Raw genomic sequence first — 112,181 nt, 5'->3', positions numbered from 1 at the left:
ATTCTCCGGCGCGACGTCCGCTACGGTGGATGTCAGAAACGGTAGGGGCGACCGGCGTGACTTCGCTCCATCAAAGACCGGCGGCTTCAACGAAGCGCGGGCCGCCTCACCGCAGCCCGCAACTGCCATGTCAGCGGTTAGCGAGGAACCGTTGTCGGCTGTCGGGGATTGCCACTGCCTCTACAACGGAAGCGCCGTGATGATCCGCCGATTGATGCCCCTGACTGCCGTACTTGCTCTAGCCGCCTGCGGCGATCGCCCGCCCCGGGATCAGGACGCGGCACAATCGCGGAGCGACGAGGCGCGCGCGGAAATGGCCATGGGGCTTTCGCGCAACGGGATCGAGTCCGCCGTCTTCCGGCCCTCACCGCCTGCTCCTGCCGCGCAGCCGGGCCAGACGACCCCCGCGCAGAACCCGCCCGCCCCGACCCCGCCCGATGCCGCCTTGATCCGGGCGCAGATCCTGCTGGACCGCGCCGCCTTTTCGCCCGGCGTCATCGACGGCCTGGGCGGCGACAACTCTCGCCAGGCCATCGCCGCCTTTGAAAAGGCCAATGATCTGCCCCAGGACGGCGTGCTGGACGCGGCGGTGTTTCAGCGACTGACAACCGCCGACAGTCGCCCCGTGCTGATGGACTATGCGATCACGGCCCAGGACCTGGAGGGTCCGTTTGTTGGGACTGTGCCCACCGATCTGGAGGCGCTGTCGCGGCTGGATCGGGTCGGCTACGCCACCATCGAGGAGGCCCTGGCCGAGCGGTTCCATACGACGGAGGCCCTGCTGCGGGCGCTGAACCCCAATGCCGATTTTCGCCGCGCCGGCCAGCGTCTGGTCGTGCCTGCCGTCAGCGCCGCCAAACTGACCGCCGAGGTCGCCCGCATCACGGTGGACAAGACCGAGCTTTCGCTGCGCGCCTATGACGCCTCGGGCAAGCTGATCGGCTTCTACCCGGCCACGATCGGCAGTTCGGACCGACCCGCCCCCTCCGGCACCGTCACCGTGGTGGGCGTCGCCCCGCGCCCGAACTACACCTACGATCCCGATCGCGTCACCTATGGCAGCGGTGAGAAAAGGCTGGTGATCGCACCGGGGCCAAACAATCCGGTCGGATCGGTCTGGATCGACCTGTCGCGCGACACCTATGGCATCCACGGCACGCCGGACCCGTCCAAGGTCGGCAAGACCTTTTCAAGCGGCTGCGTGCGTCTGACCAACTGGGATGCGGAGCGCCTGGCCGCAAGCGTCAAGCCGGGGGTCGAGGTGGTGTTTCTCTAGGTCACGGCACTCGGCAAACACCCCCTGGTAGGCCCGGAGGGACTCGAACCCCCAACCAGACCGTTATGAGCGGTCGGCTCTAACCATTGAGCTACGGGCCCCCGGGGGCGAGACGCGGACCTAGCAGGCCGATGCGCCGCTGAGAAGCCGCAGGTCTTACGCCGATGTCACGCCGATGAACGGAACCTGCCGATGGCCCTTGCGCTTGGGTTCAGGTGAACACGGCCAAGGTTCGGCCATGACGCGGGACCAATCTCGCGTCCGGATCGTCACCTCTCGGAGACCAGACTGCCATGACCACCCGCTTGTGCGCCCTCACCCTCGTCTCGGCCCTGATGGCCGCCACCGCCCTGGCTGCCCCCGTCATGGCTCAGTCAGCCCCCGCCCCGCACATGATGCAGGCCGAACCCTCGATCAGCCTGTCAGCCTATGGCGAGGTCAAGGTTGCCCCGGACATGGCCACCATCACCTTCGGCGTCGTGACCGAGGCCCCCACGGCCGCCGAGGCCATGGCCCAGAACGCCGCCCGCATGACCCAGGTCATCGCCGCCCTGCGCCGTGCCGGAATCTCCGAGCGCGACATCCAGACCTCGGGCCTGAACCTGTCGGCGCAGTACGACTACGTCCAGAACGAGCCGCCCCGCCTGCGCGGCTATCAGGCCTCGAACCGCGTCACCGTGGTCATCAATGACGTCAACGCCGTGGGCACCACCGCCGACGCCGTCGTCGCCGCCGGGGTCAATCAGATCGACGGCATCACCTTCGGCCTGAAGAATCCCAAGGCCGCCGAGGATCAGGCGCGCCGCGCCGCCGTCACCGCCCTGCAATCCAAGGCCAGCCTCTATGCCGATGCCCTCGGTGTGCGACTGGGCGGTATCCGGTCGCTGAATGAAGGCGGTCCCAACATGGTCCAGCCGCCGGTCTTCGCCGGCAATCGCATGGCCATGGCGGCAGATATGGAATCGACGCCGGTGGCCCCTGGCGAACTGACGGTCCGCATCGACATCACCGGCGTCTACGACATCGTGCGATAGCCTGGGCCAGCATCCCTCGCGGCTCAGCCGCGAGGGATCATTCGGACAGGATCAGCGCGACCGGATCACGGTCGTCCGGCCCGTGTCGACCGTGACCTTCACATAGCCCTCGGTCCAGCTGGTGCCGCTCAGCACCTGGCCGGCACCCACGTCCCAGCACCCGCTCGAGACTGTCCAGCGATAGCGCCCGCCCGGCGGAATCGACTGCCCACTAGGCAGCCGGTTCAGCCCATAGCTGCCGACGTTGCACGCAGAAATCAGCACCACGTCCAGTCGATCCGTCTGGGAGACATTCTGCACCTCAAGGAAGCCCGTCGGCTCTCCCTCACGCACCAGATCCCCCCCGGTGATCAGGGACGCGCATCCTCCCATGACCATGGTCGTCGCGATGGCCGCCAGGGCCCACATAGATTTTCTCGACATCATCGACCTCTCCCGAAACGAGGCCACTGCATAACGCTGTGATCCAGCGCGCCACTGTCGGAATCTGACGAAGTGTCAGGGGGCGGTCGTATCGTCCTGGCCGGGGAAGCGCGCATCCCGGGCATCCTCATAGACGTCTCGCACGCCTTCGCGCGGCTGATCGGCTCCCAGCAGGCCAATCTGGGTCGCCCAGACGTCTGACAGCTGCTGCACCGTGGCCGTTACCCAGCCCGGGGCCTGTTGCCGGGACCAGTTCTGGATCGAAGCGGCGTTGAAGATCAGCATGAACGCCGTCACGAACACGATCACCCGGCTGGTCCACCGGCGATCCCGTCCCGCCATGGCCTCGTCGTCCAGCGGCGGCTCGGGCGGAAAGGCGAACCGCCCGATAGCGATCAATCGGTTTTCCCGCGTTGGCAGGTCGTGCGCATCGGCCCCGGCATTCCAGTCGCTGGACGGTTCGGTGCCTTGCGGCTCCAGCGGCGGAAAGGGCGAGGCCGTCGGCGCGGCCGGAAAGGCCGTCGGAAAGGGATCCAGCGTCCGAAAGGGGTCGTGTCCGTCTTTGGGGGGATCGTCGCTCATCGCTGTCTCAACGCCCTAGAACTGGAAATAGATGAAGGGGGCCACGCCCTCGGGACGAACGGCTTCGACCAGCAGGAAGGCCACCCCGATCAACAGGGCCAGCGTCAGAGACGGTGCGGCTTTCAGCCGTACCGCCATCCCCTCGATCGCGCGCGGCGGCAGCCAGTGCATGCCCAGGCCGATGACGATCAGTCCCACCAGCAGCGGCGTCGCCATGACCACGGCCTCCCACCGCCCCAGCCCTGCCAGCATGGCCACGGCCAGGTCGAAGGTCTCGGCCCGGAACAGGATCCACCCCAGACACACGACATGGAAGGTGATCAGCACGCCGAGCCAGGTGGGGATCACCTTGCGTGAGCCGAACGCTGCCTTGCCCAGCCGCTCGAAGACCTGAGCCGCCCCATGCAGCGCCCCCCAGGCAACAAAGGTCCACGCCGCCCCGTGCCACAGACCGCCCAGCAGCATCGTGATCATCACATTCACGCAGGACGACACGAGGCCTTTCCGACCGCCTCCCAGCGGAATGTAGAGGTAGTCTCTCAGCCAGCTGGACAGGCTGATATGCCAGCGTCGCCAGAAATCCTGCATCGAGGATGCGCGATAGGGCTGATCGAAATTCCGCGGGAAGGAATAGCCCAGCAACGCCGCGATCCCGATGGCCATGTCCGAATAGGCCGAGAAGTCGCAATAGATCTGAACCGCATAGGCATAGACGGCCAGGGCAATATCGCCCGCGCCATAGGCCGACGGATCGAAGAAGACCGGGTCCACCAAGTTCACGGCCAGTTCTGATGCGATGACAGTTTTCTTGAACAAGCCCCAGATAATCAGGAGGAAACCATGGGTGGCCATCTCGCGGGTCAGCCGTGGGGCCCGCTCGAACTGGGGCAGCAGGTCCGAGGCCCGGACAATCGGCCCCGCTACCAAGTGCGGGAAGAAGCTCATCAACAGCATGACGTCCAGCAACGACTTGGCCGGGGCCGCCGTCCGCCGATAGACATCCACGACATAGCTGATGCCCTGGAAGGTGAAGAAGCTGATGCCCACCGGCAGGACCACCTGCAACAGCGGCAAGTCCCGTTCCCAGCCGACTTGCGCCAATAGCTCGAGCGCCTGCTCAACAAAGAAGCCGTAGTATTTGAAAAAGCCGAGGATCAGCAGATTGATCGCGACGCCAATGCCGACCAGCCACTTGCGCCGCCGGTCATCGTCGCTGGCTACTAACAAGGCCGCCACGCCCCAGTTCAGAACCGCGCTGAGGACCAGCAGACCAACGAACCGCCAGTCCCATTGGGCAAAGAAGAACCAGCTGGCCAGCAGCAGGAACAGCTTACGCCGCCCGTTCTCGCGATCCAGGCTCCAGCTGGTGAAATAGACGAACAGGAAAAAGACGCCGAACGCCAGTGTCGGAAACAGCATCAGTCGGCCCCTCCCCGCCGAGCCAGCCAGGCCTCATAGGCCGCCAGAATATCGTCAGCGAAAATGCCACCGATCCAATCGCCCCCGGCCGAGGTGAAATGGACCCGGTCGCCCCGCATCAGCGGCTCGTCCATGGTCGCCAATCTGTCCGCCGAACAGTCTCCGCCCATCCGCCCGTGCCAGTCCCAGAACGCCACACCCATATCGGCCGCGACGCGGCGTTGCACGTCCCGGACCAGGGCCAGGGATGGGGGCGGTCCCCGTCGGCCATCGGCGCTGCATCCGCCCGCCGCACCGGTCCGAAGAGCGTCGGGAGCGCCGACGATCATCAGTGCCGCCGCCGGAGCCAGTCGGCGCAACCGCAGGACCTCGCCTCTCAGCAGTGCTTCATATGCGACGGGGTCCAGGGCATCGTCGAAGCCCTCGTTGGTGCCATAGGCAATGACGATCAACTGTGGACGCCACACCGCCAGTTGCGTCCTCAACACGGCCTCGTCGCGGGCGGCCAGATCGCGCAGGCTGGACCCGACCACCCCCAGGTTCGACACCTCGACCCCATATCCCGCCCGGCCCAAAGTGATGTCGGTCAAGGGCGCACCGCCCCGCAGCGGTCGGATCACGATCCGCTCCTGAAGCGCACCGATCACGGCATCGGTGCACAGCATCCCGGTATCGGGGGCCGCAAAATCGACCTCCTCGCGGACCGACTGGCCCCGGACCTCGAACCCGCCGGCGTCAGGTCCGCCCATGCCGCACAGACTGACGTAGGTCAGCTCCATCCCAGGCTCGGCCACGATTTCCAGCGCCGCGTCCGGTCCAAAGGTCACCGCCTGAATCCCGGTCAGGCCGACCCCCTGGACCGCAAGCCCCTGCGATGCCGTCAGCGGAGCCAGTGTGGTGCTCCAGCCGGTTGCCGTCACCTGGACCTGAAACGGATTGTATCCAGCGTGGGGCACGCCCGGCGGCATCACACCGCGGCCTGCACGGCCGAACCGCGCCTGCAGCCGCGCGCGAAAGGCCCCGGTGATCCGGTCCCCGGCCGTATGGCTGTCGCCGATCTGGACAATCCGGACCAGCCGTTCGCGCTCACCGGTCTCCAGCCCGTGGAGCGCCTCGAACAGACTGTCCAGCGCCTCCGGCTGGCATAGCCCCCCGGCACAGACCGTCGCGCCCGGCCCAGGCAGGCTTTGCGCGACATAGGGGGTCTGGGCCAGCGCCGATCCCGCTGCCGCCATCGTCAATGCCATGGCCGGAATGGCGGCACGCATGCCTTCAGGGCGCAGGCGCTGGGGCGGGGCCGATACCGGCGTCGCGCTTCAGCCGCTCGGCCACGGGCTCACTGATCCGCAGATAGCCGGCCATGGACATATGGATCCCGTCATTGGCCCGCATCAGCTGCCGCCGTCCCCCTGCGCCGCTCAGATAGGCCTCGTACTCGCCCTCTGCGTTCGACGTCAGATCAACGGTTTCCAGATAGGGCACGCCCAGGGCCTTCATCCGCCCCTCGACCACGTCGTTGATGATCGTCATCCGGGCATCGAAGGTCGGGCGCTTCATGCGCGGCAGGCCAACCCAATAGACCGCGACGTCGCGACTGCGCAGCAGGGCGACCAGATCGTCCACGCGCCGGGCATAGGCGGCCTTCCAGCCTTCCGTCCCAAACTCATGCACCACGCCGTCAATGCTGATGCCCTGGGCATCGTTGGTGCCGAACAGGATCACCGCGACATCGACGGGCTGCTCTCCAAGCTGCCGGGCCGTCTTGGCGTGTATGTCGACATAGTCGTAGCGGGACAGGCCGGTGGAGACCTCGCTGAACTTGGTCACCGTCACGCCCGGCGTGCCGTCCAGTTCGCGATAAAGGCCGGTGTAGAGCCCGTCAGCCATGGAGTCGCCGAAGACGCCGATCCGCAACTGGCCGCGAGCCATACGCTGATCGAGGGGGGTCACCGTGGCGCGCATGACGGGCGCAGCAGGCGGGGCAATCTCTGCGCGCTCCGAAACGGGCGCCGCCAGCGGCGAAGCCGAGGCATTGGCCGTGTCGCCCAGCATCAGTGTGGGGTGACGAAGCCAGGCGCGGCCGTCCGGCGTCAACAGCAGGCCGATCAGCACACCGACCACGACAGCCGCCGTCAGACTGTTGATCCCCGCCTTCAACGCACGCGCCCCCGGTCGTTCCGCCGCAGAACCTCGGCGTTAAGACCTCATAAACCAGATCGCGCCCGTTGCGCCATGCCCCACCCCCGTCGCGCGAGGAACAAGGTTAAGCTGTCACCCTTGCGTCACCCGTGGGGGTTCAGCCCCATTTGCCCTCGGCCCAGCGCGCCGCGAAATAGCCGCCCAGAGCCGAAACCGTGGTCAGGGTGGTGCCCCAGCACAGGTCGATGATCGTCAGCTTCGACGACCAGACGTTCAGCGTCGCCTGGTTGGTCAGGTCATAGGTGGCATAGGCGACGAAACCCAGCACGGCACCGTTCAGCGCAGCGCGGCCCCAGCCTCCGCCCCGGAGCGCCGGATCGATGGCCAGGAACACCGTCCCGGCGATGGAGACGAGGTAGAAGATCACCGCCGCCTTCATGTCCGGCTTGTCCGCCAGGATCGGCCCCAGAACCGGCTTGTACAGCCGGTTGGTCATGGTGGTCAGCCAGACGGCATCGATCACCGCGAACGTCAGTCCCGCGCCAAGATAGGCGGCTATGTATTTGATCATTGGTCGCTTCCCGTTTCAGAGGCAGGCTTCAGCCGGTAGTGGCTGACGGCCCAGGTCCTTCCTTCGTCGTTTCCGAACAGTCCCGCCGTGGCCATGTAGAAGCGCCGCCAGCGCCTGCGCCACAGAGCTGCGTCCGCACCATAGGTCTGCCGCATCAACTCCATCACCCGATCGGCATTGGCGTCCATATTGGCCAGCCAGTGATTGGCTGTGCGGGCATAGTGGGTTCCGTTCCAGGTCCATTCCTGTTCGACCTCGAACAGGTCGGGAAACTGTCGGATCAGGCCCTTGCTGGGCATGACGCCACCGGTAAAGAAGTGCTGGGCAATGAAGTCGCCGCTGTCGTTATGGTCGAACCGATAGGGCGCATCGCGGTGGGTGAAGATGTGGATGAACATCCGCCCGTCCGGCTTCAGCCACCCCTTGGCCCTGGTCAGCAGGGCCCGCCAATTGGCCATATGTTCGAACATCTCGACCGAAACGATCCGGTCATAGCGGTCCCAGTCCGCCAGCTCTGGTCGAAAATCGTTCATGTCGCAGGTGACCACGGTCAGGTTGGACAACCCCCTCGCCTTCGCCTGCGCCTCGATATGCCCGCGCTGGCCTTGGCTGTTGGACACCGCCGTGATTCGCGCGGTGGGGTAGTGTTCCGCCATCCAGAGGCTGAGCGAGCCCCAGCCGCAACCCAGCTCCAGAATCCGCTGTCCGTCCTGAAGATCGGCGTGCTGGCAGGTCTCGGCCAGGGCGGCGACTTCGGCCTCGTCCAGTGACTCATTTCCCGTGGGGTACAGGCACGAGGAATATTTCAGCCGCGCACCCAGGCAGATTTCGAAGAACTCGGGGGCCAGCTCGTAGTGCTGCTCATTGGCCTTGTCAGTGTGTTCGGCGATGGCCCGCCGCGCCATGTCCTGGGCGAAGGCCGCCTCGTCATGGGGCCCCTCGCGATCCAGCCGAAGCCTTGCCTCCGTCACCAGACTGTCGATCGCGGGCCGGGCCACAAAATCCGGGAAAGGAGCATCCTGCAACTGGCGGATGGCGACATTGGCTAGGCTCATATGGGGCAGGTCCTGACGAGTGACGACGGTCGTGACGATCCGCTCGCGCAACCTAACGCCAGCACAGGCGTAACGGCTCCGCTTGGATCGCGAAAAGTTACGACGGGACTCAGGCGACGGATGCCCTCATCCGAATGACCGGTTTTAGCGTAGCTTTGTCGCATCACCCTGTATGGAGACCGTATGACCGCCCACCTCGTCGCCGATGCCACGACGCGTCCCGTCCGCGGCAACAAGATCGCTGTCGTTGGCTCCGGTATCGCAGGCCTGACCTGCGCCTGGCTTTTGTCAAAGTCGCACGACGTGACCCTCTATGAGGCGGACGATCGGATCGGCGGTCACTCCAATACCGTCGAGGCACCTACCCCCAGCGCCCCGGTCGCCGTGGACACCGGCTTCATTGTTTACAATGAAGGAAACTATCCCAATCTCACGGCCTTGTTCGAACATCTGAATGTACCGACCAAGCCAGCGCATATGTCCTTCGCCGTCTCTATCGACGAGGGGGCTTTCGAATATTCCAGCCATGGCCTCACGGCCCTGTTCGCCCAGAAGCGCAACTACGCCAGCCCTAAGTTCTGGGGCATGATCGGCGATCTGCTTCGCTTTCAGAAAGAAGCGCCCCGCGATCTGGCGTCCCTGGAACGCTCGGGAGAATCTCTGGACGCCTATCTGACCCGCAAGGGCTTCGGGGCCCTGTTCCGCGAGGCGCACCTGCTGCCCCAGGCGGCGGCGATCTGGTCGTGCACCATGGATCAGATGACGGATTACCCTGCGGCGTCGTTCGTCAAATTCTACATGAACCACAATCTTTTGAAGCTGGATCTTAAGCCGACGTGGCGGACCGTCGACGGCGGAAGCCGCGAATATGTCAGCCGTCTGGTCGCCGATTTCGACGGCACTGTGGTCACACGGGCCGGCATAACGGGTGTGGTGCGCGGCCGTGACGGGGCAGCCTTGCGGTTCAGCGACGAGCGGGTCGAACGGTTCGATGCCGTCGTCCTGGCCACCCATTCCGATCAGGCCTTGCGGTTGCTGGAAGCACCGACTGCCGAGGAGCGTCGCCTGCTGGGGGCCATCACCTATCGTCCCAACCGCGTTCTGCTACACCGCGATACCAGCCTGATGCCGAAGCGCCGCAGGGCGTGGGCATCCTGGACTCATATGGGCTATTCCGAACGTGCGGGCGAAGGCGGCGTCACCTACTGGATGAACGAGCTTCAGGGTCTGGAAGGACCGCCCCTGTTCGTCAGCCTGAACCCGGCGCGCGAGCCAGACCCTGATCTGGTCCTGGGCCAGTGGGACTATGAGCATCCGGTTTTCGACATCGCAGCCGTTGCAGCACAAAAGGAGCTTTGGAGCCTGCAGGGGCGCCGCAACGTCTGGTTTGCAGGAGCGTGGTTCGGGTCCGGTTTCCACGAAGACGGAGCCCAGGCGGGTCTCGCCGTTGCCGAGCAGCTGGGCGGGATGCGCCGCCCCTGGTCGGTCGCGAACGAAAGCGGCCGCATCCATGTGGCCCCCGCGCCCCATGCCCTGACCTCCAACGATCTCCTTGGCGCGGTGGCGTGAAAGCTGACGCGTCAGCCCTCTACGTCGGCCAGGTCGTCCATCAGCGCGTGCAGACGGTGGACCACCGGCTGTCGTATCGCGTCTTCATGCTGCTGCTGGACCTCGACGAGATTCCCGCCGTTCAGTCGCGATTGCGTCTGCTGAGCCGGGGCCGTTTCGGACTGCTCGGCTGGCGCGCCCGCGATTTCGGCGACCGCTCGGAAACGCCGCTGCGCACTCAGATCGAAACTCATCTGGCCGACGCCGGCATTGATTTGGACGGCGGAGCAATCCGACTGCTGACCATGCCGCGCATCCTCGGCTATGGCTTCAACCCGATCAGTGTCTATTTCTGCTATCGGCCGGACGGCGCTCTCGCGGCGCTGCTGTATGAGGTCAGCAACACCTTCGGCCAGCGTCATACCTATCTGATTGCCCAGCCCGATCCCGCCGCCGGTCCGGTACGCCAGACAGCAGACAAGGTGTTCTTCGTCTCACCCTTCATGGACCTGGGGCTGACGTATGACTTCACGGTCCGCCCACCGGCAGAGGCTGTGTCGGTGGTGGTGGCCGTCCGCCGAGGCGACACCCCGATCCTGACGGCCAGTTTTGCCGGGACCCGCCGTCCACTGACCGACGCCCAGCTCCTGCGCGCCTTCGTCACCCATCCGCTGCTGACCTGGAAGGTGACTTTCGGCATCCACTGGGAGGCGTTGAAGATCATGCTGAAGGGCGCGCGTTACCGCCACCCTCCCGCCCTGCCCCCGCGCCCGATCACACTGGGCCGGACGCGAACCTGACAGACCTCTACTGACGCCCGGCCAGCAGCACGTTCTGGACACGGCGGCCCAGGGGATCGCGCGACGTCCAGGTCTGGCCGATTTCCGCATCGATCATCGGCGAACAGAAGCGCGGAATCATCATGTTGGGACGAATGTTGGTCAGGCAGACGCGCTCGCCCTCCACCCGCCAGCGGGCCGTGAGCCGCCGCCCGTCCGAAAACTGGGCCGCATAGGTGCCGTCGGGATTGAACCAGTGCTTGACCCATCCCCCGTCCGGGTATCGCGACAGCACCGTATTGCCAAAGGCGCTGGTGATGTCCGCATGGCCCGGCGTCGCAGCAAGACAGGCCAAGGCAGCCACCGCGATGGCGATCTTCTTCATGTGTCGTCTCCCTTCCCCGGCCCCACTATTAACAAACGGTTAGGTTTTGCCAAGCCGCTCGCCCACCGACGGTGGTGACGCAGTTTGATTTTCTAGATTGATAACGGTGATCAGCGGCCGGAGCGGTGCGTGGCGAACAGAGGAGATCGCCATGCGCTACAACATCGAAACCATGGAACTGCGTCGGGGAAACCAGACGCTCACCGTCGCTCAAGAATTCATCGGAGGCGTAGTCCGCTACATCGGTCGAGTCGATGGGCGCGTCTGCGTGCAGTCGCCGACCAAGGAGGGTGCCGTTTGCTCTCTGCTGCGCCGTCTCGCCTACTCTCCGGCGGCCTGACCTAAGCCGACGATGCGTGCTATGCTGACCGAGACGAGGTGCGGATGACCCGAAGAGACAGGACGCGCGATGACGAGCGAGCGGCCCGCATGGTGCGGGCCGCTCGCCGGTTTTCGGGCGAAACTGAAGACGACGAAACGCCTATCACGGCCGAAGAAGAAGCCTTGATGGCCGAGGTGAAAGCGGAGCACCCCCGGCCTACGCGGGAAGAACTCCGAGAGATGGCGCGGGCGTTGGCTCGCGGGCGCTAATGAAGAACGCCGGGCTCGAAGGCCCGGCGTTTTGCTTTTCAGGAAGGCTGATCTCTGACGTCGCTCAATATCTCAAACGCTCCTTTGGCCGCCACGATCGCAACCAAGGCGCCGACGATCAGGTCCGGCCAAGCCTGACCGAGCCAGAGGACCAAGCCGCCGGCGACCAGGATGCCGCCGTTGGACACGAAGTCGTTGAAGCTGAAGGTTTCGGCGGCGCGCATGTTGACGTCGTCGCTGTCCACCTTTTGCAGCAGCTTCAGGCACCAGAGGTTCACGAGGGCCGCAGCGAGGGCCATGACCATCATGGTCGGCCCGATGGGCTCCGTCCCCATCAGCCATCGACGGCCAACGTCCGCCAGAACCCCGATCGCGAACAGCAGCAGGAGAACCCCGGACATCGTGGCGGCCGTCTTTTTCCATCGCGGGGCGCGGCCCACGGCCAGGAAGCTGATCAGATAGACCGCGCTGTCCGAAGCGTTGTCGGCCGCGTTCGCCAGCAAGGCGCTGGAGTCGGCCAGCCAGCCCGCCACCCCCAGCGCCAGGAACAGCCCGAAGTTCAGGACGAGGACCAGCAGCAGCGTCCGGCGCTGCCGCTGGTCTTGAGCATTCAGGGCGTTCAATCGTCCATTCCTTCCGACGTCCGGTGTTTGACCGCCCTGGCCGCGAAGGTCGGCAGGACGAGCAGGGTCAGGATGGTCGCGGTCAGCAGACCGCCGATCACCACCGTCGCCAACGGCTTCTGCACCTCGGCGCCGGCGCCGTGGGCCAGCGCCATCGGGATGAAGCCGACGATGGCGACGAGCGCCGTCGTCAGAACGGCTCGCAGGCGGCTGGACGCGCCTTCGATGGCGGCTTGGTTGGGCGTCAGCCCGGCCGTCAGCCGCTCTCGAATGGCCTGCATCAGGACGAGGCCGTTCAAGGTCGCCACGCCCGAAACAGCGATGAAGCCGACCGCCGCAGAGACCGAAAACGGCATCCCGCGCAGCAGCAGCGCCAGGGCTCCGCCCACCAAAGCCAGAGGGACGCAGGCGAAGACCAGACCGGCCTCCGCGAACGATCCCAACGCCAGGAACAGCAGCACTCCGATCAGGACGAACACGATCGGAATGACGAGGCCGAAGCGTTGCTCGGCTCGCTTCAGGTTCTCGAACTGCCCACCCCAATCGAGATAGACCCCGGCCGGCAGGGCGATCTCTGCGACTTGGCTTTGGGCCTCGGTGACGAAGCCGCCCAGGTCACGCCCGCGCACATTGGCCTGGACCACCATACGGCGGCTGCCGTTCTCGCGGCTGATCTGGTTCGGCCCCTCCGCCGTCTGAATCCGCGCGACCGAAGACAAGGGCACGATCACGCCGGTGTCGGACACGATGGGAAGCGCCGCCAAGGCCGCCGGGTCGTTGCGGGCGTCGTCGGGCAGACGGACGACCACATCGAACCGCCGGTCCCCCTCGAAGATGCGTCCGGCCTCGGCGCCGCCGACGCCGGCCGAGACCGCTTCGCTGACGTCTGCCGCCGAAAGGCCGTAGCTGGCGGCGGCGGTCCGATCCACGCTGACGGTCAGGGTGGGCAGGCCGGACGCCTGCTCGACCCGAACGTCGGCCGATCCGGTCGTCTCCCGAAGCGCGGTCGCGACCTGATCCGCGACCCGCTGGAGGGTGTCGAAGTCGTCGCCATAGACCATGACCGCGAGGTCTGTGCGCACGCCGGAGATCAGTTCGTTGAACCGCAATTCGATCGGCTGGCTGAATTCGAAATTGTTGCCGATCTGCTGGGCGGCCACGCCTTCGATCCGTTCGATCAGTTCTTCCTTCTCCAGGTCCGGATCGGGCCAATCCTTGCGGTCCTTGAGCACGATGACGCTGTCGGAGATGTTGGGCGGCATGGGGTCGACGGCGGCCTCGGCCGTGCCGGTGCGCGAGAACATGGTCTCCACCTCCGGCTGGGCCTTGATGGCGCGCTCCAACGCCATCTGCATCGTCAGGGATTGCTCCAAGGAGGCGGATGGGACGCGCAACGCCTGCATGGCGATGTCGCCTTCGTCCAGGGTCGGGATGAACTCCCGTCCCAGCGCCATGAAGGATGCGAGCCCGACCGCGAGGGCCGCGACAGCGGAGATCAGCACGATCTTCGGCCGTGACACCGCCACCTGGATCGCCGGCTGAAGGAAGCGCCGGGCGAAGCGGAGAAGCCAGGTCTCGTGCTCCGCGACCTGACCGTCGGCGCCGACGTGAACGGACTTGGGATCGCGCACAAGCAGGGCGGTCATGGCAGGCACGAAGGTGAAGGAGAAGATGAAGGCTCCGACGAGGGCAAGCATGACGGTCGCGCCCATCGGCTGGAACGTCTTGCCCTCGACCCCTTCGAGCAGCAGCAGCGGTGCGAAGACCAAGAGGATGATCAACTGGCCGAAGGCGGCCGGCTTCACCATCTGGCGCGCGGACTGAACCGCCACGTCCAGGCGCTCATGTCGGGTCAGCATCCGCCCCAGTTGAGCCCGTCGTTGGGTCAGCATCAGCAGGGTATTCTCGATCACCACGACCGCGCCATCGACCATCAGACCGAAGTCCAGCGCACCCAGGCTCATCAGATTTCCGCTGATGCCGAACCTGTTCATGCCGATGACGGCGAACAGGAAGGACAGCGGGATCATCAGGGCCGTGATGGTGGCGGCGCGGATGTTGCCCAGCAGCAGGAACAGAACGACGATGACCAGCAGCGCACCCTCGGTCAGGTTCCGAGCGACGGTCGAGATGGTCGAGTTGACCAGCTCGCTGCGGTTCAGAACCGGCAGGGCGACGATGCCAGGAGGCAGGCTGTCGTCCACCACCGCCAGCCGCTCGGCCGCCGCCTGGGCCACCGTGCGGCTGTTGCCGCCGGCGATCATCAGGGCTGTGCCGAGCACCGCCTCATGCCCGTCACGGCTGGCGCCGCCCAGGCGTGGGGCCTGACCGATCTCGACTGTGGCGACGTCGGCGACCCGGACGACCAGGCCGCCGCGATTGACCACGGGGGCTTGGGCCAGATCGTCGATGGTCAGCGCCAGAGCGTCGGTGCGGACGACCAGGGCCTCGCCCGCGCGCTGGATGTAGCCGGCGCCGGCCTGCGTATTGGCGCGTTCGACCGCCTGGACCAGGTCGCCGAGGCCCAGACCATAAGCGGACAACCGCGCGGCGTCGGGCCTGACGGCATACTCCTTGACGTAGCCACCAACGGTATCGACGCCAGCTAGGCCAGCGGTCGTGCGCATCTGCGGCGCGATGATCCAGTCCTGGACCGTCCGCAGATAGGTCGCGCGCTGCTCTGGCGTCGTCAGTCGCTCACCCTCCGGTGTCAGGTAGACGCCGCCGGCCTGCCAGCCGGGCTGGCCGGGTCTGGAAAGGTTCTCGGTGTTGAAGGGGACGTAATCGACCGTCCACATCAGCACTTCGCCGAGGCCGGTGGTGATCGGCGACAGCCCCGGCTCCACGCCTTCAGGAAGGCCCTCCGACGCGGCGGCGAGCCGTTCGGCGACCTGCTGACGCGCGAAATAGATGTCGGTCTGGTCCGTGAAGATCGCGGTGATCTGACTGAAGCCGTTGCGTGACAGTGACCGCGTGCTGGTCAGGCCGGGGATGCCCGCGAGGGCAGTTTCCAGCGGATAGGTGACCTGCCGCTCGATCTGCTCGGGCGCCAGGGCGGGGGCGACCGTGGTGATCTGAACCTGTCTGTTGGTGATGTCGGGAACGGCGTCGATGGGCAGCTTGGTCAGTTCGAACAGACCCAGGGCCGCCACGAGGCTGACGGCTAGGATGACGAACCAACGGAAGCGGACGGATGCCGCGATGATTGCGCTGAACATGCTGTCGCTCCCTAGTGGCCGTGCTCGGCCTCGCCCTTGGCGAGTTCGGCTTTCAGGAGGAAGGCGTTGGTTCCGGCGATGCGCTCGGTCCCGGTCAGGCCGCTCAGGATTTCGGTTCGATCGCCGGCTTGCCGGCCGACCAGGACGGGGGCGGCGCGAAAACCCGTCGCGGTGCGCACAAACACCACGTTCGAACCCTCTACGGTTTGGACGGCGTCGGACGGGACCGTGAGGCCGCCGGCGGACTGGTCCGTGACCACAACGCCGGAGACGGCCGATCCTGCGGGCGGCAATCCCCCTCCGGTCGGCCGGGCGCGTATGATCGTTGCACCGCTTTCTTCGCTTGCATCGGCGGCGACGCCAGTGACGACGGCGTCGAACTCGCCCGCCGGTGCCTGCACGCGCACGGTCGAACCCGCGCGAACCTGGGCCGCGAGCGCGGGAGGCGCCGCGAAGATGATCTCGACCCGCGCCGGGTTGGTGACCTCGGCGATCACCCCGCCCTGGGCGGCGAAGCCGCCCGGCCCGACTTGAACGCTGGTTACAACCCCGCTGATGGGGCTGACGACGCTGAGTCGACCCGAGGCATTGGGAGAGCCGGCGGCCGAGACCCGCGCTCGCGCCGCGCGTGCGGCGGCGTCCGAACTCAGCGACTGAGCCCGCGATGTCTCGACTTCCTGACGCGCAACGACGCCAGCTTCTTCCAAGTTACGGTCACGCTCATAAGCGCGGCGAGCAGCATCCGCCGACGCGTTCGCGGCGTCCGCCTCGGCGCGCAGGGCAGCGGCATCGCCGCTGACCAGCACCGCCAAGGGCTGACCCGCGCGAACCGACTGCCCAGGTGCTACCAGAACTCTTTCGACGCGCCCGCCTACGCTTGCGGCGACGGCCGCGCGCGCGTCCACCATCGGCTCGACGCGCCCGGAAAGACGGGTCTCGCTTCCGCCGCCGCCCGTGACCGCGACGACCGAGATGTTCGCGGCGGCGATCTGCGCCTCGGTCAGGAGGACGACGCCTTCCTCGGCCGCGCCTTCCTCGGCATGACCTTCTTCACCTTCGGCATGTTCTCCTTCGGCTGACGCGTCCGGTGCTTCGGCCGGCGAGCGTGACATGGCGTAGAGGCCCGCACCGCCAATCACGACGACGGCGGCGACCCCGGCCATGAGCCAGGTCTTGTTGATGTTGGGGGTGCGTTTCATTTCGATGATCCAAACGGGAAACGGCCTTGCAGGCGCGCGAGATCGACTTCCGCCCGGACCCGCGCGAGGCGGGCGTCAACGGCGGCGTTGCGGGCCGCGATCAGCGCGGCTCGGGATGAACTGAGTTCGAGTTGCGAGATGCGTCCGGCCTCAAAGCCAATCCGGGAGAGGCGATACGCCTCCTCTGCTGCCGTCACGCCGCCGTCGGTCGCCCAGACACGGCTGTTGGCGGATCGCAATCGAGCCTCAGCCCCGGCGAGATCGGCCTGCGCGGTCTGTGTCGCAGCCATAACGCGGGCGTCGGCGGCCCGAAACTCGGCCTGGGCGGCGTCATAGTTGCCTCGGTTCCGGTCGAACAGCGGCAGCGGCATACTGACCCCGAACGTCAGGGCGGTCGCGTCTTCGGCCTCGTAACGACGCACGCCGACCGAGACGCGAACGTTCGGCCTTGCGCGCACCCGCTCAACTTCGATCCGGCTCTCGGCGGCGGCGCGTTCGGCCTCGGCCACCCGCACTTCGGGCGACGTCGAAGAAGTCGGAATTGCGGCGGGCGGCTCTCGGTCCAGCAGACTGGCTCCGATGGAGGTCACCGGGTTCGGCAGCATCGCCACGGCGGTCAACCTCGCGAAGGCGGCGTCGCGTTCGGCCTGGGCCTCGTCGAGCGCGGCTCTCGCCGCCGCCGCTTGGCTCTGGGCCTGGATGCCACGAAACAGCGGCTCGCGGCCCTCCTCGACCAGGATCATCAGCGCCCGCGCGTCGGCGATCGTCAGGTCGAGCGCTTCCTGCGCCAACTGAAGTCGCCGCTCGGCCGCCTCGGCTTCGGCATAGGCGAGCGCCAGTCTGCCTGCCGCGTCCAGCGTGGCGAGGTCGCGCCGCAGCAGCGACGTTCTACCCTCCGCCTGGGCGACGCCTACCCTGGCGCTTCGCCGGCCCCAGAGTTCCAGGTCTTGGCTGACCGACAGGGTGGTCTCGGCGTTGCCGTAGCCGGAGAAGGGGCCGCTCCCGAACGCGTTCTCGGCTTCAAGGCTCAGTTCCGGGTTAGGCCGGACGCCCGCCTGACGAACGCGGGCTTCGGCCGCATCGACCAGGGCGTCGGCTTCGAGCGCGCCGGGCGTCAGGCCGATGCGTGCGAGCAGTTCTTCATATGACGGCACGGGGTCGGCCCAGGCAGGGCCGATCGCGACGGTCGCCATCGCGACCACGGCGCAACCGATCGCGAGACGCGAGCGGCAAAATTTGAGGGGTGGCATTTTCCATATCCCAGAGGTTCCAGACGATTGACGCGCGCCATCAGGCGCGGGGCATCGTCAGGCTCTGGGAGGGCGCTTAAGACCGCTGGGGGTTCGGGACGTGAAAGGCTTTGAACTCGGCAGGAGCGGCTTCATTGTCGAGAGGGCGGCCGCCGCTGCCGGCTGCGGCGCTGAAGGCAGGGGTGCGCCTCCGTGGTGGCAGTGGCCGTGCGAGCAGATCGCGTGATCTTCGCCAGCGTCTCCGGGGTCGGTATCGGTCGGGTTGGCCGACACCCCAGCGGCGGAATGATCCGCTGGTTCCACGGCGCAAGTCGCAGCATCGACGGCAGAAGTCAGCACGAACAACGACATGAACGCCGCGAGCAGCGCCGCCATCAATCCCTGTCTGACCCGCATCGCGTCCACGCTGCTCCATAGCACGCGGCCTGCTGAAAAACAATGCGCGGACGGCGCGCGGGCGCTTCGTCGCATGGCGGCTTCATCCGACCGGCCCATCATGAACCCTGCCTCAACTCGTCGCGCGACTGGCGAACGATCGCCCAGGCCGACTGAAGGAAGACCAAGGCCAGGATAACGCCCGCGATCAGGTCGGGCCAGCGCGAAGCGGTGATCCACACCAAACCGCCTGCCGCCGCGACGACCAGGCTCTCGATGAGATCGTTGCGGGTGCAGAGCCAGACGGACCGGACATTGGCGTCGCCGTCACGGTGGCGAACCAGCAGCAGGGCGGCGATGCCGTTGGCGACGAAGCCGAGCAGTCCCAGCCCTGAGATGACGGCCCCCTCCGGCGGCGCCCCCGACACGGCGCGCCAGATCGCGAAGCCCAGGATGAAGGCGGCGAGCAGCCCGAGGCTCGCGCCCTTCAGCAGGGCCGCGCCCGCCCTGATCCGCGTCGAGCGACCGATAGCCCATAGGCTGATCGCGTAGGTCGCGCTGTCGGCCAAGAAATCCAGAGCGTTCGCCCCCAGCGCCGCCGAACCTTGCAGCCAGGCGCCCCCGGCCAACGCCACGAACGCGAGGGCGTTGATGGCGATCACCGACCAAAGGATGCGGCGATAGGCGGGCGTGGCGCCGTCAAACTTGACGGCGGCGCCGCATCCGCAGCCGGCGGAAGGCTCATTCAGGATCGGCTGGCTCACGGGCGACCTCCAAGTGGGAGAGACCCTTCTGCATCCTCTAGCCACTAGAGGATCAAGCGCCTATTTTCACGAGATGGCCTCCACCTCCCTGTCCACGCGAAGCATCGGGAGATTAGCCGCGCTCACGGGCGTGAAGGTCCCCACCATCCGCTTCTACGAGCAGATCGGGATCATGCCCGCCCCGGAGCGGACCGCGAGCGATCGCCGCGTGTACGACGACGCGGCACTGCGCCGGCTGTCGTTTGTCCGCCACGCCCGTGACCTGGGCTTCGACCTGGACTCGATCCGCTCGCTGCTGGACCTAGCCGATGAACCGGAGCGGCCGTGCGGCGAGGCCAACGCAATCGCCGACCGCCACCTCGCGGTGGTCACGGGAAAAATCGCTCGATTGAAGGCCCTTCAGGCCGAACTCTCCCGGATGACGGCCGAGTGCGCCGGTGGGCGCGTCTCGGCCTGCAAGGTGATCGAGGTCCTACATGATCACGACCGCTGTGGCGCCGATCACGGCGGCACGAGGTCGGAGTTCTAACCCGGCTAGGCGGCTTTGCGCGTCGGTCGGGCGCGCGGCAGGCCACCGCATTCCTTCAAAAGGAAGTCCGACAACGCCTGAAGGTTCTCCTGGTCCACGCGATAGAGGATGGACCGGCCGTCCCGCTGATACTGAACCAATCGGGCATGGGACAGCATCATCAACTGGGTAGAGAGGGTGTTCTGCGCGACCCCCAGCCGTTTCGCAATGTCGCCGGACTTCATGCCCTCCGGCGGCGCCTCTTTGGCGAGAAGCCGAAGAATCTCTACCCGCGACACGGTCGAAAGGGCCGAGAAGCCCATCATCACGACTGCCATATCCATAATTCGGACTCCTCCGATACGTTGAACTTCGGACTCTACCGAAAATCCGTTGTTCGTCAAGGTGTTCATCTGTCACGAACCGTGACACCGGCTCTATGTCGTGAATCCTGACATTCGAGGGTGTTCTACGTCAAGAATATTGACATACGGTGATACGCCGATATATCGTTGACCTAGACATGTCGCTGCTTTATGAAGTCGCCTCATTCCCGAGCGAGAGTGAGGAGGATGGAGCATGGAAGGGACGCCTGAAGAGACGCTGTGCCAGCCGACAGCGGATGACGTCGGTTCACCGTCGAGCGAACCGGTCGCAACCTCGATCGGTCAAGGCGCAGGCTCCGGCCTCCAAGTTGACGAGTTCTACACGTTCGTGATCGCGCGGGCGGGCTCCACGCCATGAACCGGAAGCCACAGGACCTGCGCGTTCGTATGCTTCATTGCCTGTGCGAGGGCATGTCGCAGCGTTCCTGCGAGCGCATCTTCGACGTCAGTCAGAACACCGTCGCCAAGCTGTTCGCCGAAGTCGGTGATTGGGCCATCGCCCACATGAAGACGCTCAAGAATCTGCACATCGCCAACATCCAAGCCGACGAACTGCATTCGTTCGTTGGGGCGAAGGAAAAGAACTTGTCGGACATGATCGACCCACCCGAGGGCGCTGGCCGTGTCTGGACCTACCTCGCCATGTGCGCGGATTCTAAGCTGATCTTCGAATACCACCTCGGCGATCAGGACGCTCTCAACGCCAGCGAGTTCCTAAAGAACGTGGCGGGGAAATTGGAACGGAGCCCGGACGGCGGGTTCGTCGTTCGGCCGCACCTCGCGACCGATGGCCTGAAGGCCTATACGAAGGCTTTCAGGAACGCGTTTGGCGCGGACGCTGACTACGGCATCCTGGAGAAGCAATACGACAAGCAGGACAAGAACGGGAACAAGGCGCCGGGCGGACGCTACATCGGCGCCAATCGAAAAAAGGGCTCCGGCGACTGGCGCGTCGAAGACACCCACACGTCATACATCGAGCGCCAGAATCTGAATCTGCGAATGGGAAACCGGCGCTTCAACCGGAAGACCAACGCCTTCTCCAAAACGATGCTGAACCACGAGCGGCACATCGCCATGTGGGCCGTCTGTCACAACTACTGTTGGATTCCGCGCCCGATGCGGCCTCGCCTTCAGCCCGATGGAACGCGCAGCCGCCAATGGATCAAGAGGGACCCGGCGGCGATCGCGGCCGGCCTTGCAACGCGGCTCTGGTCGGTCGCCGACATGCTCACGATGGCGGACGACTTCACGGCCGAACGCCGACTGGTGGAGTCCGAGCAGGGCGAAGAGCCGCCGTCCGAGCCGATCCTGATCGAAGTTTCGGACGACGATGTCGTGCTGGCCCCGTCGCATTGGGTTTATTCGAGCACCACGCACCAATCTACCAAGGTTCACAAAGCAGAATGCGCTTTTTGCCGCGACGGCCAGGGCCGCAAGGCCGGTGCCAAGTCGTCGGGGGTCTGGATGCCCTACTATTCGCTGGAAGACGCGATCGCCGCATCGGTCGCCATACAGCCCGATGACCATTCGATTTGTAATGTCTGCCTGGGGGACTATTTCAAGCGGGGCTACTACCCCTAGACGACCCAGACCCCCATCCCCTGGCATCGTTTGGATCACGATACCTAACCCCTAAGTTCAAACTGCGTCACCACCCCACCGACCGAATAGTTGACTCTGGCGCAGGGTCATCTATATGCAGCGCCAAGCTCGGGATAGGACTGCGATGCGCGCCGCCCCCCACGCCCAATCGGGCGGTTCCGGCAGCTGACGACGATACGACGCCCAGGTATTTGGCGTTCCCAATGCTTTTCCAGGACTAGATGACAGAATTCTCCCAACTGGGGCTTTCGCCCACGACCCTTCAGGCGGTCGCCGACACCGGCTACACGACGGCCACGCCGATCCAGGCCCAGGCCATTCCCGTGGCACTTGCCGGGCGCGACGTTCTCGGCATTGCCCAGACCGGCACCGGCAAGACGGCGGCCTTTACCCTTCCCCTGGTCGAGCTTCTCGCCAAAGGCCGCGCCCGGGCCCGTATGCCCCGCGCCCTGGTCCTGGCCCCTACCCGCGAACTGGCCGACCAGGTGGCCATGAGCTTCGAGAAGTACGCCAAGGGCACCAAGCTGAGCTGGGTGCTTCTCATCGGCGGCGTATCCATGGGCGATCAGGTTGCGGCCTTGAACAAGGGCGTCGACGTCCTCATCGCCACCCCGGGCCGTCTGCTGGACCTGTTCGAGCGCGGCAAGATGCTCCTGACGGGCGTTGAGCTGATGGTCGTCGATGAGGCCGACCGCATGTTGGACATGGGGTTCATCCCCGATATCGAACGCATCTTCAAACTGACGCCGCCCAAGCGGCAGACCCTGTTCTTCTCGGCGACCATGCCGCCAGAGATCACGCGTCTGACCACCCAGTTCCTGAAGGATCCGACGCGGATCGAGGCCTCGCGCCCGGCCATGACGGCCGAAACCATCACCCAGTATCTGGTCCGGCTGCCCACCTCCGACCCCAAGACCAAGCGGGCCGCCTTGCGAGCCCTGATCGGGCGGGCCGACGTCCGCAACGGCATCGTCTTCTGCAATCGCAAGAGCGAGGTCGATGTGGTCGCCAAGTCGCTCAAGCAGCACGGCTTCGACGCCGCGCCGATCCACGGCGACCTGGATCAGTCCCTGCGGACCAAGACCCTGGCGGCCTTTCGGGCTGGGGAACTGAAGCTTCTCGTCGCCTCCGACGTTGCGGCGCGCGGTCTCGACATTCCGGATGTCAGCCACGTCTTCAACTATGACGTCGCCCATCACGCCGACGACTATGTGCACCGCATCGGGCGCACGGGCCGGGCCGGAAAGCTGGGCCAGACCTTCATGATCGTCACGCCGAACGACGACAAGGCCCTGGATAAGGTGCTGAAGCTGATCAAGATGGCTCCAGAGGAGCTGGTGCTGGACGCTGCCGACCTGGGTGGAGCCAAGCCTGCCGCCAAGCGCGAGGACGGCCGCAGCCCCGACGTGCCGAAGATCGCCGACAGCTCCGAAGAGACGCGCGCCGACGCCCGTCCTGCCCGGGGGCGTTCGGGCCGTAACCGCAACCGCGCCGAAACCGCCCCCGCCGTGGTCGAGACGGCAGAAACGGCTTCCGCGGCACCACCGATCGCCGCCGAGCCGGCGGCCCGGCCGACCAAGCCCGCCCGTCCTGTGCAGGAGACCGCGCTGCGCCAGTCCGGCCGTCGCGGATCGAATGCCGACCGAGCACCTGCGCCCAAGACCACGGCCAAGCCGTTCGGCGACGACGACATCCCGGCCTTCCTGCGCCGTTCGGTGTTGATCAAGGCATAGTTCGACGAGGTTCATGGCGGCGCTTAACCCGTCGTTACCGAACCGTGGTCTAGCCTCCTGCCGTGGATCGCCGAATGCGATCGTTCCGGGGGAAGCGGGCATGCGGGCTCAGGTCGAAACAACACTGCGCGGGCCTGAATCCTACAGCCTGGCTCGCCGTGTCGTTGACGAGATGCAGGCCGCCAACGTCTGGCCGACGCCGGTCAATTTCGAACTCTGGCTGCACTATCTGGGCGATCCTGAGGGGCCGCTGGGCCGCGAGATCCAGCGCCTTCTGGCGGCTGACGAGCCCTTCACGGACGCAATGTCCGACATGCTTGCCGCCGAATACCTGCCGCGCGGGCGCCTGTCTGAGGAAATTCGCGATGCCGGCCGGGTGCTGGACCGCGAACTGGCCAGCGTGGCCGATGCCATATCCAAGGCTCACCAGTCTCAGTCGGCCTATGGCGACACCCTGGCCGATGCCAGCGCCGGGATCGAAAGGGTCGAGAACCCCGATGGTCTCAAGACCCTGGTCACCACCCTGACCACAGCGACCTTGAAGGTTCAGAACGAAAACGCCGCGCTCGAAAAGAAGCTGGAGACCTCGACCCGCGAGGTGGCCAAGCTGCGCGAACACCTCGAACAGGTCCGCCGCGACGCGATGACCGATGCCCTGACCAATCTGGCCAACCGCAAGGCCTTCGACGAGCATCTGTCCGCCGCCTGCGAGGCCGAAGATGCCGACTCAAAGGCGTTGACCCTGGCCGTCATCGATATCGATCACTTCAAGCGCTTCAACGACACCTGGGGCCATCAGACCGGCGATCAGGTCCTTCGATATGTTGCCAGCGTGCTGGCCCGGGTTGCGCGTCATCCCCGCATGGCGGCCCGCTATGGCGGCGAGGAGTTCGCCATGATCTTCCCCAGCGAGAGCGCCGGCACGGTCGAGGCCGCCTTGAACGCCGTGCGGCATGAGATCGCCTCGCGCGCCCTGCGCCGTCGCTCGACCAATGACGAACTGGGTGCCGTCACCATTTCGGCTGGCTTCGCTCAGCGCAAGCGCGGCGAAAGCGCCAGCGCCCTGCTGGAACGCGCCGATGCCGCCCTTTATGTCTCCAAGCGCAACGGCCGCAATCAGGTCACAGCCGCCGACGTCCTGGACAAGGCCGCCTGATCGAGAAATTCACCTGAGCGTCCGACTGGCCGTGCCATAGTCGCTTCATGCGCAGTTTCGCCTTTGCCGCCGCCTATTGGATCCTGTCCATCACCTATGGACTGACCGCTGCCTTTGCAGCCCTGGTGCCTGGCCGGGGCGCAACGGGCTGGATCATCCGCCGCTATGTGAAGCGTATGGTTCAGGCCATGCGTCTGCTGGCGGGAATCCGCATACAGGTGCGCGGCCGCGATCGCCTGCCCGAAGGCGCCTTCATCATCGCCTCGAAGCACCAGTCCTGGGGCGACGGCTTCGCGACCTATGACCAGTTCCCGGATCTGGCCTTCGTCACCGGCGACCACCTGGAGAAATTCCCCCTGCTGGGAACGGTGCTGAAGAAGCTCGGGGCCATCGTCGTGAACAACTGCGGCGGTCGCGAAGCGCGCGAATCGCTCAAGCAGCGCGGGGCCGACGCCCATCGCGAGGGGCGTCGCATCCTGATCTATCCAGAGGGCAACCTGGCCAAGGTGGGCGAGAAATTCCGCTACCGATCGGGCGTCTGGCACATGTACCGCGATTTCGACATGCCGGTGGTGCCCCTGGCTTCGAACCTCGGCCTGTTCTGGCCGCAGGAGGCGTTCCGCAAGACACCGGGCACTGCCACGCTGGAGTTCCTCGACCCCATTCCCACCGGGCTGGGCAAGGAGGAGTTCTTGGTTCGGCTGGAAGCGGCGGTCGAGACCCGCACGGCCGAGTTGATCGCGGAGGCCCGCGGCGGCCCCGTCATCCCCGCCGTTCGCGTCCTGGCTCCCGACGAGGCGGCCAAGGCAGCCCGAGCCGCCTCAGCCTCCTGACGCCATCACGCGGCCGGAATCACCGCGCCATCGTATTTTCCGGCGATGAAGTCCTTCACGTCCTGGCTGCGCAGCGCCGCCGCCAGTTGCTGGATGCGCGGATCGTCCCGGTTGTCGGGCCGGGCCACCAGATAGTTCACATAGGGGCTGTCCCCGCCCTCGATCGCCAGGGCATCGGTTCGGGGCTTCAGCCCGGCGTCCAGGGCATAGTTGGTGTTGATGACCGCCAGATCGACCTGGTCCAGGATCCGCGGGATCGTCGCGGCCTCCACCTCGCGGAACCGCAGTGCCTTCGGATTGCCGGTGATGTCCCGAACCAGCTGCAGCGGGCTGGCTGGATCGCGCAGCGTGATCAGCCCCGCCGACTGCAACAGCAGCAGCGAGCGCCCGGTGTTGGACGCATCATTGGGCAGGATCACCTGCGCCCCGTTCGGAAGGTCGGCCAGCGTCTGATGCTTGCGCGAATAGGCCCCCAAGGGCTCGACGTGCACCCCCGCCACCGTCACCAGCGTCGCACCGCGCGCCGCATTGAACTCGTCCAGATAGGGCTTGGTCTGGAAATAGTTGGCGTCCAGCCGCTTCTCGACCAGTTGCGTATTGGGCTGGACGTAGTCGTTGAACACCCGGATTTCGATTTCCAGGCCCTGGGCCGCCAGCACCGGCTTCAGATGCTCCAGGATTTCGGCATGCGGCACGGCCGTCGCACCGACGACCAGCGGTGCATCGGCACCAGACGCAGGCTCGACCGACGGGCCGCAGGCGGCCAGGCTCAGGGCGCCGGCGGAGAGCAACAGGGAACGGCGGTTCATCACGAGCACCTTTGATCAGCGGTGGGAAACACGGGCGACCAGGCGGTCACCGATCATTTGAAGCCCCTGCACCAGCAGGAGCAGAAGCACGACGGTCACGACCATCACATCGGTCTGGAACCGCTGATAACCGAACCGGACCGCCAGATCGCCCAAGCCACCTGCTCCGACGACGCCAGCCATGGCCGTATAGCTGACCAGGGCAATCGCCGTCACCGTGGCCCCGGCGACGATGCCCGGCATGGCCTCGGGGATCAGGGCGCGGGTCACGATCTGGAAGGTCGATCCCCCCATGGCCTGGGTCGCTTCGACCACCCCCTTGTCCACTTCGCGCAAGGCCGTCTCGACCAGCCGCGCATAGAAGGGCGCAGCGCCCACGACCAGCGGCGGGATGGCTCCGGCCACGCCCAGAGACGTGCCGACCATCAACACCGTCACCGGCAGCATGACGATCAGCAGGATGATGAAGGGCACCGACCGCAGGATGTTGACGATCAGAGACAGCACGCCGTTCACGATCGGATTGGCCGCCAGCCGTCCCTTGCCCGACAGATACAGCAGCACGCCCAGCGGGATGCCGAAGACGACGGTCAATGCCATCGATCCGCCCAGCATCAGCAGAGTGTCCAGCGTGGCTCGACCGATCTCGGACCAGTCCACATTGACGAAAAAGGTGTCCATCTAGGCGCTCACGCTTTCCACCGACACGCCGCGATCATTGAGTTGAGCCATCGCGGCTTCGGCATCGCCGCCGGTGAAGGCCACGATCAGCTGGCCATAGGGCTCACCCCGGATGCGGCTGATACGGCCCGACAGGATGGAATAATCCACCCCGACAGATCGCGCGATCCGGCTAAGCTCGGGCTCATAGGTCGATGCCCCGCGGAACGTCAGCCGGGCCAGCCGCCCGCCCGCCGGCACGACCGAGGCATCATAGGTCTCGCCCCCCTCACCTTCCGCCAGCATGGCGCGCGTCGCGGCTGCCTTGGGGTGCAGGAAGACGTCGGCCGTGGTGCCCTCTTCCACCAACCTGCCGTCCTGCAGAACGGCCACGCGATCGCAGACCCGGCGAACCACCTCCATCTGATGGGTGATCAGCACGACGGTCAGGTCCAGTTCGCGGTTCAACTGATCCAGCAGCGTCAGGATTTCGTCCGTCGTCTCGGGGTCCAGGGCACTGGTCGCCTCGTCACACAACAGGACACGGGGCTTACAGGCCAGGGCCCGCGCGATGCCCACCCTCTGCTTCTGTCCGCCCGACAGCTGTGCCGGGTATTTTGCAGCATGGTCGGCCAGGCCCAGCCGCGCCAGCAGGTCGGCCACCCGCCGATCGACCTCGGCCGCCGGGCGACCTTCCAGCTTCAGCGGAAAGGCAACGTTCTGCGCGATCGTGCGGGCATTCAGCAGGTTGAAATGCTGGAAGATCATGCCGATCCGGCGCCGCGCGGCACGTAGCGCGGCCGGTTTCAGCGCAGTAATCTCTTCATCGCCGACGAAGATCCGCCCGGCATCGGGCGTCTCCAGCCGGTTGATCGTGCGGATCAGGGTCGACTTGCCCGCCCCCGACCGACCGACCACGCCAAACACCTGTCCCTGAGCGACGCTCAAGGTGACGTTGTCCAGGGCGACGCGCTCGCCCGCCGCGCTGCGATAGCGCTTGGTGACCCCTTCCAGCCGGATCATTCAGTCGGTCTCTAGCGCCTTGGCGGGGATGATGGTGACGCTCTCGCCACAGCCGCAGGCATCGGTCTGGTTCGGGTTCCGGAACACGAATTTCGACGCCAGCTTCGACGTCTCGTAATCGATCTCCGACCCGATCAGGAACAGGATAGCCTTGGGATCGATTAGGATGGTGACGCCCTTGTCCTCGACCACCTCGTCCAGCGGCTCAACCGCCTCGGCATAGGCGAAGGTATATTCCTGTCCCGCGCAGCCGCCGTTCTTCACCCCGACCCGCAGGCCGACGTAGTCCTTTTCCGCATTGGCCATGATGTCGCGAACGCGCGCGGCGGCAGCGTCTGTCAGGGTCACGGCCTTGGGGCGCGGACGGCGGGGACGAAGGGTGGTCTGAAGCTCAGTCATGGCGTCACCTCAGAACATGTTCAGGGCCAGTTTGGCCTCGTCGCTCATCTTGGAGGAGTCCCACGGCGGGTCGAACACCAGATTGGCGCGGGCTGATTTGACGCCCTCGACCTTCTTGACCGCATCCTCGACCCAACCCGGCATTTCACCGGCCACCGGGCAGCCCGGCGCGGTCAGGGTCATTTCCACCAGCACGTCCCGATCGTCCGAGACGTCGACCTTGTAGATCAGGCCCAGCTCATAGATGTCGACCGGAATTTCCGGATCATAGACGGTCTTCAACGCCTCGATCAGGTCGTCGGTCAGCCGGTTCAGTTCGTCCTGAGACAGGGCGCTTTTCGTCGGGGCGTCCCACGCCTCGGCAAAGGTCTCACTGGTGCTGATGCTCTGGTCGTCCATATCCGTCACACAAAGAACTCGCGCGCCTTGATCAGCGCATCCACGAAGGCATCGGCGTCTTCGATCGTATTATATAGGGCGAAGCTGGCCCGCGCGCTCGACGTGATGCCAAATCGTCTGGAAAGCGGCTCGGCGCAGTGCAGGCCGGCCCGCACGGCGACGCCATACCGATCCAGGATCTGCGCCACGTCATGCGCATGCGCACCCTCGACCGTGAAGGTCAGGATGGCCCCCTTGTTAGGCGCTTCGCCGACGATCCGCAGCCAGTCCAGACCCGACAGGCGATCCACGACGTGGTCGTACAATGCCCGCTCATGCGCCGCGACCGCCTGGCGATCAAAGGCCATGAACCATTCCAGCGCCGCACCCAGGCCGATCGCCTCCAGGATGGGCGGCGTCCCGGCCTCGAACCGATGCGGAATCCCGGCATAGGTCACCGCATCTTCGGTCACGGTGAAGATCATCTCGCCCCCGCCCTGATACGGCGGCAGGGCCTCCAGCGCCGGGCGTTTGCCGTACAGCCCGCCGATCCCGGTCGGGCCATACAGTTTGTGGCCGGTGAAGACGTAGAAGTCGCAGTCCAGCGCCTGGACATCCGGGCTGCAATGCACCGCCCCCTGACAACCATCGACCAGCAGCAGCGCCCCGGCCGCATGGGCCAGGTCGGCGACCGCCTTCACATCATTCACCGTGCCCAGCACGTTCGACATATGGGTGATGGCGACCAGCTTGGTCCGGGGCCCGATCAGATCAGCCAGCGCCGCCATGTCCAGAGACCCGTCGTCCAGCACCGGTGCCCATTTCAGCACGATGCCCAACCGGTCGCGCAGCATCGCCCAGGGCACGATGTTGGCGTGGTGCTCCATCTGGGTGGTGACGATCTCGTCGCCGGGCTTCAGGCTCTGGGCCAGACCGGCTGCGACCAGGTTGAAGGCCTCGGTCCCGCCCTTGGTCCAGACGATCTGGTCCGGGGTCTCGGCATTCAGGAAGCGGGCGACGGTCTCGCGCGCCTGTTCGAACGCCTCGGTCGTCTCATTGGCCAGGGTGTGCAGGCCCCTGTGGACGTTGGAATAGCTGCCTTCCATCGCCGCCGTCAGGGCGTCGATCACGGCCTGCGGCTTTTGCGCCGACGCCGCCGAGTCCAGATAGACCAGCGGCTTGCCGTTCACCTGCCGCGACAGGATCGGGAACTGCGCTCGGGCCGCATAGGGGTCGAAGCGGGCGATTACAGTCGTGCCGTCAGCCATGCCCTCACCACCTCTCTCGCCCCTTCGTGGGCGATGCGGTCCACGACCTCGAACAGGAAGGCTTGCGTCAGCAGGGCCCGCGCCTCGTCGGCCGGAATGCCGCGCTGCTGCATGTAGAACAGGGCGCTCTCGTCCAGATTACCAACCGTATTCCCGTGCGCGCACTGCACGTCGTCGGCATAGATCTCCAGCTCCGGCTTGGCGTCCACCTCGGCCCGCTCACCCAGGATCAGCGCATGGTGCCCCATCCGCGCATCGGTGCCGTCCGCGCCGCGCTCGACGACGATCTTGCCCTGGAACACGCCGCGCGCCGTGTCGCGCACCACGCCCTTGGTCAACTGGGAGGTGACACCGTTCAGGCCCTCATGGCGCACCACGCTGGTCAGGTCGGCATGGCGCGTCCCGTCAAGCGCATAGACCCCGTCGATCCGCACCTCGGAGCCCTCACCGGGATTGGCGACGTGGGTCTCGAACCGCTGCAGCTTCGCTCCGTTCGTGACGATCGTCTGCGTGAACTCTGCGCCCTTGCCCAAGGCCACGTCGGCTCGCGAAAAGGAGATCGCTTCCGCGGCGTCGTCAGCGACGACGATGCGATCCAGCCGACCTCCCTCCATCACGCTCAACTTCAGGGCCATGTTGGCGACGTAGCCGCCTCGACCTTCATAGGTCTCCAGCAGGATGGCGTGATCGTTTGGGCCGACGGTATAGTCGATCAAGCCCTGCCAACCGCCGTCGAAACTGTCGCTTGCCACGCGGATCAGATGGACATGGGGATTGGCCGGCCGGACAGTCAGACCGCGCGTGCCTGCGTCGGTGAAGGTGTTCTCGCCGTCGTCCGTTCGTCCGTTCCCGAAAAGCTGGAGCGCATTCCACGGGACGCTTTCAAACAGGCCCGCACCGGAAACGTCCAACGGTTCGGCCGGAGGCGGAGCGTCGCGCAGATAGCGACGGACATCCGTATACTTCCAGGCCTCTGAGCGCCTCGACGGGAAGCTGGAGACGTCCTTCAGATCGATGCGAATGGGCGCGTTCAAGCCGCCTGCGGCAGATACTTGTCGTACCCTTCCGCCTCCAGCTGCAGCGCCAGTTCCGGCCCACCCGAGGCTACGATCCGGCCAGCGGCCAGCACATGCACCCGGTCCGGTTTGATATAGTCCAGCAGCCGCTGATAGTGGGTGATCACCAGCATCGCGCGGTCGGGACGTCGCAGGGCGTTGACCCCCTCCGACACGATCCGCAGGGCGTCGATGTCCAGGCCGGAATCGGTCTCGTCGAGGATTAGCAGCGACGGCTCCAGCAGGGCCATCTGCAGGATTTCCATCCGCTTCTTCTCGCCGCCGGAGAAGCCGACATTCAGCGGCCGCTTCAGCATGTCGAAATCCATCTTCAGCGCCTTGGACGCCTCGCGGACCATCTTCAGGAAGGCCGGTGCCGACACCTCCTCCTCGCCCCGCGCCCGCTTCTGGGCGTTCAGCGCCGTGCGCACGAAGGTCAGGGCCGGCACACCGGGAATCTCGATCGGATACTGGAACGACAGGAACACGCCCTTCGCCGCCCGCTCGGCGGGCTCCAGGTCCAGCAGGTCGTGCCCCTGCCAGGACACAGCCCCTTCGGTCGCCTCATAGCCGGGCCGCCCCGACAGGGCATAGCCCAGCGTCGATTTCCCGGCCCCGTTCGGCCCCATGATGGCGTGCACCTCGCCCGCCGGAACGTCGAGCGTCAGCCCCTTCAGGATCGGCTTTTCGCCGACGGAGACATGGAGGTTTTGGATGGAGAGCATCACTGCAACTGTGACCAGAGATAAAAGCCGCCGAGCGCGGCGAAGATGAGAACGGGAACGATCAGCTGCTTCAGCAGGTCTTTCGTCCTGGCGTGCGGGTCCGGCGTAAACGGCGGATAATGCTGGGCGACATAGGCCTCAACATCGGCCGCCAGCTTCGCCGGTGTTCCCCGCCGATCGACATGGATATCGTCCAGCGAGGCACCGGGCCCCCAGTCGTCTTCGGGGGGCAGCAATTCATCCTCGATCAGCAACCAGGCGCGATAACGACGCTCCATGACGGCATGGATCAGGCTCACCGTCTCGGCGGACAATGTGCCTTGCGCTCCAAAGGCCAGGAGGGTGTCCCCCGCCTCGGCAGCACCGTCCGGCAGTTCGACAGGGTCGATCCCGGCCAGCGACTGGACGCCATAGTTGAAGCCGCTCGCCTCGCCATCGACCGTCACCGGCACCCAGCCCCCGACGTTCTGGTCCAGTTCGAAGTCCGCCGGAAAGACAACGGTCACCCCGGTTTCCGCCATATCTGCAACCAGCTGCGCCACCCTGGGAAGGACAGCCTTCTGGACAATCAGTGCGCTGTCGATGCTCATCGAAAATCCTCCGCTCCATTCGACAAAAAGAGGCCGTTCATCTCGCCCGCCGGAACGGCGAGCGCCAGTCCCTTGACGATCGGCTTGTCGCCGATGGTGACGTGGAGGTTGGAGTTGGAGAGCATCAGTCGTTTCGCGTTCTGTTAGCGGCAACCGCATTGAGCTTGAAGACAAGCCAGGCAAAGAGTGGGATCAACACCAGTGCGAAGGCCTTGTTGATCTCCGTCAAAGCAACCCCAACCACAAAGAAAACAGACAGGCTGATCCCGATTGCCGAGCCAAAGAGCCAACCGCTTCTGTTTATCGGCCTGATGCCGGAAAAGGTGTTTCTAAACCAGGGCCGTAGAGTCACCCCACGCTCCCTTCAAGACTGATCGCCACCAGCTTCTGCGCCTCGCCCGCCGGAACGGCGAGCATCATCCCCTTCAGGATCGGCTTGTCGCCGACGGAGACGTGGAGGTTTGAGATAGAGAGCATTGGCAGCCTAACGCGTCAGAAAGCAGCCGACGGCGTCGCCGCGGATGCTGTAGATTTTCAGGGTGTCACCTTCACGACCAACCAGGGCAAAATCGGTCTGATCGCGGGGATCATAGGCAAGCAGCATTGTATCGCCGTCGTCAGCGACGATGGATACTTGGCGCATGAAGGCTCCACCTTGAGCCTCATCGTAGTCCTGCACATCGGCAAGGTACGGCTCGACCAAGGCCGCGCGCATTTCGGAAAGCCCTTCCTCGAACCACTCACGGGGAAGCGGAGACCCAAGCGCCTCTGGGTGAGGGGCGGGAATCTCGTAGGCATCAAGTTCCTGCTGAAGCCGAACTTTGAGCGCTTGAAGGTCGGTCACCCCACGCTCCCTTCCAGGCTGATCGCCACCAGCTTCTTCGCCTCGCTCGCCGGAACGTCGAGCGTGAGGCCGTTCAGGATCGGCTTGCCGACGGAGACATCGAGGTTGGAGATGGAGAGAGCGGTCACTTGCTGCCTAGCAATCGGGAGAAAAAGCCACTTTTCGGTGACTGTGGGATCGGAGGTTCGGGAACGGGTTGCGAGGCCTGCCGTCGAGCCGCTCTCGCGGCGTCCTTCGCCGCCATGACCTTGAAGGAAGCAATCGCATCATCCAAGTAAGCGGGCACATTCGCGGGCTCTTGGATGTCGTCGTCAGGATACCAGTACGGTCCACTCGTCAGGTCAGCGATCGCTCTGAGATAGATCGTTGCGGCCAAGGCCTCCGCTGAGTTCCCACCCGTGATTGTCATCGCCAAGTGCGACCACTGCCCCGCTTCAGGGGGCAGTTCATCGATCTCGCCAGTGGGCATGAAATAGGCCTCAAAGCCTGTTTGCGCGCCTTCCAGTTTGATGGGCAGATAGCCGCGGTGCTCCCGGAGGTTGACCGCCTCCGTGACCACGAAATCATGCCCCAAGGCCCGGGCTCGATCGCTGACTACATCGGCGGACGGCATCTGTGACTCATTGAGAAATACATACTGCTCGACAGCCATTACCCCACGCTCCCTTCCAGCGAGATCGCCACCAGCTTCTGCGCTTCCACCGCGAACTCCATCGGCAGCTTCTGCATCACGTCGCGGACGAAGCCGTTGACCAGCAAGGCCACCGCCTCCTCCTGCGACAGGCCGCGCTGCTGGGCGTAGAACAGCTGGTCGTCACTCAGGCGCGTCGTCGTCGCCTCGTGCTCCAGCTGGGCCGAGCCGTTGCGGGCCTCGATATAGGGCACGGTGTGGGAGCCGCAGTCGCCGCCGATCAGCAGGCTGTCGCACTGGGTGAAGTTGCGCACCCCTGTCGCCTTCGGATGCACCGAGACCAGCCCGCGATAGGTCGAGTCAGACTTTCCGGCCGAGACCGCCTTGGCGATGATCCGGCTCTTCGAGTTCTTGCCCAGATGGATCATCTTGGTGCCGGTGTCGGCCTGCTGATGTCCGTTGGTGATGGCGATCGAATAGAACTCGCCCGAGCTCTCCTCGCCGCGCAAGACGCAGGACGGGTACTTCCAGGTCACCGCCGAGCCGGTCTCGACCTGGGTCCAGCTGACCTTCGACCGGTCGCCGCGGCAGTCGGCCCGCTTGGTGACGAAGTTGTAGATGCCGCCCTTGCCCTCGGCATCGCCGGGGTACCAGTTCTGCACCGTCGAATATTTGATCTCGGCATCGTCCAGCGCGACCAGCTCGACCACCGCCGCGTGCAGCTGGTTCTCGTCGCGCATCGGCGCCGTGCAGCCCTCCAGATAGGAGACGTAGCTGCCCTTATCGGCGATGATCAGGGTCCGCTCGAACTGGCCCGTCTGGGACGCATTGATGCGAAAATAGGTCGACAGCTCCATCGGGCATTTCACGCCCGGCGGGATGTAGACGAACGATCCGTCCGAAAAGACCGCGCTGTTCAGGGCCGCGAAATAGTTGTCCGAGACCGGCACCACCGACCCCAGATATTGCCGCACCAGATCCGGGTATTCGCGCAAGGCCTCGGAAATCGGCATGAAAATCACGCCTGCCGCCGCCAGCTCCTTCTTGAAGGTCGTGACCACCGACACGCTGTCGAACACCGCATCGACCGCCACGCGCGGGGCCCCTTGCACGCCCGCCAGAACCTCCTGTTCCTTCAGCGGAATGCCCAGCTTGCGATAGACCTCGAGCAACTCCGGATCGACCTCGTCCAGCGACTTGGGCCCCTCCTTCTGCTTGGGCGCGGCGTAGTAGAAGAGCTCCTGATAATCGACCGGCTCGTATTTCACGGCCGCCCAGGTCGGCTCCTCCATGGCCAGCCAACGCTCATAGGCGGCCAGACGCCATTCCAGCATCCATTCCGGCTCGCCCTTCTTCTCGGAGATGAAGCGCACGATGTCGGCGTTCAGCCCCTTGGGCGCGAACTCGGTCTCGATGTCCGAGGTGAAGCCGTGCTCGTACTTCTCCAGCGCGGCGACGGCGTCGATGGTTTCCTGAACGGCGGCCATTAGGCGACTTCTCTCTGGCGCAGGGCAATCCGGGCGCGGTGCTTGGCATATGCGGCGGCCCAGGCGTCAGCGAACCGCGACCAATCGTCCTGCGTCGTACCCCAGCCACCCGAGACGCGAACGCCCCCGGTGCCCAGGTCATGCAGACCCATGGCGCTGATCGCCTTGGACGCCTTGGTCTTGCCCGAGGAACAGGCGCTGCCCGCCGAGACCATCAGGCCCATCAGGTCCATTGAAATCAGCTGCTGCGGGCTCTCCCAGTCGGGCACGGCCATGAACAAGGTGTTGGGCAGGCGCTCGGCCGCCTCGCCGATGATCGTCGCCCCGGCGGCCTTGACCCGCGCCTGGGCCGCATCGCGCCAAGCCTGGTGCGCCGCCGCATGAGGCAGGTCGCGCGCCGCGCAGTCGGCCGCGACACCGAACCCGGCGATGCCCGGCACATTCTCTGTGCCCGCCCTCAAGCCCCGCTCCTGCCCCGCGCCGTGGAGGGCCCGGACCACGGGCACGCCTTCGCGCGAAATCAGCGCCCCGACCCCTTGGGGTCCGCCCAGCTTGTGCGCCGACAGGGTCAGGGTGTCCGCGTCCAACGTCTGCATATCGACCGCAATCTTGCCCGCCGACTGGATGGCATCGACGTGCAGCCAGCCGCCAGCAGCACGGACCATACGCGCCGCCTCGGCAATCGGCTGGATCACGCCGCTTTCATTATTGGCGTGATGGATCGCCACCACGGCCCGGCCCGGCCGCGACAGAGCTTCTTTCAGCCAGGCCAGATCGACCACGCCATTGGCATCGACCGGCAGGACCTCGACCGGGCGGCCCGATGCCGCCGCCGCCTCGGCCACGCACGGGTGTTCGGTCGCGCCGACGATCAGCCGCTCACACCCCGCCGCCAGGGCGCTGAGAATGGCCTGGGCATTGGATTCGGTGCCGCCGCTGGAAAAGACCACGGCGGTCGGATCGGCCCCGACCAGATCGGCGACCTGGGCCCGCGCGGTCTCGACCCGTGCCCGTGCCCGGCGCCCCGCCGCATGCACCGCCGACGGATTGCCATTGTCGGCCAGGGCTCGTGCCATCACGTCCTGAACCTCAGGCCGCACCAGGGCCGAGGCGTTATAGTCCAGATAGACCGGCGTCATGCCGCCGCCTCCAGACCCGGGCGCACCGGGGCCGACCGGCGCGTAGCCGTCCGGTTCATCACGACGTCTTCCAGCGACACGCCCGCCAGATAGGCATGGATCTCGGCCCCCAGGTCTTCCCACAGATTGTGGGTGATGCAGCGCTCGCCGCCGATCATGCAGCCGCGGGGCGAGCCCTGGCCCGAACAGCGGGTGGCGCGGATCGGCTCATCAACGGCCAGGACGATCTCGGCCACGACGGTGTCGCGCATATCCTTGGCCAGGCGATAGCCGCCGCCGGGTCCGCGCACGCTCTGGACCAGACCGCTTTTGCGCAGCCGCGCGAACAGCTGTTCCAGATAGCTGAGCGAGATCTCCTGGCGCGCGGCGATCTCGGCCAGGGACACGGCGCGCTGCACGCCGTCGGCCCGTCCATTCTTGGCCAGATCGGCCATTGCCATCACGGCATATCGTCCCTTGGTCGACAGACGCATCGCACACCTTCAAAAATTGCGCGCTTTTCAAGGGTCCTGTGCTAGAACCCGCGCCTTCGCCCAGGCGTGGACGCGCAGGTCGGACTTAGAAAGTCCTACTCCTGCGGTCAAGTATTACGCAGGTGCGAAACGACAGTTGAACACGGGAAAATCGCCGCACCCATGCCTGAAGTCATCCTGCCCGGCGCCTCTGGCCGTATCGAAGGCCGTTACTCTCCGGGCAAACGCCCGAACGCGCCGATCGCCCTGATCCTGCATCCGCACCCCAAGGCTGCGGGCCATATGAACAACCCGGTGGCGGTCACGCTGTACCAGCTGTTCCAGAAGCGCGGCTTTGCCACCCTGCGATACAATTCGCGCGGCGTGGGCAAGTCGCAGGGCGAGTTCGACAGCGGCATCGGCGAGCTGGCCGATGCGGCCACCGCCCTGGACTGGCTTCAGACCAACAACCCCGCCGCCAGCCAGACCTGGGTCGCCGGCTATCAGTTCGGGGCCTATATCGGCATGCAGCTGCTGATGCGCCGTCCCGAAACGGATGGCTTCATCTCGGTCTCGCCGCCCTCGAACATGTACGACTTCTCGTTCCTGGCCCCCTGCCCGGCATCGGGCCTGTTCCTTCATGGCACCGCCGACACTGTTGTGCCGCCGGTCGAGGTGGAGCGCGTGGTCAACAAGCTGCGCACCCAGAAGGGCATCGTCATCGACTATGAGCTGGAAGAAGGCGCGTCACACTTCTGGCAGGGCCACATCGACGCCGTCGATCGCCGCGTCGGGGCCTATCTGGACAAACGGCTCGAAGAAAAGCCAGCCTGAGCCAGCCAGCGACCGCTTCTGACGCAAAGACCTGCCATGCCGTCAGGCACAGGTCTTTGACAATCGAATGCCGCATCCGCCGTCTCCACGACGATGTGGACCGAGTGGACCGAGTGGACTGAGTGGACTGTGTTTTGCCGTCCAGATCCTGTTGCCGCTCAGCGATAGATCAGGAACGGGTCACGGGTCTCGATCCACGCCCGTTCGTCCGGCAGGGTGATCGCATCCAGATCAGCGGGCGTCGCCGCCGCGTCATCTACCCATTCGCGCAGGCCCGGCCCGCCGTTGATGACGTCGATGGCCAGCTTTCCGAACGCATATTCGTAAGGGAAGTCCCGCCACAGGTCATAGTCCGGATACAGCTGCCGGATCGCCTTGAAGCCCAGGGCCTGCACCCGCCACGGGCGGAAGACCGAATGGCCATAGTGCGGTCCCTCGACGTGAATCTGGACCCCACTGCACAGCTGGCCGACATGCTTGTGAAAGGTCGGCTGGAACCAGCAGTCTCTCAGGACGCACCCCTCAAGCCACTGCGGTGCCAGGGCCTGCATGCGGGCGATCACGGCCCGCGCGTCGATGTCGGGCGCGCCGAACAGTTCCAGCGGCCGGGTAGTGCCCCGCCCCTCCGACAGGGTCGTACCCTCCAGCATCACCGTGCCGGCATAGGCGCGGGCCATGGAGACATTGGGCGCATTGGGGCTGGGGTTGATCCAGGCCCGCTCCAGCAGGGGCCAGCCAAAGCCGGGCGCGGCCTCGGGCTGCCAGCCCTCCATGGCGATGACGCGGTAATCCACGTCCAGCTTGAAGTGATCGATGAACCAGTGGCCCATCTCGCCAAGGGTCATCCCGTGCCGCATCGGCATCGGCCCGGCTCCGACGAAGCTTTCCCAGCCGGGGCGAAGCGTCAGCCCCTCGACCGGCCGCCCGGCGGGGTTGGGCCGATCCAGAACCCAGACCGTCTTGCCGTGCTCGGCCGCCGCCTCCAGCACATAGAGCAAGGTCGTGACGAAGGTATAGATTCGGCAGCCCAGGTCCTGAAGGTCCACCAGCAGGACGTCAAAGGTTTGCATCGACTGGCCGGTCGGCCGCCGAACTTCGCCGTACAGGCTGAACACCGGAATACCGTGGACCGGGTCGGTCTCGTCCGGCGTCTCCATCATATTGTCCTGCAGGTCCCCCTTCATCCCATGCTGCGGGCCAAAGGCGGCGCTCAGCGTGATCTCGGGACAGGCGGCCAGGGCGTCGATCGCATGGGTCAGATCGGCCGTCACCGAGGCCGGATGGGCCAGAAGGGCGACGCGCCGTCCCTTCAGCTCTGCCCGCAGCGCGGGGTCGGACAGCAGGCGATCAAGGCCGGTCTTCATCGGGGCTCCGGGGCGTTCAGATCGAGGACGAAGCCCTCGGCATGATGGAAATCAGGTCCGGCGGACGGATGGGCCAGGGCCCAATAGGTCTTGTCCCCGGCGGTGTCCTCGATAACCGAGGTCAGGCCGACACGCCACGGCAGACCGCTCTCCAGACCCGGCAGACGATCCAGATGCACGGTGGCGGACAGGCGATAGCGATCCGCCGTCCGCTCGCGCCGCATCGACTCGATCTCGACGCCGTAGGGCCTCGTCATGCCAATCCGGTATCCGCTGAACCCGTAGAAGGCCCATTGGCCCGACGGCGACAGATTCAGCTCGTAATAGCCGGCCCCGTCGTTCCTGGCGATGAAGACCTCGCAACACGTCTGTCGCCACAGATCGTCGGTGCGCCGACTGGGCACATCGACCGGAAGCGCCAGGCGTTCGATGTCGCCAATCAGTTCAAAGGTGACCTCGAAGGACAGGGCCCCGGTCCGCTCCGCCGTCACCGCGACGTCCCGGATCGGGCTGTCGCCCCCGGCCGGGTGAGGACGCAGAATGCGAAGTTCAGGACGGTCTCGGGCGGTTCGCTCAGCCATGACGTCCGTGCTACACGCCCCTTCCCCACCTAGCCAAGCCTGATCCCCGAATCCCTGACCATGACCGACAAAGCCTTCACCTCGGACTTCCTGCGTACGCTCCAGACGCGCGGATACATCCATCATATCACCCATCCGGCCGAGCTGGATGCGGCGGCCCGTGAAGGCGTTGTGGCGGGCTATATTGGCTTCGATGCGACGGCCCCCAGCCTGCATGTCGGCAGCCTGATCCAGATCATGATGCTGCGCCGGTTGCAGCAGGCGGGCGGCAAGCCGGTCGTCATCATGGGCGGCGGCACCACCAAGGTCGGCGATCCGACGGGTAAGGATGCCTCGCGCCCTCAGCTGACCGACGAGACGATCCAGGCCAACATCGCCTCGATCCGCACCGTGTTCGAGAAGTTCCTGACCTTCGGCGACGGGCCCACCGACGCCATCATGATCGACAACGACGAATGGCTGTCGAAATACGGCTACATCCAGTTCCTGCGCGACTACGGCACCCATTTCACTGTCAACCGGATGCTCGCATTCGATTCGGTCAAGCTGCGGCTGGAACGCGAACAGCCGATGACCTTCCTCGAATTCAACTACATGCTGATGCAGTCGGTCGACTTCCTGGAGCTGAACCGCCGCCATGGGGTGACACTGCAGATGGGCGGGTCCGACCAGTGGGGCAACATCGTTTCTGGCGTCGACCTGGTGCGGCGGGTGGATCAGAAGTCAGCCTTTGGCCTGACGACGCCCCTGCTGACCACCGCCTCGGGCGGCAAGATGGGCAAGACGGCCCAGGGTGCAGTGTGGCTGAATGCCGAACAGCTCGGCCCCTATGACTACTGGCAGTTCTGGCGGAACGCCGACGATGCCGACGTAGGCAAGTTCCTGCGCCTGTTCACCGATCTGCCCCTGGACGAGATTTCGCGACTGGAGGCCCTGGACGGCGCGGCCATCAACGATGCCAAGAAGGCCCTGGCCGATGCGGCGACGACGATGCTGCATGGCGCGGAGGCGGCGGCTCAGGCTCGCAGCCGATCCGAAGGAGCCTTTGAACGTGGTGAAGCAAGCCCCGTCGAGGTCGTCGAAGTGGACTGGAGCGGCGGCCAGGACGTGACGCACCGGACGCCTGAATATCTGGTCAGCGCGGCGGGTATCTCGTCCATCAAGGATGCCAAACGCTCAATCGCCAATGGCGAAATCCGCATCAATGGCGCGGTCGTGAACGGCAGCGAGACCTATGGCCGCGAGGACGTCGATCCCGCCACCGGGGACTTCCTGGTTCAGAAGGGCAAGAAGACCTCGCGCCGCGTCCGCCCCATCTGACGCCCTGTCTCCTCCCTGTCGCAAAGCGATGGGGAGGAGCCGGCCCAGAGCCTACCGCCCGCCCCGGACGGCACCCACGAAGGCCTTCCAGCTCAGCTTGACGTCGGACAGGGCTCCGGCACGGAAGGCGCGGCCGGCGATCCAGACCATCAGCAGGGCTGTGGCGAACATGCCGGCCATGGTGCCGAACACCTCGATCATCGGCGGATCGCTGGGCGCGCGCGCGCTCATCAGGAAGGGCGTGAAAAACGGCACCCAGGACAGGATGCGAATGGCCGGAGCATCTGGGCTGACCAGGGCCATTTGCATGACCAGGACGGGCACGACCAGGATCATCATGATCGGCCCCATCAGGGTCTGGGCATCGCGCGGCGTCTCGCAGAAAGCCCCGATGGCCGCGAACAAGACCGCGTACATCAGGTACCCGCCGACGGCATAGGCCAGGAAATAGAAGATCATCCCGCCGTCCATCAAAATGGCCGCCACATTGGCCGCCTGATCCGGAGCCGCCGTCACCAGCCCGGCCGCTCCGATGCCGCCCCAGACCAGAAGCACGGTCAAGGTCAGGAAGGCCACACCCAGAACCTTGCCTGTGAGGATCTCGGTGGCCGAGGCAGAAGACAGCAACACCTCCAGGATTTTATTCGATTTTTCTTCCATCACGCTGTTCAGCAGGATGGAGGCCCCGGTGATCACCAGGGACCACAGCAGGAAGCCGGAGGCCAGGCCGATAATGCCGGGCAGCCGGTCGCGGAACGACACCTCGCCCCCCGTGGCGGATGCAGGCGACAGGGCGACGATATCAGGCTTGAAGGTCTCTGCCGCCTCAACGACGCCGGGGTCGACCCCCGCAGCCTGAAACAGTCGCAGGCGATGCTCCTTCTTCAGAGCGCCGCGCACGAAATCCTCGACCGTGTCGTCGGTGGCGCGGCGGGTCCAGACGCGAGCGGTCGGCTCCTGCTCCTGCCGGTTCAGAAAGACGACGGCATCCAGCCCCTCGGCCTCGGTCTTGTCCTGGCTGAGATAACGGCGGGCGATCGCCTCACGCGGCGCACCGGGCGCGGCGGCGGTCAGCTCGGCCGGAGCCGGCACGATCTGCATGCGAAGCCCGCCCAGGCTACGCAGGGCCTCGCCCGCAGCAGAAGCTCCGGCGGGTCCGCCCGCCTGGGCGACGGCGTCGGCGGCCGGGGCGGCGATCTGGTCGCGGCGCGCGGCCTCGTCCCGCAGGGCCTGCTGCACAGTGGCGGCCAGGCCGCTGGCGGCGGGCCCTTCCTCCACCAGCACCACCTGGCGGACCGGTTCGCTGGTCCGGATCAGCAGCGGAATCGCCCCACCCAGCACCGCGAACAACGGAAAGGCCAAAAGCGACAGCCAGAAGCCGACGGTGCGCGCATAGGCCAGGAATTCCCGGCGGGCGATCAACAGAATCCGGCTCATCGGGCAGCCTCCGTCGGGGTAGCGGGACGGACGCTCTGGTCCTGATCGGGATTGTCGCCCGTCAGGCCGATGAAGGCATCGTGCAGGGTCGGCTCCTTTAATGCGAAGCGACGGACGTCCAGCCCGGTCAGGAAGGCCGCCTTCAAGGCCTCCTGCCCGCCGGCATCAGGGGCTAGAGCCGCCTTCAAGGCGCGCACGCCCTCGCGGTCGCTGATGGTTTCGACCGACACCACGCCAGGCAGGGCGGCGACGGCGGTGGGGTCGATGGCCCCTTCCACCTCCAGAAAACGGCGCGAGGTGGCCTTGGCCTGATCGACCGTCCCCTCGAACGCTTTGCGGCCCCGCGCCAGCAGGACGACCGTGTCACACAGACGCTCCGCATGCTGCATCACATGGGTAGAGAACAGGACGGTGGCTCCGTCAGCGGCCAACCCCCGGATCATCTGTTCCAGACCCTGCTGGTTCATGGGGTCCAGTCCCGAGAAGGGCTCATCCAGAATGACGAACTCGGGCCCGTGCACCACTGAGGCGATCAACTGGACCTTCTGCGCCATCCCCTTGGACAGCTCTTTCATCTTCTTGGACTGAGCGGCCCCCAGACCCTGCTCCTCCAGCATCCGACGAGCCCGCCGCTTGCCTTCGCTCATGGGCAAGCCCTTCAGCGCACCGAAAAAGGCGATGGCGTCGACCGGCGTCATCTTCTTGTAGAGCCCCCGCTCCTCCGGCAGGAAGCCGATCCGGTCGCGGACGCGTCGCCCATCAGACGAGCCCAGGATACTGATCGTGCCGCTGGTCTGGGGCTGAAGGCCCAGGATCATGCGCAGGGTCGAGGTCTTGCCCGCGCCATTGGGGCCCAGGAAGCCGCAGATGCTGCCCTTGGCCACCGAAAAACTGAGATCACGTACGGCCTGAAAGTCACCGTAGCGCTTGCTGATGCCGTCCAGCGTCAAGGCCGCCGTCATGCCGTATCCCCCAATTTGCGCCGAGACTAGCAAGCCGCGCGGGGGCGTCGCCAGAGGATTGCGCCCTTAACGGATCGCGACCTGAAATGCCTCGCCCAGCACGCGGGCCGGATTGACCTGAACGCCTCGGCGACGAATCTCGAAATGCAGATGAGGGCCGGTGGAATAGCCGGTCGAACCGACCAGACCGATGCGCGCCCCCGCATCGACTTCCATGCCGGAGTACACGTCGATCCGGCTGAGGTGGGCATAGAAACTGGTCATGCCGTTGGGGTGGCGGATTTCGATGAAGGAGCCATAGCCGCCAGGCTCGTGGCCCGTACGGACGACGCGGCCTTCGGCTGTAGAGAGGACTGCCGTGCCCTTGGGGGCGGCGATGTCGATCCCCTTGTGCGCGCGGGGCTTGGCCTCGCCGGCCAGTTTACGAGTGCCGAAGCGGGAGTTGACCGGAAAGCCTCGCACCGGGTCGGAAAAGACGATCTGGCGAGTAGGCGGTGCAGGCGGCTTGGCGACGGCGGTAACCGGGGGGGCCGTCGGGGCGGCACCGGCATCAGCCACAAGATCGAAGGCCTGCGGGCCGGCGGGCGCAGCGGCCATGGCCAGAACGCCGACGGCGACAAGCGCAGCACTCTGGACGGCATGGACAAGGACCCAGCGGGCCGTGGGGGATTTCAGTCGCGTCAAAAGACGTCTCTGTGCAGGCTCAGCGAGCGGGGAAGCCGCCGTTCTAAGACTCCATGGGGCGACTTTGGGGCGGGCGGCGCGACAGGTGGTCGCAATGCGGGAACGAAAAGGGGGCGCGCGGTGCGTGACCGCGCGCCCCTCAAATCCCTTCGCGCCCGTCGATCAGGAGATCGGCAGCCGCAGGGTGATGGCTCCGACATGGCTGTCGGCATGATCGCCGAAGCGGCCGCGATAGCCGATCGACACCTTGGCCGGGCCCCAATCGGTCTCGACGCCCGCAGAAGCGATCATGGAGCCGCCGAACGGGTCCTCGACTTCGCGACCCAGGACCTGAGCCGGGTTGGCGGCAATGCCCGTGCGGACATCGTCGAAGTCCTCGGCAAATCCGGTGCGATAGCCGCCCTCGACATAGAAGCCGAGGCCTTCGCCACCGCCTTCAGCCCGCAGGGACACCTCGCCCGAAGCCGAGGTCAGGGTCCGGTCTTGATACTGGTACTGGGCCGCGACGCCCTGTTCAGTATAGCCGTTGACGTCGGTCGAGACCCAGTTGACCGCGGCGCGCGGCGACAGGCCGATGCCTCCCATATCGAACCAGATGCCGACCTGAGCGCGAGCACCCAGGCTGCCACCGTCCGTCTCTCCAGTATGCACCACGGGACCGAAGGCCGTGTTGCGCTCGATGTCGTCATACTGGTCGATCGAGGCACCGATTGCACCGTTCGCGAACAGATTGCCCGAACGCCAGCCAATGGCTGCATCGAGAGCATAGGTCTCGACATCGAAGCGCATCGGACCGGCCTCGACCTCTGCCGTGCGGAAGGTGCCGGCAAAGGCCATGCGCCAGTTTTCGGAAATGCCATGGTCCAGCCCGACCCGGCCACCCCATCCCGTCGTCTCGGCGGTGCCCACCACACCGCGCGCATCGGTGTCGACGCTATCAGCGATTGCCCCGAAGGTCAGGTGCGTACCCGTGTGCCACGCGGCTCGCCCAGACATCGTCTCGCTGGCCAGGTCCAGCAGGTCCTCACGTTGACGGAAGGCGGTCTCGCCCTGCACCGCCGACTGGGCCCCGGCATCGCCGTAATACAGGTAGTCCTCGGCCAGGCTGGCCAGCAGCCGGTGCCCTGCCGCCGTCGGGTGCACCCCGTCGTAGTAGAAATAGGCGTCGGGATTGGCGCAAACGGTGACGCCGTTGAAGCACGCCTGGGTCACATTGGTCAGGCCGAAGCTGCCTGGGCTGGCAGCGATCAGGTCTCCGACCTTGAAGATGTCCATCAGGATGATGTTGGTGTTGGGACGGGCCGCTGCCGTCGTGAACAGGCCCGTCGACAGGGCACCGTTGAAGGTCGTCACGGCAAAGTCCGCGAGCGGGGCTGCGGTCGTACCCCGGAATTGCGGCGTCAGGCTGAGCTTTGGCAGGTTGGTGACCAGGATGGTCCCCGCGCCCGCCGTCGCCACGCTGTTGACGATGAAATTGATGTCGGCCGCAGCCGCCAGGGAGACACCACCGATGGCCCCGGTCGGGTTGGTCGAGGCACCCGCAGCGGGCAGACCCTGGAAGATGTTGTTTGCACCGCCCAGGACGCTAACCAGATCATTGGGGCCGAAGGTGCCGCCCGAGCTGGTGTAGCTCAGCAGCTGATTGCGCATGCCGGGCGGGAAGGCAGAGCTGTCCGTGCGCGCGCCGCCATAGGCATAGTTGATGCTGCCCGTGACCGGCGCACCGGCAGCCGACCGGCCGGCATTGAAGCCCAGCAGTTCGGTGAACACCGGACCGTTCGAGAATCGGCCCTGGAAATAGGGCGGCGACGGCGGCTGGGTGTTGAAGGTCGCGGCATAGAGGTTGCCGTTGTCGCTGAGGCTGTCACCGAAGACGACCAGGCGGTTGTAGGATTGGGCCTGGGCTGCGGTGGCGCAAGCGCCCACGGCGGCAAAGGCAAGCGCGGCGGCAGCCGCGCCCTGCATGAAACGAGACATCGATTTCCTCCCTCGGTCGTCAGAACGCGACCGTTACGATCAGTGTGCGCCGCTTTTCGCCAAGCGCAAGATGCCGTTAGGGAAGGTTGTCAGTAGAGCGTGCGCAGTCGAAGCGTGCCGGGCACTTCGCGCAACCGATCCAGGCCCTTGGGATCGTAATTTCGGTCGACATCGGTGATGACATAGCCCGAGCGCTCATCTGTCTTCAGATGCTGGCCCAGGATGTTCAGCCCCGCCTCGGCGATCGCGCGGTTCAGACCGGCCATGACGCCGGGTTGATTGCGGTGGATGTGCAGGATCCGGTGCCCGCCAGACACCTCGGCCAGCTGGACATTGGGCAGGTTGACGCAAAAGGTCGTATCGCCTCGGTTCAGATACCCCAGCAGGCGCTCGGCCGCGAACTCGCCGATGGCCTCCTGAGCTTCTTCGGTCGAACCGCCGATATGGGGCGTCAGGATCATGTTCTTCAGGCCACGCAGCGGGCTGTCGAACGGATCGGCATTCGTCCGCGGCTCCTCCGGGAAGACATCGACGGCCGCTCCGCCAATCCGGCCCGATCCCATGGCCTGAGCCAGGGCACCGACATCGACCACATGGCCGCGTGACAGGTTCAGCAGCAGGGCTCCGGGCTTCATCTGCGCGAACTGTGCCGCACCGAAGATGTTGGTGTTTTCCTTGCGCCCATCGACATGCAGGCTGACGACGTCGGCCTCGGCCAAAAGCTCGTCGAGGCGGCGGACCCTGCGTGCATTGCCCAAGGCCAGCCGTTCGGCCAGATCGTAGAAGAGCACCCGCATGCCCAGGGCTTCTGCCAGCACCGAAAGCTGCGAGCCGATGGCTCCATAGCCGACGATGCCCAGGGTCTTGCCTCGCAGTTCGCGCGAACCGTCGGCGGACTTGTTCCAACGCCCCAGGTGCATGGCCGCCGACTTGTCGGCCACGTCGCGCATCAGGGTGATGGTCAGGCCAATGGCCAGTTCCACCACCGAGCGGGTGTTCGAATAGGGTGCATTGAACACGGCCACGCCATGGTCGGCGGCGGCGTCCAGGTCGATCTGGTTGGTGCCGATGCAGAAGGCCGCGATCGCCATGAGCCGGTCCGCCTGCTCCAGCACGCGGGCGCTGACGGTCGTCTTGGATCGAATGCCCAGGACGTGGACGCCCTTGATGGCGGCGATCAGGTCGTCCTCGTCCAAGGCTCCCTTCATTGACTGGACGGAGTACCCCTCCTCCTCCAGCCGCTGGACGGCGGCGGGGTGGATGTTCTCCAGCAGCAGCATCCGGATACGGCTGCGCGGAAAGGACCAGCGGCCGATCATGCCCTCGGCATGCAGCAGTTCGTCCATGGAGGGCGCCTCGGCATCCGCCACCTGCACCACCCGCTCGCGCCGGACGATCTCGGTATAGGCGTAGAAGCGGTCAGCGGCCCCGGCCAGCTTGACCTCCGCATCGTTCCAGCCGTCACCGACCATGACCACAGGACGGCCGAGACCAAGCGACTGGATCACCTGCGGCTTGCCATCGGCGTGCGAAAGCGGATTGGCGTCATCGACCCCAATCACCCGCCCCTCGTCGTCGTAAACCAGGTCATTGCAGAGGACGCGATCGGCGCGGACCCCCAGACGCTCGGCTATTGGGGCGATGATCTCGCGAAACCCGCCCGACAGAATGACGATCCGTTCGGCATTATCCTGGAAAAATCGCAGATTCCGCCGAACGGATGGCGTGCCTTCGTCAAGGATGCGATCGGCCAGCGTCTGAACGTGCTCGTGCGTCAGGGGCAACAATGCCAAGCGACGCCGCAGTGCCTCCCCGAAACCGATCTGCCCGTTCATTGCCGCATCGGTCAGACGCGCGATCTCCGCTCGCGTCGCCTCGGCCTCGGGCCGACCGGCCAGAGCGATATCGGCCAGCGCCTCCAAGGTCTCGATCCGGACCAGAGTAGAGTCGAAATCAAAAATGAATGTCGGGGCGTCGGTCATGTGGACCGTTTAACCAGCTTCGCACATGCAGCAAAGCCGTCCGGACAAAATCCTGCCCGCAAAATCCGTTGTCGCGATTGAAAATGATCGGCGCGGATCAGGACATTGCACTGACCCGCGCCAGAAGCGTCGCTTCGCTCAGAATTTGGCGATGCGCTTGATGCGGCTGTCTTCGCGCCGGGTTTCCAGCGCCGCACCGGCAATGACCGCTGCAATGAACGCGATCGCCAGCAGAGCCCCACCCTCTCGCGCATGGTCGCGCGCATAGTCACCGGCGCTGTGGGCGTAGCGGCGCGCGGCCCGTCCGCTGCCCCGCAGTGAGCGCTCGGAGGATTGGCGTGCCTTGCCGAACCACTGACCCGCGCGAGAAGCACCCTTGTGCCCCAGGTCCTCGGCCTCGTGACGAACATCGTCCAGCCGGTGGCGCAGTTCACGGGTCACCGTGTCGAGACGATCCCGCAGGGCGTCCGTGTCGACCCATCCGCGCGGGTCAACACGCCGGCGCAAGGTCTCATAGCGTGTCGGACCGGTGCGCTGATTCAGCAGCAGGGTGGCAACGCCGACGGCTGCCAGGACGGCCACGACGCCAGACGCGATACCGGGATGTTTGCGAACTTCGGCCAGGGCGCTGAACTGTCGGATCATGGGATAGTGAACCTCTTCGTCAAGGCCGTCCTCCGTCGGGTCATAGAGCCCGTCATCGTACGGCTGATAGGCGGAACCCCTGTCCCGCATGAGGCTAGGAGCGAACCGCGCCAGAAGTGGTTCCGCCAATCCTGGCAGTGCCGAATAGAATGAGGCAATCAGCCGCCCCCCTCCCCCGACGGTGATCTCGCGGATCGGGTGCTCCGCACAGTACAGGATCGTGTCGGCCACGACGTGGGTGGCATAGACCGGCTGCGGATTCTGCACCGCCTGTCCGGTCAGGTTGCGTGCATGCTTGTTGTAGGGCGTGTCGATGGCCGACGGCTTGATCAGGGTCAGGGACACCGGAGCTCGTTCGCGCAGCAACTCCATCCGGAACGCATTGGTGAAGCCCTTCACTGCATGTTTCGAGGCCGAATAGACGCCCTGCACCGGGATAGGCGCGTCGGACAGGGTCGAGCCGACATTGATGATGGCTCCGCCGCCCGGTCGACCGCGCAAATGCTCGGCCGCCAACAGCGACCCGTTCACCACGCCCCAGTAGTTGGTCTCGAACAGCCGACGCTGATCCTCCAGCGTCGTTTCCCGGATCGGTCCGAAGATGGAAACTCCGGCATTGTTCACCCAGGTGTCGAAGCCGCCGAACAGGCGCTGCGCCTTGTCCGCCGCAACGGCCAGGGCGTCGTAGTCGGACACGTCCGCAACGGCATAGGCAACCCGAGCCCCCGTGGCCTGCAGTTCTTCGCAGAGTGCCTTCAAGTCACTCTCGCCACGCGCGATCAGGAAGACGCAGGCCCCTGCCCTGGCCGCGCGCCGCGCGGTCGCCAGACCAATGCCGGATGTAGCACCGGTGATGACAATGGCCTGCTGGTTGAGGGCTTTCAGGGACGGCTTGGCGGTCATGGATCGGTCTGGCTCGAGCTTTGAGGGGCGTGGAGGTAACGAGACGCGCAGAAGGTGAGTTCCTGCCCCTTAACACGCGCCCCTTACCAAGCGCGAACGGGTCGCCTATCTAGCGCCCTTCCCTGAACGCCGCCGACCAAGGATTGCCCGTGTCCGATCACGCGCCTGATGCCCCCGCCCCGACCGACGATCTGGCCGCCGCCTTCCAGATCGACGGATGGCCCGTGCGCGGGCGTCTGGTGCGGATGGGCGATGCGGTCGATGCCGTGCTCAGCGCCCACGACTATCCTGAGGCGGTCGCCGCCCTGCTGGGCGAGGCCTGCGCCCTGGCCGCCCTGGTCGGATCCAGCCTGAAGGTCGAGGGGCGCCTGATCGTCCAGGCCCAAGGCGACGGTCCCGTCCGCTATGTTGTGGCAGACTATGACACCGACGGGTCGTTGCGCGGCTTCTGCCGGTTCGATCCGGAAGGCGTGGCACAGGCTTCGACTGGCTTCGCCCGGCCGGGGGCCCAGACCCTGTTGGGCCAGGGGGTGTTCATCATGACGCTTGATCGCGGCCCGGATTTCGAGCGGACGCAGGGCGTCACCCCTATCGAGGGCGAGAGCCTGTCGCTGTGCGCCGAACACTATTTCCAGCAATCCGAACAGATCCCGACCCGGGTAAAGCTGGCCGTGGGCTCGGTGACCAATGATGCGGGCACCTCATGGCGCGCAGGGGGTGCCTTGATCCAGGTGGTGGCCGGCGACGACGCGCGCGGCTCGACCGAGGATGTCTGGGAGCGGACTCAGGCCCTGTTCCACACCCTGGCCGACGACGAACTGGTCGACCCGACCATCACGCCTCAGACCCTGTTGTTCCGCCTCTTCCACGAAGACGGCGTGCGCCTGGAAGACGCGCACGCCCTGCGCGCCCACTGCCGGTGTTCGCACGAGCGGATCGTCGGCATGCTGGCCTCCTTCCCGGCCTCCGAACGCGCCGACATGGCCGAGCCCGACGGCCTGATCCACGTCACATGCGAATACTGCGCCAAGGTCTATGCGGTGTCGCCGGAGGATGTCGGCGCGGGTGATTGAGACGGTTTGTCGCTCATTCGATGTGAGAGTCCCTCCACGCGCCGAACGACGTTAGCCATCGCCTTGTTGCCAGCGCGCCTAACGAAAACAGTATCTTGGTGCAGCTGAAACGAAATCGGCGCGCCCATGGACTAACCCCCGACGTGCGCTTCCCTGACCACGGATTTCAGGGCTGACGCATCCCCCCGCTGCATCAGAAACGGTCCTGACCACTCGCCATAGATGGTCCAGGTGCCGGAGATCGCATTGCCGTCTGGCGCGATATCGCCGTGATAGTCGATCGTATGAGTCTGGCGTCCCTGCGGGAACTTCGTGAAGAAGACGTGCGTCCGTTCTCGATAGCCGTCCAGTGTCGCTTGGATATGCGCTGCGGTCGGGCTCTGGATGTCGGGTTCAGTCGTGGAGCCGCTGATATGACCGTTCACATCGACCAAGGTCGCGCTGAATGCGGTTGGCGGGTAGGCATCGTCCGGGTTCATTTCGGGATCGACCGGATAGAAAAACACTCCGGTCCACCGTCCCGAAAGGTCGCTTTCACCCACCTTATCCGTCCAGATCCAGCGAATAGCCGGCCGAGCGGACGGTGCGGATGGGGTTGACGGTCCTCGACGCTGAGGGCCTTGCGCAGGCGGCCGACGTGGACGTCGACGGTGCGGGCCTCGACATAGACGTCGCTGCCCCAGACCGCATCCAGCAGTTGCTCACGGCTGAAGACCCGGCCGGGGTGCTGCATGAAGTGATCCAGCAGACGAAACTCGGTCGGACCCAGGTGGACTTCCTTGCCGTTGCGGCGGACACGGTGGGCGACGCGGTCGATGATGATGTCGCCGTGATTGATCCGGTCGTCCGCCAGTCCCGGACGGATGCGGCGCAGCACCGCGCGGATGCGGGCGATCAGCTCGGTCATCGAAAAGGGCTTGGTCAGATAGTCGTCTGCCCCGGTGTCCAGGCCGCGCACGCGGTCGGTCTCCTCCCCCCGCGCGGTCAGCATGATGATGGGCAGATTGCGCGTCTCGGGCCGGCCGCGGATGCGACGGCAGACCTCGATGCCCGACACCTTGGGCAGCATCCAGTCCAGCAGAACCAGGTCGGGCAGGCGTTCGTCGATCTGAACCAGGCCCTCTTCGCCGTCCCCGGCGATCACGACGCGATAGCCTTCCTTCTCCAGATTGTACTGGAGGAGCGTAGCCAACGCGTCCTCGTCTTCCATCACCAGAACATAGGGCTGCACGGCGGGCTCTCCGGTCGGTGTGCGTCAGTCAGGCGGCGGGTGCCGAAAGCGGCTTGTCGGCATCGGGACCGGGTGCCCAGCGGGGGCGCTCGCCGATCATCTCGTCGCCGGTGATCTCATAGTGGATGGTCTCGGCGATATTGGTCGCGTGGTCGCCGATGCGCTCCAGGTTTTTGGCCATAAAGAGCAGATGAGTGCAGGCCGTGATCGTGCGCGGGTCGCCCATCATATAGGTCAACAGTTCGCGGAACATGGCGTTGTAATGCTCATCGACCTCGTCGTCAGAGGTCCATACGGCGACGGCCCGGTCCAGCTCCGAGGCGGTATAGGCATCCAGCACATCGCGAAGACGTGTCGACACCAGCCAGCCCATCCGCTCGATCGAACGGGTCAGGGGCTGCATCGGATCGCTTTCAGCCAGGATCAAGGCGCGCTTGGCGATGTTCTTGGCCAGGTCGCCGGTCCGCTCCAGGTCGACGGCCAGCTTCATGGCCGACAGAGTCTTGCGCAGATCGGTGGCGACGGGCTGGCGCAGAGCGATAAGCCGGATCGCCTTCTTCTCGATTTCGCGATGCATGGCGTCCAGCCTGACATCGCGCTCGACCACGGCACGGGCCAGGGCGACGTCGCGTCGACCCACGGACTCCACCGCATCAGCCACCTGGGCTTCGGCGAGCCCGCCCATGCGGGCGACCTCGGCCGTCAGCTGGTTCAGTTCGTCGCCATAAGCCTTGACGGTATGGGTGTTCATTCAGCCAGCCCTATCCGAAACGACCGGTGATGTAGTCGAGTGTGCGCCGATCCTTGGGATTCGTGAAGATTTCCTCGGTCCCGCCGGTCTCTACCAGACGCCCCATGTGGAAGAAGGCGGTGCGCTGGCTGACCCGGGCGGCCTGGGCCATGGAGTGGGTGACGATGACGATGCAGTAGCGCTCGCGCAGTTCGTCGATCAGTTCCTCGATCTTGGCCGTGGCGATGGGATCCAGCGCCGAGCAGGGCTCGTCCATCAGGATGACTTCAGGATTGACGGCGATCGCGCGGGCGATGACCAGACGCTGCTGCTGGCCGCCAGACAGCCCTGTACCGGCTGAATGCAGCCGGTCGGCAACCTCGTCCCACAGGCCTGCGCGGCGCAGCGACGCCTCGACCACCTGATCCATCTCGGCCTTGGACGTCGTCAGGCCATGGATTTTGGGACCATAGGCGACATTCTCATAGATGGACTTCGGAAAAGGGTTCGGCTTCTGGAACACCATACCGACACGGGCACGCAGCAGGACGGGGTCGATGCTGCGGGCGTTGATATCGTCGCCGTCCATCTCGATCCGGCCGGTCACCTTGGCGCCGTCGATCGTGTCATTCATGCGGTTCATCGTCCGCAGGAAGGTCGACTTGCCACAACCGGACGGACCGATCAGCGCCGTGACCGACTTGTCCGGAACGTCCAGAGAGACGTCGTATAGCGCCTGCTTGTCGCCATAGAAGACCGACACGTCGCGGGCCGCGATCTTGGTCGGACCCACCGGCCCACCGGCACCGGCCGTGGCTTGCGGCGTGCGCGACAGGGTCGGCTCGTTAGCGGTCACGACGACCTCGTCACGGGTCTTGACGGGGGGCGTGCCGGAGCCCTCGCCCTGGCCGTCCGGAGCACGGAAGATACGGAACTTCATTGTCTTACCACCGGCGTTCGAAGCGCCGGCGCAGCACAATGGCGGCGGCGTTCATGACGATCATAAAGGCGAGGAGAACCAGGATGGCCGCCGCCGTGCGTTCGTGGAACGCGCGTTCGGAGGCATTCTCCCAGATGTAGATCAGCGACGGCAGAGCGCCGGTCGGCTGGTCGAAGCCGGTCGGCACGCCCGGCACGAAACTCACCATGCCGATCAGCAGCAGGGGCGCGGTCTCGCCCAGGGCGTGGGCCATGGAGATGATGGCACCGGTCATCACGCCGGGCATGGCCAGCGGCAGAACATGCTGGAACACGGTTTGGGTCTTGGACGCTCCCATGGCCAGGGCCGCCTCGCGGATCGAGGGGGGCACGGCCTTCAGCGACGAGCGGGTGGCGATGATGATCGTGGGCAGAGCCATCAGCGCCAGGACCAGACCCCCGACCAGGGGCGAAGATCGCGGCAAGTGCATCCAGTTGATGAACAGCGCCAGGCCCAACAGGCCGTAAACGATGGACGGCACGGCAGCGAGGTTGTTGATATTGACCTCGATCAGGGCGCTGATGCGGTTGCGAGGGGAAAACTCTTCCAGATAGACCGCCGCCGCAACGCCGATCGGAATAGCCAGCAAGGCCGTCACGGCCAGCATCAGGGCCGAGCCGACGAGCGCGCCCAGGACACCAGCCAGTTCCGGCTCAGTCGAATCGCCCTTCGTGAACAGGCCACCGTTGAAGTGGCTGCGGACCAGGCCCTCGGCCTGCAGGCGGTCCAGCCAGTCGATCTGCTCGTCGCTGAGGCGGCGCTGATCGGCGGGTGTGTCGCGCGAAATCTTGCCCTTGAAATACAGGTCCGCATCGTCCGACAGCGGGGCGGTGATCGGGACAGTCTTGCCGATCAGCGAAGGATCGGCCTTGATGCGGTCGGCGGCCTGAAACTTGAGCTCCGACGAGAACAGGCCCCGCATCTCGGTCGCCTTGGTGCCCTGGGCATCGTCCGCGATACCGAAACGAGCCAGTTGCTGCTCGGCGACCATCAGGTTGAAGTTGGTGCCGGCCGGATAGGCGCGGTCGACCCGCTCGGGGTCCATATAAATCGGAACCGTGGTCGAGTGGGCATAGAAGGCCGTGTAGCCCTGCTCGACGATGCGACCGAGCAGGAGCAGCAGGAAGGCAACAGCCACGCCAACGGCCAGTATGCCGTAAAGCTTGAAGCGCCGCTCCTTGGCATAGCGCTGCTTCAGACCGGCCTGAAGCCGTTCGGCGCGCTTCGCCACCATGTCGTGGGCCGCGTCAGTCATATTGCTGCCGATAGGTCTGGACGATCTTCTGGGCCACGATGTTCAGCATCAGGGTCACGACAAACAGAGTCAGGCCCAGGCCAAAAGCGGCAAGGGTCTTGGGACTGTCGAACTCCTGGTCTCCGGTCAGCAGGGTCACGATCTGGACGGTGACAGTGGTGACGGTATCCAGCGGGTTCAGGGTCAGCCGCGCCGCCAGGCCAGCCGCCATGGTCACGATCATGGTCTCGCCAATTGCCCGCGACATGGCCAGCAGCATGGCTCCGGCGACGCCCGGCAGGGCGGCAGGCAACAGCACACGCTTCACCGTTTCCGACTTGGTCGCCCCCATCGCAAAGGATCCGTCCCGCAAGGACTGCGGCACGGCATTGATGATGTCGTCGGAAAGCGATGAAACGAACGGGATCAGCATGATTCCCATTACGGCACCGGCCACCAGAGCCATCTGATTCTGCACGAGCAGCAGGTATTGACCGATCCCGTCCAGCGGGCCGCCGACCAGCAGGGCCCCCAGGCCGTTGAACATCTCGCGGAAAGCCGGGCCCACGGTCAGGGCGGCGAAGAAGCCGTAAACGACGGTCGGAACCCCTGCGAGGATCTCCAGCACAGGCTTGATCACGGCGCGTGAAGTGCGACCGGCATATTCCGACAGATAGATGGCCGCGAACAGGCCGATCGGCGCGGCCACGGCCATGGCGATCAGCATGATCAGGAAGGTCCCCGCGAACAGCGGCAGGGCCCCGAATGCACCGGACGAGCCCACCTGGTCTGCGCGGATCGCGATCTGGGGGCTCCATTGCGTACCGAACAGGAACTCCTGGATCGGCACGGCGGCAAAGAAGCGGGTCGCGTCGAACAGAAGTGAGGCGATGATGCCGACGGTGGTCAGGACGGCCAAGGCCGAACAGGTGAACAGGATGCCGACCACCCAGCCTTCGACCCGGTTGCGGGCGCGCATGTCAGGGCGGATCTGGCTGAATACAAACAGGCCGCCAAGAGCCGCGGCCAAGAGGGCGGCGACGACACCGGCGAAATCCACAGTCTGAGCGATGCGAGCGGCGCGGACGCCCTCGACAGGCAGCAGTTCGGCGAACGGCTGCTCCCAGGCTTGTTGGGTGCGCTGGCCGGCGCCCAGGCGCCGAGCATCGGCAAAGAAGGCCTCTTCGCGGATCGGCTCCAGGGCAGTGACCTCGGCCGGAGCACCGGCGGCCAGCAGGCGCTGTTCAAGGCTGCCGGCAAACATCGCCACCAGAAGCAGCACAACGAGTGCGGGGAATGCGACCCAGATCAGGGCGTAAAGGCCATGCTGTTCAGGACGCGAATGCGCCTTCGTCACACGCGCCCGGCGTGCGGCGACAGCCCGGCCGCCGATGAAGGCGATCACGGCCAGAACGATCACGATCGGCAGGAAGGTCCAGCTCATCGGGCCCCGGAAATACAGAATCGGAGCGCGCCGGAAAGTCCGGTCTGATCCGCGGCGGAACCTGCCCTTTATTGGTTGGCGGATTACGACGGGCCCGTGACAGTTCTGTTACGTCGTCCAGCCCGCTGTCGCCTTTCGCTCAGACACGCTCCGGCGCGACGGGGAAATAGGCCGTAAAGGCCGCGCCCTGCCCCGGCAGGCTTTCGACCGACAGCCCGCCCCGGTGCCGGTTCACGATGTGCTTGACGATGGCCAGACCCAGGCCGGTCCCGGAACGCTCACCGCTTTTCTGGCCCTCGACGCGATAGAAGCGTTCCGTCAGGCGCGGCAGATGCTCACGCGCCATGCCCGGCCCATGATCGCGCACGGTGACGGCGACATAGCGGGCCCCCGCCTGCCGGTCCGGCGTCAGCAACGGCAGTCGATTGGCCCCCTCGATCCAGGCGGACATCGCCGTTTCCAGCGAAACGTCGCGGCGCACGGTAACCTCGATCACCTGGCCTGCAGACGAGTATTTGATGCCGTTGTCGATCAGGTTCTGTACCACCTGAACGATCTCGTCTCGGTCGCCCGTAATGGCAGCAGGCGCAGCGCCGTCTTCGATGGCGATCGCCACACCGCGCTCCTGCGACAGAACGCTGAGCGCATCGACGACGTCGCTGGCGGCACGTGCCAAGTCGACCCGGCCGGCAGGGGGAATATGCTCATTCAACTCGATGCGGCTGAGTGACAGCAAGTCACCCACAAGACGGGTCATTCGGTCGGCCTGGGCCGCCATGATGTCCAGGAACCGGTCGCGGGCTTTCGGATCGTCGCGCGCGTGGCCTTTCAACGTCTCGATGAAGCCGGACAGAGAGGCAAGCGGCGTCCGAAGTTCATGGCTGGCATTGGCCAGAAAGTCGACGCGCATCAGCTCCATCCGGCGCACATCCGTTTCGTCACGCAGGACCAGCACGGCCAGCGACGATCCAGCCGCCGCGGGCAGTGGACGGGTCAGAGCGCGCCAGTGCCGCGACTGGACCCCGGCAGCGGCATAGTCAGTGGCCCGGGACAGGCCGCCGAAAAGCGTTTCGTCGACGGCCTCCAGCACTGCGGGATCACGCATGACCGACACCAGCAAGGCCCCTTCGCGCTGGATGCGCAGCAGATCGCGCGCGGCACGGTTGGCCAGCACCACGCGACGACCGGCGATGTCGTCCGCTTCGCCCCCGCTGATGACCAGAATGGGGTCGTCGATCGCCTCGAACACGGCTTCCAGCAGACCGTCGGTTCGGCGATCGGCATCCGGAAGATCGACCATCGCCTCTCCCCCGGCCGTGGTGGCCGTCGGCGCGGTGCGATTGACCAGCCAGGTCGTAAAGCCAACCAGCGCGGCACCCATCAGCAGTTCGCGCGCATGAGCAGGGTCGTTAATCGCCAGAGCGACCAGAATCAGGATCGCGATCCCGCCACTGGCCCCGGCAGTCCACAGCCGTGAGGACGGCTTGGGCGCGACGGGCGAAGGCGACTGGACGTCTGTCATCGATTTCCTGGAAAGCAGTTTAGCCCTCGGCCGATCGGCCGCCGATTCGGGTCATTTCACAGGTTCGCACGGAAATTGTGACAGAGGATGCGTTGTCCCGGCGCTCCTCAGACCACGGTTTATTCATATGTCTGCGTGATGGTGCGACGCGAAGATCGAGGAGCGCGCAGAAGGTGCGGACAATACTGTATTGCATGACGATGCAGCACGATTGGCGGCTGGTCGTGCTGGCGGGTCTCGTCTGCGTGGGGGGTCTGGCGACCACTCTCAACCTGCTGATCCGGGCCACGCTGAAACGGGAAAGACGGGCGGCCACTGTACATGGCGCAGGGGCGGCAGCGACAGCGGCGCTGGCCATCTGGGCCACGCATTTCATGGCCATGACCGGATATGACGCCGGCCCGGCCGTGACGTACGACCTGGGGCTGACCCTGGCCTCGCTCGTGATCATTTTTGTGGCGGCGGGGTTGGCGGTCGCTCTGATCCTCTGCGTCCGCTCCCTGGCCGGGCGACTGCTGGCAGGTGCCGTAGGCTTTTGCGGCGTGGCGGCCATGCACTTTACCGGCATGGCAGGGCTGAATGTCGGCAGCCAGATTGTCTGGGATCCCGGCTTGGTTGCCGTGGCTCTTGGCACGGGACTAGCCTTTGGCATGTCGGCTGCGCTGGTCCTGCATCGTTGGGGCCGCAAGGCTGGAGCCGCCGCCGTCGGCCTGGTGGCGCTCAGCATCTGCTCACTGCATTTTTTGGCCATGAGTGCGATGTCCCTGTCCCCAATGACCGTGGGGGTGCAGCAAGCGGACGCGCTGTCTCAATCGGCGCTCGTGGTGACGGTGGCGGGGGCTGTCGCCTTTCTGATCCTCGCTGCAACGATCGCCGGTCTGATGACCTATTGGTCGCGATCCAGTGCCCTGAACCAGATCCGCGAAGCGATCGAAGCCATGCCCGATGGCCTGGGCTTCTACGATGCTGACGACCGACTGGTGCTGTGGAACAGCCGCTATGCCGAGGTTAATCCGGAACTGGCGTCCAATCTGAAGGTCGGCCTGACGTTCGACGACATCCTGAGGATCGGCATCAAGAAAAATCTATACACCGAGGCTCTGGGCCGTCCCGATGAATGGGTGGCCGAACGGATGGCTGCACGTCGAGAGGCGTCCAATTCGTTGGAACAGCAAATCGGCGACAACCGGTGGCTGAGGGTCCAGGACCGCCGTACCGCAGCCGGCGGCGTGGTGACCGTGGTCAACGACATTACCGATCTGAAGCGCGACGCTTTGGCCCTGGCCGAGGCACGCGATTCAGCGGAGTCGGCCAACAAGGCCAAGAGCCTGTTCCTGGCCAATATGAGCCATGAAATCCGCACGCCCCTCAACGGCGTCATCGGCGTGGCCCAGGCCCTGGCCGCCACAGACCTCAGTCCTGACCAACGACAGATGCTGGATCTGATCCAATCGTCGGGCCACACGCTTCAAACCCTGTTGAGCGACATCCTGGATCTGGCGCGGGTGGAATCAGGGCGATTGGAACTGGCTCATGAGACTTTCGACCTGGGCAAGGTCATCAGCGAGAGTGCCCAGCTTTATGCGGCCTCGGCCGAGGCCAAAGGGCTGCAGTTCTTTGTCGAGATCGCGCCCGAGGCCCAGGTCTGGGTCGAGGGGGATGCGGTTCGTCTGAGGCAGATCCTGACCAATCTGGTCTCCAACGCCGTCAAGTTTACCGAGACCGGCTTCATCAGCCTGACCGCCGGGACCGGACCAGAGCGAGATGGAAGATCGACGCTGCGGTTCACGATCGAAGATACCGGCATCGGCTTCGACGCAGCCTGTCGCGAGCGTCTGTTCGGTCGGTTCGAACAGGCCGATGGCGGCATCACGCGCAAGTTCGGCGGGTCCGGCTTGGGTCTGGCCATCTGCCGCCAGTTGGCTGAGATGATGGGCGGAGAGTTGGATTGCGAAAGCGAGCCCGGTGGGGGCTCCGCCTTCATCCTGACGGTGCCGTTGGTCGCGGTCGCAGCCCCCGTCGCGGAGGCAGGCAATGACGAAGGCCCCGGCCTGGGTGACGTGGTTCCGACGCTGAGGGTTCTGCTCGCCGACGATCATCCGACGAACCGCAAGGTCGTCGAACTGGTGCTGGCCCAGGCCCCGGTTGAACTGACGTCGGTCGAGAACGGGGCCGAGGCGATCGACGCCTATCGCCAGGGCGGCTTCGACCTGGTGCTGATGGACATGCAGATGCCGGTCATGGACGGGCTGACCGCGACGCGGGAAATCCGTGCGTGCGAACAGTCACAGGGTTTGGAGCGCACGCCTGTCGTGATGCTGACCGCCAACGCCATGCCGGAGCATATCGCAGCGGGCATCGCCGCCGGTGCCGACCGCCATCTGGCCAAGCCATTCAATGCTGCCGACCTGCTGGAACTGGTTCGACAGGTTGGCATGAGGGGTCCGATGGCGCTGGCAGCGTGAGCTAGCGCGGCTCCATCGCGCGCCAGCCGATGTCGGATCGCGAGAAGCCGCCCGGCCAGTCGATGCGGCGGACGGCGGCATAGGCGCGTTCTCGCGCCTGGGCGATGTCGTCGCCCTGGGCGCAGATGTTCAGGACACGACCACCCGCCGCAATCAGCTGACCGTCGGGGCGCCGCCGCGTTCCAGCATGGAAAACCATGACGTCCGGGCCGAAATCCTGATCGGCCCCACGAATAATCGACCCCTCCAGGGGACTGTCAGGATAGCCCTTGGCCGCCAGCACCACGCAGATCACGGTCTGGTCCTTGAAGGCGGGTGGGGCCAGGCGCGAGACATCTCCGCGCGCGCAGGCCAGCAGCAGCGGCACGATGTCGCCCGCCATCCGCATCATCAGCACCTGGCATTCCGGATCGCCGAAACGGGCGTTGAACTCCACTACCTTCGGGCCATCATCAGTTGCCATCAGGCCGGCGTAGAGGACACCGCGATATGGGGCGCCTTCGGCGGCCATGGCCCGGATGGTCGGCTGGACAATCTGCTCATCGGCCGCACGGACAAGGTCGGGCGTAAAGACCGGAGCCGGCGAATACGCCCCCATGCCCCCGGTATTGGGTCCCAGGTCGCCGTCGAAGGCGCGCTTGTGGTCCTGGGCGCCCCCCAGCAGCACTGCGCGCTGACCGTCGCAAAGGGCAAAGAGAGATCCCTCCTCACCCGCCATGAACTCCTCAATGACCAGTTGGGCCCCGGCCGAGCCGAAACGACCGCCCAGCATCCGCTCGATTTCGGCCTCGGCGTCTGCCCGATCCGGACTGATGGCGACGCCCTTGCCGGCGGCCAAACCATCCGCCTTGATCACATAGGGCGGCTTGAACACGCCCAACGCCTCACGCGCTTCTGCGGCGGTCCGATAGACGCCATAGCCGGCCGTCGGGATTTCATGACGTTCCAAGAAAGCCTTGGCAAAAGCCTTGGAGGTCTCCAGCTGCGCCGCCTTACGGGTCGGGCCGAAGCAGGGAACGCCGCTGGCGGCCAGCAGGTCTGCCAGCCCTTCGGCCAGCGCACTCTCAGGCCCCACCACCACCAGATCCGCCTTCATCTCGCGAGCGAAGGCCGCCAGCCCCTGAGCGTCGGTGGCGGCGATATCTTTCAGCTCCGCATGGCGGCCAATCCCGGGATTGCCGGGCGCGCAAACCAAGCGCCGGAGCAGCGGCGACTGGGAAATCTTCCAGGCCAGGGCGTCTTCGCGCCCCCCCGATCCGACGAGCAGAATGTTCATGAGCCGCTGATTGACCGCCCTGACCGGCCCGGTCAAGCGGGCGCTGCGTTAATCGTCAGACTAGGCAGCGCCGCCAGCGTCAACGCGCCGTCGTGGGGGCGTAGACAGGCAATCCAGCCAGTTCGCCAGCGGTCAAAGTCGTGGTCAGATCGGGATCAGCATCGTTCAGGACGATGGACGACAGCTGCCCAATCGGCACGACAACCTCGCGATCACCGGGGCCCTCCAACTCGATCACGATGTGGGTGACGCTGCCGGATGCGTCCAGGATCAAGGTCTCCACATCCCCGAGGTCTGTGCGCTGAGGCGACACCAGATTGGCATCTTCCAACTGCTTTCGGGTCATGCCGAAAGCCAAGGCCGCCTGTTGGGTCGCCGCATCCGCTCGCGTTTCGGAAACCGGCGCGAGCGGCTGGCCCGGTGCCGGGGCCTGAACCACGTCGTCATCGCGGTCCGAACAGGCCGCTACGCCAGCGATAAGAACAGCCAGGGCTGTCAGGGGAAGAGAACGGATCATAGGTCACTCTGGGATGAGGGGGAATCAATGCGCTGAAGGTCAAAGCAAGGCCGAAAGGACGAAGGCTCCGGCAGCAAGGACGCCGATGCCGACCAGCACCAGCCAGGGACTTAGGGCTGGTGTACCGCTGCGACGCGCCAGGGAGGCTTCGCGCGGGTCGCGTTCGCCCGGGTCGGTATCGATCGGATCAGCCATAGGCGACCAACGGATGGCGGGTTGACCCGTTCCCGTGGCCGCCGAGTCTGGCTAGGCTGGCCGAATGACCGACGACTATGCCTTTGAGGGACCGCCCGCAGCCGAACCGGTACGCGACAACAACCCGCCGCTATCGGTTTCGGACCTGTCCTTTGCCCTGAAGCGCACGCTGGAGGACCGCTTCGGCCACGTCCGGCTGAGGGGCGAGGTTTCCAAGGTCAATCGCCACGCATCGGGTCACGTTTACCTGACACTCAAAGACGATAAGGCGGCGATCGACGGGGTTATCTGGAAGGGTGCCGTCCGGGGTCTCGGCGTCCAGCCGGAAACTGGGCTGGAGGTGATCGTCACCGGCAAGATCACCAGCTATCCGGCGCGATCCTCCTATCAGATCGTGATCGAGTCGATGGAGGCCGCCGGGGCGGGAGCCCTGCTGGCGCAACTGGAGCGCCTGAAGGACAAGCTTCGCGGCGAAGGGCTGTTCGAGACGGACCGCAAAAGACCGATTCCGGCCTACCCCCGCACGATCGGGGTCATCACAAGTCCGACCGGGGCCGTGATCCGCGACATCCTGCACCGCATCGGAGAACGCTGGCCATGCCGGGTGGTCGTCTGGCCCGTAGTGGTTCAGGGCGAGGTCGCCTGTGGCCAGATATCGGCTGCCATCCGGGGTTTCGACGCCCTGTCGCCCGACGGTCCCATTCCCCGGCCGGACGTCGTGATCGTGGCGCGCGGCGGCGGCTCGGTCGAGGATCTGTGGTGTTTCAACGACGAGGGGCTGGCGCGCACAGTGGCCGCAGCCCGCGTTCCGATCATCTCTGCCGTGGGGCATGAGACGGACACGACCCTGATCGACTTCGTGTCCGATCGACGGGCCCCGACCCCGACCGGAGCAGCCGAGTTGGCGACGCCGGTCCTGGCCGATCTGCGCGAGGGTCTGGCCGACCTGGACCGGCGGCTGGCGCGGGCGGGCGGGCGACTGATCGAGGAACGCCGAACGCGGTACCGGGCGGTGGCGCGGGGACTGCCTGCCCGTCCAGAAGACCTGCTGGCCCTGCCCCAGCAGCGACTGGACCACACCTCAAGCCGTCTGGGCGCAGCGCTGTCGCGCAATGTGGCGGTCCACGAGCGACGGCTGGCCCTCGTCCGCGGTCAACTGGGCCGCAGCCTGCTGGATCGTGTGATTGAGCGACGTCAGGCGCGGCTCGAGGCAGTCTCGGCCCGGCTGGATGGGATCGTCCCACGTCGCCTGGAGCGGGCGGGCGATGCCCTGTCTGCTCTGTCACGCGCCTTGACCGGGCTGGATCCCTCGCGGCCCAAGCCCGGCTTCGCGCGCGTCGAAGCGGACGGGCGCTGGATCACGGCGGCGGCGGGCCTGTCAGCCGGCCAGCGGGTGCGCCTGGTCTTTGCGGACGGCGATCGCGCCGCGACGATCGATGGCGGAGACGTCTCACCGTCTTCGCCAGAACCAGCAAAGGCCCGCGTCCGTGCGGCAACACCCCGAACAAAGCCAGTCGATACCCCTCAGGGCGACCTGTTCTGAGCAGGCGTTTCGATTAAGCTGGTCCCATGAATCCGACCGCATCCGAAGAAGCTACCTTGCATTATGGCGACGGCGAGTTCGCCGTTCTCCGACCCGGCCGGTTCGTGCGCTGCGCCGTCACCGGGCAGCCTGTTCCGCTGGAAACCCTGCGCTACTGGTCTGCCGAGCGTCAGGAGCCCTATGCGGGTCCCAAGGAAGCGATAGAGCGGATGGTCGCCCCGGCATGAGGATCGCGCGCCGCAGCCTGTTCCTGGGGGCGGCCGGATCGCTGGCAGTCGGATCACCGCTGGCCGTTTCGCTGGGGGCCGGTCCCGGACAGGCGCGCCAGGACCTCGGCCTGGAACTGCGCGGACAATACGTTCAGGGCGGGCACGCGATCGGCCGAACCTGGCCCAGGGCCCTGATCTTCGTGGATGGCGAAGCCCTGGCCAGCGCCTCGGCCGACGGCTGGTTCTTCGTCGGTTTCGATCGCGACGCCCCGGCCCATGTCGAGATTGAAGTTCGCTCCGGAGAACGGTCGCTGCGCCGAAGCCTGGCCATCGCGCGGGGCAGCTTTCCGTCCAGCCGGATCGATGGCCTGCCAGCCGCGACGGTCGATCCCACCGATCCCTCGCTTCAGGCCCGTATAGAGCGCGAGGTGGCGCTGAAGACCGAGGGATTCGCCAGCCGGACCGATGCCGACGACTTCCGTTCCGGTTTTGCCTGGCCGCTGGATGCCTTTCGCGTCAGCAGCCGATGGGGGTCGCAGCGCATCCTGAACGGCACCCCTGCCCGTCCCCACTATGGCATCGACATGGCCGCGCCACAGGGCACGCCGATCCGGGCGCCGGCTGCGGGCCTGGTGACCCTGGCGCAACCGAACCTGCACTTCGAGGGCGGACTGATCCTGATCGATCACGGACAGGGGGTGATTACGGCCTATCTGCACCAGTCGCATCTGGAGGTCGCCGCCGGGCACCGCGTCCTGAAGGGCGAGATTTTGGGCCATGTCGGTATGACCGGCCGAGCGACCGGCCCACACCTGTGCTGGCGCATGAAGTGGCGAGACCGGAACATCGATCCGTCTCTGATGGTGCAAGCTTAACCAGAGAAGCCTTTTACAATCAGTGATAAGCTGGAATTCTGGTTATGGACCGGTAACCATCCAGCCCCTAGGTTGCGCGCTGTTCGTCAACGGTACTGCAACGGCAAATGTCCACGCTCCAGTCGCTGCAAATCCTGCTGGTTGATGACAATCAGCATATGCGGGCCATCACCTCTGCGATCCTGCAATCCGCTGGCATCCGCAAGATACGCGAATGCGGGGATGGCTCTGCGGCGCTGGAAATCCTCCGGGATCACCCGATCGACTTGGCCATTGTGGACTTCAACATGTTCCCGCTGGACGGTGTGGAGTTCACGCGTCTGGTCCGAAATAGTCCTGACAGCGGCAATCCGTATCTGCCCATCGTCATGATGACGGGCCATTCCGAAAAAAGCCGGGTGGTCGAGGCACGCGATGCGGGGGTGACGGAGTTCGTGGTCAAACCCATCACCGCACGGGCGATCCTGGAACGGATCAATGTCGTGATCTATCGGCCTCGCCCCTTCGTGAAGACCGAGGGCTATTTTGGGCCCTGCCGTCGACGGACCGACACCACCCACTATCGCGGACCGATGCGCAGATCGACCGATCAGGTCGAGCCGGCCGCCGAGGGCGCGTCCAGCGCGGCATAGACGCGATCGGGCCATCGCTTGTGCACCCAGAACCAGTCGACGGGATGTTCGCGAACCCGATCCTCGACAAAGCGGGTCACAGCCTGAACACCGCGGACGATGTCCGCCGGTCGGTCGCCGGTCGAAGCCACCTCGATCGGATCATGTACGACAAAGCGGAAACGCACACCCGGAAGGCGCACCACCGACACAGGCTGCAGCACGGTTCCGAAACGCAGGGCCAGACGCGTCGGTCCCGGCGCGGCGTTCACCGGCTGATCGAAGAAGGTGACTTCGGGGCCCTCGTTGAACTTCTGATCGTTCATCAGAGCGACGGACTCGCCGCGGCCCAGACCGGCCAATAGCTCGCGCGCACCGTCCCCACCTTTCGGCGCGAACAGCTGGACGCCATACCGGGCCCTTGCCGCCCTCACCTGACGGTCAACATATGGATTGTTGGTCGGGCGATAGGTGATCTGGCACTTCACGCCCGCCGCCATGATGCAGGCAGCCATCACCTCGAAATTGGCCAGATGGCCCGAGACGAACACGACGGGACGGCCACTGTCGCGGATGGCGGCCAGTCGCTCGGCGCCCACAATCTCGATGCGTCCCGAGGCGGGCGTGAGCTGATCCATAACGGCCGTTTCGGCAAAGGATCGGCCGGTCTGCTCCCAGGCATCTCGGGCCAGAGCCTCCCGGGCCCCGGCGTCCATGTCGGGAAAGGCGATCCGCAGGTTGCGCGTGACCGTTCGATGGGTGCCGGTCACGGGCCCCAGGGTACGCAACAAAGCTCCACCAAGGGCCGAAGCCCGCTCAAGCCCCAGCAGCCGCATCAGGCCGATGAAGCCGGCAAAGGCCACCGCCTCGATGCGCCAGATTACGTCCTGGCGCCAGGACCGGCCTTCTGTTGCCCTGTCGGTCCCTGCGCCGCGAGGCATCGTCGCTTCGCCCTCACCAGGCAATGGTGATCCCGCCATCCACGACCAGGGTCTGGCCGGTCATATAGGTCGAAGCCGGCGCGGCCAGATAGACCGCCGCCCCTGCGATCTCGTCCGGCAGACCGATGCGGCGCAGCGGGGCCGGGTCGGTGGCGACTTTCAGGATCTCGGGATTCTCCCAGAGATATTTGGCAAAGTCCGTCTTGATCAGACCCGGCGCGATACAGTTGACCCGCACGTTCGACGGCCCCCACTCCACCGCCAGATTGCGGGCCAGCTGCATGTCGGCCGCCTTGGAGACGTTGTAGGCGCCGATCAGGGCGTTGCCGCGCAGGCCCCCGATCGACGAGACGATCACGATCGAGCCTTCCTTACGCTCCAGCATCTGAGGCGCGACCATCTGGATCAGCCAGTGGTTGGAGACGACGTTGTTCTGAAGGATCTTGTTGAACTGATCGTCCGAAATGCCCGCCATCGGCCCGGCGTAGGGGTTCGAAGCGGCATTGCAGACCAGGATGTCGATCTGGCCGAAGGCGGCGTTCGTCTCGTCAACCAGCCGTTGCAGGTCCTCCTTGGAGGCAATGTTGCAGGGGATGGCGATCGCGCGGCCTTCGCCGAAGCGAGCATTGATTTCGGCCGCAACCTCGTCGCAGGGCCCAGCCTTGCGCGACGAGATGACGACGCGCGCGCCATGCTCGGCCATCCGTTCGGCGACGGCCTTGCCGATTCCGCGCGACGAGCCGGTGATGACGGCGACCTTGCCGCTGAGATCGAACAGTTCCATGGCTTGCCCTTGTTCCCCTGAGTGTTTCTTTGACGGCCGCTCTAGCCGCGCGCCTCTGATACCCTGATACTGACTCGATTCCATCCGGGAAGACGGACTGACCGTTCCCATGCGCCTGCTGACCACCAGTTTTCTGTTCTTCGGCTATCTGTTCCTGGCCATGACCGTCGGTGCCTTTCTGTGGCGCGCGGGGTTGGGGGCTGGGTCAGGCGTGGCTGCCACCCTTGGGGCGCTGGGCCTGCTGGGCGCCGTACACCTGTTCCTGGCCAGTCGCGGACAGACCGCGGCTCTGCGCCGTGAGATCGCCCAGGTCCGCGAGGCGCACCGCCTGCTGGCTGACGCCATGGAGTCGACCCAGGGCGCGCTGACCGAGCTGGCTTCGGCCATCGAGAACGGTGCCCTGTCGCGGACCGAGACCCTGACCGGGGAAGTGCGAATGCTGGAGACCCTGATCCAGCAGATGAGCGCCAGCATCGACGAGCGTCTGTCATCCGCGCCGCGCGCGACCGTCAGCCCGCACGAGGCCCGCCGGATCGACCAGTCCAATGCCTTGCTGAAGACCATCCATGATGCGCTCAGCGAGAACCGCGTCGACCTGTATCTCCAGCCCGTGGTCAGCCTGCCGCAGCGGCGGACGGTCTTCTATGAAAGCTTCACCCGCCTGCGCGACTCCACCGATCGGGTGATGATGCCTGCCGAATATCTGTCGGTCGCCGAGGGCGAGGGCTTGGTGCCCGCGATCGACAATCTGCTGCTGTTCCGTTGCGCCCAGATCGTGCGTCGCCTGGCGCGTCAGGATCGCAAGGTCGGGGTGTTCTGCAACGTCGCTCTGTCGTCCCTGGGCGACGAGACCTTCTTTCCCCAGTTCCTGGATTTCCTCAGCGAGAATCGCGACCTGAACCAAGCCCTGATCTTCGAACTGGGTCAGGCCACCTTTGACGCACGCGGCGCGGTCGAGGCGCGCAATATGGCCAAGCTGGCCGATCTGGGCTTCCGCTTCTCGATCGACAAGGTTCAGACCCTGGACCTGGATTTCGCCGACCTGCAGCGCTCGGACGTGAAGTTCATCAAGGTAGCGGCCGAGCTGCTGATCGAGCAACTGCTGGATCTGGACGGCGGCGCGCGCCTGGCCTCCATGCCCGACATCCAGGCCGCCGACTTCGCCGCCCTGACGCGCCGCTATGGCGTCGAGGTGATCGCCGAGAAATGCGAGAGCGAGCGCCAGATCGTCGACATCCTGGAACTGGACGTCGGCATGGGACAGGGCCACCTGTTCGGAGAGCCGCGCGCCATCAAGGAACAGGTCCTGGCTGAGACCGACCCACCCGCAGACTTCCTGCGCTCCACTCTGCGTAGCGCCGAGCAGCGCCGTCGCTTCGGCTGATCATGAGTTTGCGTCCCCTGTTCGTGACCCAGGTCTATGAGGCCTCGCTGGCGGAGTCGCCGGGCTTCGACGGCTTCAACGCTGCCTTGGCCGACGCCATCCGCATGCTGTCGGTCGAGGACGGTGCCGGGCGCGCCTGGTGCCGGACGCATGGATATCGCGGCTATACCTCCTATGGCTCGCTCAACGACCTGCCCCAGCGGATGCCCGAGTTTGCGGAGCTGAAACGGCATCTGGACCGCCACGCCCTGGCCTATGCCAAGGCGTTGAACTTTGACCTGGCGCGCAAACCGCGGCTGGACAATCTGTGGGTCAACATCCTCAAGCCCGGCGGCGGCCATTCCGGCCATATCCACCCCCACGCCTTCCTGAGCGGCACCGTCTATGTCGAGGTGCCGGACGGTGCATCGGCGCTGAAGCTTGAGGATCCGCGCCTGCCTATGATGATGGCTCGCCCCGCCGTCGTCGCCGATGCGCCCGAGGCCGAACGCCCCTTCGTCTATCTGGCCCCGCGCGCTGGCACGGTGCTGATGTGGGAAAGCTGGCTGCGCCACGAAGTCCCGCCCAATGCCGCCAAGGCCGAGCGACTATCGATCAGCTTCAACTATGCCTGAGGTCGCGTCCTATCCGGGCGTGGCCCTGATTACCGGTGCCGCATCCGGCATCGGTCTGGCGACTGTGCGCAAGCTGGCTGACGACGGAGCGACCGCGCTAGTCCTGAGCGACCGGGACGAAGTCGGTCTCGGCGCGATCGGGGCCGAGATGGAGGCCAGAGACGTTCCCTTGATGCTGTGCCGCCAGGACATCGCCGACGAAGCGGCCTGGGACGGGCTGGAGATGGGTATCAAGCATCGCTGGAAAGGGCTGGACACCGTCGTCGTCAATGCGGGCATCAGCGACAGTGGGCCGATCGCCGAACTTTCGTTCGCCGATTGGCGGCGCGTCATGTCGGTCAATCTGGACGGAGCCTTCCTGACGCTGCGGAGCGGTATGCGCTTGCTGCGGGACAGTGGTGCCGCCGTGGTCGTGTCCTCTGCCTCGGCGATCAAGGCCGAGCCGGGGGTCGGAGCCTATGGCGCATCAAAGGCCGCCGCCCTGCAGCTGGCCAAGGTGGCCGCCAAGGAGGGCGCAGCGCGTGGCATACGTGTCAATGCCGTCCTGCCGGGTGGCGTCCAGACGCCGATCTGGACCCAGATGGCGTTCTTTCGCGACATGATCGCCGAGCATGGGTCCGAGCAGGCAGCGTTCGACGCCCTGGCGGCCGTCGCCACACCCTTGGGCCACTATGCCCGCCCGGAAGAGATCGCGGGCCAGATCGCCTTTCTGCTGTCGCCCGCAGCACGGTCGATGACAGGTACCGCCTTGGTCGTGGACGGCGGTTACTCGCTCTAACCGCCATCAAACCGCCCTGCCCGCGCGTTAGCGATTTGCCCAACCGGCGCGCGGTCGCTACATCCCGCGCCTACCTCCCTCTTCGCACGATCACCAAAGGGCGCGACGCACCTCATGGCGCAGCAATATATTTTCCAGATGCAGGGCCTGACCAAGGCCTTTCCTGGCGGCAAGAAGATCTTCGAGAACATCTGGCTGAGCTTCTACAACGACGCCAAGATCGGCGTTGTGGGCGTCAACGGCTCGGGTAAGTCCACCCTGCTGAAGATCATGGCCGGTCTGGACAAGGAGTTCAGCGGCGAGGCCAAGGCCGCCGACGGCATCAAGCGCGGCTATCTGGAACAGGAACCGCACCTGGACCCTGCGCTGAACGTCCGTGAGAACGTGGAGGCCTGGTGCGAAGAAAAGCAGTGGGTCAACCGCTTCAACGCCGTCGCGGCCGAGATGGCCGAGAACTATACCGACGAGCTGATGGAGGAGATGACCGCCCTTCAGGAAAAGATCGATGCCGGCGATGTCTGGGACATCGACAGCCGCATCGAAATGGCCATGGACGCCCTGCGTTGCCCGCCCGACGATTGGTCGGTGGAAAACCTGTCGGGCGGTGAAAAGCGCCGCGTGGCCCTGGCCCGGCTGTTGCTGTCCAAGCCCGATATGCTGCTGATGGACGAACCGACCAACCACCTCGACGCCGAGTCGGTGGCCTGGCTGCAGCATCACCTGGAGGCCTTCCCGGGCTGCGTTATCCTGGTCACCCACGACCGCTACTTCCTGGACCAGGTGACCAAGTGGACCTTGGAGCTGGACCGTGGCCGGGGTCACCCGCACGAGGGCAACTATTCCAGCTGGCTCGAAGCCAAGCAGAAGCGGGTGGTGCAGGAGCAGTCCGAGTCCGAAGCCCGCCAGCGCGCCCTGACCCGCGAACTGGAATGGGTGCGATCCGGTGCGAAGGCCCGCCAGGCCAAGTCGAAGGCTCGTCTGGCCGCCTATGAGCGGATGGTCGCTGAACAGGAAAACTCGCGTCAGGCCCAGACCCATGCGGTCATCCAGATCCCGCCCGGCCCTCGTCTGGGCAATGTCGTGCTGGAGGTCGAGGGACTGAAAAAGTCCTATGGCGACAAGCTGCTGTTCGACAATCTGACGTTCAAACTGCCGCCCAACGGCATTGTCGGCGTGATCGGTCCGAACGGCGCGGGCAAGTCGACCATGTTCCGCCTGATCACCGGCCAGGAAACTCCGGACGGCGGCACCATCCGGGTCGGCGAGACGGTCAAGCTGGCCTATGTCGACCAGTCGCGCGACAGCCTGGATCCCAACAAGACCATCTGGGAAGAAATCAGCGGCGGCACCGACGTGATGATGGTCGGCAAGCGCGAGATCAACTCGCGGGCCTATGTCGGCTCCTTCAACTTCAAGGGCGGCGACCAGCAGAAGAAGGTCGGTCAGCTGTCGGGTGGTGAGCGCAATCGCGTTCATCTGGCCAAGACCTTGGCCTCGGGCGGCAATCTGATCCTGCTCGACGAACCGACCAACGACCTGGACATCGAGACGCTGCAGAACCTGGAAGAGGCGCTGGAGGAGTTCGCCGGGTGCGCCGTGGTGATCAGCCACGACCGCTGGTTCCTGGACCGCCTGGCGACCCACATCCTGGCCTTCGAAGGCGACAGCCACGTCGAGTGGTTCGAAGGCAACTTCGAAGCCTATGAAGAGGATAAGAAGCGCCGCCTGGGTGCCGACAGCCTGATCCCCCACCGGATCAAGTTCCAGAAGTTCGGGCGCTAAAGCGCCCGTTGATCCCACGCATCGGCAACGGTGCGTGGGCTTCTCGACCCGACATCACCGCGCTATCGTAAGCCCGCGATCGAGTGAACCGATCGGGGGGAAATGTGATGTGCAATCCGGGACAAGCGGGCGTGGGCATTCGGACTGTGTCGGAGCCGCTGACGGTTCCGCAAGTGCCGGATCAGCCGCAGGATACGGCCACCGGATCCGCCACCATCCGCATCATCAACCGCTCCACCCTGACCGGCACCACCAGCCTGGGCACGGATCAGGACATTTATGACGGCAGTGCCGGGCGCCATGACGGTCAGGTCCATGGCGGGGCCGAGAACGACTTGCTGTTTGGTGGAGCGGGATCGGACAATCTGTTCGGGGGCGACGGCCGCGACGTGATCGTCGGCGGAGCCGGCGACGATTTCATTGATGGCGGCTCCGGCTCGGACACCCTGGATGGAGGGGCTGGCTTCGACACCCTGTCCTTCATAACCAGCCTGACCGGCGCGGGCGTTGACCTGGCTCAGGGGACCGCGGTCTCGGCGGGCCAGGACCGGGTCCAAGGGTTCGAGAGGGTCATCGGCTCCGCCTTTGCCGATCAGATCTCCGGCAGCGCGGCTGCCGACACTCTTGAGGGGCGCAGCGGCCAGGACACACTGGTCGGAGGCGGCGGTGCCGACACCCTGATCGGCGGACGCGGCAACGACACCCTGACCGGCGGCACCGGGGCGGACCGGATCGTGTTCAGTATCGGCGACGGCGAAGACGTCGTGACCGATTTCCAGGCCGGGCAGGACCGGTTGGTCGTGCACGGCTATACCGCCTATCAGGAACTTCGGCAGGTCGGTGCCGACACCCTGGTGGTCCTGTCAGGAGGGGACACCCTGCTGCTTCGCGGCGTCACCGCATCGACTCTGACTTCGGCCAGTTTCGAATTCCATGCCGCACCGCTGGCCGAACCCGCTCAGCCCCTGGCCCCCCTGCCCTCGCTGCCGGATACGCGCCGGGCTGTCAGCGATGTGCTGATCCAGTCGGATGAGGTCCAGCAGGTCGTGGCTGAAGGTTTGGCCGAAGGCTTCATCCTGACCCAGGACATGGCCCGAACCCTGGTGAATGGAGGCGTTTATTCGCCGTCGCTGTTCAACGCCGGATTGGTGACGGTTTCAGGCGCAGCCGGTGCCAACGCCATCCGGATCGATTCCGACTATGGCCAGCCTCACCTGTCGTGGGTCGCCAACCTGGCGACGGGCCGCATCATCGTCACGGCCGAGGGCGAAGGATCCACGGCCTATGGCTATGTCGGGTCCAATGACGACACCACCAACATCTTCAACGCTGGCCTCCTGGATGTGACCTCCAGCTACGCCGCGACGGGTCTGTCACTGTTCCAGGCCCGCTCGGTCAGCGTCGTGAACGAAGGGGCGATCGCGGTGACCGGACTCTATGCCATCGGCGTAGAGCTGTATGGCGATGTGTCCTTCTGGAACAGCGGAACGATCACAGTCGCCGGCCAGACGGTTGGGCGCGGCGTGGTCGTCGACAACCATGTCGATGTCTTCGTCAACACCGGGACCATTTCGGTCGGCCCGGGCCAGTACGGCAGCGTCGGCCTGGAGCTGGGCAGCGGCCAGGGCCTGTCGTTCATCTACAACGACGGAATCATCGAGGCGACGACGGCCGTTCGCGCCACTGGGCAGGCCAGCATCAATCCGTATGTTCTGGACAACGACCACTTCTACAACTCCGGCGAACTGCGCGGTGACGTGATCTTCGCCCAAGGCCGCGACGAACTTTACAACACCGGCCTGATCACCGGGGCCACCACCCTGGGCGAGGGTGATGACCTTTACGACGGACGCGGCGGCACCCAGCTGGGCGGGGTTCACGGCAACGCTGGCGATGACATGCTCATCGGCGGGGCCGGTGTCGACCAGTTGTCTGGAGACGAGGGCAGTGACCTGCTGGCGGGCGGCGGCGGCAATGATGTCCTGACCGGTGGCGAAGGACGCGATACCTTCCACTTCACAGCGGGCGATGGCCGGGACGTCATCAAGGACTTCGATGCGGCGGGCGGCGAGGTGATCCGCATCACCGGCTACACGGCCTATCAGTCTATCGAACAGGTCGGTGCCGATGTCCGGATCGTCCTGTCGTCGTCAGAATCGATCCTTCTGGAGGGGGTGGCACTCTCCGCGGTGACCTCGGCCAATCTGGTGTTCGGCGCGGAAGGCCTGGCCGCCGCAGAGCCGGTGCCCGACCGGCCCGTGGCACCGGCCGAGCCGATGTCGCCGGGCATGGGCGAGGCCAGGCCCCTGCCGGTTATGGGGCAGGACGCTGCCGATACTCTGAACGGCACGGGCGGCGACGATGTGATCCACGGCCTGAACGGCGACGACAGACTGGCGGGCGGCCTGGGAGACGACGACCTGCTGGGTGGATCCGGCGCGGATGTGTTCACCTATACCCTCGGGGATGGCACGGACACCATCCACGACTTCACCGCCAGCGAAGGCGACACTATCCGCCTGAACGGCGTTCTGGGCGAAAATGCCGGCGGCTTTGTCGTCCAGGGCTATCTGGCTGACACGCGGATCATTTTCGCCGACGGCGGCATGCTGACCATCACCAACGCCACCCCGACCCAGGTCCGGGCGGCCCTGCAGCTGGGGTCGCCGCCGGGATTCCGGGTCCAGGAAGGCAGTGGGATCGCCGACCAGCTGGACGGGTCGGACGTGTCGGATTTGCTGCGCGGTAATGACGGCGACGATCGCCTGCGCGGTCTGGGTGGTGAAGACATCATTGAGGGTGGGGCCGGCAACGACGTCATCGAGGGCGGACGTGGCAACGACCAGCTGAGTGGTGGCTCCGGTGCCGATGTCTTCATCGTGCGGCCCGGTGACGGCAATGAGGTGGTTTTGGATTTCAACGTCGCCGAGGGCGATATCCTGCGGCTGGAAGGCTTCCCCTCCTTCAACGCCACCTTCGCGGATTTCCGAAACATCATCATCCAGGCTGGCGGCCAGCAGATCACCCTGAACGGCATCAACAGCCTGGCCGATGTCATGGGGGCGATCCGGATCGGTCCGGCCGAGCCGACCGCAACCCCGATCGTGGGAACCTCGGCCGGAGAGCGGATCGTCGGTACGGTCCTGGCCGAGCGTATCAACGGTGGCGGCGGCGGAGACGTCATCATCGGCGGCAATGGTTCGGACATCATCGACGGCGGCGCGGGCAACGACACGATCAGCGGCGACGAAGGCAACGACATGATGACCGGCGGTGCCGGCGCGGACACCTTCCTGTTCCGACCGGGCGGCCGCAACGACATCATCACTGACTTTGATGGTGCCGGAGGCGACCGGCTGCGGCTGGAAGGATATCGCGACTATTCGGTCAATCAGGTCAGCGGCGGCGTTGTGATCTCGGTGACCCAGGATTTCACCGGCGAACAGGGCACCATCTTCATCCAGGGCAACTATACGACGCGCGCCTCCATCGCGGATTTCATCGTGCTGGTCCCGGACGAGGTGCCCCTGCCGAACTTCGAGTTCGAACGCTATGGCACCGATGGCGGAGACACTCTGATTGGCGACGACCGCAGCGAGATCATTCTGGGCGGCGGCGGGAACGATCGTGTCGAGGGGCGCGGCGGGCGCGATCTGGTCGAAGGCGGAGACGGAAACGATACTGTCCTGGGCGGCGATGGCGACGACCTCTTGAACGGCGGCACCGGCACCGACGTCATGACGGGCGGAGCGGGCCGTGACTGGTTCGCCTTCTATGCCGGTGACGGCCGCGACACGATCACGGACTTCAATGTGTCAGAGGACGTCATCGACGTCGGCTTTCAGCTGATTTCAGCGATCACCCAGAACGGCAACGATTGCGTCATCACCTTGCAAAGCGGTGATCAGCTCACGCTGGCGGGCGTGCAGGCCCATACAGTCGGCGCCGCCAACTTTGTGCGCACCTTGACCACCCCTCCCCTCGTTCCGGCCCCCAGCATCGGCGTCAACCGGATCGGCAGCGAGGCTGCCGACGTCCTGATCGGCACCGATTATGAGGATATGTTGGACGGTAGAGGTGGAGCCGACAGCATGACCGGCGGTCTTGGCGATGACCGCTACGTCGTCGATACGGCGGCGGATCTGATCTTTGAGAATAGCGACGGCGGCCATGACACAGTCACGGCGTCGACCGGCTTTTATCTGTACGCGAACATCGAAGATCTGAACCTGGCAGCGGGCGCCGGGAACATCTTTGGCGTCGGCAATGAGCTGGCCAATGTCATCACCGGCAACGAGGGACAGAACCTGCTGATCGCGGGGGCAGGCAACGACACGGTCAATGGCGGCGCGGGCAATGACAGCCTGTTCGGCCAGGACGGCGCCGATGTGCTGAACGGCGATGCGGGGATCGACTATCTGGTCGGGGGTCAGGGCGCAGACACGCTGAACGGCGGCGCGGACGCCGATGCCCTGTATGGCGAGGACGGCAACGACACCCTGATCGGCGGCACAGGCTTCTTCACCGACATCCTGGTGGGGGGCGCGGGCAATGATGTCCTGCGCGGCGACTCCGGCCTGGGTGACTATGACCTGATGGATGGCGGTTCGGACAGTGACACCTACTGGGTCGACAGTGGCGACGACCTGACGTTCGAGGCGGCCGGCGGCGGTATCGATACGGTCCATGCCGATGTGCGGGTGACCAATGGCGGCGTCTATCTGTACGCCCATGTCGAGAACCTGGTGCTGGAGGGGACCACGGCCTTTGGCGTCGGTAACGAACTGGCCAACATTCTGCGCGGCAATGCCTCGGGCAACTATCTGCTGGGCGGGGCCGGAAACGACATCATCAACGGACGCGGCGGCAATGACGTGCTGTTCGGCGAGGGCGGCAACGACACCTTCCTGTTCGACTTGGCCTCTGGCGGGGATGTGATCGGCGACTTCCAGACGGCAGGCGACCGGATCGACCTGAGCGCCTATTCCCAGTTCACCAGCTTTGCGCAGCTGCAGACCGCCTTCAGCCAAGTCGGCAACGACGGTGCCATCGACCTGGGCGGCGGCAATCTGATCGTGCTGCACGGCGTGACGATGGCCAGCCTGACGGCCGCCCACTTCATCCTGCCCGGACAGCCCGCAGCGGCGAGCGGCGGCGAAGGCAAGAGCGACCTCTCAGAAGGGCCGCTGATCCTGCCTGGCATCGTTGACGACAGCTTCTTGCTGGAGACCAACAAGGGTGGCACCGCCGATGGCACGGCCCCCTGGGTTCTGCCCGGCCGGGTCGAGGTCTCGAGCACGGTCAAGGCCGATGCGGACGCGCCCCTGGTCCTGCCGGGCGTCCCCGACGATGGCTTCCTGCTGGGCGGCGGCAAGGGTCACGGCAGTGCCGACCCCTGGGTCCTGCCGGGCGTGGCGCCCGAGGTCATGACCGGCAAGGTCTCGCTGGATGGACCCCTGGTCCTGCCCGGGGCGCAGGACGACACTCTGGTCGATCTGGTCGCGACTTTGGACGGCGAGACGGTTGGCGGCCGCTTCGGACTGACCGGTACGGGCCTGGATCACCGCATGGCTCAGCCGGATCTGGGCCACGAAGGTCTGGTTCTGCACACCAGCCACGACCTGTGGGCGTGAGGCGGCTCAGAGCCTGAAAAGACGATCGGCCCCGCCTTTTCAGGCGGGGCCGGTCTGCATTTGGGGGACTGTCCGATCGGCAGAAGCGGATCAGGCGCGGGCCAAGGCTCCGGTCTCGATCGCTGCGGGACGCGGCGCACTGTGCAGAACCAGGGGCGAGACCGCCACGCTCTCCTCGTCCGGCGTGACCATCCAGCCCTTGCGGGCGAAGGCCTCTCCGGTGCGGCGACGCGAGGTCACAACGGCGATGGGAGCGGCGAACAGCAGCGGCAGAACGATCGGCGCGAACCAGGTCACCAGGTCCGGGCGGAACGACAGGGCGACGACAAAGGCCGCGCCAGTCAGCATCTGCCAACGCATGGCCGAGAAGGCATCACGCCAGCTGAGGCCGTCGGCCGTGCGTTGCTGGGTACCCCAGCCGGCGTCATGGCCGCCGACGATCTGGATGACGGCCTTGGTGTTGGCGACCATCAGGATCGGGGCCAGCAGGGCCGACAGCAGGATTTCCAGGCCCATGCCCTTCAGAATGCGGCGGGCACCCCCAAAGGCACGGCGCTCGCCCGGACGGCTCAGCACCAGGATGCAGCCCATCAGCTTGGGTCCGATCAGCAGCACGCCCGCCAGCAGCGAGGCCAGCATGAAGGGCGAGGCCTGCGGGTGCAGAATGTACCAGAAGGACCCCCAGTCGACCGGGTTCTGCAGCTGAAGCGCCAGACCGGCGACCAGCGAGGCCAGCCAGAGAGGCGAAGACAGATAGGCCATGCAGCCCATGGCTAGTTGCAGGCGGCTGATAGGGTTCAGGCCCTTGGCCCCGATCAGGGCGATGTGCTGCAGATTGCCCTGGCACCAGCGGTGGTCGCGGCGGATGAAGTCGGTGATGGTCGGCGGCGTCTCTTCACAGCTGCCGTCCAGGGCGGCGGTAACATGCACGGCCCAGCCCGCACGGCGCAGCAAGGCGGCCTCGACCACGTCGTGGCTCATGATGTGTCCGCCGAAGGGCTTGCGGCCCTGCAGTTCGGGCAGGCCGGCGCAGTCGGCAAAGGCACGGGTCCGCAGAATGGCGTTGTGACCCCAATAGCTGGCTTCCGATCCGGCCCACCAGGCCAGGCCAGCAGCCGCGACACGGCCGTAGAGCCGCACGCCGAACTGCGACACGCGGGCAAACAGGGTCTGGGCCTTGATGATGGTCGGTGCCGTCTGGATCAGACCGACGCCGGGATTACGCTCCATGGCATCGACCAGGCGCAGGACGGTCTCGCCCGCCATGGTCGAGTCGGCATCGAGCACGATCATGAACTCATAGGCCCCGCCGAACTGACGGGTCCAGTCGGCGATGTTGCCGGCCTTGCGCTCGATGTTCTTCAGGCGACGACGATAGTAAACCGCGCAACCGGCATGGGCGCGCAGCGCCATGCAGGCGGACAGTTCGGACGCGGCAGCGGCATCGCTGGTCGAATCGCTGAGCACGAAGATGTCGAAGGCGGACGCAACACCCAGACGGCTGAGCGAAGCATCCAGGGCAGCCAGACGCGCGGTCGAAGCCCGGGCGTCCTCGTTGTACAGCGGCATCAGCAGGGCCGTGCGCGTGGCAGGCATCGGCGGGTGCGGAGCGAAATCCAGATCCTTCTGCTCGCGCCCGGTCAACAGAACGATCAGGCCGGCGAAAGTGCTGCAGAACCAGCAGGCGATTGCCGTGATCAGGATCATGAACAGGCCGAACGCCAGCATTTCCAGCGGCTGGAATCCTTCGCGGGCGCTCAGGACGAACGGGGCGATTCCCGCCAGGGCCGCCATTACGAGGGTTGAGCCGAACACGATGACCCGGCGCCCAAACAGACCGTTCGGCCGCGTATCGGGCGACACGCGAGCCTGCATGGCTGCGTCGTCGAACGTCTGACGCGGCATGGAAAGCGGTGCCTCTTCCGGCAGCCACTGGGCCACGCGCGGATAGGGCAGCGGAATATCAAAGGCGTCATTGGCCTCGATCTGGACCGCGAGATTGCTCATGCCGCTCATGCCGATGCTCCCCCGTTAAAGGTCCATGTCGTCGAGACTGATTTGCTGCGACGCACCATGGCCACACAATCAATCAACTTGACGCGATTTTCAATCACGGAATGGTGATCGGGCGTATTTAGTTGGTGGGCGGCTCTACCGCCAGCCCTGCCTGTCCAGCCAAGCGCCGCTCCAACAGGAAGGCTGCGACGCCCACCCAGCCGACCAGAACGATGGCATAGGCCCTCTCCCACCAGCCCACATTGGCGTCGTTCACGGTGCCCGGAAGGACCAGATGCTTGGTCATGACGGTCAGAAAGGCCATCAGAACGAAGACGACGGCTAGAAACAGCTTCAAGCGCCGCAAGTCCGACCGCGCCCAGATCCCCCATAGAATCAGAACGGGAGCCAGCTGGATACCCAGCCCCAGATTGATCGCCATGTGCCGGGGATCGGGCCAGGGATAGAGGCTGGACAGCACCAGCCCCGTTCCGGCGAGGACGAACACCACCGCTGTCATCGTCCCGACGAATCGCGCCTGGGCCAGCGCGAGGATCGCGAGGCCGAACCCGATGCCGGCCAGAGCCGTCATCGCGCCTGCAATCAGAACACCCAGATTGAAGATCGCAGGAATGGGTGCGCTCGCCCCACCCAGTTCGCTCAGATACTGGCGTGCGTGATCGAAGCCCGGATAGGTCAGCACCGCGATCAGGACGGCCGCCAGCGCCAGCAGCGGGGCGGCCACACCGACCCACAGCAGGCGGCGGCGTCGCAGATAGGGCACGCGCGGTCCGGTCGGAGGCGGCGTAGGCTTCAGCCCCCAGATCGGCCGGATAACAGGCACCCGCCGCACCGCTTCATAGATCAGCAGACTGCCGCCAAAGGTGGCCACGACCAAGGCCGCCACCTCGGCCACGACCGGCAGGTTGAGCGGTCGGATCAACCAGACGGCGGCCACGAGGATCGTCTGGTGCGCCAGATAGCAGGTGAAGACCGCATCAGTCAGATAGCGCAGGACCGGACCATCGGCACGGCGCAGGTAAAGACTGCCAAAACCGAGGATGGCGCTGATTACGGCCCATTGATCGATGCCGAAGACGACCGCGCGCGGTACGCCCAGGAACGCTCCACCCCCAGGATGGGCGGTCTGCATCATCATGATGGGCAGGGCGATGGCCGCTGCCCCGACGCCGATCCAACGATAGCGCTCCAGATCGCGCCACAGCCCCTCCTGCCGGACCATCAGGAAGCCGAACAAGAAGGCCCCCAGCGACAGGAAGTGGTTGTAGAAATCCCACGTCAGCTTGTTGGTGATGCCGAACAGCGGGAACAGCAGAACCCGGATGGCGATCAGATAGACCACCGGCACGGCCAAAACCCGCCAGCCCCGCAGATGATGGGCCAGGGCAGTCTCCATACGCTCCAGCCGCTCGGGGTTCCGCATCAGCCAGACAGCCACCGCGCTATAGGCCGCGATATAGACGACGAACCACAGGTGGTTGGTCGGCACCCCGTTCATCAGACCGGACGGGCTGAACTCATGCCACCACCAGGCCAGGAAGCCGGTGCTCCAGCTTCCCTTGTCCATGGCCTCGATCCAGGACTGGATCGGCACCAGGATCAGCATGCCGAAGATCAGGGGCGGCACCAGCCGCTCGGCCCGCGCCCGCGCCACCTGACCGGCCGTGCGCCTCAGGGTCATGAAACGCAGCGCAGCGCCCGACACCAGAAACAGGAGCGTCAGACGCCAGGGATTGGTGACCAGCACACCCTCGGCCATCCAGCCGAAGGTGTGGACGCTCTGGATGTGCCAGTCATAGGGCCCATAGACGAGGCCGACGTGGTACAGGATCAACAGGCCAAAAGCCGTCACCCGGATCCAATCCAGATCCAGTCGTCGACCCATGGTGGCGGCGTTCTCTGTCACAAGCCCCCCATGCCCCACCGGGCTTGGGGTGTCTAGGATTCGGGGCGCGCTTGCTCCCTTGGCCCGGTGGCCTATCCTCCTTGGGATGACCCGAGCCCCTGCCATTCTGATCATGCAGCCCCATCTGGCTCCGCTGACCACTTTGCTGGAAGGGTCATTCACGGTTCATCGGTTCTGGGAAGGGCCGCCGGTCGAGGCGGCGACGGAAATCGGGGCCCTGGTGGTGGCGGGCGAATATCCACTGGACAAGGCGCTGATCGATCGGCTGCCGAACCTGAAACTGATCGCCTGCTTCACCTCGGGCTACGACGGGATCGATGTGGGCTGGTGCCGGGCGCGCGGCCTTGCGGTGACCCATGCGCCGGGCGTCAATCACGAGGACGTCGCAGACCATGCCCTCGGCCTGATCCTCGCGTCACGACGGATGATTGTCTCGGGCGATGCCCAGGTCCGTTCCGGTGCCTGGACCGCAGAAACCCGCACCATCACCCCATCCTTGAAGGATCAACGGCTCGGCATCATCGGACTGGGCGCGATCGGGGAGGCGGTGGCGCGCCGGGCCGAGACCTTCCGAATGTCGGTGGCCTGGTGGGGACCGCGTGAAAAACCCGCAGCCTGGCCCCGCGCCGAAAGCCTGATCGCCCTGGCACGTGACAGCGATATTCTGGTGCTGGCCTGCAAGGCGGACGAATCCAACCGAGGCCTGGTCTCGGCAGAGGTGATGGATGCGCTGGGGCCTCAGGGCCTGCTGGTCAATGTCGCGCGCGGTCAGCTGGTGGATGAAGACGCCTTGATTGCGGCCCTCAAGTCCGGGCGTCTGGGCCACGCGGCGCTGGATGTATTCGAGGTCGAGCCGACGCCGGCGGCTCGGTGGTCCGGCGTGCCCAACCTGATCCTGACGCCACACACGGGCGGGGCGACGACGGCGGGAGTTCAGGGGATGCTGATGCTGTTGTTTCAGAACCTGGAGGCGGCGTTCGCGGACCAACCCCTGGTGACGCCGGTGGCGGACTGACCCTAGTTTCGCCCTCTCGTTCGATTCAGAGTGCCGACCATGACTGCATCGCCTGAAACCCTGCGCCTCGAGTGCGTGCCCCTGACCCCCTCCCCTCCACCCTTGGTGCCGGGCCGACCCGACCGTGAGTGGATGGACGCCTTTGCCGCGCGTCACCCCTATCGCTGTCTTCCGCTCAGCATGGCCAATACGACCGGCTGGGAAATCCTGTGCCCCTTCGGCTTCACCGCGACCTGGGACGGCGGCCTGGGCACGGAGGCCATCACCTTTCAGCCCGATGAGGGAGCGGAATACTTCGACCACTTTGCCGCCTCTCATTTCAGCCACGGCATCGTGACCTTCCATGTCGGGTGGATGTTTCGGACGCCGCCGGGCTGGGCCCTGAAGGCGTCGGGTCCGCCGAACCGTCCCAAGCACGGGATCGCCGCCCTGGACGGTCTCATCGAGACCGATTGGCTGCCCTATCCCTTCACGATGAACTGGGCCTTCACCGCGCCTGGCACGGTTCGGTTCGAAAAGGGTGAGGTCTTCTGTTTCATTACCCCCGTCGAACACATGCGGCTGGAGCAGTTCGAGCCCGTGCGCCTGACCCTGGATCAGGATCCCGTGCTGGCCGGGCAGTATGAAGCGTGGAAAACGGTCCGGACCGACTTCAACAGCCGGATCGCCGGCGGCGACCCAGACGCTGTCCGACAGGCCTGGCAAAGATTCTATTTCCGGGGAGAGTATCCCGAGATCGCTCAGGTGGAGGGTCGCCCCGCCGAGCACGTCAACAAACGCCGCCTGATGCCGCTGCGGGACGCTGCCCCAACCGCTCCTGCCGGCGAGGTCGTTCCGCTCAACTTCAAGACCTGGTCAGCGCAGGCTGCGGCAAAAGCTTCCGAGGAGTGATCGCAGGCGCGCTCAGTCCTCGGGGTCGCCGCGGTCGGGGCGTTCGTCGGCGCTGATGATGCCATCACCATTGGCGTCCATTCGGCGGAACATCGTCTCGGTCCCCGACCGCATTTCGGCCCGTGTGATGCGCCCGTCGCCGTTCGCGTCAGCCCGCTCCAGCAAGCGCAGACCGCGACCGTCCGCAACAGACTGGCGTTCGGCCGCCTCGATCACCTGATCGCCATCGGCGTCGAAGCGGTCAAAGATACGGTCGGAGCGCTCGTGCATGTCCGACAGGCTGCTGGATCGCAGAGCGCGCGGACGCTCTGGAGCGATCGCCGCGTTACCGCTCTGGATATCGACCGGTGGCGGGTTCGCCCGATCAGGGCGAGAGCGGGGACGCGTGGCATTGTTCGGCTCGGACGCAGCGGGACCGATTGCAGGCTCATCGGCTTCCACAGGCGCCCCGGCGGCCTGTTCAGCCAGGGTCGGCGCGGCATCTACCGCCGCCGGTTCGACCGGATCCGCCTGTTCTTCCTGCGACCGGCCGCAGGCGACAAGAACCAGTCCTGAAACCGCCACTGCGGTCAGGGCCGGAGCCAGTTTCAGACGATGTTTCATGGCAGTCTCCTGGAACAGGCCGCATGGTGCGTCATGTCCAACGCGGGTCAAGCCGACTTCCTGCGCGACCGCGGAACCACCGGCGGAATTTTCTTGGACAATCATATAAGGATATCTTTATATGATTGCATGTCCTTGAGTGCCGACCGAACCATTGAGGCCCTGCGTGCCGCAGGCGAAGCGACCCGTCTGCGGGTGCTTTCGCTGTTGGCGGGCGAGGAGCTGTCGGTGATGGAGCTGTCCCGCATCCTGGGTCAAAGCCAGCCGCGCGTGTCGCGCCATCTGAAGCTGATGACCGACGCCGGACTGATCGAACGGTTTCCCGACGGCGCACGCGTCTTCTATCGCCATGCCGCCGACGCCACGGCGCGTCGGTTGATCGACACCGTTCTGGACCTGCTGGACGACGCCGAGGGCGAGCAGGATCACAAGCGCCTGGATGAGGTCCGGCGCGAGCGCGACGTGGCGGCCGCCGCCTATTTCGAACAGGTCGCGCCCCAATGGGATCGGATCCGCTCGCTTTATGTCTCGGAGAGCGCGGTCGAGGCGGCGATTGATCGGGCGGCCGGGCCTGGCCCGTTTCAGCGGGTCGTCGACCTGGGCACCGGCTCGGGCCGCATGCTGACCCTGATCGGCGCGCGCGCGCGCATGGCGGTCGGTCTGGATCTGAGCCAGAACATGCTGAACATCGCCCGCGCCAATGTCAGCCGCGCGGGGCTGGACAAGGTCGAACTGCGCCACGGCGACATCTTCGCCACCCGCCTGCCGCCGGCCAGTGCCGATCTGGTGATCGTGCATCAGGTCCTGCACTACCTGGCTGATCCGGCCGCTGCCGTGGCCGAGGCGGCCCGTCTTGTCATGCCGGGCGGGCGTCTTCTGATCATCGATTTCGCCCCACACGAGATGGAGCGGCTGAGGGACGAACATCAGCATCGCCGGCTGGGTTTCGCCGATGCGGAGATGGGACGCTGGCTGGTCGATGCCGGACTGACACCCTGTGCCCCCATCGCCCTGCCACCCGATACCGACGGACTGACCGTCTCCATCTGGACCGCCGAGCGGACCGCCCAATCAAACAGGAACGCCGCCTGATGGTCGCCCCCGCAGCCACCCCCACGTCCGCCCCAGCGCCCACCCTGGCGGATGCCCGTGCCCTGTTGCTGTCGCCGCTGGGCCCCGTCGCAAGGGCCGGCGACAACGCCAATCCGGTGCGCGTGTCATTCGAGTTCTTTCCACCCAAGTCGGAAGAGGCCGAGGCCAATCTCTGGAAGGCTGTGCGCCGCCTGGAACCGCTGAACCCCGCCTTTGTCTCGGTGACCTATGGCGCGGGCGGCTCGACCCGTGAGCGCACCCACCGCACCGTCACCCGGATGCTGGCCGAGACGACGTTGAAGCCCGCCGCCCACCTGACCTGCGTCGAGGCCAGCCGCGACGAGGTCGACGAGGTCATTCGCGACTACAAGGCCGCAGGCGTGAACCATATCGTCGCCCTGCGCGGTGATCCGCCGGGCGGTTCGGGCATCGGCGGGGTCTATCGGCCTCGTCCAGACGGTTATGCCAACGCCACCGAACTGGCCCAGGCCATCCAGAGGATCGGCGGGTTCCAGACCACGGTCGGGGTCTACCCGGAGAAACATCCCGAGAGCCCGTCGATCGAGCACGACATCGATGTGCTGAAGGCCAAGGTCGATGCTGGCGCCACGCGCGCGGTCAGCCAGTTCTTCTTCGACATCGATGCCTTTCTGCGGTTCCGCGACCGCATCCGGGCGGCGGGCGTAACCATCCCGCTGATCCCCGGCATCATGCCGGTATCCAATTTCGGAGCCTTGCAGCGGATGAGCGCGGCGTGCGGCGCGGCCGTGCCCGGCTGGCTGGCCGCCCATTTCGATGGCCTGGACGACGACCCTGAGACCCGCAAACTGCTGGCCGCCTCCATCGCCGCCGAGACCTGCGCCCGTCTGCAGGAAGAAGGCTTTGCCGACTTCCATTTCTACACTCTGAACCGCGCTGACCTCGTCTATGCGATCTGCCGGGTGCTGGGCGTTCGGGAAACGGCGGTGGCCGCATGACCCGCCAGGACCGCATCGCCGCCCTGCACGCCGCCGCCAAGAAACGCATCCTGGTCCTTGATGGATCGTGGGGCGTCATGATCCAGCGGCGCGAGCTGTCGGAGGAGGATTTCCGGGGCGACCGCTTCACCGCCCACAACGGCCAGATGAAGGGCAATAACGACATCCTGTGCATCACCCGCCCGGACGTCATCGCCGATCTGCACGACCAGTATTTCGCCGCCGGGGCCGATATCAGCGAGACCAACACCTTCTCGGCCACGGTCATCGCCCAGGACGACTATCAGCTCGATGCCCAGTCGGTGTGGGACATCAATCTGGAGGGGGCTAAGCTGGCCCGCGCCGCCGCCGACCGCTGGACCGAGAAGGAACCGCACAAGCCCCGCTTCGCCGCCGGCTCGATCGGGCCGCTGAACAAGATGCTGTCGATGTCGTCGGACGTGAACGATCCCGGCGCGCGGCTGGTGACCTTTGATCAGGTCTATGACGCCTATCGCCATCAGGTGAAGGCGCTGAACGAAGGCGGCGTGCACCTCTATCTGATAGAGACCATCACCGACACGCTGAACTGCAAGGCTGCGATCAAGGCCATCAAGGACCTCGAGGACGAGGGGCTGGAGCCCCTGCCGATCTGGATCTCGGGCACCATCACCGACCGGTCGGGCCGGACCCTGTCAGGCCAGACCGCCGAGGCCTTCTGGAACAGCGTGCGCCACGCCAAACCGTTCGCCGTCGGCTTCAACTGCGCGCTGGGGGCCGACCTAATGCGGCCCTTCATTGCCGAGCTGTCGCGCGTCGCCGACACTCTGGTCGCCGCCTATCCCAACGCCGGCCTGCCCAACGCCATGGGCCAGTACGACGAGGAACCGCACGAAACCGCCCACTTCATCGAGGAATGGGCGGCGTCGGGTCTGGTCAACATCGTCGGCGGCTGCTGCGGCACGACGCCGGACCACATCCGGCACACGGCCGAGGCGGTGTCCAAACTGCCGACGCGTGAGATTCCGGAGCGGCCGGTGGCCATGCGGCTGAGCGGGCTGGAACCGTTCGAGCTGGTGGCGTGATGGGCACCTGGGGACTGGCCGCATTCGAGAACGACGACGCAGGGGACTTTCTCTACGAGATTGAGGAAGCGGGAAGTTGGGTGCCTGCCGTGCAAGCCATGCAGAAGGTCATCCTGACGTTCGGCTATCTGGAGGCGCCCGAAAGCCAAAGGGGCCTGGCAGCTGCGACCCTCGTTGCGGCTGCTCGCTCACGCTCTGAAGTAACCGTCAGCGAAGACGCAGCCGCCTTACTTGATATGTTGCCGCCTCCGCCGCCGCTGTCCGCCTGGTTGGCAAAGCGCACCATAGGCAGGGTTTTGAATCGCTCTGAACTCCAGGAGCTCTGGGCCGAAGGCTCCGAACTCGAAGACTGGCGAACTGAAACGCGCAAAGCGCTGAAGGCCCTATAATGCGTCCCACCTTCATCAACGTCGGCGAGCGGACCAACGTCACCGGCTCGGCCAAATTCAAGAAGCTGATCGTGGACGGCGACTATACCGCCGCCTTGGCCGTCGCCCGGCAACAGGTCGAGGCCGGGGCCCAGATCATCGACATCAACATGGACGAAGGCCTGCTGGATTCGCAGCAGGCCATGATCACCTTCCTCAACCTGATCGCGGCCGAGCCCGACATCGCCCGCGTGCCGGTGATGATCGACTCTTCCAAATGGGAGGTGATCGAGGCGGGACTGAAATGCGTTCAGGGCAAGCCGATCGTGAATTCGATCAGCATGAAGGAAGGCGAGGACGCCTTCCGCGCCCAGGCGGTGAAATGCCTGCGCTATGGCGCCGCCGTGGTGGTCATGGCCTTTGACGAGGTCGGACAAGCCGACACGGCCGCCCGCAAGATCGAGATCTGCACCCGCGCCTATCGCATCCTCGTCGACGAGGTCGGTTTCCCGCCTGAGGACATCATCTTCGACCCCAACATCTTCGCCGTGGCGACGGGGATCGAGGAGCACGACAACTATGCTGTCGACTTCATCGAGGCGACGAAGGTCATCAAGGCCACCCTGCCCTACGCCCGCGTTTCGGGCGGGGTGTCGAACGTCAGCTTCAGCTTCCGCGGCAATGAGCCGGTGCGCCGGGCGATCCACAGCGTGTTCCTGTATCATGCCATCCAGGCGGGCATGGACATGGGCATCGTCAATGCTGGCGACCTGCCCGTCTATGACGACATCGACCCGACCCTGCGCGAGGCCGTCGAGGATGTGATCCTAAACCGGCCGCAGCGGACCAATGTCTCCAACACCGAGCGGCTCGTCGACATTGCCCCCAACTACAAGGGCGACAAGGGCGTCGCGCGCGTCGTCGATCTGAAATGGCGGGACCAGCCGGTCGCAAAGCGGATCGAACACGCCCTGGTCCACGGCATTACCGAGTTCATCGACGCCGACACCGAGGAGGCCCGCCTGGCGTTCGACCGGCCGCTGCACGTCATCGAGGGCCCCTTGATGGACGGGATGAATGTGGTCGGCGACCTGTTCGGCTCGGGCAAGATGTTCCTGCCGCAGGTCGTGAAATCGGCCCGCGTGATGAAGCAGGCCGTGGCCTGGCTGGAACCCTTCATGGAGGCCGAAAAGGCCGGCAAGCCACGCGAGCAGGCGGGCCGCATCCTGATGGCCACGGTCAAGGGCGACGTCCACGACATCGGCAAGAACATCGTCGGCGTCGTGCTGCAATGTAACAACTATGAGGTCATCGACCTGGGCGTCATGGTGCCGGCCGACCGCATCCTGGACGAGGCCAAGGCTCACAATGTCGACATCATCGGCCTGTCCGGCCTGATCACACCGAGCCTGGACGAGATGGTGTTCGTCGCGCGCGAGATGGAGCGGCGCGGTTTCGACATTCCCCTTCTGATCGGCGGGGCCACGACCAGCCGCACTCACACGGCCGTCAAGATCGAGCCAGCCTATCAGCGAGGTTCGACCACCTATGTGGTGGATGCCAGCCGGGCTGTCGGCGTGGTATCGGGCCTGTTGTCCAAGAGCGACCGGGCCAAGAACGAGGCCCTGACCCGCGACGAATACATCCGCATTCGTGAACAGTATGCGCGAGGCCAGGAGGTCAAGGCGCGCACCAGCATCGCCAAGGCCCGCGAAAACCGCTTTGCCATCGACTGGTCGGCCCCGCGCCCTGCCGCGCCCTCCTTCATCGGGGTGCGGGCGTTCGACGCCTGGGACCTTGGCGATCTGGCCGATCACATCGACTGGACGCCCTTCTTCGCCTCATGGGAGTTGATCGGACGCTATCCGCAGATCCTGGACGACGAGATCGTGGGCACGGCGGCCCAGGACCTGTTCCGCGACGCCCAGGTGATGCTGAAGCAGATCATCGACGAGAAGTGGTTCACCGCGCGCGGCGTCGTCGGCTTCTGGCCCGCCAATGCCGATAAGGACGACATCATCGTCTTCGCCGATGAGACGCGGACCACCGAGATCGCCCGCTTCCACACCCTGCGCCAGCAGATCGCCAAGTCGAACGGCAAGCCCAACTCGGCCCTGTCTGACTTCATCGCCCCCGAAGGATCGGACTATATCGGGGCCTTCGCCGTGACCACGGGCCATGGCGAGTTGGAAGTCTCCAAACGCTTCAAGGACGCCGGCGACGACTATTCGGCTATCATGGCCTCGGCCCTGGCCGACCGCCTGGCCGAAGCCTTTGCCGAAGCCATGCACAAAAAGGTCCGCACAGAGCTGTGGGGCTATGCGCCGGACGAGGCGACCACCACCGACGACCTGATCGCCGAGAAATATCAGGGCATCCGCCCTGCCCCCGGCTATCCGGCCCAGCCCGACCACACTGAAAAGGGGACGCTGTTCCGCCTGCTTCAGGCTGAGACCAATGCCGGTATGGCGCTGACAGAATCCTTTGCCATGAGCCCGCCCGCCTCGGTGTCTGGCCTATATTTCGGCCATCCCGCCAGCCACTATTTCGGCGTCGGCAAGATCGACCGGGACCAGGTCGAGGACTATGCCCGGCGCAAGGGCTGGGACCTGGAAACCGCCGAACGCTGGCTGGCTCCGATCCTCAACTATGAGCCGGGCGTCGCAGCTCGCGAAAGCGCGGCATGATGGACTTTTTTCGGGCTTTGCCTGCATGGAGCATGCAGCTCGTCTTCGCTGGGATCTGCATCGCTATTCTCGGCGCTGTTGGTGTCATCTGGAAGCGAGTCTCTCCACGCGCAGGACCCGGAGAGGTCCGCGCAGCGCCAACGGTTATCGGCAGCGCTATGTTGGCAATTTTTTGCGGATTACTCGTCGGCTGGCTGGGCACCGTGCAGCGCGAGTGGGAAGGCGATTCGCCGGAAGGCTGGCTCAGCTTCGCACTCATCTGTCTCGGTCTCGGCGCAACCATTCTATGGTTTCAGCGGGGGGCCATCATCACCTACGACGACCACGGCGTGACCCCTCGGGGTCAGGAGCGAAGACCGTGGAACACACTTCGGGTCCGCGAAGCGACTATGGGCCCTGGATTGGTCATTAAATTCCGCGACCGAAGACCATTGGGATTGGCTGCAGGATCGGATGGGCTCGAGCCTTTCCTTATCAAGGCATTCGAGTTGAATGTGCCGGGGACAGAAACACTCGTGAGGCGTCCTCCTTCGGATACCGAAGCCTGACCCCTATTCCAGCCCGACTTCTGCAGGAGTGGCCGGCGGGGTGGTGATGTTCTCGCGGATGCGGCGAGCGGCGTGTTCGCACCGACCGGGCAGGCCGAAGAACAGGCCGAAGGCCTCGCTGCGGACGCCCTCTTCGGTCTGGGCCAGGATCGGCTCCCATTTCGCAGCCGCCTCTGCAGCCGCGGCATCGGCCGCGGCGCGGGTCTGGGCCGACTGACGCGGCGCGGCGGCATCCAGGGCAGAGCGGAAATCCTGCGCTTCCAGCCGTCCGAGCCGCACGATCTCCAGATCCAGCGGATCAGCGTTCGTCAGGCTTTCGCCGACCGCGACATGACCCAGGACCAAGGCTTCACACCAGGCGACCAAAGGATAGTCGGCACTGGGTGCCCCTCGCGGCAGATCATTGCCATAGGCGACGGCTTCTCGCAGGCGCAGGGCATCGGCCGTTTCTCCCACAGGCCGGGTCGCCATCACCTCATCCTGTGCCTCCACAGCACGCGGAGCGGTCGCAACCGGCTGGTCCTGGGGCATCGGCGAGGTTTGGAGCAGAAGGAGGCTGGCAAGAACGCTGGCAATCATGGTGGTGGCTGTTTCGAATGGCGACCGCAGAGGCCGGGACGGTAGGCAACGCGTGAAGGCGGCCGATGGTTTTTCTACGGCATCGCTTGGCCAAAGAAAAAGGCGGCGGACCCAAAGATCCGCCGCCCTCAGTCAAACAGCTCGGTCGCGTCTTAGTATTTGAGGCGCGCACCGAAGAAGAAGTACCGGCCGTTCACGTCATAGGCGTTCGGGTCGGTGTTGCCGTCCGGCGAGTTGTCGAACACCGGGGGCTCTTCGTCCAGCAGGTTACGGATGCCCGCGAACACTTCCATGTTCTCGGTCGCCTGCCACGTGCCGCTCACGTCGTGGTACCAGTAGGAGTCGATGCCGCTGTACCCGCCGTCCTGGAAGTCAGGGATGTTGCCCTGGTTGTCCAGCTCGTCGATGAACGTGCCGGAGTAGGCCACACGCACCGGGCCAACATCGTAACCCAGCGAGATATTGGCTTTCCACTCAGGCAGGGTGGCGCTGATGTTATAGGCACCAGCCGTGCCAGCGTACTCGATACCGTCCAGCTCGTAGCTGTCCAGGTAGGTCAGGTTGACAGCGATATCCAGCTGTTCGCCCCACATGCCACCGGCCCACGGCACATCCCAACCATAGCGGGTCGAGAAGTCCACGCCGCTGGTTTCCAGAGCCGAGACGTTACCCAGGGGCGCGCGCGCCTTCAGGTTGCCGGCCGCATCGCGGAAGATCAGCGGCAGGCCGATACCCGCGTTGTTGCACTCGGCAATGGAGGACACAGGAGCCGGGGTCGTGGCCGAAGCCGCCGCACCCGCCGCGAAGCAGGCACCGACGATGCCGGAGACGCCGCCGCTGATCGTGCCGATGTAATCCTCGACTTCGATCTTGTAGTAGTCCAGCGACATCGACAGGCCGTCGACGAAGGTGGGCTGCCACACGGCACCAATGGTGACGGTGTCCGACTTCTCTTCGCTCAGGTCCGGGTTACCGAAGAAGAACGACTCGGTCTGGGTGTTCTGAGCCACGAAGCCGGCGGTAACCGGGTCGAAGCCCAGCTGCGAACGGCAGAAGTTGCGGACACCGGTCGACAGGGTGCGCGCGGCGCCCGTGCCGGGGTTGACGGTGGTGCAGGGGTCCAGAACGGCCGGGAAGCCCTGGTCGTTGGCCTGGAACAGTTCGAACACGTTCGGAGCACGGCTGGCGCGCTGGTACAGGGCACGCAGGCGAACCGAATCGACCGGCTCCCACGAACCACCGAACTTGTACGACCAGACCTGACCGACGGTGTCGTAGTCGGACAGACGGGCACCCAGTTCCAGTTCCAGCGACTTGGCGAAGGGCGCGTCCCGCAGCAGCGGCACGGCGGCTTCGATATAGGCTTCGGTCGAGGCCGAGCTGCCCGAGACGGCACGTTCGGCGTTGAAGCCGTAGATGTCGCCCGCGTTCTTGGCATCGTCCGGCGTGTAGGACAGGGTGTCCTCACGATATTCGACACCCGCAGCGATGCCCAGCGGACCGGCCGGCAGTTCCATGACCGTGCCGGTCAGGTTCAGCTGGACGTTCTGGCGTTCAAAGACGCTGCGATCCGTGAAGTTCAGGCGCACGAAGGCGGCGGCCTGAGGCGTGATCGTGCCACGGCCGAACAGGTTGATCGGCACGCAGGTCGGGAACAGCGCCTGCACCGAGGGGGCGCAGGTCGTCGCCGTGCCGCCACCGGCCAGAGCAGCCGCCAGGCGCGAGCGCGAGACGTCGTTCAGGATGGAGGTGGTGAGCTCAGTGCGGCCGTAGCTGTAGAAGCCTTCCAGTTCCCAGCCGCTGCCCAGATCGGCACGGAGGCCCGTGTTGATCTGATAGACATCGGTGTTGTTCATCTGGATCCGGGCTCCGACTTCCGACATGCGGCGATCGAAGTTCAGCGGAGCGGTCGGGTTCGGGCGCGAGTTGGCATAGGCCAGCAGGGCCGGATAGTTCTGCACGAAGAAGTTCGTGTACGGGATGCTGATCCCGGTCGCCGGGGTCGGGGCCAGCTGCGAGTTGTTGCGGCTGTCCGTGTAGAAGACTTCGGCAAACGCTTCGACGTTATCGGTGACGTCATAGTGACCCATCAGCGCCAGGTTGAAGCGCTCCGACGGCGACTGCAGCAGGTTGACAGTCGAGAAGTCATAACGGTCGCTGGTCGGCGACAGGCTGAAGTCGTTGCTGAACGGACCGGGGACTCCCGTCGTGCGGAACGAACGGCGGCAGGGGTTGGCCGTCGGACAGCCGGCGGCGGTGTAGGGGTTCAGGGCCAGGTTGTTCAGGCCGCCGTATTCGCCGGTGCCGGAACCGCCAGCGGCGCTGGGGAAGGACCACGGACGGTCGGAGTTGGGGAAGAAGCCGTCCCGGTCCGAATAGCCAACGTAGCCGGTCACGTTGCCGCGGTCGTCGGCGAAGTTCGAACCGAACGTCAGCGAGGCATTGAACTGCTCGCCGTCACCGAAGCGCGAGATGCCGTACTGGGTGTCCAGGCCGAAACCTTCGTAGTCGCGCTTGAAGATGAAGTTGACCACGCCCGCCAGGGCGTCAGAGCCGTACACGGCCGAGGCACCACCGGTGACCACTTCCACGCGCTCGATCAGCGCGGCAGGAATGCTGTTCAGGTCGACGGCATTGCTCTTGTCGTACGGAATGAAGCGGTGACCGTTGACCAGCACCAGGGTGCGGCTTGCGCCCAGGCCGCGCAGGTCGACCGTCGCCGAACCGTTCGACGGGTTGTTGGAGTTGGCGGACAGGCCGGGAACGACCTGCGGCAGCTGGTTCAGGATCTGCTCGACGTTGACGTCGCCGCGGGCCTGAATCTGTTCGGACGACACGGTCGAGATCGGGCTGTTGGCCACATAGTCCTGACGCGCGATGCGCGTGCCGGTGACGACCAGATCATCGACATTCGTCGCGCCCGGGTCCTGCGCCATGGCCGGCGCAGCGAACGCCAGCGCCGAAGCCCCTGCGATGATCGTCGTCGCCAGCAAGCGGCGGCGGCTCTGTTGGAGTTTCAAAGGTAGTCTCCCCTCTTAGTGCCGCAGGACAGTAAATGTCCGGTCTTCGGCACCTCGTTTGCGTTGACATCGATCGTCGGAGGTAATCCAGCGACTGCCGATGGCGGGAGTTAGTCACCGACTCGCGCAATAGGCTAGGAAAATACATCGCTGTCACGATCCGGTAGCAAACTGTCGTATTCATGACACGATATGGTCAGGCTTGGCTTGAGCGTCGATCAGAAAAGGCCGGCAAACTCAACTGACGCAGACGCGCACGGAAAATCTATAAATGTTTAATCTAATCAATATATTGGCCGTCGCGCTTGCCACCGCGTCAAGCGATGCGCCTCTGGTGACTGGGCACCAGGAAGACCCACGGCAAACCGTGCCCGAAGTTGTGACCGAATTGGGACGCTGCCGTGGCCTCGCCGATCCGAACCAGCGTCTGGCATGCCTGGACGCGGCGTCCTCAGCACTCGACCAGGCGCTACGCAGCGGTCAAATCCTCATTGTCGATCGCAGCCAGGCTCAGGAGGCCCAACGTCAGGCGTTCGGCACCGCCGAGGCTGACGACAGACAAAACCTCATCGCGGCGGAAGCCCCGGTGCAGGCGATCGAGACCAAGCTGGTCGAGGCAACCCTGGGGAGCGACGGGCGCTGGCGCTTCGTGCTGGAAGACGGAAGCGTGTGGCGTCAGATCGATACCGACCGCGTCAGCATCCGCAACCGCGCCGGAGAACCCGTTCGCATCCGTAGAGCGGCGCTCGGCAGCTATCTGCTGGTCGTGGGGCGCAGCGGGGCCATCCGCGTCCGTCGTCAGTGAAGTTCACCGCCGCTCAGCGCTCGATCATGACGCGCGTGGCATAGGGCACAGGTTCGGGCGTGCAGGAGGCGGCTGCCAGTTGCGCCGCCATGAGACACAGCAATGCCGCCGCGACGGGCATGAGCCGGTTTGATACAGTCAATGCGATGGATAGGGCCAAGACTCACGCTCCAGGGAGGATTTACGTCTTGTTAAGGCAAGGGCCGCGCCGCGATCGCTCAAGGACAGGCCGATGATCCCTTTCGTGCGAACCCTGGATTTTGCCTATGGCCGTTGCGATCGGGTCTCGCCGCTGATCCGCAGGGTGGTGGCGAACAATCCTGGGCCCTTCACCTTCACCGGAACCGGGACCTATCTGATCGGGCGCGACGGGCCGGGAGCCGATGTGGCGGTGATCGACCCCGGCCCGCCGGACGACGATCACCTGAACGCGCTGCTGCGGGCAGTCGAGGGTCAGACGGTGACGCATGTTCTAGTCACCCACACGCACCGCGATCACGCGCCGCTGGCACGTCCTTTTGCCCAGGCGACCGGCGCGGTCGTTCTGGCCGCCCGGCCACCGGTTCGGCAGATCCACGCCTCCATAGGTCTGGACGAGGAGGACGACGACGATTTCGTGCCCGATCGCATCCTGCACGACGGCGAGCGCATTGAGGGCGACGGCTGGACCCTGGAGACCCTGGCCACGCCGGGTCACGCCTCCAACCATCTGGCCTTTGCCCTGATCGAGGAGAACGCCCTGTTCTGCGGCGACCATGTCATGGGCTGGTCGACGACCGTGGTGGCCCCGCCCGACGGCGACATGGTCGATTACATGGCCAGTCTGGACGCGGTCCTGGCCCGAGGATTCGATACCCTGTGGCCGACGCATGGCGCACCCATCACCGACCCCCGCCCCTTTCTGGAAGCCTATCGGGATCATCGCCTGGAGCGAGAACGTCAGGTCCTCGCCAGACTGGCCGCTGGCGACCGCCAGATCGCAGAGATGGTGCCGGTGCTCTATGCGGCCGTTGATCGGCGTTTATGGCCGGCGGCCAGTCTGTCCGTGCATGCGCATCTGCTGTCCCTGGTCCGGCGCGGCATCGTCGCCGCCCAGCCCGAACCGTCGCTTCAGGCTGTCTATCGGATTGTCTGAGCCGGTCTCGCAGGTCGCCTGGACCGTCGCCCATTCCTGAGCGGTCAGGGCGGGAGCCCCTGTCCGTTCGGCGGCCCTGGCAGCCTTGGCCCGCCGCGTGGAGTCCGGGTGGGTCGAAAGAAATTCAGTGGCAGACGTCAGGGCCTGATCGCCCTCCTCCTGTTCGCCGCCAAGACGCCAGAAAAAGCTGGCCATGCCGCGCGACGAGAGGCCCAGGTCATGCAGCAGTTGCTGGCCCCGCGCGTCGGCCTCGCTTTCGGCATCGCGGCCATAGCGCAGATCGGTGGCCTGGCCCGCCAGAATCACCGCCTGCTGGCCCGCGCCCGTGCCTCCACCGACGACCGCATCCAGCAGCAGGCCGACGCCCAGGCTGCGCCACACCGCCTGCATGACGTGGCGCTTTTCGATGTGGGCCACCTCATGGGCCACCACGGCGGCCAGCTCGTCAGGGCTCTTGGCATCGCGGATCAGGTCGTCGGTGATCAGGATCGGGCCGCCAGGCAGGGCGAAGGCATTCAGCATCGGCGCCTGGACCGCGCGCACCCTCACGTCGAAGGGGGTATCGGCCTGGGCGGCGATACGATCGCCCAGGGCCGCTAGAATCGCCTGTCCCTCTTCGCCCGCGCATTCAGGGAAGATCGCCCCCATCTGGCCATCGAAATTCTGGCCCATCCGCTGTTCGAAGGACACCGGCGTGGCGCGGGCCATCGGTCCGGACAGAGCCGGCACACCCACGAACACAAAGGCGGCGACCGAGACGGCAAAAGCCGTCAGACCCATGACCAGCCGGACCTCTCGTCCCCTTCCCCGGCGCTCTACGACGGTGCCTTGCGCGCCACTGAGGCGGGTCCAGTCGTCCACGGCCATCACCAGGCGCGCGTCGCGGTCGGTGCGGTGCGACAGGCGAGCCTCGCCACCCTGTCGAACGACGCTCAAGCCGGCCAGCGGCCAGACATGGGTCGTGCCGTCCACAGCGATGGTCAGCGATTGGTCGACGATCTCGACCGTTGCGGAACGGACCCTGGCACTGCGCCCATCGAGGAAACGAGCGTCCATGTCAGATCAGGGAGAAGCCGAAGGCATCGGCCAGCCCCTCGCCGGAGCCGGGCCCGGTGCCAGTCTGTTGCGCCTCATCCAGGCGGGCCGTGCCAGCCGAGGTCAGACGCTCGATCATGTATTTCGCCGTCCGGGCCTGAACCCACGGCATCAGAAAGCCCAGGGTGAACAGGATGGCCGCCAGGTTCGACACCGTCAGCCACCACAGCGAAATGGCCTTGACGTTCAGCTTGAACCCCGCGCTATCGATGGTCACTCCGGCCGCGATCGAACGCAGCATGGCCGCCTGGTAGGGAGCCCAGATCAGCAGCACCAGCGGCGACACCACGAGGATGGCCAGATAGGTCAGGACGACCTGCGCGATCTCCATCGATTGCGGCGACGGCGCCGGACCCGCAGAGGCAACTTGCGGTGCTGAAACGCTGCCAGTGAAGTAGGCGATGGCGAAGAGCGCCGCGAAGAGGCCGAGATACGGAAGCGCGGACAGGAACCAGCCGACGGCGTAGGCCCCATAGACCCCCTCCTTCTCGGCCCGCTCCATCCGGAACCGGACCCGGCGATTCCCGAACCGGACCTCGTCCCACAGCGATTCCGCCAGGTTGCGTTCCGCCGTCGGCCAGTACCAGCCCATGGTGATGCCGCTGAGAAACAAGGCCCCAATATATTTGAAGCCATAGGCGGTGGCCGATCCCCCCAGGCGGAACCGGACGCCGCGCCATGTTGTGCGGCTGGCCATGTATCGAAAGGCTGTGAAGACGCCAAAGCCCCACAGCCAGAACATGAAGAAATAGAGAGGCAGGATCAGCAGAGCTGCCGCGAGCGGGCCCATGAACTGGGCCCCAAACACGACCAGCAGGAACGGTAGGCCCAACACCAGCAGGGCCAGCAGGAAGCCGACGAACAGCTCGATTCCGCGCCCGGTGTATTCAAAGGCGTCGCCATTCAGGCGGACCCCCTGCCACACGCGGCGGCGCACCTCGGTCTTTCCCCAAAAGCGCCAGAGGGTCAGGGTCACGATGTTCAGCAGGCCGTTCTTCAGGCTGAGGCCGAGGAAGCTGGAGGGCTTGAGCGTGCTGTCAAAGGTCAGGGTCTGGCCGGGCTCATCAACGCCTGACAACGAGCCGAGACTGTCCTGGACGGGATCATAAGCAACCGGCTTGTCGGCTGTCGGCTCCCCCTGGCCTGTCGTCGTATCGCTCATCGGATCCCCCATCCCTGACGACAGGGGTATTGACCCTAGCTCAAACGTGCAAGGCCAAGCCCGTCAGGACGTCAGGTTGCGGACGACCGTGGCCAGCAGGCGACAGGCCTGATCGCCCTGGGCGCGATCATCGCGGGCCGTGATGCGGACATCCGTCCGACCGGGGCGGATACGGATGGCGGCATCGTGGGTCAGGCCGAAGGCGGAGCCGACGCGGGTCCCCTCGGCGCGGAACGGCGCGGCACCTATGACCCTGAACCCTGCGGCACGCAGCGCGTCGGCCGCCACTTCGGGCGTCACCTGAGTGGGGGCGAACGCCACGCCATCACACGTGGCGGCCACGCCGGGTTGCGCCGCCCCTGCAGCCGTCCGGCGGTCCTGGATCAAGCGCGAGAACCCGGGGACTTCGGCGGTATCCGTGGTCACATCGTTCGGCGCCGCCACCTGCATGCGCGCCCCCTGGATCAGATAGCCGCCCAGGGCGCCCGCCGCGATCAGCACCGTCACGGCGGCAAGAACGCCGCGTCGCCGCAAATCGCGCAGCGCCAAGACCACAGAGATCAGTCCGGCCATTACCCCCGCAAGGGCCAGGAACCGCCCGATGCGAAAGGTCAGCAGGTCCAGGCCGATCTCAGGGGACCACAGCCCGACGCCGGTTCCCATCGCCGCGACCACTACTGTCAGCGGGGCCAGCACGACGAGGGCCAGCAGCCACAGCATCGACTTCAAACCGCCCCCGCCGTTTCGGCGCTGCGGCCCGGTGCCGCCGCTCACCCGCCCTGTGCTCCGCCGTCGATGAAGCTCTTGAGCCGCTCGCGGACCAGCTTCTTGTCGATCTTGCCCGTCGCGCCCAGCGGGATGTCGTCCACGAAGACGACGTCATCGGGCATCCACCATTTGGCGATCTTGCCTTCCAGGAAGGCCAGATGCTCCTGCTTGTCCTCGGTCTCGCCAGGCTTCAGCTTGATCACCAGCAGGGGACGTTCGTCCCATTTGGGATGGTGCATGCCGATGACCGCAGCCAGTTCGACCTTGGGGTGACCCACAGCGATATTCTCGATCTCGATCGAGCTGATCCATTCCCCGCCGGACTTGATCACGTCCTTGGCCCGGTCGGTGATCTGCATGAAGCCGTGCTCGTCGATGGTCGAGACGTCCCCGGTGTCGAAATAACCTTCGTTATCCAGGATTTCCCCGCCGTCGCCCTTGAAATAGGCCCCCGCAATGGTGGGGCCCCGAACCATCAGGCGGCCATAGGTGGTGCCGTCGTGCGGCATGTCCTGGCCAGCGTAGTTCTTGAGTTTCAGCTCGACGCCCAGCGGCGGCATGCCCTGTTTGATGCGCCACTTCATCTGCTGGTCGTACGGCAGGGCAGCCAGTTCCGGTGTCAGGTTGGACAGGGTCCCGATCGGCGAGGTCTCGGTCATGCCCCAGCCCTGCAGCACTTCGATGTCGAACTCGTCGTTGAAGGCCCGGATCAGGCTCTCGGGCACGGCCGAGCCCCCGATGAGGACCCGCTTGACGGTCGGAATTTTCAGCTTGTGCTCGCGCAGGTGAGCCAGCAGCCCCTGCCAGACGGTCGGCACGGCGGCCGAGAAGGTCACGCCCTCGGCTTCGATCAGTTCATAGATCGCCGCCCCGTCCATGCGCGCGCCCGGCATGACCAGTTTCGATCCCGCCGCCGGTCCCGCAAAGGCAATGCCCCAGGCGTTGGCGTGGAACATCGGCACCACGGGCAGGATGACCTCCTTGGGCGACGGGCCCAGGACCGTCGACTGCATGCCCAGCAGCGTATGAATGAAGTTCGACCGGTGCGAGTACAGCACGCCCTTCGGATTGCCGGTCGTGCCGGAGGTGTAGCACAGGCCGCAGGCCGTCTTTTCGTCAAACCCGCCCCAGGTCACGTCCTCGGACGCCTCGGCCAGCACCAGCTCGTAGCATTCAGCCTTGGGCAGCTTGGTCGCCGGCATATGCCATTCGTCGGTCAGGACCACGACCCGCTCGACGCTGGGACAGTGCGGCAGTACGGCTTCCAACAGGGGAAGGAAGGTCATGTCGACGAAGATGATCCGGTCTTCGGCGTGATTGATGATGTAGGCCAGTTGCTCGGGAAACAGGCGCGGGTTCAGGGTGTGGCACACCGCCCCGATACCCATGATCCCGTACCAGACCTCCATGTGGCGGCCGGTGTTCCAGGCCAGGGTGGCGATCCGGTCGCCGGTCTTGACGCCCCAGCCCTGCAGGGCGCTCGACACCCGTTTGGCGCGAGCGTGAAGATCGGCATAGCTGATCCGTACGATGGGTCCTTCGACCGAACGGGTCACGACCTCGCGGTGCGGATGCCAGTTCTTCGCGTGGTCCAGGATTTTGTCGACCGTCAGCGGCCAGTCCTGCATCAATCCCTGCATGGTGTTCCTCATTTGCCCGGCTGAACGCGGTGCTTGTGATCAAGCTATCGACCTGACCAACGATAAGCAATGTGACGCAGGGTCAGGAAAGCCCGTCCGCGCGGGCTTTTGATGGTCCAAAGTTTCATTTGCGGCTACAGGCCGGCCATGACCGTTCTGATCGCCATCACCGGAGGCTCTGGCTCCGGCAAGAGCACCCTCGCCGAGGCTATCGTCTCGGCCTTGCCGGCTGGGACTGCCGTCCTGCTGCGCGAGGACTCCTATTATCGCGACGCCGCAGCCCTGCCCGATTTTGATGCCGCGACGTTCGATTTCGACGATGTCGCCGCGCGCGATCATGAGCGGCTGATGGCTGATCTGAAGGCTCTGAAAGACGGTCAGGCCATCGTGGCCCCGATCTATTCCTTCATTCATCACGGTCGCGAACCGGGAGGCGAGCCCGTGGCGGCTGCACCGGTCGTGATTGTCGAGGGCACCCACCTGCTGTGCACGCCCGGCCTGGTGACCCTGTTCGACATCCGCGTCTTCGTCGATACCCCGCCAGACATCCGGTTCATCCGTCGGCTGCTGCGGGATCAGGCCGAGCGCGGGCGCACCGCAGCCTCCGTCGTCGCCCAATATCTGGGCACGGTACGACCGGGACACGAGCGGCTGACGGAACCTTCGAAGGTCCACGCCGACTTCATCGTGGCCGATGCGACGGCCGCTGTGCGCCTAGAGGACCCTCAAGCCGTGATCCGCCTGGCCGCCCCGGTCATGGCACATCCCCTGCTGGCCCAGCACGTTCAGACCTGACGACGCTAGGTGAACGGGGGTTTGGCTCTTGCGATGCATGAGCAGACGCGGCACGATCCAGGCCTCTTCCCGCATCTTGCTGAATCGCTTCGCACTTATGTCTGTCCAGGACGTCCGCCCGCCCCATCAGGACACGCGCCGTGACGCGGTGCTGCACCACGCCCGCCGCTACTTCATGAGCGAAGGTTATGCCGCGACGCGCATGGAGCCGATCGCACGCGAAGCCGGCGTCTCAACCGCCACACTGTACGGCTACTTCCCCGGCAAGGCCGAACTGTTCAAGGCGGTGATCGAGGACGCTGCCAACGACTTCGCCGCCCAGATGGATTTCGTGCGTTCGCAGCAGGGCAGCGCCCGTGTTCAGCTGACCAGTTTCCTGACCGCCTATGCCCGGTTCATGAGCGATCCGTTCGTGCGTTCGGTCTTCCGGCTCGTGATGGCTGAACGGCCCCGCTTCAAAAGCGTGGCCATGAGCTTTTTCGAACGAGGACGAGACTTCTTCGGGGCCAGTCTGATGGGGGTGATCCAGACCATGATCGATCGCGGCGAGATCGCCTGCGAAAAGCCGTCCTGGGCGGCCGGTCAGCTGATGGGCATGGTCGAACACCCGGTCTTCTTCGTGCCCCTGGTCACGGGCGAAGAGGTCCGCACCCGGCGAACGGTGGACCAGATCGCCGCCGATGCGGTCGAAACCTTCCTCGCCCGCTACGGCACCTGACCCATCAGGGCCAGAGCCGGGTCCGGATCCAGGCCGGTCCTGCGCGGTCGAACCGCAGCCGGTCGTGCAGGCGGAACGGGCGATCCCGCCAGAACTCCACGCTGTCCGGCACCACCCGCCAGCCGGTCCAATGTTCCGGACGCGGGACGTCCTGCCCGTCGAATCGCTCAGTCTCACGCGCAACCGCCGCCTCTAGCGCCGCGCGGCTGTCCAGCGGTCGCGACTGATCCGAGGCCCAGGCCCCGATGCGGCTTTCGCGCGCGCGGCTGGCAAAATAGGCGTCGGCCTCCTCCGCCGTGACGGGTTCGATCCGGCCCCGTACCCTCACCTGTCGGCGCAGCGACTTCCAGTGGAACAGCAGGGCCGCCGCCGGATGTCCGGCCAGCTGCCCGCCCTTGGCGCTCTCGCGGTTGGAATAGAAGGTGAAGCCGCGGGCATCGACGTCCTTCAGCAGCACCATCCGGCTGTCGGGCAGGCCCGATGCATCGACGGTCGACAGCGCCATGGCGTTGGAATCGTTGGGCTCTGTCCCCTTGGCCTGAGCCAGCCATTCCACGAACAGACCGATCGGTTCGTCCCGCTCGAAGATCGTCTCGTCCCCGTTGGCGGCCAGGGCGGCGGCATAATCGCGGGCGTATTCCTCACGCGAGGGCGAGGCGGGAATGGCGGCGTTTGTCATCCCGCCGCTATAGCCTGCAAAGCCCCGCCCGTCAGGTGCGTCAAAGCGTGGCTTAGCCGCCGGTCCGCTCGCGCAGCGACTGTTCCTGGGCGGACAGTTCCGGGGTCATATTGTCGAAATCCTCAAAGGTGACGACCGGGCGGACCTCGACTTCTCCGTGCAGTTTGTCGGTGTCGGGGATGCGGACGGCCCAGGCCATGGCTTCGTCCATGTCCTTCACCTCCCAGATCCAGAAGCCGGCGATCAGTTCCTTGGTCTCGGCAAAGGGGCCGTCATAGACGATCGGCTTGTCCCGCCCGCCGAACACAACCCGCTTGCCCTTGGACGAAGGCTGCAGACCCTCGCCCGAGATCATGATGCCGGCCGCAACCAGTTCTTCGTTGAAGGCCATCATCTCGGCCATCAGGGCCTCGCTCGGCTGGACTCCCTGTTCAATGGCTTCAGTGCCTTTCATCATCACCATAACGCGCACGCGAATGTCTCCATGGTCTGCAGTGTTTCGAACCTGCGGTCAGCCGCCTGTCAGGGGTACGTCGAACGGCCCGTGCGAGCACCGACATGACTTAAGGCGATTTTTAGCTCAGTGCGATTCGTACGGTTAACCCGGTCTTGACCATGATGGCGGCCTAAGTGCCGGATGCGCGCTAGGTCCACATCCGACGTTTCCTCGATCCATCAGGCCTATGCCTTGCTGGGCCTGACCGGTCCGGCCGATGCGGAGGTCGTTACAGCGGCCTTTCGGACCACCATCAAGGCCGCCCGGCCCGATGTCGCGGGCGGGGATGCCGAGCGCTTTCGTCAGACCATTGCCGCATGGCGGCTGATCCAGAGCCAGGCCGTGCCCCTGGCTCTGTCGCCGCCGGTCCAGGCGCCCCCTGCCCCGCCCGTTGTGAGCATTACGCCGGCACAGGCACTGGCCGGAGGCCTGTCGCGGGTCCGTCTTGCCGGTCGCGATCTGCGGATCCGCGTTCCGGCCGGCGTCCGCACCGGTGAGCACCTGCGCTTGAAAGCCGCCGGAGCGTCCGGCGAGGACCTCTTTCTGCCTGTCGTTATTCGGCCGGCCGATGGAATGCATGCGATCGGGGACGATCTGCACATGCGCTGGCCCGTTTCGCATCGCCTTGTCGCTGATGGCGGACGACTGGAGATCGACACCCATGCCGGGGTTCGTTCTGCATGGATCGTGGCGGACCAGCTCCTTTGCCTGCGTTTGAAGAACCTGGGCCTTCCGGCGCGTGGACGACACCCGCAAGGACATCTGTTCGTCACGCTGGAACCTCGCGACGACGCCCCGTCGGTGGCAGAGGATATGCTGGCGCGCTTCACCCGTGTCTGGACGCCGGACCGCCTGGCCGCGTAAGCGTCACGGGTCATGTCCCACAACACCTTCGGCCATCTGTTTCGTGTCACCACCTGGGGCGAGAGCCACGGCCCGGCGATCGGCTGCGTCATCGACGGCTGCCCGCCGCGCCTTCCCCTGACCGAGGCGGATCTGCAGCCCTGGCTGGACCGCAGAAAGCCCGGCGGCAGCCGGTTCGTAACCCAGCGGAACGAGAGCGACACCGCCCGCATCCTGTCGGGCGTGTTCGACGACGGTGACGGCCCGGTCACCACCGGCACTCCCATCGCCATCGAGATCCAGAACGAGGACACGCGCTCAAAGGACTATGGCGAGATCGCGCGGGCCTATCGCCCCGGTCATGCCGACCTGACCTATCAGACCAAATACGGCGTGCGGGATCATCGCGGTGGTGGCCGTTCCTCGGCGCGCGAGACCGCCATGCGCGTCGCCGCCGGGGCCGTCGCCCGAAAGGTCCTGGGCGAAGCCATCTCGATCCGCGCCGGGGTGGTGCAACTGGGTCCGCACCGGATCGCGCCCGAGGCCGTGGATTTCGCCGCCGTCTATGACAACCCCCTGTTCGCGGCCTCGGTCGAGGTCGTGCCGGCCTGGGAGGCGTATCTGGACGGCGTGCGCAAGGCCGGGTCCTCGATCGGCGCTGTCGTGGCGCTCGAGATTACCGGCGTGCCCGCCGGATGGGGCAGCCCGCTCTATGCCAAGCTGGATGCCGAAATGGCCGCCGCCCTGATGTCCATCAATGCGGTCAAGGGCATCGAGATCGGCGCGGGCTTTGCCTCTGCCGCCCTGTCGGGCGAGGACAATGCCGACGAGATGCGGATGGGGCCCGACGGCCAGATCGTCTTCGGCTCCAACCATGCCGGCGGCATCCTGGGCGGCATTTCGACGGGCCAGCCGATCACGGCGAACGTGGCGTTCAAGCCCACCTCCTCCATCCTGACCCCGCGCCAGACCGTCAACCGCGATGGCCTCGACGTGGATCTGCGGACCAAGGGCCGTCACGACCCCTGCGTAGCGCTGCGCGGCGTGCCGGTCGTGGAAGCCATGGCCGCCTGCGTTCTAGCCGACGCGATGTTGAGGCATAGGGCACAAAACCCCTAAGCCACTTCCGCCACTGCAACTGTTACCTATATAGACGTCAGCGAGGTTGATAACCCTCGGATTCCGGGAGCTTCCCCATGATCGACGTTCGACCCTTTTCCTCACTCGGCGGCGCGGACCACGGCTGGCTGAAGGCCAGGCACCATTTCTCGTTCGCCAACTATTACGACCCCAACCGTATGAGCTGGGGTCGGTTGCGCGTCTGGAACGATGACGAAATCGCCGCCAAGTCCGGCTTTCCGCCCCATCCGCACAACGACATGGAAATCATCACCTATGTCCGGACCGGGGCGATCACCCATCAGGACTCCATGGGCAACCAGGGCCGCACCGCCGCGGGCGACGTCCAGGTGATGAGTGCGGGCACGGGCGTGCGCCACTCCGAGTTCAATCTGGAAGACGAAACCACCACCCTGTTCCAGATCTGGATCGAGGCGGACAAGCGCGGAGCCCAGCCCAGTTGGGGGGCCAAGACCTTTCCCAAGAGCGACCGTTCCGGCCAGTTCTCGGTGATGGCCTCGGGTGATCCCGACGACGGGGCCCTGACCATCAATGCCGACGCCAAGGTGCTGGCGGCCACGCTGACCGCGGGTGAAAGCCTGACCTATGCCCTGGGGTCCGGTCGCCGGGCCTATCTGGTGCCGGCGGTCGGTGCGGTTCAGGTCAATGGCACGACCCTGAACGCCCGCGATGGCGCGGCCATCCGCGACGAGGCCGAAATCGTCATCACCGCCACGGCCGATGCCGAGCTGGTGATGGTCGACAGCCTGTAAGGACGACGACAACGGCGGGCGATCACGCTGTGGCCGCCCGCTCAGTCTCTGTTCATCCTTTCGCGGTTAACCGTACCGGATCGGGGAGAACCAGACCATGACCACCATCCTGCGCCGGGCGACCGCCCTGACCGTCGTCCTAGGGGGCGCACTGATGCTGCAAGGCTGCCTTGTCGGCGCGGCCGTGGGGGCCGGTGCGGCCGTCATCGGCGGGGCGGCCACCGTTACCGGGGCCGTGGTCGGTGCCGGCGTGGACGCTGTGACCACCTCGGACGAAGAGACCAAGGCGAGGCGCGAACGCGAGCAACGGGCCTATGAACGCGAGCAGCGCCGCTGCGAACAGCGTCGACGACAGGGTCGCGACTGCTGAGGCTGCACGAAAACACCACAAGGCGGCTTGATCCCTGCCAAGGTCACCCCTATGAAGCCGCTTCGCCGGTGCGATATGCGTCCTTAGCTCAGTTGGTTAGAGCATCTGACTTTTAATCAGAGGGTCCTCGGTTCGAGCCCGAGAGGACGTACCACCGGCGGCTAGATCTTCTTCGCCGCGTGCAGGCGGGCGAAATAGTCCGCAGCCACAACCCCCACCAGAACCGGCTCGCTGGACTGCGTATCTTCGATGATCGCAAGCACCAGATCCAGAGTTTGGCTGCGATTGAGCGTCTGTCCTGACGCCAGGGCGTCGAGACGGGCCAGCAAGGCATCACGCGGCTCAGGCGGAGCAACCAGGGTCGGGGGCTGGGGCGCGACGACACTTCGGGGACGCTCGAAGACGGAGCCCTCAGTCGATAAAGGCGCACTCCATTCGACGACGGTAGGCTGAAAGGCTGGCGCGGCCGGTGTCGCAGAAGATCCGTTGGCCGTCGGGATCGCAAATTCGTCGCCATGGACAGCAGCCTCGGCAGCAGCGTCCCTTCGCGCCCCGCATCGACGACAGCGGTCGCAGCCGCTTCGCTCCGACCAGAAAAAGTCGTGGCGACACATCAACGATTTCAACGGCGACAGCATTGGCCCCAACTCGTCAGCCCCCTGGCTGAATTTATTCGGAGCGGCAAAATCAAGGCCTTGTCAACCATGGTTCGCCTATCAGGGGCGTCGCCTCGCCCGACAGCGTTTGCACACCAGGGTGCCTGGTTTGGTGCGGCTGTAGCGGAAATCATGCGTGCAACGCAGGCGCAGCAGGATCGACCGCACGAAACCCAGCATATAGTCTCTCCCGGTGGCCGTACTCGGCCGGAAACGCACCGAGCCTCGCAAGTTACGAACGCAGCCGCGCTTCATATCCGTCGGACTGTCGAAAGGCGAAAATTTTTATGTTGGGACGGACCATTCTGATCGGCCTGCTCACCATGGGCGGGTGTGCGGCGGTCGGCGAGGGTGCGCGCACGGTCGCTCAAGGGGCCGGGGCCGCCGCAACCGCTCCGCTGGAAGATCTGAACCTGCGTCGCCGCTACATCCCCACGGTCCTTCTTCAGGCCGAGGCAAACCCCTATGACGCGCGCAATCTGAACCGCTGCTCGACCATTGCGGCCGAGATCGCCCGCCTGGACGAAGCGCTTGGCCCGGACACGGACGAACCGCCCATGCCGGACGGTCGTAATCTGTCGCAGCGCGCATCCGACGCCGCGGCCGAGGCGGCACTGGACGCCATTCGCGATGCGGCGACCGACTTCATTCCGGGCCGCGACTGGATACGCCGCCTGTCCGGCGCCGAACAGCACAGCCGCCACGTGCAGTCCGCGATCGAGGCTGGACGCCTGCGCCGCGCCTATCTGAAGGGCCTGGGCATGCGCCAGAACTGCGCCCCGCCCGCCGCGCCCCGCTGGTTCACGCCCCGGCGCTAGCCGAGCCGTTGCTCCGATGGCGGGCGTGAAAGTCGCGCCGGAAGGCCTCGAACCGGCCTTCGGCAACCGCCGCCCGCATCGCCGCCGTCAGGGCTTGGAAGAAGGCGATGTTGTGCCAGCTCAGCAAGACCTTGCCCAGAATTTCATCCGCGCGGACCAGATGGTGCAGATAGGCGCGTGAGTAGTCGCGCGAAGCCGGGCATGGCACGTCCGGGTCCAGCGGATCGCGATCCTCGGCAAAGCGGGCGTTCTTCAGATTGATCGGCCCGTCCCAGGTCCAGGCCTGGCCGTGCCGCCCTGCCCGCGTCGGCAGGACGCAGTCGAACATATCGACGCCGCGCCACACCGCCTCGACCAGATCGATCGGCTTGCCCACCCCCATCAGATAGCGGGGCCGGTCGGCGGGCAGCATGGCCGGTGCGAAATCCAGCACCTCGCACATGGCGTGGTGCCCCTCGCCCACCGCCAGTCCACCGATGGCATAGCCGTCGAAGCCGATGTCGATCAGCCGCTCGGCTGATTCCCGACGCAGATGCTCGAAGGTCGAGCCCTGCTGAATGCCGAACAGAGCCTGGGTATCGCGGGTGCCGAAGGCGGCCTTGGACCGTGCCCCCCACCGCGCCGACAGCTCCATGGCCGAGCGGGCACGCGCTTCTTCCGCCGGCCAGGACACGCATTCGTCCAGCTGCATGACGATGTCGGATCCCAGCCGGTCGGCCTGAATCTCAATCGACCGCTCGGGACTGAGGACGTGTTTCGACCCGTCAATATGGCTGGAGAAGGTGACCGCCTCCTCACTCATCTTGGAAATGCCCGACAAGGACATGACCTGGAACCCACCCGAGTCGGTCAGGATGGGTTTGTCCCAGCGCATGAACTCATGCAGTCCGCCCAGCCGCTGCATACGCTCGGGCCCGGGCCTCAGCATCAGATGATAGGTGTTGCCCAGCAGGATGTCGGCCCCGGTCTCAGCTACCTGATCGACGGTCATGGCCTTGACCGTCGCAGCCGTCCCGACTGGCATGAAGGCGGGCGTGCGGATATCGCCGCGCGCGGTCTTCAGGACGCCCGTGCGCGCACGGCCCTCGGTCGCGGTGATGTCGAAGGGAAATGTCATGGCGCGGTCGCAATAGCGCCAATCGCCACCCACGTCACCTTGGCGTGGTGCAGGCTCGCAGTGACTAGGATCGGGGCAGCAGACGCCGCCAAGCCAGGACCAACAGAGCGCCCAGCGAAGAAATGGCGGCGTTGATGGCAAGGCCAAACACGAGCAGGAAAATCAGGACGCCAATGGCTCCCGCTGCTGATGTTGCCGGAACGCCGTTCATGTTGAAAACGCCTGGCGACAAGACGGCCATGACCAGGCCCAACAGCGTGAACGCCACCTGGAAACTCGCCGATACAGCGAAGGTGACGATGAAAAGCTGGCCGAACGATGCGGTCCGCAGGATGTGCATGGAAGATGTCCCCTACCTGCTGCGGAAAAGCAGCGATCCGTCACCGTAAGAATAGAAGCGGTAGGATTCAACGATGGCATGGGCATAGGCAGCCTTCATCGTCTCCAGCCCGGCAAAGGCGCTGACCAGCATGAACAGGGTCGAGCGCGGCAGGTGGAAATTGGTCATCAGCACATCGACGGCGCGGAAACGGTAGCCCGGCGTAATGAAGATGGCCGTATCGCCGTGAAAGGCCCCGATGGTCCCGTCCTCTGCCGTGGCCGATTCCAGCAGACGCAGCGAGGTGGTGCCGACGCAGACGATACGTCCGCCCCGCGCATGCACGGCGTTCAGCGCGGCCGCCGTTCCCACCGACACCTCGCCCCACTCGCTGTGCATCCGGTGATCCGCCGTGTCATCCGCCTTGACCGGCAGGAAGGTTCCGGCCCCGACATGCAGGGTCACCGCATGGGTACTGACGCCCGCCTCGGCCAGCCGTGCGAGCAGCTCGGGCGTGAAATGCAGGCCCGCCGTCGGTGCTGCGACGGAGCCATCATGGGCGGCAAACACCGTCTGATAGTCACTCAGATCCCGCTCATCCTCCGGACGCTTGGCCGCGATATAGGGCGGCAGCGGCATCACCCCGACGTCGCGGATCGCGGCATCCAGATCGACCCCCGACCGGTCGAAGCCCAGGTCGACCAGTCCGTCCTCGCCCTTGGCCAGGACCGTCGCCGTAAGGCTGCCGAACCGGACCGTGTCCCCCGGCTTGATCCGCTTGCCGGGCTTCATGAAGGCGGACCACCGGTCCGGCGCGTCGCGGTGATGCAGGGTCGCCTCGACCTCGACCGTCAGCAGGCCGCCTTCGGGGTTCGCGCGCTCGCGCAGACCAGACAGTCGCGCCGGGATCACGCGGGTATCGTTGAATACAAGCGCATCACCCGCCCGCAGGAAGCCGGGCAGGTCGCGGACGGCCGCGTCACGCAGCACACCCTCCTGGACCACCAGCAGGCGGGCAGAGTCGCGCGGCTCCACCGGCCGCAGGGCAATGCGGTCCTCTGGCAGATCAAAGTCGAAATCGGCAGTTCTCATCAGCGGGCGCACAGGCCACGCCGGACCGCCAGGGTCAAGTGCGGCGCGTCAGCGGTTCCGCCGCTTCAACAGCCGGTCACGGGCCGCATTCAGCCGTGCTGCCAGACCTTCTGTTCCGCCCTGGTCCGGATGGGCGCGGGTCATCAGCCGACGCCATGCGGCATTGATGTCCTGATCCGAGGCCTGCTGTCCCACCCCCAGGGTTGAGCGCGCCTCGGCCTCGCTCATGCCCGAACGCATGGGGGGCGCGGACCGGATGCGCGAGCCGACGGCCAGCCACAGCCCCGCCCCTAGCAGGCCGATAGCGAATACCCATGCGCCTCGGCTCGCCGCAATCGCTCCACCACCGATCAGGGCCACGCTGAGCATGGTCGCGGCGATCCGCCAGTGACCCCGTCCAGGCTTCTCACCGGACCGGCCCAACCGGATCAGGGCCCAGACGGCCAGCGCCGCCAGGGCCAGGCCGATCAGCGTCATGGCACGACCGGCGACATCAACTGATCACGCCGCCGTATCGAGCGGGGCCGCAGCGCCATCCAGGTTCAACGACTGCATCAGATTTCGCAGTTCCTGGCGCGCTGCGACGTGCGCCAGAGAGACGGCCACAGGCCGGATGTCGTTGGACAGGTCAGCCACCGTCAGCCCAAACGGGAAAAGCTCGCGATAGATGACCCGGTCCCGCAGGCCAGGGCCGATGCGAAAGCCGACCCGCTTGGCCAGTTTCTCCAAACGCTCGTCCAGCCGTCGGCGGTTGCGGGCCTCGGCCACGGCCAGACGGTTGGTCAGCACGACCCAGTCGATCGACCCGCCACGCTGGACGGCGCGGCCCTTGCGCGCCTCCCAGACACTTTCGGAATAGAGTGAGGGTTTCAGCACCTCCAGCGTCACCGGATCGATGGTGCCCAGCATGTCGAAGTCGACGAAACTGTCGTTCAACGGGGTCACGATCAGGTCGGCCCTGGTATGGGCCACACGCGAAATCGTGGTGTCGCCACCCGGCGTGTCGATGATGATGACGTCTGCTTCGGTGGCCGTTTGGCCAAAGACCGTCTCGAAACGCGAAATTTGGGTGTCACCATCCGCCTTTGCCAGCACACGGCCATCGCCCAGGTCCGCCTCGAACGGGCAAGGCAACGCGTGTCCGTTGGCGGCGGTCCACGCCTGACGATTGGCGAAGAACCGGGCCATGGACCGCTGGCGCAGATCGAGGTCGATGACCCCGACCCGACGTCCGGCGTGCAACAAGGCGGTGGCGATGTGGATGGCCAGGGTGGACTTGCCCGCCCCGCCCTTTTCATTGCCCACCACGATGACGTGAGGCTGGCTCATATCGCTTGGAATCCTGACGACGACCGGCGACTCACCCTTCGCCCGATCCGATGACCTCAAAATCGGGCCGTGACCGGTTCAGGTCAACGGTCAGGTGGCGCGATGGCACCAGGGATCATCGATCCGTGCTGCGGCGCACACAGCGGCAGCACCGGCGGCCGGCGTGGCGACCTTCAACCGGACCAGCCGACGGCCGTTGACCTCAACCGCCTCGAAGACCGGCGTCAGGCCAGAAAGAGCCCAGGCTGCCTCGCCAGATTTCATG

General features: G+C 65.5%; 107 protein-coding genes, 2 tRNA genes and 1 pseudogene (1 of these 110 running past the window's edge). 41 read left to right on the top strand and 69 right to left on the bottom strand.

What is annotated here, in order from left to right:
* Positions 1-199: 199 nt before the first annotated feature.
* A complete protein-coding gene (locus JIP62_RS01130) occupies positions 200-1,276 on the top strand; it encodes a L,D-transpeptidase family protein (protein WP_201103138.1) in 1,077 nt (358 codons plus the stop codon).
* A 25-nt stretch (positions 1,277-1,301) separates the two neighbouring features.
* On the opposite strand, the gene JIP62_RS01125 is transcribed toward JIP62_RS01130, so the two are convergent.
* A tRNA-Ile gene (locus tag JIP62_RS01125) sits at positions 1,302-1,377 on the bottom strand.
* Positions 1,378-1,569: 192 nt separating this feature from the next.
* On the opposite strand from JIP62_RS01125, the gene JIP62_RS01120 reads away from it, so the two are divergent.
* Positions 1,570-2,310, top strand: a complete 741-nt coding sequence (locus JIP62_RS01120; protein WP_201103137.1) for an SIMPL domain-containing protein — start codon at positions 1,570-1,572, stop codon at positions 2,308-2,310.
* A 51-nt stretch (positions 2,311-2,361) separates the two neighbouring features.
* Here the strand turns inward: JIP62_RS01120 and JIP62_RS01115 are convergent, their stop codons facing one another.
* From JIP62_RS01115 to JIP62_RS01085, 7 genes are all read right to left on the bottom strand, one after another.
* A complete protein-coding gene (locus tag JIP62_RS01115) occupies positions 2,362-2,736 on the bottom strand; it encodes a hypothetical protein (protein WP_201103136.1) in 375 nt (124 codons plus the stop codon).
* Between the two features lie 72 nt (positions 2,737-2,808).
* Positions 2,809-3,315, bottom strand: a complete 507-nt coding sequence (locus tag JIP62_RS01110; RefSeq protein ID WP_230974808.1) for a hypothetical protein — start codon at positions 3,313-3,315, stop codon at positions 2,809-2,811.
* A 15-nt stretch (positions 3,316-3,330) separates the two neighbouring features.
* Positions 3,331-4,734: an MBOAT family O-acyltransferase gene (locus JIP62_RS01105; protein WP_201103135.1), complete on the bottom strand. Its 1,404-nt coding sequence runs from the start codon at positions 4,732-4,734 to the stop codon at positions 3,331-3,333.
* A complete protein-coding gene (locus JIP62_RS01100) occupies positions 4,734-6,002 on the bottom strand; it encodes a GDSL-type esterase/lipase family protein (protein ID WP_201103134.1) in 1,269 nt (422 codons plus the stop codon). The genes JIP62_RS01105 and JIP62_RS01100 overlap by 1 nt, the downstream gene beginning before the upstream one ends.
* Positions 6,003-6,006: 4 nt before the next feature.
* The gene (locus JIP62_RS01095) at positions 6,007-6,891 is read right to left on the bottom strand and encodes an SGNH/GDSL hydrolase family protein (RefSeq protein WP_201103133.1); all 885 of its coding nucleotides are present in this window, start codon (positions 6,889-6,891) and stop codon (positions 6,007-6,009) included.
* Positions 6,892-7,030: 139 nt separating this feature from the next.
* Complete coding sequence (locus tag JIP62_RS01090; RefSeq protein WP_201103132.1) at positions 7,031-7,444, bottom strand: DUF2177 family protein; 414 nt, start codon at positions 7,442-7,444, stop codon at positions 7,031-7,033.
* Positions 7,441-8,499: an SAM-dependent methyltransferase gene (locus tag JIP62_RS01085; RefSeq protein ID WP_201103131.1), complete on the bottom strand. Its 1,059-nt coding sequence runs from the start codon at positions 8,497-8,499 to the stop codon at positions 7,441-7,443. The genes JIP62_RS01090 and JIP62_RS01085 overlap by 4 nt, the downstream gene beginning before the upstream one ends.
* Before the next feature lie 183 nt (positions 8,500-8,682).
* On the opposite strand from JIP62_RS01085, the gene JIP62_RS01080 reads away from it, so the two are divergent.
* Entirely contained in the window at positions 8,683-10,068 is a 1,386-nt protein-coding gene (locus JIP62_RS01080) for an NAD(P)/FAD-dependent oxidoreductase (RefSeq protein WP_201103130.1), read from the top strand.
* Entirely contained in the window at positions 10,065-10,847 is a 783-nt protein-coding gene (locus JIP62_RS01075) for a DUF1365 domain-containing protein (RefSeq protein ID WP_201103129.1), read from the top strand. The genes JIP62_RS01080 and JIP62_RS01075 overlap by 4 nt, the downstream gene beginning before the upstream one ends.
* Positions 10,848-10,854: 7 nt before the next feature.
* Here the strand turns inward: JIP62_RS01075 and JIP62_RS01070 are convergent, their stop codons facing one another.
* Positions 10,855-11,211, bottom strand: coding sequence for a hypothetical protein (locus tag JIP62_RS01070; RefSeq protein WP_201103128.1), 357 nt, complete (start codon positions 11,209-11,211; stop codon positions 10,855-10,857).
* Between the two features lie 151 nt (positions 11,212-11,362).
* Between JIP62_RS01070 and JIP62_RS01065 the strand changes: the two genes are divergently transcribed.
* Positions 11,363-11,551: a hypothetical protein gene (locus JIP62_RS01065; protein ID WP_029416414.1), complete on the top strand. Its 189-nt coding sequence runs from the start codon at positions 11,363-11,365 to the stop codon at positions 11,549-11,551.
* A gap of 289 nt (positions 11,552-11,840) precedes the next feature.
* Here the strand turns inward: JIP62_RS01065 and JIP62_RS01060 are convergent, their stop codons facing one another.
* The 5 genes from JIP62_RS01060 to JIP62_RS01040 form a co-directional block, all read right to left on the bottom strand.
* The gene (locus JIP62_RS01060; RefSeq protein ID WP_029416412.1) at positions 11,841-12,425 is read right to left on the bottom strand and encodes a cation transporter; all 585 of its coding nucleotides are present in this window, start codon (positions 12,423-12,425) and stop codon (positions 11,841-11,843) included.
* Positions 12,422-15,643, bottom strand: a complete 3,222-nt coding sequence (locus JIP62_RS01055; protein ID WP_201103127.1) for an efflux RND transporter permease subunit — start codon at positions 15,641-15,643, stop codon at positions 12,422-12,424. Before JIP62_RS01055 ends, JIP62_RS01060 begins: the two co-directional genes overlap by 4 nt.
* Before the next feature lie 11 nt (positions 15,644-15,654).
* On the bottom strand, positions 15,655-16,806 hold the full coding sequence (locus JIP62_RS01050) for an efflux RND transporter periplasmic adaptor subunit (RefSeq protein WP_230974807.1): 1,152 nt from the start codon (positions 16,804-16,806) through the stop codon (positions 15,655-15,657).
* Between the two features lie 32 nt (positions 16,807-16,838).
* Positions 16,839-18,092: a TolC family protein gene (locus tag JIP62_RS01045; RefSeq protein ID WP_201103125.1), complete on the bottom strand. Its 1,254-nt coding sequence runs from the start codon at positions 18,090-18,092 to the stop codon at positions 16,839-16,841.
* Positions 18,093-18,586: 494 nt separating this feature from the next.
* Positions 18,587-19,231, bottom strand: coding sequence for a cation transporter (locus tag JIP62_RS01040; protein WP_029416407.1), 645 nt, complete (start codon positions 19,229-19,231; stop codon positions 18,587-18,589).
* 73 nt (positions 19,232-19,304) lie between these two features.
* Between JIP62_RS01040 and JIP62_RS01035 the strand changes: the two genes are divergently transcribed.
* Entirely contained in the window at positions 19,305-19,760 is a 456-nt protein-coding gene (locus JIP62_RS01035) for a MerR family transcriptional regulator (protein WP_201103124.1), read from the top strand.
* Positions 19,761-19,765: 5 nt separating this feature from the next.
* Here the strand turns inward: JIP62_RS01035 and JIP62_RS01030 are convergent, their stop codons facing one another.
* A complete protein-coding gene (locus JIP62_RS01030) occupies positions 19,766-20,083 on the bottom strand; it encodes an ArsR/SmtB family transcription factor (protein WP_201103123.1) in 318 nt (105 codons plus the stop codon).
* Between the two features lie 396 nt (positions 20,084-20,479).
* Here JIP62_RS01030 and JIP62_RS01025 point away from each other — a divergent pair, with 396 nt between their 5' ends.
* From JIP62_RS01025 to JIP62_RS01010, 4 genes are all read left to right on the top strand, one after another.
* Positions 20,480-21,709, top strand: a complete 1,230-nt coding sequence (locus JIP62_RS01025) for a hypothetical protein (RefSeq protein WP_201103122.1) — start codon at positions 20,480-20,482, stop codon at positions 21,707-21,709.
* A 242-nt stretch (positions 21,710-21,951) separates the two neighbouring features.
* Positions 21,952-23,463: a DEAD/DEAH box helicase gene (locus tag JIP62_RS01020; RefSeq protein WP_201103121.1), complete on the top strand. Its 1,512-nt coding sequence runs from the start codon at positions 21,952-21,954 to the stop codon at positions 23,461-23,463.
* A 100-nt stretch (positions 23,464-23,563) separates the two neighbouring features.
* Positions 23,564-24,619 (top strand): GGDEF domain-containing protein, encoded by a 1,056-nt coding sequence (locus JIP62_RS01015; protein ID WP_201103120.1) that lies wholly within the window; start codon positions 23,564-23,566, stop codon positions 24,617-24,619.
* 47 nt (positions 24,620-24,666) lie between these two features.
* Positions 24,667-25,452 carry a lysophospholipid acyltransferase family protein gene (locus JIP62_RS01010; RefSeq protein ID WP_201103119.1) on the top strand — a complete coding sequence of 262 codons (786 nt, stop codon included), beginning with the start codon at positions 24,667-24,669 and terminating at the stop codon, positions 25,450-25,452.
* Positions 25,453-25,457: 5 nt separating this feature from the next.
* Here the strand turns inward: JIP62_RS01010 and JIP62_RS01005 are convergent, their stop codons facing one another.
* From JIP62_RS01005 to JIP62_RS00940, 16 genes are all read right to left on the bottom strand, one after another.
* Positions 25,458-26,261, bottom strand: coding sequence for a MetQ/NlpA family ABC transporter substrate-binding protein (locus tag JIP62_RS01005; protein WP_201103118.1), 804 nt, complete (start codon positions 26,259-26,261; stop codon positions 25,458-25,460).
* A 15-nt stretch (positions 26,262-26,276) separates the two neighbouring features.
* Positions 26,277-26,942 carry a methionine ABC transporter permease gene (locus JIP62_RS01000; protein WP_201103117.1) on the bottom strand — a complete coding sequence of 222 codons (666 nt, stop codon included), beginning with the start codon at positions 26,940-26,942 and terminating at the stop codon, positions 26,277-26,279.
* The gene (locus JIP62_RS00995; RefSeq protein WP_201103116.1) at positions 26,943-27,944 is read right to left on the bottom strand and encodes a methionine ABC transporter ATP-binding protein; all 1,002 of its coding nucleotides are present in this window, start codon (positions 27,942-27,944) and stop codon (positions 26,943-26,945) included.
* Positions 27,945-28,343: a HesB/IscA family protein gene (locus JIP62_RS00990; RefSeq protein WP_201103115.1), complete on the bottom strand. Its 399-nt coding sequence runs from the start codon at positions 28,341-28,343 to the stop codon at positions 27,945-27,947.
* 9 nt (positions 28,344-28,352) lie between these two features.
* Positions 28,353-28,742 carry an SUF system Fe-S cluster assembly protein gene (locus JIP62_RS00985; RefSeq protein WP_201104450.1) on the bottom strand — a complete coding sequence of 130 codons (390 nt, stop codon included), beginning with the start codon at positions 28,740-28,742 and terminating at the stop codon, positions 28,353-28,355.
* A gap of 5 nt (positions 28,743-28,747) precedes the next feature.
* Positions 28,748-29,989, bottom strand: coding sequence for an aminotransferase class V-fold PLP-dependent enzyme (locus JIP62_RS00980; RefSeq protein WP_201103114.1), 1,242 nt, complete (start codon positions 29,987-29,989; stop codon positions 28,748-28,750).
* Positions 29,968-31,023, bottom strand: a complete 1,056-nt coding sequence (gene sufD, locus JIP62_RS00975) for a Fe-S cluster assembly protein SufD (protein WP_201103113.1) — start codon at positions 31,021-31,023, stop codon at positions 29,968-29,970. The genes JIP62_RS00980 and sufD overlap by 22 nt, the downstream gene beginning before the upstream one ends.
* Positions 31,020-31,769: a Fe-S cluster assembly ATPase SufC gene (sufC, locus tag JIP62_RS00970; RefSeq protein WP_201103112.1), complete on the bottom strand. Its 750-nt coding sequence runs from the start codon at positions 31,767-31,769 to the stop codon at positions 31,020-31,022. The genes sufD and sufC overlap by 4 nt, the downstream gene beginning before the upstream one ends.
* Positions 31,769-32,359 (bottom strand): hypothetical protein, encoded by a 591-nt coding sequence (locus JIP62_RS00965; RefSeq protein ID WP_201103111.1) that lies wholly within the window; start codon positions 32,357-32,359, stop codon positions 31,769-31,771. The genes sufC and JIP62_RS00965 overlap by 1 nt, the downstream gene beginning before the upstream one ends.
* A complete protein-coding gene (locus JIP62_RS15200; protein WP_269145465.1) occupies positions 32,356-32,484 on the bottom strand; it encodes a hypothetical protein in 129 nt (42 codons plus the stop codon). Before JIP62_RS15200 ends, JIP62_RS00965 begins: the two co-directional genes overlap by 4 nt.
* Positions 32,485-32,843: 359 nt before the next feature.
* Positions 32,844-33,203, bottom strand: a complete 360-nt coding sequence (locus JIP62_RS00960) for a hypothetical protein (RefSeq protein WP_201103110.1) — start codon at positions 33,201-33,203, stop codon at positions 32,844-32,846.
* On the bottom strand, positions 33,200-33,331 hold the full coding sequence (locus tag JIP62_RS15195) for a hypothetical protein (RefSeq protein WP_269145464.1): 132 nt from the start codon (positions 33,329-33,331) through the stop codon (positions 33,200-33,202). Before JIP62_RS15195 ends, JIP62_RS00960 begins: the two co-directional genes overlap by 4 nt.
* On the bottom strand, positions 33,328-33,855 hold the full coding sequence (locus tag JIP62_RS00955; protein WP_201103109.1) for a hypothetical protein: 528 nt from the start codon (positions 33,853-33,855) through the stop codon (positions 33,328-33,330). The genes JIP62_RS15195 and JIP62_RS00955 overlap by 4 nt, the downstream gene beginning before the upstream one ends.
* Positions 33,855-35,321 carry a Fe-S cluster assembly protein SufB gene (gene sufB / locus JIP62_RS00950; RefSeq protein WP_201103108.1) on the bottom strand — a complete coding sequence of 489 codons (1,467 nt, stop codon included), beginning with the start codon at positions 35,319-35,321 and terminating at the stop codon, positions 33,855-33,857. The genes JIP62_RS00955 and sufB overlap by 1 nt, the downstream gene beginning before the upstream one ends.
* The gene (locus JIP62_RS00945) at positions 35,321-36,460 is read right to left on the bottom strand and encodes a cysteine desulfurase family protein (protein ID WP_201103107.1); all 1,140 of its coding nucleotides are present in this window, start codon (positions 36,458-36,460) and stop codon (positions 35,321-35,323) included. The genes sufB and JIP62_RS00945 overlap by 1 nt, the downstream gene beginning before the upstream one ends.
* On the bottom strand, positions 36,457-36,933 hold the full coding sequence (locus JIP62_RS00940) for an Rrf2 family transcriptional regulator (RefSeq protein WP_201103106.1): 477 nt from the start codon (positions 36,931-36,933) through the stop codon (positions 36,457-36,459). Before JIP62_RS00940 ends, JIP62_RS00945 begins: the two co-directional genes overlap by 4 nt.
* A 162-nt stretch (positions 36,934-37,095) precedes the next feature.
* On the opposite strand from JIP62_RS00940, the gene JIP62_RS00935 reads away from it, so the two are divergent.
* On the top strand, positions 37,096-37,746 hold the full coding sequence (locus JIP62_RS00935) for an alpha/beta hydrolase (RefSeq protein ID WP_201103105.1): 651 nt from the start codon (positions 37,096-37,098) through the stop codon (positions 37,744-37,746).
* Between the two features lie 158 nt (positions 37,747-37,904).
* Here the strand turns inward: JIP62_RS00935 and JIP62_RS00930 are convergent, their stop codons facing one another.
* A complete protein-coding gene (locus JIP62_RS00930) occupies positions 37,905-39,110 on the bottom strand; it encodes an exo-beta-N-acetylmuramidase NamZ family protein (protein WP_201103104.1) in 1,206 nt (401 codons plus the stop codon).
* Positions 39,107-39,691 carry a DOMON-like domain-containing protein gene (locus JIP62_RS00925; RefSeq protein ID WP_201103103.1) on the bottom strand — a complete coding sequence of 195 codons (585 nt, stop codon included), beginning with the start codon at positions 39,689-39,691 and terminating at the stop codon, positions 39,107-39,109. The genes JIP62_RS00930 and JIP62_RS00925 overlap by 4 nt, the downstream gene beginning before the upstream one ends.
* A 60-nt stretch (positions 39,692-39,751) precedes the next feature.
* Between JIP62_RS00925 and tyrS the strand changes: the two genes are divergently transcribed.
* Positions 39,752-41,011: a tyrosine--tRNA ligase gene (tyrS, locus tag JIP62_RS00920; RefSeq protein ID WP_201103102.1), complete on the top strand. Its 1,260-nt coding sequence runs from the start codon at positions 39,752-39,754 to the stop codon at positions 41,009-41,011.
* A gap of 51 nt (positions 41,012-41,062) precedes the next feature.
* Here the strand turns inward: tyrS and JIP62_RS00915 are convergent, their stop codons facing one another.
* The 6 genes from JIP62_RS00915 to JIP62_RS00890 all read right to left on the bottom strand — a co-directional run bounded on the left by JIP62_RS00915 (position 41,063) and on the right by JIP62_RS00890 (position 49,601).
* Positions 41,063-42,448 carry an ABC transporter permease gene (locus tag JIP62_RS00915; protein ID WP_201103101.1) on the bottom strand — a complete coding sequence of 462 codons (1,386 nt, stop codon included), beginning with the start codon at positions 42,446-42,448 and terminating at the stop codon, positions 41,063-41,065.
* On the bottom strand, positions 42,445-43,410 hold the full coding sequence (locus JIP62_RS00910; protein ID WP_201103100.1) for an ABC transporter ATP-binding protein: 966 nt from the start codon (positions 43,408-43,410) through the stop codon (positions 42,445-42,447). The genes JIP62_RS00915 and JIP62_RS00910 overlap by 4 nt, the downstream gene beginning before the upstream one ends.
* Before the next feature lie 66 nt (positions 43,411-43,476).
* The gene (locus JIP62_RS00905) at positions 43,477-44,094 is read right to left on the bottom strand and encodes a M23 family metallopeptidase (protein WP_230974806.1); all 618 of its coding nucleotides are present in this window, start codon (positions 44,092-44,094) and stop codon (positions 43,477-43,479) included.
* A gap of 162 nt (positions 44,095-44,256) precedes the next feature.
* Positions 44,257-46,071 (bottom strand): autotransporter domain-containing protein, encoded by a 1,815-nt coding sequence (locus tag JIP62_RS00900; protein ID WP_201103099.1) that lies wholly within the window; start codon positions 46,069-46,071, stop codon positions 44,257-44,259.
* 89 nt (positions 46,072-46,160) lie between these two features.
* The gene (gene serA / locus JIP62_RS15325) at positions 46,161-48,053 is read right to left on the bottom strand and encodes a phosphoglycerate dehydrogenase (protein ID WP_201103098.1); all 1,893 of its coding nucleotides are present in this window, start codon (positions 48,051-48,053) and stop codon (positions 46,161-46,163) included.
* A 138-nt stretch (positions 48,054-48,191) separates the two neighbouring features.
* The gene (locus JIP62_RS00890) at positions 48,192-49,601 is read right to left on the bottom strand and encodes an SDR family oxidoreductase (protein WP_201103097.1); all 1,410 of its coding nucleotides are present in this window, start codon (positions 49,599-49,601) and stop codon (positions 48,192-48,194) included.
* 149 nt (positions 49,602-49,750) lie between these two features.
* Between JIP62_RS00890 and JIP62_RS00885 the strand changes: the two genes are divergently transcribed.
* Positions 49,751-50,674: an Hsp33 family molecular chaperone gene (locus JIP62_RS00885; RefSeq protein ID WP_201103096.1), complete on the top strand. Its 924-nt coding sequence runs from the start codon at positions 49,751-49,753 to the stop codon at positions 50,672-50,674.
* A gap of 131 nt (positions 50,675-50,805) precedes the next feature.
* Here JIP62_RS00885 and JIP62_RS00880 read toward each other — a convergent pair whose 3' ends face one another.
* From JIP62_RS00880 to JIP62_RS00850, 7 genes and pseudogenes are all read right to left on the bottom strand, one after another.
* Positions 50,806-51,180, bottom strand: coding sequence for a hypothetical protein (locus tag JIP62_RS00880; RefSeq protein ID WP_201103095.1), 375 nt, complete (start codon positions 51,178-51,180; stop codon positions 50,806-50,808).
* Between the two features lie 37 nt (positions 51,181-51,217).
* Positions 51,218-51,905, bottom strand: a pseudogene (gene phoB, locus JIP62_RS00875) (phosphate regulon transcriptional regulator PhoB).
* A gap of 28 nt (positions 51,906-51,933) precedes the next feature.
* Positions 51,934-52,656, bottom strand: a complete 723-nt coding sequence (phoU, locus tag JIP62_RS00870) for a phosphate signaling complex protein PhoU (RefSeq protein ID WP_201103094.1) — start codon at positions 52,654-52,656, stop codon at positions 51,934-51,936.
* Positions 52,657-52,666: 10 nt separating this feature from the next.
* Positions 52,667-53,575 carry a phosphate ABC transporter ATP-binding protein PstB gene (gene pstB, locus JIP62_RS00865; RefSeq protein ID WP_201103093.1) on the bottom strand — a complete coding sequence of 303 codons (909 nt, stop codon included), beginning with the start codon at positions 53,573-53,575 and terminating at the stop codon, positions 52,667-52,669.
* Positions 53,576-53,579: 4 nt separating this feature from the next.
* Positions 53,580-54,869, bottom strand: a complete 1,290-nt coding sequence (gene pstA / locus JIP62_RS00860) for a phosphate ABC transporter permease PstA (RefSeq protein ID WP_201103092.1) — start codon at positions 54,867-54,869, stop codon at positions 53,580-53,582.
* The gene (pstC, locus tag JIP62_RS00855) at positions 54,862-56,292 is read right to left on the bottom strand and encodes a phosphate ABC transporter permease subunit PstC (protein ID WP_201103091.1); all 1,431 of its coding nucleotides are present in this window, start codon (positions 56,290-56,292) and stop codon (positions 54,862-54,864) included. Before pstC ends, pstA begins: the two co-directional genes overlap by 8 nt.
* A gap of 139 nt (positions 56,293-56,431) precedes the next feature.
* Complete coding sequence (locus JIP62_RS00850; RefSeq protein WP_201103090.1) at positions 56,432-57,814, bottom strand: sensor histidine kinase; 1,383 nt, start codon at positions 57,812-57,814, stop codon at positions 56,432-56,434.
* 194 nt (positions 57,815-58,008) lie between these two features.
* Here JIP62_RS00850 and JIP62_RS00845 point away from each other — a divergent pair, with 194 nt between their 5' ends.
* Positions 58,009-60,279: an ATP-binding protein gene (locus JIP62_RS00845; protein ID WP_230974805.1), complete on the top strand. Its 2,271-nt coding sequence runs from the start codon at positions 58,009-58,011 to the stop codon at positions 60,277-60,279.
* Between the two features lies 1 nt (position 60,280).
* Here JIP62_RS00845 and purD read toward each other — a convergent pair whose 3' ends face one another.
* From purD to JIP62_RS00830, 3 genes are all read right to left on the bottom strand, one after another.
* A complete protein-coding gene (purD, locus tag JIP62_RS00840; protein WP_201103088.1) occupies positions 60,281-61,555 on the bottom strand; it encodes a phosphoribosylamine--glycine ligase in 1,275 nt (424 codons plus the stop codon).
* Between the two features lie 79 nt (positions 61,556-61,634).
* The gene (locus tag JIP62_RS00835; RefSeq protein ID WP_201103087.1) at positions 61,635-62,072 is read right to left on the bottom strand and encodes a hypothetical protein; all 438 of its coding nucleotides are present in this window, start codon (positions 62,070-62,072) and stop codon (positions 61,635-61,637) included.
* Between the two features lie 39 nt (positions 62,073-62,111).
* On the bottom strand, positions 62,112-62,267 hold the full coding sequence (locus JIP62_RS00830) for a hypothetical protein (RefSeq protein ID WP_201103086.1): 156 nt from the start codon (positions 62,265-62,267) through the stop codon (positions 62,112-62,114).
* A gap of 64 nt (positions 62,268-62,331) precedes the next feature.
* Between JIP62_RS00830 and xseA the strand changes: the two genes are divergently transcribed.
* The 4 genes from xseA to JIP62_RS00810 all read left to right on the top strand — a co-directional run bounded on the left by xseA (position 62,332) and on the right by JIP62_RS00810 (position 65,526).
* Positions 62,332-63,810, top strand: a complete 1,479-nt coding sequence (gene xseA, locus JIP62_RS00825) for an exodeoxyribonuclease VII large subunit (protein WP_201103085.1) — start codon at positions 62,332-62,334, stop codon at positions 63,808-63,810.
* A gap of 26 nt (positions 63,811-63,836) precedes the next feature.
* Positions 63,837-64,037, top strand: coding sequence for a DUF2093 domain-containing protein (locus JIP62_RS00820; RefSeq protein ID WP_201103084.1), 201 nt, complete (start codon positions 63,837-63,839; stop codon positions 64,035-64,037).
* Positions 64,034-64,894 carry a M23 family metallopeptidase gene (locus JIP62_RS00815; RefSeq protein ID WP_201103083.1) on the top strand — a complete coding sequence of 287 codons (861 nt, stop codon included), beginning with the start codon at positions 64,034-64,036 and terminating at the stop codon, positions 64,892-64,894. Before JIP62_RS00820 ends, JIP62_RS00815 begins: the two co-directional genes overlap by 4 nt.
* Before the next feature lie 107 nt (positions 64,895-65,001).
* Positions 65,002-65,526 carry a response regulator gene (locus JIP62_RS00810; protein ID WP_201103082.1) on the top strand — a complete coding sequence of 175 codons (525 nt, stop codon included), beginning with the start codon at positions 65,002-65,004 and terminating at the stop codon, positions 65,524-65,526.
* Here JIP62_RS00810 and JIP62_RS00805 read toward each other — a convergent pair.
* Positions 65,484-66,446 carry a lysophospholipid acyltransferase family protein gene (locus JIP62_RS00805; RefSeq protein WP_230974804.1) on the bottom strand — a complete coding sequence of 321 codons (963 nt, stop codon included), beginning with the start codon at positions 66,444-66,446 and terminating at the stop codon, positions 65,484-65,486. The two genes, JIP62_RS00810 and JIP62_RS00805, sit on opposite strands and share 43 nt — an antisense overlap.
* A 13-nt stretch (positions 66,447-66,459) precedes the next feature.
* Positions 66,460-67,230, bottom strand: a complete 771-nt coding sequence (locus tag JIP62_RS00800; protein WP_201103080.1) for an SDR family NAD(P)-dependent oxidoreductase — start codon at positions 67,228-67,230, stop codon at positions 66,460-66,462.
* Between the two features lie 109 nt (positions 67,231-67,339).
* On the opposite strand from JIP62_RS00800, the gene tipF reads away from it, so the two are divergent.
* From tipF to JIP62_RS00775, 5 genes are all read left to right on the top strand, one after another.
* Positions 67,340-68,614: a flagella assembly cyclic-di-GMP phosphodiesterase TipF gene (tipF, locus tag JIP62_RS00795; RefSeq protein ID WP_201103079.1), complete on the top strand. Its 1,275-nt coding sequence runs from the start codon at positions 67,340-67,342 to the stop codon at positions 68,612-68,614.
* Positions 68,615-68,616: 2 nt separating this feature from the next.
* Positions 68,617-69,228, top strand: a complete 612-nt coding sequence (locus tag JIP62_RS00790; RefSeq protein ID WP_201103078.1) for a TIGR02466 family protein — start codon at positions 68,617-68,619, stop codon at positions 69,226-69,228.
* Positions 69,221-70,006 carry an SDR family NAD(P)-dependent oxidoreductase gene (locus JIP62_RS00785; protein ID WP_201103077.1) on the top strand — a complete coding sequence of 262 codons (786 nt, stop codon included), beginning with the start codon at positions 69,221-69,223 and terminating at the stop codon, positions 70,004-70,006. The genes JIP62_RS00790 and JIP62_RS00785 overlap by 8 nt, the downstream gene beginning before the upstream one ends.
* A gap of 114 nt (positions 70,007-70,120) precedes the next feature.
* Complete coding sequence (ettA, locus tag JIP62_RS00780) at positions 70,121-71,788, top strand: energy-dependent translational throttle protein EttA (protein WP_201103076.1); 1,668 nt, start codon at positions 70,121-70,123, stop codon at positions 71,786-71,788.
* Between the two features lie 131 nt (positions 71,789-71,919).
* The gene (locus tag JIP62_RS00775) at positions 71,920-77,421 is read left to right on the top strand and encodes a hypothetical protein (RefSeq protein ID WP_201103075.1); all 5,502 of its coding nucleotides are present in this window, start codon (positions 71,920-71,922) and stop codon (positions 77,419-77,421) included.
* A gap of 90 nt (positions 77,422-77,511) precedes the next feature.
* On the opposite strand, the gene mdoH is transcribed toward JIP62_RS00775, so the two are convergent.
* Positions 77,512-79,428, bottom strand: coding sequence for a glucans biosynthesis glucosyltransferase MdoH (mdoH, locus tag JIP62_RS00770; protein WP_201103074.1), 1,917 nt, complete (start codon positions 79,426-79,428; stop codon positions 77,512-77,514).
* 127 nt (positions 79,429-79,555) lie between these two features.
* On the bottom strand, positions 79,556-81,322 hold the full coding sequence (locus JIP62_RS00765; RefSeq protein ID WP_230974803.1) for an acyltransferase family protein: 1,767 nt from the start codon (positions 81,320-81,322) through the stop codon (positions 79,556-79,558).
* A 106-nt stretch (positions 81,323-81,428) separates the two neighbouring features.
* On the opposite strand from JIP62_RS00765, the gene JIP62_RS00760 reads away from it, so the two are divergent.
* A complete protein-coding gene (locus JIP62_RS00760; protein WP_201103073.1) occupies positions 81,429-82,358 on the top strand; it encodes a 2-hydroxyacid dehydrogenase in 930 nt (309 codons plus the stop codon).
* Positions 82,359-82,397: 39 nt separating this feature from the next.
* The gene (locus JIP62_RS00755) at positions 82,398-83,249 is read left to right on the top strand and encodes a DUF6065 family protein (RefSeq protein WP_201103072.1); all 852 of its coding nucleotides are present in this window, start codon (positions 82,398-82,400) and stop codon (positions 83,247-83,249) included.
* Positions 83,250-83,261: 12 nt separating this feature from the next.
* Here JIP62_RS00755 and JIP62_RS00750 read toward each other — a convergent pair whose 3' ends face one another.
* Positions 83,262-83,852 carry an EF-hand domain-containing protein gene (locus JIP62_RS00750; RefSeq protein ID WP_201103071.1) on the bottom strand — a complete coding sequence of 197 codons (591 nt, stop codon included), beginning with the start codon at positions 83,850-83,852 and terminating at the stop codon, positions 83,262-83,264.
* Positions 83,853-83,981: 129 nt separating this feature from the next.
* Between JIP62_RS00750 and JIP62_RS00745 the strand changes: the two genes are divergently transcribed.
* Genes JIP62_RS00745 through JIP62_RS00720 form a run of 6 tightly spaced genes read left to right on the top strand, consistent with a single transcriptional unit; the run spans position 83,982 to position 90,588 of the window.
* Positions 83,982-84,944: an ArsR/SmtB family transcription factor gene (locus tag JIP62_RS00745; RefSeq protein ID WP_201103070.1), complete on the top strand. Its 963-nt coding sequence runs from the start codon at positions 83,982-83,984 to the stop codon at positions 84,942-84,944.
* Positions 84,944-85,921: a methylenetetrahydrofolate reductase [NAD(P)H] gene (gene metF / locus JIP62_RS00740; RefSeq protein WP_230974802.1), complete on the top strand. Its 978-nt coding sequence runs from the start codon at positions 84,944-84,946 to the stop codon at positions 85,919-85,921. Before JIP62_RS00745 ends, metF begins: the two co-directional genes overlap by 1 nt.
* A complete protein-coding gene (locus JIP62_RS00735; RefSeq protein ID WP_201103069.1) occupies positions 85,918-86,985 on the top strand; it encodes a homocysteine S-methyltransferase family protein in 1,068 nt (355 codons plus the stop codon). The genes metF and JIP62_RS00735 overlap by 4 nt, the downstream gene beginning before the upstream one ends.
* A complete protein-coding gene (locus JIP62_RS00730; protein WP_201103068.1) occupies positions 86,985-87,374 on the top strand; it encodes a DUF4259 domain-containing protein in 390 nt (129 codons plus the stop codon). The genes JIP62_RS00735 and JIP62_RS00730 overlap by 1 nt, the downstream gene beginning before the upstream one ends.
* Positions 87,374-90,040 (top strand): methionine synthase, encoded by a 2,667-nt coding sequence (gene metH, locus JIP62_RS00725; protein ID WP_201103067.1) that lies wholly within the window; start codon positions 87,374-87,376, stop codon positions 90,038-90,040. The genes JIP62_RS00730 and metH overlap by 1 nt, the downstream gene beginning before the upstream one ends.
* Positions 90,037-90,588, top strand: coding sequence for a hypothetical protein (locus tag JIP62_RS00720; RefSeq protein WP_201103066.1), 552 nt, complete (start codon positions 90,037-90,039; stop codon positions 90,586-90,588). The genes metH and JIP62_RS00720 overlap by 4 nt, the downstream gene beginning before the upstream one ends.
* Before the next feature lie 3 nt (positions 90,589-90,591).
* Here the strand turns inward: JIP62_RS00720 and JIP62_RS00715 are convergent, their stop codons facing one another.
* Entirely contained in the window at positions 90,592-91,119 is a 528-nt protein-coding gene (locus tag JIP62_RS00715) for a hypothetical protein (protein WP_230974801.1), read from the bottom strand.
* Positions 91,120-91,319: 200 nt separating this feature from the next.
* Positions 91,320-94,187 (bottom strand): TonB-dependent receptor plug domain-containing protein, encoded by a 2,868-nt coding sequence (locus tag JIP62_RS00710; RefSeq protein ID WP_201103064.1) that lies wholly within the window; start codon positions 94,185-94,187, stop codon positions 91,320-91,322.
* 271 nt (positions 94,188-94,458) lie between these two features.
* On the opposite strand from JIP62_RS00710, the gene JIP62_RS00705 reads away from it, so the two are divergent.
* Positions 94,459-94,992 carry a hypothetical protein gene (locus tag JIP62_RS00705; RefSeq protein ID WP_201103063.1) on the top strand — a complete coding sequence of 178 codons (534 nt, stop codon included), beginning with the start codon at positions 94,459-94,461 and terminating at the stop codon, positions 94,990-94,992.
* 232 nt (positions 94,993-95,224) lie between these two features.
* Complete coding sequence (locus tag JIP62_RS00700) at positions 95,225-96,127, top strand: MBL fold metallo-hydrolase (RefSeq protein ID WP_201103062.1); 903 nt, start codon at positions 95,225-95,227, stop codon at positions 96,125-96,127.
* Here JIP62_RS00700 and JIP62_RS00695 read toward each other — a convergent pair.
* The 4 genes from JIP62_RS00695 to JIP62_RS00680 form a co-directional block, all read right to left on the bottom strand.
* A complete protein-coding gene (locus JIP62_RS00695; protein WP_201103061.1) occupies positions 96,014-97,183 on the bottom strand; it encodes a M48 family metallopeptidase in 1,170 nt (389 codons plus the stop codon). The two genes, JIP62_RS00700 and JIP62_RS00695, sit on opposite strands and share 114 nt — an antisense overlap.
* Position 97,184: 1 nt before the next feature.
* Positions 97,185-98,384, bottom strand: a complete 1,200-nt coding sequence (locus JIP62_RS00690) for a DUF898 family protein (RefSeq protein ID WP_201103060.1) — start codon at positions 98,382-98,384, stop codon at positions 97,185-97,187.
* Between the two features lie 63 nt (positions 98,385-98,447).
* A complete protein-coding gene (locus JIP62_RS00685; protein WP_201103059.1) occupies positions 98,448-99,158 on the bottom strand; it encodes a DUF1499 domain-containing protein in 711 nt (236 codons plus the stop codon).
* Entirely contained in the window at positions 99,155-100,792 is a 1,638-nt protein-coding gene (locus JIP62_RS00680) for a long-chain-fatty-acid--CoA ligase (RefSeq protein ID WP_201103058.1), read from the bottom strand. The genes JIP62_RS00685 and JIP62_RS00680 overlap by 4 nt, the downstream gene beginning before the upstream one ends.
* Before the next feature lie 147 nt (positions 100,793-100,939).
* On the opposite strand from JIP62_RS00680, the gene udk reads away from it, so the two are divergent.
* Both udk and JIP62_RS00670 read left to right on the top strand, forming a co-directional pair.
* Positions 100,940-101,587 carry a uridine kinase gene (gene udk, locus JIP62_RS00675; RefSeq protein ID WP_201103057.1) on the top strand — a complete coding sequence of 216 codons (648 nt, stop codon included), beginning with the start codon at positions 100,940-100,942 and terminating at the stop codon, positions 101,585-101,587.
* 37 nt (positions 101,588-101,624) lie between these two features.
* Positions 101,625-102,305 carry a TetR/AcrR family transcriptional regulator gene (locus JIP62_RS00670; protein ID WP_230974799.1) on the top strand — a complete coding sequence of 227 codons (681 nt, stop codon included), beginning with the start codon at positions 101,625-101,627 and terminating at the stop codon, positions 102,303-102,305.
* Positions 102,306-102,309: 4 nt separating this feature from the next.
* Here JIP62_RS00670 and pdxH read toward each other — a convergent pair whose 3' ends face one another.
* Both pdxH and JIP62_RS00660 read right to left on the bottom strand, forming a co-directional pair.
* Positions 102,310-102,984 carry a pyridoxamine 5'-phosphate oxidase gene (gene pdxH / locus JIP62_RS00665; RefSeq protein ID WP_201103056.1) on the bottom strand — a complete coding sequence of 225 codons (675 nt, stop codon included), beginning with the start codon at positions 102,982-102,984 and terminating at the stop codon, positions 102,310-102,312.
* Between the two features lie 52 nt (positions 102,985-103,036).
* Complete coding sequence (locus tag JIP62_RS00660) at positions 103,037-103,447, bottom strand: YciI family protein (protein WP_201104441.1); 411 nt, start codon at positions 103,445-103,447, stop codon at positions 103,037-103,039.
* A 174-nt stretch (positions 103,448-103,621) separates the two neighbouring features.
* Here JIP62_RS00660 and JIP62_RS00655 point away from each other — a divergent pair, with 174 nt between their 5' ends.
* The 5 genes from JIP62_RS00655 (at position 103,622) to JIP62_RS00635 (ending at position 106,739) form a co-directional block, all read left to right on the top strand.
* Positions 103,622-104,344, top strand: coding sequence for a DnaJ C-terminal domain-containing protein (locus tag JIP62_RS00655; protein ID WP_201103055.1), 723 nt, complete (start codon positions 103,622-103,624; stop codon positions 104,342-104,344).
* 12 nt (positions 104,345-104,356) lie between these two features.
* Positions 104,357-105,442 carry a chorismate synthase gene (gene aroC, locus JIP62_RS00650; protein ID WP_201103054.1) on the top strand — a complete coding sequence of 362 codons (1,086 nt, stop codon included), beginning with the start codon at positions 104,357-104,359 and terminating at the stop codon, positions 105,440-105,442.
* Between the two features lie 77 nt (positions 105,443-105,519).
* Entirely contained in the window at positions 105,520-106,215 is a 696-nt protein-coding gene (locus JIP62_RS00645; RefSeq protein ID WP_201103053.1) for a pirin family protein, read from the top strand.
* Positions 106,216-106,312: 97 nt separating this feature from the next.
* Positions 106,313-106,585: a hypothetical protein gene (locus JIP62_RS00640; protein ID WP_201103052.1), complete on the top strand. Its 273-nt coding sequence runs from the start codon at positions 106,313-106,315 to the stop codon at positions 106,583-106,585.
* Between the two features lie 77 nt (positions 106,586-106,662).
* Positions 106,663-106,739, top strand: a tRNA-Lys gene (locus JIP62_RS00635).
* A gap of 7 nt (positions 106,740-106,746) precedes the next feature.
* Here JIP62_RS00635 and JIP62_RS00630 read toward each other — a convergent pair.
* Entirely contained in the window at positions 106,747-106,914 is a 168-nt protein-coding gene (locus JIP62_RS00630) for a hypothetical protein (protein WP_201103051.1), read from the bottom strand.
* A 614-nt stretch (positions 106,915-107,528) separates the two neighbouring features.
* Between JIP62_RS00630 and JIP62_RS00625 the strand changes: the two genes are divergently transcribed.
* Positions 107,529-108,059: a hypothetical protein gene (locus JIP62_RS00625; RefSeq protein ID WP_230974798.1), complete on the top strand. Its 531-nt coding sequence runs from the start codon at positions 107,529-107,531 to the stop codon at positions 108,057-108,059.
* On the opposite strand, the gene tgt is transcribed toward JIP62_RS00625, so the two are convergent.
* The 6 genes from tgt to JIP62_RS00595 form a co-directional block, all read right to left on the bottom strand.
* Entirely contained in the window at positions 108,043-109,176 is a 1,134-nt protein-coding gene (gene tgt, locus JIP62_RS00620) for a tRNA guanosine(34) transglycosylase Tgt (RefSeq protein WP_201103050.1), read from the bottom strand. The two genes, JIP62_RS00625 and tgt, sit on opposite strands and share 17 nt — an antisense overlap.
* A gap of 64 nt (positions 109,177-109,240) precedes the next feature.
* Entirely contained in the window at positions 109,241-109,516 is a 276-nt protein-coding gene (locus JIP62_RS00615) for a hypothetical protein (protein ID WP_201103049.1), read from the bottom strand.
* A gap of 12 nt (positions 109,517-109,528) precedes the next feature.
* Positions 109,529-110,587 (bottom strand): tRNA preQ1(34) S-adenosylmethionine ribosyltransferase-isomerase QueA, encoded by a 1,059-nt coding sequence (gene queA / locus JIP62_RS00610; RefSeq protein ID WP_201103048.1) that lies wholly within the window; start codon positions 110,585-110,587, stop codon positions 109,529-109,531.
* A gap of 48 nt (positions 110,588-110,635) precedes the next feature.
* Positions 110,636-111,064 (bottom strand): J domain-containing protein, encoded by a 429-nt coding sequence (locus tag JIP62_RS00605; RefSeq protein ID WP_201103047.1) that lies wholly within the window; start codon positions 111,062-111,064, stop codon positions 110,636-110,638.
* A 24-nt stretch (positions 111,065-111,088) separates the two neighbouring features.
* Complete coding sequence (locus JIP62_RS00600) at positions 111,089-111,916, bottom strand: division plane positioning ATPase MipZ (protein ID WP_201103046.1); 828 nt, start codon at positions 111,914-111,916, stop codon at positions 111,089-111,091.
* A gap of 90 nt (positions 111,917-112,006) precedes the next feature.
* A protein-coding gene (locus JIP62_RS00595) for an SPOR domain-containing protein (protein WP_201103045.1) crosses the window boundary here: on the bottom strand, positions 112,007-112,181 show its 3' end. Its footprint extends 488 nt past the window's final position; only the last 175 of its 663 coding nucleotides appear in the window; its start codon lies beyond the right edge, outside the window; its stop codon occupies positions 112,007-112,009.

Origin of the sequence: Brevundimonas vitisensis, from assembly GCF_016656965.1 — a bacterium.
Lineage (GTDB): Bacteria > Pseudomonadota > Alphaproteobacteria > Caulobacterales > Caulobacteraceae > Brevundimonas > Brevundimonas vitisensis.
The sequence above is the reverse complement of the archived record's forward strand: the minus strand, read 5'-3'. Positions and strand labels throughout refer to the sequence as shown.

What these genes read in the sequence shown, in the direction of transcription:
- JIP62_RS01130 (WP_201103138.1), top strand. Translation starts at nt 200, where the DNA reads ATGATCCGCCGATTGATGCCCCTGACTGCCGTACTTGCTCTAGCCGCC.
- JIP62_RS01120 (WP_201103137.1), top strand. Translation starts at nt 1,570, where the DNA reads ATGACCACCCGCTTGTGCGCCCTCACCCTCGTCTCGGCCCTGATGGCC.
- JIP62_RS01115 (WP_201103136.1), bottom strand. Translation starts at nt 2,736, where the DNA reads ATGATGTCGAGAAAATCTATGTGGGCCCTGGCGGCCATCGCGACGACC.
- JIP62_RS01110 (WP_230974808.1), bottom strand. Translation starts at nt 3,315, where the DNA reads ATGAGCGACGATCCCCCCAAAGACGGACACGACCCCTTTCGGACGCTG.
- JIP62_RS01105 (WP_201103135.1), bottom strand. Translation starts at nt 4,734, where the DNA reads ATGCTGTTTCCGACACTGGCGTTCGGCGTCTTTTTCCTGTTCGTCTAT.
- JIP62_RS01100 (WP_201103134.1), bottom strand. Translation starts at nt 6,002, where the DNA reads ATGCGTGCCGCCATTCCGGCCATGGCATTGACGATGGCGGCAGCGGGA.
- JIP62_RS01090 (WP_201103132.1), bottom strand. Translation starts at nt 7,444, where the DNA reads ATGATCAAATACATAGCCGCCTATCTTGGCGCGGGACTGACGTTCGCG.
- JIP62_RS01085 (WP_201103131.1), bottom strand. Translation starts at nt 8,499, where the DNA reads ATGAGCCTAGCCAATGTCGCCATCCGCCAGTTGCAGGATGCTCCTTTC.
- JIP62_RS01080 (WP_201103130.1), top strand. Translation starts at nt 8,683, where the DNA reads ATGACCGCCCACCTCGTCGCCGATGCCACGACGCGTCCCGTCCGCGGC.
- JIP62_RS01070 (WP_201103128.1), bottom strand. Translation starts at nt 11,211, where the DNA reads ATGAAGAAGATCGCCATCGCGGTGGCTGCCTTGGCCTGTCTTGCTGCG.
- JIP62_RS01065 (WP_029416414.1), top strand. Translation starts at nt 11,363, where the DNA reads ATGCGCTACAACATCGAAACCATGGAACTGCGTCGGGGAAACCAGACG.
- JIP62_RS01055 (WP_201103127.1), bottom strand. Translation starts at nt 15,643, where the DNA reads ATGTTCAGCGCAATCATCGCGGCATCCGTCCGCTTCCGTTGGTTCGTC.
- JIP62_RS01050 (WP_230974807.1), bottom strand. Translation starts at nt 16,806, where the DNA reads ATGGCCGGGGTCGCCGCCGTCGTCGTGATTGGCGGTGCGGGCCTCTAC.
- JIP62_RS01045 (WP_201103125.1), bottom strand. Translation starts at nt 18,092, where the DNA reads ATGCCACCCCTCAAATTTTGCCGCTCGCGTCTCGCGATCGGTTGCGCC.
- JIP62_RS01035 (WP_201103124.1), top strand. Translation starts at nt 19,305, where the DNA reads ATGGCCTCCACCTCCCTGTCCACGCGAAGCATCGGGAGATTAGCCGCG.
- JIP62_RS01030 (WP_201103123.1), bottom strand. Translation starts at nt 20,083, where the DNA reads ATGGATATGGCAGTCGTGATGATGGGCTTCTCGGCCCTTTCGACCGTG.
- JIP62_RS01025 (WP_201103122.1), top strand. Translation starts at nt 20,480, where the DNA reads ATGAACCGGAAGCCACAGGACCTGCGCGTTCGTATGCTTCATTGCCTG.
- JIP62_RS01020 (WP_201103121.1), top strand. Translation starts at nt 21,952, where the DNA reads ATGACAGAATTCTCCCAACTGGGGCTTTCGCCCACGACCCTTCAGGCG.
- JIP62_RS01015 (WP_201103120.1), top strand. Translation starts at nt 23,564, where the DNA reads ATGCGGGCTCAGGTCGAAACAACACTGCGCGGGCCTGAATCCTACAGC.
- JIP62_RS01010 (WP_201103119.1), top strand. Translation starts at nt 24,667, where the DNA reads ATGCGCAGTTTCGCCTTTGCCGCCGCCTATTGGATCCTGTCCATCACC.
- JIP62_RS01005 (WP_201103118.1), bottom strand. Translation starts at nt 26,261, where the DNA reads ATGAACCGCCGTTCCCTGTTGCTCTCCGCCGGCGCCCTGAGCCTGGCC.
- JIP62_RS01000 (WP_201103117.1), bottom strand. Translation starts at nt 26,942, where the DNA reads ATGGACACCTTTTTCGTCAATGTGGACTGGTCCGAGATCGGTCGAGCC.
- JIP62_RS00995 (WP_201103116.1), bottom strand. Translation starts at nt 27,944, where the DNA reads ATGATCCGGCTGGAAGGGGTCACCAAGCGCTATCGCAGCGCGGCGGGC.
- JIP62_RS00990 (WP_201103115.1), bottom strand. Translation starts at nt 28,343, where the DNA reads ATGACTGAGCTTCAGACCACCCTTCGTCCCCGCCGTCCGCGCCCCAAG.
- JIP62_RS00985 (WP_201104450.1), bottom strand. Translation starts at nt 28,742, where the DNA reads ATGGACGACCAGAGCATCAGCACCAGTGAGACCTTTGCCGAGGCGTGG.
- JIP62_RS00980 (WP_201103114.1), bottom strand. Translation starts at nt 29,989, where the DNA reads ATGGCTGACGGCACGACTGTAATCGCCCGCTTCGACCCCTATGCGGCC.
- sufC (WP_201103112.1), bottom strand. Translation starts at nt 31,769, where the DNA reads ATGCTCTCCATCCAAAACCTCCATGTCTCCGTCGGCGAAAAGCCGATC.
- JIP62_RS00965 (WP_201103111.1), bottom strand. Translation starts at nt 32,359, where the DNA reads ATGAGCATCGACAGCGCACTGATTGTCCAGAAGGCTGTCCTTCCCAGG.
- JIP62_RS15200 (WP_269145465.1), bottom strand. Translation starts at nt 32,484, where the DNA reads ATGCTCTCCAACTCCAACCTCCACGTCACCATCGGCGACAAGCCGATC.
- JIP62_RS00955 (WP_201103109.1), bottom strand. Translation starts at nt 33,855, where the DNA reads ATGGCTGTCGAGCAGTATGTATTTCTCAATGAGTCACAGATGCCGTCC.
- sufB (WP_201103108.1), bottom strand. Translation starts at nt 35,321, where the DNA reads ATGGCCGCCGTTCAGGAAACCATCGACGCCGTCGCCGCGCTGGAGAAG.
- JIP62_RS00945 (WP_201103107.1), bottom strand. Translation starts at nt 36,460, where the DNA reads ATGACGCCGGTCTATCTGGACTATAACGCCTCGGCCCTGGTGCGGCCT.
- JIP62_RS00940 (WP_201103106.1), bottom strand. Translation starts at nt 36,933, where the DNA reads ATGCGTCTGTCGACCAAGGGACGATATGCCGTGATGGCAATGGCCGAT.
- JIP62_RS00935 (WP_201103105.1), top strand. Translation starts at nt 37,096, where the DNA reads ATGCCTGAAGTCATCCTGCCCGGCGCCTCTGGCCGTATCGAAGGCCGT.
- JIP62_RS00930 (WP_201103104.1), bottom strand. Translation starts at nt 39,110, where the DNA reads ATGAAGACCGGCCTTGATCGCCTGCTGTCCGACCCCGCGCTGCGGGCA.
- JIP62_RS00925 (WP_201103103.1), bottom strand. Translation starts at nt 39,691, where the DNA reads ATGGCTGAGCGAACCGCCCGAGACCGTCCTGAACTTCGCATTCTGCGT.
- tyrS (WP_201103102.1), top strand. Translation starts at nt 39,752, where the DNA reads ATGACCGACAAAGCCTTCACCTCGGACTTCCTGCGTACGCTCCAGACG.
- JIP62_RS00915 (WP_201103101.1), bottom strand. Translation starts at nt 42,448, where the DNA reads ATGAGCCGGATTCTGTTGATCGCCCGCCGGGAATTCCTGGCCTATGCG.
- JIP62_RS00910 (WP_201103100.1), bottom strand. Translation starts at nt 43,410, where the DNA reads ATGACGGCGGCCTTGACGCTGGACGGCATCAGCAAGCGCTACGGTGAC.
- JIP62_RS00900 (WP_201103099.1), bottom strand. Translation starts at nt 46,071, where the DNA reads ATGTCTCGTTTCATGCAGGGCGCGGCTGCCGCCGCGCTTGCCTTTGCC.
- serA (WP_201103098.1), bottom strand. Translation starts at nt 48,053, where the DNA reads ATGACCGACGCCCCGACATTCATTTTTGATTTCGACTCTACTCTGGTC.
- JIP62_RS00890 (WP_201103097.1), bottom strand. Translation starts at nt 49,601, where the DNA reads ATGACCGCCAAGCCGTCCCTGAAAGCCCTCAACCAGCAGGCCATTGTC.
- phoU (WP_201103094.1), bottom strand. Translation starts at nt 52,656, where the DNA reads ATGAACACCCATACCGTCAAGGCTTATGGCGACGAACTGAACCAGCTG.
- pstB (WP_201103093.1), bottom strand. Translation starts at nt 53,575, where the DNA reads ATGAAGTTCCGTATCTTCCGTGCTCCGGACGGCCAGGGCGAGGGCTCC.
- pstA (WP_201103092.1), bottom strand. Translation starts at nt 54,869, where the DNA reads ATGACTGACGCGGCCCACGACATGGTGGCGAAGCGCGCCGAACGGCTT.
- pstC (WP_201103091.1), bottom strand. Translation starts at nt 56,292, where the DNA reads ATGAGCTGGACCTTCCTGCCGATCGTGATCGTTCTGGCCGTGATCGCC.
- JIP62_RS00850 (WP_201103090.1), bottom strand. Translation starts at nt 57,814, where the DNA reads ATGACAGACGTCCAGTCGCCTTCGCCCGTCGCGCCCAAGCCGTCCTCA.
- JIP62_RS00845 (WP_230974805.1), top strand. Translation starts at nt 58,009, where the DNA reads ATGACGATGCAGCACGATTGGCGGCTGGTCGTGCTGGCGGGTCTCGTC.
- purD (WP_201103088.1), bottom strand. Translation starts at nt 61,555, where the DNA reads ATGAACATTCTGCTCGTCGGATCGGGGGGGCGCGAAGACGCCCTGGCC.
- JIP62_RS00835 (WP_201103087.1), bottom strand. Translation starts at nt 62,072, where the DNA reads ATGATCCGTTCTCTTCCCCTGACAGCCCTGGCTGTTCTTATCGCTGGC.
- JIP62_RS00830 (WP_201103086.1), bottom strand. Translation starts at nt 62,267, where the DNA reads ATGGCTGATCCGATCGATACCGACCCGGGCGAACGCGACCCGCGCGAA.
- xseA (WP_201103085.1), top strand. Translation starts at nt 62,332, where the DNA reads ATGACCGACGACTATGCCTTTGAGGGACCGCCCGCAGCCGAACCGGTA.
- JIP62_RS00820 (WP_201103084.1), top strand. Translation starts at nt 63,837, where the DNA reads ATGAATCCGACCGCATCCGAAGAAGCTACCTTGCATTATGGCGACGGC.
- JIP62_RS00815 (WP_201103083.1), top strand. Translation starts at nt 64,034, where the DNA reads ATGAGGATCGCGCGCCGCAGCCTGTTCCTGGGGGCGGCCGGATCGCTG.
- JIP62_RS00810 (WP_201103082.1), top strand. Translation starts at nt 65,002, where the DNA reads ATGTCCACGCTCCAGTCGCTGCAAATCCTGCTGGTTGATGACAATCAG.
- JIP62_RS00805 (WP_230974804.1), bottom strand. Translation starts at nt 66,446, where the DNA reads ATGCCTCGCGGCGCAGGGACCGACAGGGCAACAGAAGGCCGGTCCTGG.
- JIP62_RS00800 (WP_201103080.1), bottom strand. Translation starts at nt 67,230, where the DNA reads ATGGAACTGTTCGATCTCAGCGGCAAGGTCGCCGTCATCACCGGCTCG.
- tipF (WP_201103079.1), top strand. Translation starts at nt 67,340, where the DNA reads ATGCGCCTGCTGACCACCAGTTTTCTGTTCTTCGGCTATCTGTTCCTG.
- JIP62_RS00790 (WP_201103078.1), top strand. Translation starts at nt 68,617, where the DNA reads ATGAGTTTGCGTCCCCTGTTCGTGACCCAGGTCTATGAGGCCTCGCTG.
- JIP62_RS00785 (WP_201103077.1), top strand. Translation starts at nt 69,221, where the DNA reads ATGCCTGAGGTCGCGTCCTATCCGGGCGTGGCCCTGATTACCGGTGCC.
- ettA (WP_201103076.1), top strand. Translation starts at nt 70,121, where the DNA reads ATGGCGCAGCAATATATTTTCCAGATGCAGGGCCTGACCAAGGCCTTT.
- mdoH (WP_201103074.1), bottom strand. Translation starts at nt 79,428, where the DNA reads ATGAGCAATCTCGCGGTCCAGATCGAGGCCAATGACGCCTTTGATATT.
- JIP62_RS00765 (WP_230974803.1), bottom strand. Translation starts at nt 81,322, where the DNA reads ATGGGTCGACGACTGGATCTGGATTGGATCCGGGTGACGGCTTTTGGC.
- JIP62_RS00760 (WP_201103073.1), top strand. Translation starts at nt 81,429, where the DNA reads ATGACCCGAGCCCCTGCCATTCTGATCATGCAGCCCCATCTGGCTCCG.
- JIP62_RS00755 (WP_201103072.1), top strand. Translation starts at nt 82,398, where the DNA reads ATGACTGCATCGCCTGAAACCCTGCGCCTCGAGTGCGTGCCCCTGACC.
- JIP62_RS00750 (WP_201103071.1), bottom strand. Translation starts at nt 83,852, where the DNA reads ATGAAACATCGTCTGAAACTGGCTCCGGCCCTGACCGCAGTGGCGGTT.
- JIP62_RS00745 (WP_201103070.1), top strand. Translation starts at nt 83,982, where the DNA reads ATGTCCTTGAGTGCCGACCGAACCATTGAGGCCCTGCGTGCCGCAGGC.
- metF (WP_230974802.1), top strand. Translation starts at nt 84,944, where the DNA reads ATGGTCGCCCCCGCAGCCACCCCCACGTCCGCCCCAGCGCCCACCCTG.
- JIP62_RS00735 (WP_201103069.1), top strand. Translation starts at nt 85,918, where the DNA reads ATGACCCGCCAGGACCGCATCGCCGCCCTGCACGCCGCCGCCAAGAAA.
- JIP62_RS00730 (WP_201103068.1), top strand. Translation starts at nt 86,985, where the DNA reads ATGGGCACCTGGGGACTGGCCGCATTCGAGAACGACGACGCAGGGGAC.
- metH (WP_201103067.1), top strand. Translation starts at nt 87,374, where the DNA reads ATGCGTCCCACCTTCATCAACGTCGGCGAGCGGACCAACGTCACCGGC.
- JIP62_RS00720 (WP_201103066.1), top strand. Translation starts at nt 90,037, where the DNA reads ATGATGGACTTTTTTCGGGCTTTGCCTGCATGGAGCATGCAGCTCGTC.
- JIP62_RS00715 (WP_230974801.1), bottom strand. Translation starts at nt 91,119, where the DNA reads ATGCCCCAGGACCAGCCGGTTGCGACCGCTCCGCGTGCTGTGGAGGCA.
- JIP62_RS00705 (WP_201103063.1), top strand. Translation starts at nt 94,459, where the DNA reads ATGTTTAATCTAATCAATATATTGGCCGTCGCGCTTGCCACCGCGTCA.
- JIP62_RS00700 (WP_201103062.1), top strand. Translation starts at nt 95,225, where the DNA reads ATGATCCCTTTCGTGCGAACCCTGGATTTTGCCTATGGCCGTTGCGAT.
- JIP62_RS00695 (WP_201103061.1), bottom strand. Translation starts at nt 97,183, where the DNA reads ATGGACGCTCGTTTCCTCGATGGGCGCAGTGCCAGGGTCCGTTCCGCA.
- JIP62_RS00690 (WP_201103060.1), bottom strand. Translation starts at nt 98,384, where the DNA reads ATGAGCGATACGACGACAGGCCAGGGGGAGCCGACAGCCGACAAGCCG.
- JIP62_RS00680 (WP_201103058.1), bottom strand. Translation starts at nt 100,792, where the DNA reads ATGCAGGGATTGATGCAGGACTGGCCGCTGACGGTCGACAAAATCCTG.
- udk (WP_201103057.1), top strand. Translation starts at nt 100,940, where the DNA reads ATGACCGTTCTGATCGCCATCACCGGAGGCTCTGGCTCCGGCAAGAGC.
- JIP62_RS00670 (WP_230974799.1), top strand. Translation starts at nt 101,625, where the DNA reads ATGAGCAGACGCGGCACGATCCAGGCCTCTTCCCGCATCTTGCTGAAT.
- pdxH (WP_201103056.1), bottom strand. Translation starts at nt 102,984, where the DNA reads ATGACAAACGCCGCCATTCCCGCCTCGCCCTCGCGTGAGGAATACGCC.
- JIP62_RS00660 (WP_201104441.1), bottom strand. Translation starts at nt 103,447, where the DNA reads ATGGTGATGATGAAAGGCACTGAAGCCATTGAACAGGGAGTCCAGCCG.
- JIP62_RS00655 (WP_201103055.1), top strand. Translation starts at nt 103,622, where the DNA reads ATGCGCGCTAGGTCCACATCCGACGTTTCCTCGATCCATCAGGCCTAT.
- aroC (WP_201103054.1), top strand. Translation starts at nt 104,357, where the DNA reads ATGTCCCACAACACCTTCGGCCATCTGTTTCGTGTCACCACCTGGGGC.
- JIP62_RS00645 (WP_201103053.1), top strand. Translation starts at nt 105,520, where the DNA reads ATGATCGACGTTCGACCCTTTTCCTCACTCGGCGGCGCGGACCACGGC.
- JIP62_RS00640 (WP_201103052.1), top strand. Translation starts at nt 106,313, where the DNA reads ATGACCACCATCCTGCGCCGGGCGACCGCCCTGACCGTCGTCCTAGGG.
- JIP62_RS00625 (WP_230974798.1), top strand. Translation starts at nt 107,529, where the DNA reads ATGTTGGGACGGACCATTCTGATCGGCCTGCTCACCATGGGCGGGTGT.
- tgt (WP_201103050.1), bottom strand. Translation starts at nt 109,176, where the DNA reads ATGACATTTCCCTTCGACATCACCGCGACCGAGGGCCGTGCGCGCACG.
- JIP62_RS00615 (WP_201103049.1), bottom strand. Translation starts at nt 109,516, where the DNA reads ATGCACATCCTGCGGACCGCATCGTTCGGCCAGCTTTTCATCGTCACC.
- queA (WP_201103048.1), bottom strand. Translation starts at nt 110,587, where the DNA reads ATGAGAACTGCCGATTTCGACTTTGATCTGCCAGAGGACCGCATTGCC.
- JIP62_RS00605 (WP_201103047.1), bottom strand. Translation starts at nt 111,064, where the DNA reads ATGACGCTGATCGGCCTGGCCCTGGCGGCGCTGGCCGTCTGGGCCCTG.
- JIP62_RS00600 (WP_201103046.1), bottom strand. Translation starts at nt 111,916, where the DNA reads ATGAGCCAGCCTCACGTCATCGTGGTGGGCAATGAAAAGGGCGGGGCG.